Here is a 115343-nt window from a genome sequence, read left to right as displayed (position 1 = left end):
ACCAATCGGTATTGCTGCAAGTCTATAGCAGGCTGGAACGTACGATGCTGTGAAGGTAAACCTGTTAGCTAACAATGGTTTCTCTCGGTTTGTTTAACTGAAGATAATGGAGATAATCTTGCTCTTTTAGACCCGCTTCACGGCTAGAGCGAAGTAGTAAATCATTTAAAGCTTGGTTATTTATGCCGCTTCTGAGCGCTTTGCTGCACATTTTTATGGTGTCTCTATATTCGCCTGATTCGAATAGTCGCGAAGCAAATTGCATATATGCATCCTGCTGCTCGGATTCAACAGTATAAATTCGTGCGAAAATTTCTCTATGCATTAAACCTGCCAGAACGTAGTGGCTATTTCTATGCTGTTTGCCTAGCGCCCTATGTGCGTTGAACAACATCTCTTTGGCACGTTCCATATCGCCGACAAAATAAAACAAATATGCAATGACGGTGATCGCACAGGGGTCATCCATCAAGGTTTGGCTAAGTTGTAACAGCTTTGCACTTGCTCCGGCGGTTTTGTTTTCCATAAGCATCATCATGATCAGCAATAGATTGAACTCATCAGGACAATATTTTTGAATGTTGCTAGCGTGCCTAGTAAGTGCGGACTTTAAGTCCCCCTGTATTACTTTGAACACTTTTGCGTCTAAAGTACTTTTTTTATTGAGGGTTTCTAACAGACTTATCTTGATAGTTAAAGCGGATAGCAGTGCTGTAAGTGCCGCATCTTCTTGGTATGTTCGTTCTTTACGTTTTATTAAGTTGTCTACAGCATCGCGTTCATTACAAACATGCAATACCATTAAACTCAATCGGAACATACTTGGAGACATATCCTCTATGGGAAATGCAAGTACCTGAGCGGTTGCAAGCTCCCGATTATTCATTTGAAATGCGATGTAAATTTGCCAATAAAATACGCGTACCGGGTAGTCCAACCTAGTCTGAGGTTCCGACAAGAAAGATTTACATGCTTCGAAATCTTTAAGTTCATAATTAACATGAAATAGAGACCATTTTGCCCACTGTATATTGCGCTCCGTCAGCGGCAGCAGCAGTTTTTTAGCTAGCGAGTAATGGCCCAATTTAAGCAATAAGTTAACGAGTAATTGATTGCGCGCCTTTTTTAAATAATTAGGATACTCTTGTTTACGTAGCTCTTTAAGCTTAAGCAGGGCGCTTTTATACTGTTTATTGCGTATAAATTGATAGGCACTTTTGAACTCTTGAACCTGAAGCGTATGTTCTTCCAATATAGTTGCTAAATCTTGTGGCGTATATGGTACCTCGAGGTGTTGATTACTGTGAAATGGGTATTCACAAGCATAGTCAAATGCACTTTGCCTCTTGGCCATATAAACTAGTCGCGTAGTTGGGGGTAAAGTTTCGTTATAAACCAACTCACTAACAAGGTCATATAGATTTTTTATTGTGTCGACTCGGTTGTCTAAAAAGACAATGTCATAGGTATTTTGTTTCGCTGAGATCTCAAAAGCGCTGCCTGAGCGATACGAACGAACATGAGAAACACCTTGTTTATTCAACAAAGCCTCTAAAAATCTGATGTTGTCGCTATTATCATCGACTATTGCAATTTTTAGATCTGTATACTGCACTCTTTTTCCTTTGTTCAGTCTTTAGCAATGTTGACAAAGCTGAAAAAACATCCAGTTTGTAGTTAAATTTGGAACTCACTATTCTAATCGCTTTAAACACATAATCATAGCGCTAAATGTAATTTCATTTACATTTATTTAAAGTTTAGCAGGAAGGGACTGTTATTTGGTAATGTTGAGTAATTGTTGCACCACATGGCGCTTTACTGAATAGGCGCTTGTGGTGCAAAACACAATTGGTCTGGTATGGTCTAATTGAATATTTCTTCTACATCATCTTTGATATCTTGATATGCGTCTTCGTCAAGCTCCAAAACATGTAATACGTCTGCTTTTATATGGGCCCAATCAGGAACAGATACAAAGCGTTTATTAATCTGCACTAAATGCTCTGCCATCTTTAAGGTGGCCATGGTGCATGCGAGCTCTTGTTCGTGGTTTTCTTTGAAATACTCCATATCGTGATGTCTTAAAATGAGCTTGCAAATCGGCTTTGGTAAGTTCCAGCTGTTTGCTAAAAAGTATCCTATGGTTGCATGGTTGGTATTGTAGATGGCCTCTTCTTGGTCTACTAATAACATGTCATAGTTACTATTTGCACAGGACAAAACATTGGCGTAATCATCGAATTTGAGCGCCATTGCAGGTATGCCAGCATCATGAAATAGTCCTAACATATGCAAGCTTTCTAACGGTATTTTAACTGGGATCTTTCGGCCAATTATCATTGCGACTTCAGATATTTCGTTTGCGGTATCCCAAAACCTTTCCAAACTAATACAGCACTGGGATTGATCAAAAGCTTGTTTGAGCAAAAAACCGGTAACAAGGTGAGTGACGCTATTTAAACCGAGGAACATAACCGCTTGCCGAATATCTGTTATCGTCCGCGAGAAGCCGTAAGATGAAGAGTTAATGACTTTTAATACCGCTGCTGAAGTTGCAACATCGGTGGCAATGAGATCTGCTATTTGACCTAACTCTGGTTCATCTGATTGTAGTAAATCGTGTAGATCTGTAAGTAATTCAGGCTTTGGAGGAAGAGAAAAACCTTTTTCTACATCATTTAGAACAACATTGTCTATTTCTATCATAGTTCTTCCATTGTGATGAATGACATCTAACTGAGATATTAACACTGACTGCATTTGAGTATAGCCCCACCTTGTTAATTTTTGAGCGGGCTTAGCAGATTTTGTGTCTTTTGCCTGTTAAATAATCAACCAGTTGGTAATTCAGGGACGTTTTATTGCTTTCATTTGCTTTGTTAAGTTAAGGTTAGATAATTTTATTGTTTGGGAATAATTATGAGTCAATCACCTGAAACGGCAGCGCCGAGTGGGGCTGTTGCGCGTTTTCTTAACGGGATCGAACGTGTAGGGAATAAACTGCCCGATCCAGCTATTATTTTCTTGTCGGCAATGTTGCTGATATGGTTCCTTTCTTGGATATTTTCAAGTACTACTTTTGATGCAATAGACCCTCGTACCGGTGAGGCTATTGTTATACACAATCTACTAAGCGGTGATTCACTTGCTAACTTTTTAGCCAACATGGTTAAAACATTCACAGGTTTCGCGCCTTTGGGTGTCGTATTGGTCGCCATGTTGGGTGTGGGTGTAGCTGAGCATTCTGGCTACATCAATACGGGCTTAAAGCTTATGTTAAAACGTACACCGCAAGCGCTCCTAACGCCTTCAATTATCTTGATTGCGATTGTTAGCCATACGGCAACTGATGCTGGGTATGTATTGGTGATCCCACTTGCCGGTGTTATTTTTTACGCGATGGGCCGTCATCCGCTCGCTGGTATTGCGGCAGCATTTGCTGGTGTGAGTGGTGGATTTAGCGCAAACTTCATTCCATCAGGAATCGACCCATTGCTGCAGAGCTTCACGCAAAGTGCAGCGCAAATCATTGACCCAGATATTGCGGTGAATCCGTTAAATAACTGGTTTTTCACCTCAGCTTCTAGCTTATTCATCATTTTATTAGGCTGGTACATCACAGATAAAATCATCGAACCTCGTTTAAAAAATACGGAAATTGATGGTGACACAAATAGCTTGCCTTCTTTTGACGAAGTAAATGCAAAAGAAAAACGTGCATTTTTAGCTGCGTCTGGCGTTATGCTCTCTGGTATTGCTCTGCTAATTTATGCTGCAAGTGGTGAAGACTCAGCACTTAGAAGCCCAAGTGGTGCGTTAACCGAATTTAGTGCACCGCTAATGCAATCCATTGTACCGCTTATATTCTTGCTGTTTTGGATCCCTGGTGCTGTATATGGCTTCCTTGTCGGTACATTTAAGTCGTCTAAAGATATGATTGATGCAATGAGTAAATCCATGGGCAGCATGGCATATTACATTGTTATGGCGTTTTTCTGTGCGCTCTTTATCAGTGCGTTTAGTCAGTCTAATTTGGGGGCGTTACTTGCAATTGAAGGTGCTGAAGTACTTAAAGCGCTTGCGCTACCAAGTTCTGTAACGGTTGTTGGTATTATTTTCTTAACAGCGTTTGTGAACCTATTTGTTGGTTCAAGCTCGGCAAAATGGGCATTGTTAGGCCCTATCTTTGTTCCTATGTTGATGCAGCTTGGTTTGTCTCCTGATTTAACGCAGGCTGCATACCGTGTGGGTGACTCTAGCTCAAATATCATTACACCTTTGATGCCGTATTTCCCATTGGTTGTTGTTTACTGTCAGAAGTATGTTAAAAACACAGGAATTGGTACGCTAATTGCTCTTATGATCCCGTACTCTATCGCTTTCCTAGTTGGTTGGAGTATCTTCTTGTTAGCTTATTGGGGTCTTAGCATTCCATTGGGCTTGCAATCTAGCTACATATATCCTGCTGGGTAAGTCATAAAAAGCCGCTCAATTGAGCGGCTTTTTTTATTTGAAATGTTTAAGCTTCTGCGATAAAAATTGCCCGCAGTGGGGCAGGGTATCCTTCAATGGTTTTGCTCGGAACTAGTGGATCTAAGAAGTCTGCTAGAGATTCGGTTTCCATCCACTCTGTTCTTCGCTGTTCATCTAATGACGTTGTATCTTCGTTAACAACCCTAACGTTTTTGAACCCAACACGTTCGAGCCAAAGTTTCAGAGCGTCGCAACTCGGTATATACCATACATTTCGCATTTTTGCATAGCGGTCTGTCGGGACTAAAACGGTATTGACATCACCTTCAATGACTAAGGTCTCTAGCACCAGTTCACCGCCTTTACGTAATTGCGCACGTAATTGGCTTAAAAAGTCGATTGGAGAGCGTCTGTGGTAGAGTACACCCATAGAGAATACGGTATCGAATGCTTTTAGCTCGGGCAACTGCTCCACTCCAAGTGGCAGCAAATGCACGTCTGGATCCGGGTTAAAGTGTTTGATAGCTTGAAATTGGCTCAAGAATAAGTCTGAAGGGTCGATACCAACGACAAATTCAGCCCCAGCGCCTTTCATGCGCCATAAGTGATAGCCAGAGCCACACCCGATGTCTAATACTGTTCTACCGTGCAAATCGCTAATATGTGGTAATAGGCGATCCCATTTCCAGTCGCTACGCCACTCAGTATCAATATGAATTCCGTGTATATGAAAAGGACCTTTTCTCCAAGGCATCATGCGTTTGAGCAGGTGTGTCAGCTGTTTAGTATGGCCCTCTGAAAGTTCCTCACTCAGGCCAAACTCAACACGGTCAGCGATATTAATATGGTTTGTTTGTGACTGCGGTAAATTCTTAAGAACTTTTTCCCACTTTGGCCAATCACCGTGCTGTGCTTCTTTTTGCCAGTGCGTTAATTGTGCAGGCAAAGTATCTAGCCAATGGCACAGTTGATTTTTGGCGATAGCTGCATAAAAGTCGTTAAACCAGGTATTCATAATGTTCTCGTTATTTGATTGCTACCATTGAGCAAAAGTTAAAGCACTGATACCAAACTTGGGTATTTCCAAATCCAACAGTATGGAGTCGTTCAATGTGGGTGCTTAATGCATCCGTACGCATAATGTTCTCAATGGCAGTTCTTTTTTGGCTGATTTCTAGCTCCGAATAGCCATTTTGGCGTTTGAAGTCATGGTGTAAGTCAATCAATAGATTGTCTTTTACATCATTTTCGCCTTTGATTTTTTCGGATAGAAGTAAAACACCACCGGGTTTTAGTCCTGCGTAGATTTTTTCAAGTACAGTTTGTCTCTGCTCTTGAGGGATAAATTGCAATGTAAAGTTCATTGCTACGACGCTTGCATTCTTTATTTCGATTTCGTTGATATCGCCCAGTTGTACATCGACAGGCACCTCTGATTTAAAGCCTTTGAGGTGAAGTTGGCAGCGCTCTACCATAGGGGCTGAGTTATCAACCGCGATAATTTGACAGTTTTCTTTGTCAATATTGCGTCGCATGCTGAGTGTAACTGCGCCTAACGCGCACCCAAGATCATATAAATTAGAATTACTCTGTGCAAATTGACCCGCTAACTTACCCATTGTGCTCACCATTGTGGCGTAGCCAGGTACCGACCGTTGGATCATATCGGGGAACACTTCAACGACATTAGCGTCAAATGTAAAGTCTTTTACTTCTTGCTCTGCGGCATAAATACTGTCTTTGCCAGTCACAATACTACTCTCATACAAAAATAATCTTGCCATTTTAGCATTTTATACTGGATAGTCAGTGATAAATTGAGTAGCTTGGCTACTATTAGTCATAAGAAGTAAAAAATGAGATAAAAAATGGCGAAAAATAAAGTTGTCAGCACAGAAGATATCCTATCCACCCTATGTCACTCAGTTACTGAGGTGCTCTCTTCTGCAAGCGGTAATCAAATATCGTATTCAGCAATGGTACAAAAAATCACTCGTACATGTATGAGACCTGATATCGGTTGTTTTGTTTTGTTTGACGGTGGTTTTACAGGGCTTGTCGTGACGAATTTTACAGCACAAGCGGCAATGGAAGTATATCAGGATTACATGCGAAATATGGGGATGCCTGAAAGCGAAATAGCTCAAAGCCACTTATCTGACGATGTGTCCAATGTGATGGGCGAATTGATGAACCAGATAGTGGGTGACTTTACTGGTAAAGTGCGGGAGCAGCTACATACCTCCATTACCCAAAACCAGCCGAAGATGATGGCGATTAACAAACAGGTGCAGATCTCGGTGGATACAACGATGGATAGGCCTCAAGCGAGACGAGTTACGTTTACTACACAGGGGCAGAATATTTTTTATCTTGAGTTAGCGATGGATAAGACTGAGTTTATTAAGCTGCATGATTTTGATATTTCAGAAGCGGTAGACCCAGATGATATCATCGCAAATCAAACAGCAACTTCGGGCAAGGCAACAAAGCAACCAGCGCAGACGCAAGAAGACGCGGCAGATGACGACTTCATGGCAGAGTTAGGATTGTAAATTTGATAATCTGGGTTTGCCGTGCAAGGCTGTTTGTTGCAAGCAAACCCATTTAACTTTCTAGTTCGCCTGTTACGCTTTGCAGTAATTTATACGCGTCGGCGAATTCAAATCTTGCCACCATAATTTTGAGTTCGTTAATGGTGTGCTCGTCTAAACCTTCGGTCTCTTCAAGGTGTTCAACAATATCGGTTGCTTTTGAGTCGTATTCTTTTAGCGCCACAGCAAACTCATTGACAGAGTATTGATGCTGCTCGTTTACTTTCTCCTTTTTCTGTTCAAGTAATAAAGAAGCCTTGTTTTTTGTCTCGGCTAGGTAGTTTGATAGCTGATCCAGTTTAGTGAGATCTATAGTGTCAGTTTTTACTTGCCCTTCAATGTCATGTGCAATTTCTGCAAAGTACTCCATTGATAGATTGGCCCCAGCGCCTTTCATCGCGTGAAGAATATCGAGCGATAACTCTGAATTCCCCATGCTTATGGCCTGCTTTAAATTGATCACCTCTTCAATCTGCTGAGTTATGAATTTATTTAACAACTTGAAATAAACAGACTCGTTGTTTGCTGCACGCTGTATACCTTCTTTAACGTTAATTCCATTCAATTCAACGTGGCTAATGGTTTCAGGTTGTGGTTGATGAGGGTCGTCTATAATACGTTCGGCTTTTTCTTCTAGAGGTTGTATAGATGCTAAAGTATCTACAATGGTGTTGAGCAACCCCTCGACATCTATCGGCTTTGAGACATGCCCGTTCATCCCTGCATCCAAACAAAGTTGAATATCAGGTCCCATTGCATTGGCTGTCATTGCAAGAATTGGTAGCTTATCCATAGGGATAAGTTTACGAATGGCCTTTGTCGCTTCGATCCCATCTAACACAGGCATTTGCATATCCATAAGGACTATATCGTAATCATGGTCTTGCACGGCTTTGAGTGCCACCTCACCATTGCAGGCGACGCTTGCTTGTGCGCCGTGGAAGCTCAAGATCTCAACGGCAATCTCTTGGTTTACTGGCTGATCTTCTGCGACCAAAATATGCAAACCCGCAAGCACTTGTTGATTATCTTCAATTTTTTGTTGTGTTGAGGGGGAGGGGGTTGCACCAAAGCAAACTTGAATACAGTCTAACAAGCTCGACGGGTTAAATGGTTTCAGCAGCATACTATCAATCATGCTCTTGTGTGATTCTTTGAACGAAACTTCATGACCGTGAGCGGTGACGAGTACAAAAAAGCCTGACAAACCTTTTTCCTTCAATTGCTCAATGGTATCCACACCATTGATATCAGGCATATGCCAATCTACAAAGTAGATATCGTGTTCATAGTGTGATTGCGCTAGTTGCTCGATAAAGCTTTTTCCACTTTCAAATAGTGACACCGTAAAACCTAGAGATTCAAGCATGGTTTCCATGATGTCTCTAGCATCTTCGTTGTCATCGATAACACAGGCTGATTTACCTTCAAAGCTTTGGCCACTTTTCGCAGGTGTTGATGCGTAGTTATTGATAGCCATCGGCAGAGTAAAATAAAACTCCGAACCACAATTTAGATCGCTCTCAACGAAAATCTCGCCACCGAGTAATTTTACCAACTGCTGAGAAATAGTCAGTCCAAGTCCCGTGCCGCCATATTTTCGGGTGGTGGAGGTATCTGCTTGAGAAAAGGATTGAAACAACTTTGTTTGTTGCTCTTTACTCATACCAATTCCTGTGTCTTTGACGGAGAAGGTGAGCTTGGCTTGATCTGATTGCTTGTTAAGTATTGATACCGAGAGAGTTACGCCGCCAGTTTCAGTGAACTTAACTGCATTGCCAGCTAAGTTGATGAGTATTTGTGACAGTCTCAACGGGTCGCCCACAAAATTATTGGGGAGATCCGTTGGTACATTAAATATCAGGTCTAGCTGTTTCTCTTGTGCTTTGAGTCCGACTATCGTGGTTACATTATCGAGTACTTTATCCAATTCAAAGGGAATATGCTCAATGTCGACTTTGCCTGCTTCTATTTTGGAAAAGTCCAGTATGTCGTTGATCAATTTCAGTAACTGTTTTGCCGCATAATCAATTTTGGTCACGTATCCATGCTGTTTTGGTGACAAGTCTGAATTAAGGGCGAGGTGAGCCATACCGATAATCGCGTTCATAGGTGAGCGGATTTCATGACTCATATTGGCAAGAAACTCCCCTTTTACTTGCGCATTTTTATCAGCTTCTTCTTTTGCATTTAGCATCTGGCGTTCAAGTTCATTGCGCTCAGTCACATCTAAGAAGGTGCCTACAACGCCGCCCACTTCTCCTAAGCTATCAAAAAATGGTGCCTCGTACACAATGAGCTCTCGGGGATCTTTGAGGCTATTCTCCATGGAAAGTGCAAATGAGTGGGCGTCCTTTTCTGTAATGGTACGCTGGGACTTTGTATCCAAGTAAGTCGCAGTTTTATCATCAAACACGTCGTTTAAATGGGAGTCAGTGACTTCGACTTCGAATTTATCGATAAACGCTAAAAAGGCTCGGTTGACCCCCATAAAAATGCCTTTTGTGTCTCGGTAATAGGTTGGATTAGGGATCGCATTGATGATGTGTAAGGTGAGTTCTAAATGGGCAGCTAAGGCATTTTCTGCTTCAATTTGTTTTTGCGTATTTTCACTTAACCTTAGCTGTATACTCAGGTCTTCACACAATAGCTTTAAGCATTGTTCATGGGCATTTTTTAAAGGGCTAGTAAAGGCAACGACAACACACCCCGTAAGTTCCTCACCAATAATGAGTGGTAAGTACAGTATGGTATGTACTTCAAGAGTTAAACCATCTTTGTGTAACACAGCGTTTTTGTTCTCACTAATGAAGGCTTGCGTACACTTTTCAGACACGAGTTTATTAACTTGAATTGATTGTTCATCAAAATAGGCTGGGAAACCTATAACGGACTGTTGTATAAACCTTTCGCCCTCATATTTGAAGAGGGCTACGCTTGGACTTTGAAAATGTTCGGCGATAAATTTTGCGGCTATCTGGTTCATTTGTGAGGGAGCGGTACAGTGGCGTATTTCGCCGCTAAAAGCATGTCTTATTTTGGCTGTATCAGCGCGCTCGTCGAGGCTTTGGTAGGTCAGTGAAACAGATTGCACGATGTCAGCGACTTCCCCCTGTAAATTTGCAGGCAATGAAATGCTCTGGCCATTGTAATTTTTGTCGATGCAAAAAGCGCGGTGTAACAAACTAAAAGGGGAAATAAAGCGTTTATTCAAGTAATACAATATAAACAACGTAATAAACAACAAAGTAATTAGGCTTACCCAGAGGTAAAACAGTAAATTGTTACTGCTTTGATACATGCGCTGCTTTGCCAACAGTAATTGTGCGTTGGTCGCATCTAAGGCAAGTGCAATTGCGCTGGTTGATCGCTGGTGGGCAGGCATCAAACTTTTATCCCAGGTTTGTTGCTGAATGTTTGTCTGCTGGTTAGAGAGTGTTTCGTATAGCGTTTGCATCACCATATAGGTGTTAAATGCTTGATTGAGCTTGCTATTGGTATCGAGGGACTCTGAATTTGATTTGAGCGATTCTAGTGTGACGCGAGAGCGGAGCAATTGTTGTTTTAGTTGTGTTCTGCTCTCAGAGTTGTCTAACACATGGTTTTTTACATCAAACAGCAGCGTTAAGTTCGTCATTTGAAGTTGATTTAGCGCGTCATAACGTGCACTGAGTTGATTGATGTGAAGCTTCTGTGACGTCATTTCGCCTTCCCAGCTTGACATAAAAACTAAGTTGGCGACGAGTAAGGTAGGGAGTATTACAAAAAACGAATGAAACATTGTTTTTATTGACATAACTTACTTTCCAAAACTTGACTAATATTAACAATAGTCGCACGCACGTAATTAACAAGCGGTGTGAGATGACGTAGGGAGCTGACGAAATGTGAAGGGTGTCAAAAGATGGCTGAAATACTCATAGTTGATGATGTTGCAGAAAACTTGCAAATCCTTCAACTTATTTTAAGGAACGAAGGACATAAGGTGTTTGCTGCGATTAGTGGCGAAGTTGCTTTGAAAATTGCAAACGAACATCTTCCTACTTTGATTATTTCCGACATAAAAATGCCAGGTATGGATGGACTTACATTGTGCAAAACATTGAAGCAAACACAAAGAACTGCACAGATCCCAATAATATTTGTTAGTGCAGAGCGAGAGACGGACAATATTGTCGCCGCGTTAGAAGTTGGTGGTGTTGATTATATTACAAAGCCTTTTAAGCCCCCAGAAGTATTAGCAAGAGTAAATACCCAATTAAAGCTGTTAGATGCGCATAAATTGGCTGTGCGCCAGCAACTGTCCCATGTAATGAATCAAATGGTGGTTGGTGTCGCACATGAAATCAATACACCACTAGGTGCAGCTATCACAGCTGTGACGCATTTTGAAGGTATCTTATCTCAATTGATTGACGCATTTGGCAGTGAAACGCTCTGCGCCGAGCAGCTTGCTACGGGACTAGAAGAATCCAAACAAGGCGTGGAACTATGTGAGCGAAATCTGTCGCGAGTAGCACAGTTCGTTAAAGTGTTAAAAGAGATCGCACGCGTTGAGCGTCCAACGACCCCCTCTGCTGTTAATGTTATTGCTTTATTAAATGATTTGAAAAGTAGTTGGTCTAAAAAGAACATCTCTATTGAGGTGCGCGCGATAGATGCAAACTTTATGGCCGACAGGGACATATTATTGACCATTTTTGACAATCTGATAGACAACTCATTGTCCCATGGCGGCCTGAGCAGTGGTAAAGCCATTTCCATAGAGGTGACATTAAAAGAGCAGTACATTGAGTTTTTGTACTACGATCATGGGCAGGGTCTAGTTGATATCACCCCGGAAGAGGTTATAAAGCCTTTTATTACAACTAAACGAGGCAATAGCGGACACGTTGGGTTGAGCGCTTCTGTTACCGCGAATTTAATTGGAAGTGCTTTAGGCGGTTCTTACCAGTTATCTAACCGGGGTAGAGGATTAGAGTGGTCAATTGAAATTCCATTAAATTCAGCTTGATCTGAATCAACGATTAATAATTATCGAGAGTGAAGCGGACATAAGTCCTTATGTAGGTGCCTTTATTTCACTAAGCTCGCGAACAAAGATATTATATCTTTGTTCGAGGGGTTAATTATAAATAATTCTTATAGTTAATGTTTTGAATTGAAGTCACGCAAAAAAATTGGTGGAACCATTATGCAACAGCTACCTACAGTTGATTATAAGTCAGCTACAGCAGCAAAAGAATTTGTTGAGTCTCTTCGCAACACGGGTTTTGGTGTTCTTAAAAATCACCCAATTCCTAAAGAGCTTGTAGAGTCTATATATAAAAACTGGCAAGAGTTCTTCTACTCAGAAGAAAAGCACGACTTCCTATTTGACAAGGACACTCAAGATGGCTATTTCCCACCGGAAGTTTCAGAAGTCGCTAAAGGCTTTACTGTAAAAGACATTAAGGAATATTTTCACGTTTATCCAAAAGGCCGAGTACCTGCTCAGTTAGATGCTGAGATCAGAGAATACTACCGTTTAGCAAACGAGTTTGCTGCCGAGCTTCTAAGCTGGGTTCAATCCGAAGCGCCTGAAGATGTACGTGCTAAGTTTTCGATCGATCTAAAAGATATGATCAAAGACTCAGATCAAACACTGTTACGTGTTTTACACTACCCACCAATGACTGGTGACGAAGAGCCTGGTGCAATTCGTGCAGCAGCGCATGGTGATATTAACTTATTAACTGTATTACCAGCTTCTAATGAGCCTGGGTTACAGGTTCAAAAAGGTGATGGTAGTTGGTTAGATGTACCATGTGATTTTGGCTCACTAATCATCAACATCGGTGATATGCTGCAAGAGGCATCAGGTGGATACTTCCCATCAACAATTCACCGTGTGATCAATCCGACGGGCAAGGCGAGTGACAAATCGCGAATTTCACTACCGCTGTTTTTACACCCTAAGCCGGAAGTAGTGTTGTCAGAACGATATACTGCGGACTCATATTTGCAAGAGCGACTAAGAGAACTAGGTGTTAAGTAACACTCTGATTTAAAATAAAAAAGCGGCTTTGTTATAGCCGCTTTTTTATATTTTTAAAGTCCTGATTTTTGAATTTTTCCTGACAATTACGTCAAAGTGTGCAATATTAAAATTTCTCAAACTGAGAAAAAATAATAAAAAACTTAATGACAACGCTGTCATTTATTGTGTAACATCAAATCAACATGACTGAATACTGTGTCGCGAAGAAATTTGCGTTCATATCTTTTTTTTAGGGGTCGCTTAATGATGGCTAAACAGGTTGAACAAGACCAGTTGTATATAGGTATTGATGGAGGGGGGACAAAGTGCCGCGCTACCATCTACTCAATCAAAAACGGCGTTTTGGGAACTGGTCTAGGTGGACCTGCTAATCCTCTTCATGGTTTTGAAAGAACCATTGAGTCAATAATGGTGTCGACTCAATTAGCACTGCAGGATGCAGGACTTAGAATTGAAGCTGTTCACAACTTATATGCGGGCTTAGGTCTTGCAGGTGTGAACCTTCCAACATTGCACGAAAAAATAATGAGATGGGACCACCCATTTAAACAAATGTTTTTAACTACAGATCTACATACGGCGTGTATTGGCGCGCACGAAGGTGGAGATGGAGCTGTAATTATAACTGGCACGGGCTCTTGTGGCTTTGCAATGGTTGATGGTGTTTCGGTCAATTATGGCGGACACGGCTTTGCACAAGGTGACATGGGCAGTGGTGCATGGATGGGTTTGGAAGCGGTAAAAGCTGCTTTATTAGCAATTGATAAACTCGGTCCAACTACTTCTTTGAGTGATACCTTAAAACAGCATTTTAACACCACAACAGCGATGGGTATTGCTGAACAAATGGCAGGTAAACCATCCAGTAGTTATGCTCAGTTAGCGAGATTCGTTTTGGCTGCTGCTGAAGACAAAGATGATGTCGCTTTAAACATTGTCAAAGAAGGGGCCGACTATATTAGCAAGTTAGCGCATCGCTTAATGGAAAATAACCCGCCTCGTTTATCTATGATAGGTGGTCTTTCTGAACCATTGCGTAAATGGCTTGACCCTGAAATTGCAAAGATTGTTGAATCTCCAAAACAGCCGCCAGAAATGGGCGCAATTTTCTTTGCAATCCAAAGTGTTGAGCAGCAGTCCGAAAAGGCGGTATAAAAATGAAGAAATATTTAGCACGCCAGTTATTTGATGGGCACAAACTCAAAAATAATGTCGAGTTTTTGGTAGTAGATGGAAAAATTTCATTCGCAACTCAAAACAGTGATGAAAACCCTGAAGTCCTAGAAGGGCTGGTTGCACCAGGATTGATCGATGTGCAAGTAAATGGTGGCGGCGGCGGCTTCTTTAATGCCGAACAAACCATCGAATGCTTAAGAACCATTGTTACAGCACATGCAAAATATGGCTCAACAGCGTTAATGCCTACACTTATTACCGATAAAGTTGAAGTAATGGCACGTGCTGCGGATGCAACTGCACAAGCAATTGCGCAAGGAGAGCCTGGTGTTGTCGGGATCCACTTTGAAGGCCCACATTTGTCTTACCCTAAAAAAGGTACGCATAGTGAGCAGTTCATCAGACCTATCTCTGAAGAAGAGTTCGCGATTTATGCAAGGCAGGACCTTGGTATAAAGATGGTAACCTTGGCACCAGAAACCGTACCGCTGGAAGACATCAAACGCTTAATTGATTTGGGTGTGAAGGTAAGTGTTGGCCACTCAAATGCAGACTTTGAAACAACCATGGCTGCACTTGAGGTCGGTGTAGATGGCTTTACGCATTTATTTAATGCGATGTCGGCATATACATCGAGAGAGCCTGGCGTTGTTGGCGCCGCGTTGTGGGAAGATAACGCTTGGTGTGGTTTGATTGTAGATGGTCACCATGTGCACCCTGCGTCTGCAAAGCTTGCGATACGCTCCAAACAACGTGGTAAAATTATGCTTGTCACCGATGCAATGCCTCCAGTCGGTACCAATGATATGGAGTTTGACTTTTTTGACGGCCGGAAAGTGATTAGGACGGGTGACAGACTCAATTCCACAACTGGTGAATTAGCGGGTAGTGTGCTTGATATGGCAAGTGCGGTGAGAAATACGGTTAATACACTTGATATAACGTTAACTGAAGCATTGAGAATGGCTTCGTTATATCCTGCGCAATACTTAGGGTTATCTGACAAAGGCCATCTATTGGAAGGGGCTGATGCAGACTTTGTAGTATTAAACAACAGTCAAGAAGTTCTAAGTAACTTCATTGGCGGAAAAAAAATTTAAAGTTCCCTGGGTAAAAAACCCCGCTGCAGTTTAGCGGGGATTTTTTGTTTTTACAGGAAAGGTATTGATGACGAATAAAAAACAAAGATTGGCTTCATTAGATGCCCTGCGTGGTATGGACATGTTTTGGATCTTAGGTGGTCAGTCTATTTTCGCGGCGCTTTTTGTACTGACTGGTTGGCAAGGTTGGAAACTCTTTGAAGCGCACACTGTGCACAGCCCGTGGCATGGGTTTACATTTTATGACTTAATATTTCCTCTGTTTATCTTCTTATCTGGTGTTGCTATGGGGTTATCCCCAAAGCGTATAGATCATTTACCATTTAGTGAAAGAAAGCCTTACTACCAAAAAGCGCTCAAGCGGTTGTTTTTATTATGTGGCTTAGGGATTATGTACAACCATGGTTGGGGAACAGGTATTCCACTAGCGCTTGATGAAATTCGCTACTCAAGTGTCCTTGGTCGTATTGCAATTGCTTGGTTCTTCTGTGCGATGTTGGTGTGGCATACAAGCTTGCGGACGACAGGTATCGTGGCTGGGGCCATTTTATTAGGCTACTGGGTATTATTGAACTTTATCCCGGTCCCCGGAGGAGGTGCTGGTCAACTTGCAGCGCCAGGCACATACAGCTGGAATGCTTGGTTTGATCAAAACTTACTGCCAGGTATTACTTACCAAAACCGTCCGGTTGACCCTGAAGGCATTCTTTCTAGTGTACCGGCCATTGTTAATGCAATAGCAGGTGTATTTGCTGGTCAACTTATTGCGCGTGTAGACAAAATAGGGCAATGGAAAACTGCTGGTTACCTATTCGGAGCAGGTGCAATCAGTGTAGCGCTAGGTTGGCTATGGCATTTGCAATTTCCGGTAAACAAAGAACTTTGGACCAGCTCTTTTGTATTTGTAACCGTAGGTTGGAGTGCGATTTTACTTGCGCTATTTTATGCGTTGGTTGATATTTTGAATGGGCAGAGATTTGCCTATCCATTTGTGATCATCGGCGCTAACTCAATTATTATTTACTTAGCTTCCAGTTTGGTGAATTGGGAATTTATTAGTAAGAGTGTATTTGGTGGATTTATCAATGCAGTTGGACCAGATTGGCAGCCTTTATTTGCGGTGATTGCTTTGTTACTGGTGCAGTTATTGGTTCTTCACTGGATGTACAAACGCAAAATATTTGTCAGCGTATAACCCCCTAATTCTGAGTAAAAACGGCCGTCATTTTGATGGCCGTTTTTTATTGGCTCAAAAAAAACACAAATTTTTCTTCACTTTTACTTTACAAAGGCTTTTTTTCTGATAATAATGACAGCGTTGTCATAATGGTAATAACCTAATACAGTGTATCCCAATTAGGTTTAGATCTGGCCTTGTTTTGATTGCACGCGAAGCAGGGCTCAGATCCCATTTTTCTTAATTCAAACTCAACATTGAGCTTTAATATCATGCAAATAGTAATTTTAAAAAATGCTGCTGAAGTCGCTGCTTATGGTGCAGATATATTTGAAAAACAATTAAATCGCAAAGCAGAATCTGTGTTGGGTTTAGCAACTGGATCTACCCCGGTTGCTTTGTACCAAAACCTTATCGAAAAAAACAAGCAGGGCGGAATCAGTTTTAAAGATGCCGTGACGTTTAACCTTGATGAGTATTTAGGCCTAGAAGGCACGCATCCACAAAGCTACCGTTACTTCATGAACGAGCAATTGTTCAACCATATCGACATCAATAAAGATCATACACATGTGCCTCCAGGCAACGCGAAAAACCCGGTTGAAGCCTGTCAAGAATATGAGGCTCAGATTGCAGCTGCTGGTGGAGTGGACGTTCAGCTATTAGGTATCGGTCGCAATGGGCATATCGGTTTTAACGAGCCATCGTCAGGTTTAACTTCGAGAACACGTGTTAAAACGCTGACTAAAGAGACTATTGATGATAATGCTCGTTTCTTCGGTCCTGATGAGTATCAGCCGCATTTATCAATTACCATGGGTATCGGAACAATTTTAGATGCTAAAAAAGTAGTTTTACTGGCTACTGGTGAGAATAAAGCTGAAGCAGTTAAAGCTACGGTTGAAGGCCCATTAACGGCTTCATGCCCAGCGTCAGCATTGCAACTGCACCGTGATGCGGTGATCGTGATCGATGAAGCCGCTGCAAGCAAATTAGAGAATATTGAGTTTTACAAACATATCGAAGCTGAGAATCAAAAGCTTCAAGCGCACCTTGCCTCTCTGTAGTGTGAATTCACACTGTAGTTTAAAGCCCTTACGGGCTTTTTTTTTGCCTAAATACTTGGCAAACAACGCGACTATTGTTAGCGTGACAGCGTAGAAACTAAAATTAGATTTCTGTTAAATATTGGTCGTGTTTTCTCTGATTTTGCATTGAATTTAGGTGGCACTATGAGTGCTTGGCTGTGAACCCCAAATTTAATTCATACAATCTAGGATTATCTGCTTATCATATTAGGTAACTCACATTAAAGGATAAAGTGCTTGTTGTACTATACACAAATGACGCTAGACAGGGCGTCTGCTCAGCGAAAAGATAAAAACTGGCTGTTGACTCAATACGGAGACAAAAGCCGCTGGTTGCTTATTCATAATGATAAAAACCTATACACTGAAGATTTGAGCCAGTTAGCCTATTTAAAGCAATCGCAAATAGAACAGCTTGATAAAAGCCTGGCAGTATTTTTGGGCAAAGATGAACAACACGCTTATTTTGCTCTAGATGTTTCCAAAATTGAATTAGGCGATTTACGAGCGCATATAGATGTCTGTTCAGACGGTTGTGATGATGGCGAATATCGTTTTGATGATATGAGAAAGGTAGGCCCTAAACTTGAGCATGTGAGTGCGTCTATTGGAGTTTTAGCCAGAGGTCTGTGTTATTGGCACAAAACACATTGTTTTTGTGGCCGTTGCGGACACCAGAATATCCCTGTTGAAGCGGGACATGCGAGAGTGTGTACTAACAAAAGCTGCAATCATATGACTTTTCCTCGAACGGATCCTGCTGTGATCATGCTAGTCACTCATACTTTTAAAGATGGTGTGGAGCGTTGCCTATTAGGCCGCCAAGAGAATTGGCCTGACGGTGTATTTTCGACATTGGCAGGCTTTGTGGACCCAGGTGAGTCATTAGAACAAGCGGTAGCCAGAGAAGTAGAAGAAGAAGCTGGCGTATTAGTCGATGATGTCCAGTATATGGCATCTCAACCTTGGCCGTTCCCTTCATCACTTATGCTCGGTTTTATTGCGACTGCGAAAAGCACAGACATTTTTGTTGAGCAAGATGAACTAGAGCAAGCGCAATGGTTTTCTCGCGCCGATCTCGATACATTTGGAGAGTGGGGTGACGATAAACCCGGCTTTAAACTTACCAGACCAGATTCAATATCACGTTACTTAGTTGAACATTGGCGTCAACTTCCAGAAAAAGAGTAAAGAATGAAAAAGAATACCAAACTAGCCAGTGCTGGCCGTAAACCTCAATATACGCAAGGTACAGTGAACCCTGTAGTTCAACGTGCTTCGACTGTTGTTTTCGACTCAGTAGCAGATATGCATGAAGCAATTAAAGAGCGTGGTAATCGTACATTATTTTACGGTCGTCGAGGCACCAATACGCACTATGCATTGCAAGACGCAATCACAGAGCTAGAAAATGGCGCTGGTTGTGCACTTTATCCCAGTGGTGCAGCTGCGATCAGCCAGAGCTTGTTGTCTTTCTTAAAGTCTGGTGATCATTTACTTATGGTTGATACCGCCTATGAGCCGACTCGTGATCTGTGTGATAAGATTTTATCTGGTCTTGGTATTACAACCACTTATTATGATCCCATGATTGGTGCAGGGATAAAGGATTTGATACAGGAAAATACCAAAGTCCTCTTTTTGGAGTCTCCTGGTTCTATCACAATGGAAGTACAAGATGTTCCCGCCTTAGTGAAAGAAGCCAAGGCCCATGGTTTGATCACCATGCTTGACAACACTTACGGAAATGGCTGGCATTATCGACCATTGGAACACGGTGTAGACATCAGTATTCAAGCTGCAACTAAATATATTGTTGGTCACTCGGACGTAATGATGGGCGTCGCTGTAGCCAACGAGGAATATTGGCCTGTACTTCGAGAAAACTCATATTTGTTGGGGCAGTGTACATCGGCGGACGATGCTTATCTTGCGTTGCGAGGTTTAAGAACAATGCCAGTTCGCTTGCAGCAACATGAAAAAAGTGCGTTAGCGGTAGCTAAATGGGTTGAGCAGCATCCACTGGTTGATCATGTACGTCACCCAGCATTGCCGACAAACCCAGGTCACGAGCACTTTAAGCGTGACTTTGACGGCAGTAATGGTCTGTTCTCATTTGTTATGAAAACAGGAAACCAAAAAGCAATTAACCGTTTTTTAGACAGTTTACATCATTTTAAAATGGGCTTTTCTTGGGGGGGATTTGAGAGTTTGGTGACTGCCAACCGCTCTATGGCTGCGCTGAGAACAACCACTGGTTGGGAGCACGGCCCCATTATTCGTTTGCATATCGGCTTGGAAGATGTGGAAGATTTAATTGCTGACTTAGAGCAAGCGTTAGCTGTTTACGAATCTCACCTTTAAGCAAGGTTAGTAGAGGCTGCAAAAACACAGCCTCTTTAAATTAAAGGCTCTGAGCGTAATGATACAGGGCTTTTAAAATCGAGACCTTCTTTTCGTTTCCTTCATGTTCATAAACTAGGTTCTCAAGGGTGAGCATGAAGTCTTGTGCATTGATGGATGGATTATCTTCACCGTGCATAAGCTTACCTTGGCAGTATTTTCTCCAAGTTTCTAGTTCTGACTGAGACAGACTTTCAGGCCAGTTACGTGCGCGGTACCTAAACAGTAGAGTGTGGAATTTGGGATCTTCAAACTCTAAGGCTAGAGTACCTAACTCAACAGGCGATGCGCTGCGAACAATTGCTAACTTTGCCTTATCAGATTTACTAATAAAGCCGTTATATAGCTGATAGTCAGGGTTAGTGTTTTCACTAAAGTCGCCTTGTTCAGCAAATACCTGCGACACCTTATCGCGTAACTCTGGATGCGCTTTTAAGAATTTTAAATGTTCTAAACATTGCTCTCTGTCTATCCCTAATCTTGCTGCATTTTCAGGTAGCAAGGTTTTTGCTGGTGCAATAATTGGGCACTTGTTCAAATGAACGAGTTTTAAACCCACAGGCAACATGCCTTCTTCAAGCTCAGAGTGCTTGGTATAAAGTCTATCGCGCAATTCTTCTACAGATAGATCAACCAGTACACTCGGGTCGTGCGTTAGGTTAAAGCATACAACGGCATTTTTATTGACGGGATGAAAACTCATTGGTGCAATCCAAGTCGTGCACCCTTGTGTTGCAGGGATCCTTGAAGAAGTATGCACTAAAGGCTGCATGTTAAAGACATCAACAATGTCAGACAGTGCTTTTTTTGTTCTCAGATTAAAGAAAAATTGATACAGCTTTGGCTGCTTTTCTTTAATCAGCTTTGCAAGTGCAATTGTGGCAGTGACATCACTTAGCGCGTCGTGGGCAGCACTGTGTTCAATACCATTGGCAACTGTCAGTTCTTCAAGACGAAAGCTGGGCGAACCATCTTCTTTTTTTGGCCATTCAATGCCTTCTGGGCGCAGAGCGTAACACGCTCTCACCAAATCGATGATATCCCAACGACTATTACCATTTTGCCACTCTCGTTCATACGGATCATAAAAATTGCGGTAAAGGCTATAGCGTGTGACTTCGTCATCAAAACGAATGCTGTTGTATCCGGCTACACAGGTATTTGGGCGGCTAAACTCAGCATGTATTTTAGCCATAAATTCGCTTTCAGGCAGCCCATGCTTTAGCGCGTGTTGTGGCGTGATCCCAGTGATCAAACAAGCTTCAGGGTGTGGAAGGTAATCAGGCGCAGGCTGACAATACTCAATTAGTGGCTCGCCTATAATATTCAAGTCGTAGTCAGTTCTAATACCAGCAAACTGACTTGGTCTGTCTTTTTGAGGGCTTGCGCCCCATGTTTCATAATCGTGCCAATAAATTGTTGGGGTATTATCGTTGTTTTCTTGATTCTTTTTTTGGTCGTTATTTGTCATAAAATCATTGGCTTATATAATAATCATGCTTTACTTTGTTTGTTCGTGTCTCTTGCAATATCGCCCAAGTGTGTGTATAGGTGTGTGTATCAAAACATGCAAGTGTGTGTATGGTCGTAAAATGCTATCTGATGCTAAATTAAGAAACCTAGTAAATAAGAAGAACGACCCCGTCACATTATCTCATAGAGACGGGCTAAGAGTAAGACGTAATAACAACGGAACAATATCTTGGCAGTATCGCTGTCGATATGCGGGTAAGCAGCAAGTAATTACATTAGGCTATTATCCACAGCTCTCTATTCGAGATGCGCAAGATTTGGCATATAAACTCAAAGGCTGGATAGCCGATGGTGAAGACCCGAGGCTTAAGCTTAAATTGCACAAAGCAAGTGAAGAAGAGCAATTAACGCCGGCTCAAATTGTAGATAGGTGGTACAACAAAAATAAACGTTTATTCAAGCCCAAAACGCAAACACTCTATGAAAACAATATCGGTAAGTGGATTGCACCAAGTAAATACCTCACCGAAAAACCAGCGAGCCAAATGAAGCCACTAGATTGGAACAATTATTTTGATTTTGTTTTTGAATCTGGTTCACCGAAACTTGCTCCCATTATGCTGGTTAGGTTAAAGACTGCTTTTAGGTGGGCTGCCGCAAGAGGAGAGGTCACCAACGATAATTCCTTATTTAATATTAAAACTAAGCATGTTGGTGAGCCTGCATCACAAGGCCAACGCTTTTTGCAGTTTAATGAAATCGCATTGTTATGGCGTCAGATAGAGCAGGCCAAAGCAACACCAGCTAACAAAGCTTGCTTGCAACTAATCTTTTTAACCGGTGCGCGCCAATCAGAAGTCAGGCTCATGAAGTGGGACGACCTAGACCTACAGAATAACATTTGGACAGTACCGCCAGAAAACTCAAAAACCAATCAAGCAATACGCCGCCCAATTAGCAAAAAGATGCATCAAATACTAGACAATCTCGCGCTTGTATATGGCAACCAAGGAATCGTGTTACCAGGCAGCAAGCCGAACACTCCAATCACAACCCACTCAGTAAACCGATTTTGTGGGCGCATGTGGCAACACTTAAACGAAAATCACAAAGTTGCTAAATTCGTTCCGCACGATGCTCGCCGATCTTTAAGTACATTGCTAAGTGAACAAGAGGTATTGCCCCATGTAACAGAAAAAATGTTAGGCCATGCTATGCGTGGAGTCATGGCTGTATACAATAAACATGATTACTTAAAAGATCAGGCTGGGGCATATGAGCTGTATTGGGATAAAATTGAGTTGGCTTTAAAGGAGTTAGACTAAGAATATGGAACAAACTGATCATAGATTTAGGGATTTTTTTTACAAACCTGAAAACTCGACCAAAAGAGAAGCGTTGCTGTTAAATAAGCTACTTTACGATGTTCAATTGTCGAGTGCGCTAGCTGGTCAATACATAAAAGCATATCGAACAGATGTTGACGATAACGGTTATGATCTTATTTTTGATACAGAAATGGTCAGCAGAAAAATCCAAGTCAAATCTAGAATGCTTGATGCAACTACAACTAGCTGGGACATTAAGAGGGGCTTGTTAAGGCCCGAGCTAAGTGAATCTTTAAGATTCGGAATGTCCGCTAATATGGAAGTTGGTGTTTCGGGAGGTGTAATCCTTCAGGAAGTTAAAATGTTGCTTGGCGATATAGAAGTTTCTTATCACTACACAGACCTCTCAATAATCAGGCTGTTTCAACTTCAAATTATTGGGAATCGTATCAGTAAACGATGTGCTGATAAATTAATTCAGCAACTAAATAGCGGGCATTTTCATGATAAGGTTAAATTGCAAAAATCTCTATTTTTAAAGGCAAAATCGGCAACTGCACTTATTGAAATGATGGGCCTTACATCATCATTTTTTCATGTGCAACTGAAAGAACTACTCTACCGTAGACGCCACAAAACTGAAACGCTATTGAATGACACTCCAAAAGAGCACGTGGAAAAAGATATATTAACTAAGCTACAAAACCTCTGTTTAATATGAGAGTTTTCTAAACTCCTCCAAACTCACAACCTGCCCAAGGGGCTTCTCTTTGGGCTTTTCATACTTCTCATCCACAACTGGCAAACCTCTATCACCTAGTACCAAATAAACATATCCATCGATATAAACCCCCATAAAGTCGCCTTTGACATCAACCCAGTTGCCACCGCCAAACAGCGCATTACCATTCTTGATACCTACAATATTATGTACGGTTACACACTCAAACTGACGTGTTCTAAAAATTGAAGTAAATCCGCGAAACTTTAGCGACTGATTTGTGCCATCTGCCATAGTGCACGCCACGCTATCGGCAGTTATACAATTGGTCTTGGCGGCTAAGCCACCGCTAGTAAGGTAAGTGTGTCCATAATTGTATTTGAACTTTATAACGGGCATATCGAATACTGGTTAAATATACAGTTATTGTATTTTGTGCAATTGTTATAGTTAGATCAACTGGAAGGTCAAAATTGACCTATCCACAGAAAAAGTGAAAAGCCTGTTATTAACTCTATAGCGGTGACAAGGGTAAACAGTGCTGAAACAAACGAGCAGTAAAATTTTTTGAGCTGCAAATAACAAGGAGAAATCTATGTTTAAACGTCTATCAATTGTTTGTCTCATTAGTACTCAACTACCATTTATCGCCATGGCTCAAGATACTTGGCGGGGCTTGGTGGTAACAGAAGAAAACCGCTGTTCACCATACGATAAGAAAAAACAATATCCATATTCCCAAAGTGTTGAAGATGACATTGTGGAAGATATGGACGGGTTGGTTTATGGGCCATATACAGGTCGTTATTTTGAGGCTGATACTTCAACAGACATAGAACACATAGTCGCTGCATCAGAAGGGCACGACAGTGGTTTGTGCGATGCATCAGCAGAAACCAGAAAAGAGTTCGCGAGTGACTTACTCAACCTTACGCTTGCTGCACCCGAGATCAATCGGTGTGGCCCTGGTGGTAAATGTGGTTATGACGCAGCAGAGTGGTTACCCAACAAAAACAAATGTTGGTTTGCAAACCGTATTGTAGAGATAAAAACCAAATACTCTCTAAGCGTTGACCAAGCGGAAGCAAATGCACTAGAAGCTGTTTTGAGCAATTGCCAAAGCGTTGCGATGATTTTCTATCATGAAAATAATGATTTACCAAGACAAGACGCCTTGGCACTATATGATGATAACGAAAACGGGCACATAAGCTGTACGGAGGCCCGAAATCACAACATTGCTCCAGTGACCCGTACTCATGCTGCCTATCAGTATATGAGAGATGCCGACGGAGATGGTGTGGTGTGTGAGTAGGTAATTTAAATATTAGGAATAACGTTAATGTATACAGGGATGTTTGGACTAGTAAAGGGGTATTTGTTTAAACTTAGTGGTTTCATGAAATCTGAGCTGAAAAACAATAATCACCCTAAAAATAAACAAATATTTGGGCCTTAATGTTTCCTGACCTACTGCTGTAGGTCTATGACATAAAAAGATTGCTACATATAGTCTTTATTAATTGGACCAAGCATTATTCTTGTACATTGATATTGTTTAGTAATACAGTCCAAAAATTGATAAATAGCTTTTTCTTGATCATCAAAATCAGACCTGTTTCTGAGCTCGACAGTAATGCCTAACTTATCGAGCTCTTTAATTATTCTTGCTTGATGGGGTTTGTGCTTATACCTTTTAGCATCTTTTCCTGCATCATTGTAGAGTTTGTTAGATTGTTCTATTAAATTACTTAGGCTTTGCAAAATTAATGAGTAATTTTCATGCTCGTCAAAACGTCCACTCCTAGAGTTGGGAAAAATAATATAGTATAATTTGTATAGGTCAACTCTCTCATTATTTATTAGTTTCTCCTTTTCCAAATATATATTCCCCATCTCTATAAAGTTGTTCAAGTTGTTGAAGTGGTTGGTTAAGTGGCTGTTTTTTAAGGAGAGGTTGTATGCTTTCCAGCTATTTATTACACCAATGGAAGCAAAAATCACACCGAGTAATACAGTTAATTCTTTAATAAGTAAAAGAGAACTTGAAAAATTTTTCCGAACGACCTCAAAGCATGAGTTAGTGAAGCAAAGCCCGAAACTTAAATTTGGCCTCTCTATTAACTCATATATGATACCTATGCTGATTGTTAGAACTAAGGTTATATATATTGATGTTATGATAATGAATGGTTTTTTAATTTTATTAATCAATGCACTGGTCTTTTTAATCAACGGTTCAAACTTTTTAATCAACGGATTAAGCTTTTTAAAAAATGGTTCAATCTTCTTAATTGATGATTTAATCATGCAAAACACTAATACACTCTGCTTTTTGGTTCGAGCTCTTTTGATTTTTCTTTAATGATAGAGTAGCTCTTTGGATATAGCCTTTTGATGATTCCGTTAAGGTAAACTAATTGGTTAAATCTTTTTTTATACCAATAGCTTTCTCTTTTATCATCAGGGAAAGATGCTAGTTTTTTTAGAATAACATGGCAAAGCTTAATATCAACAGCTGAAGGCAAAGGTTGTATCTCCTTCAATTGAGGCTTGAATTTCGCATGTGCGCTATGCTTAACTCTAGCTAGCTTATTTACACGCCCAAGACATTTGTCATATGACTTTCTGTAGCTCCTACTTTTTCTATACTTCTTTTCCTTGGCTTTCCTTTTAAGATTATTCAATTCCGCGCGAATATTTGCGACTTCTTTTGATGGAAGTCTAGGTTCACTAAAATCTACTCGAAGACCATGAACCATAAGTGGCTTTGTAGAGCTGTACAATACTTCCACTTTTTGTTCATTGAGAGGGAGGTTTTTTTTCAGCAACATATCTTCTATCAGTCTTTTTGTTGAACTGAAGTTATAATGCGATACTTTACTTGAAACAGTTATGTCATCTATAAACCTCGTATATGTAAGGTTTTTCCTTGATAAGGATTTAACTAGTTCAGGCTCTAAATCATAAAAAATCAAGTTAGCAACGTAACTTGACGTTAAAGCCCCTTGCACTAGATGCCCTTTAAAACAACAGATTTTGCTAATAAAATCAGCGACCTCTTGATGGTAAGAAAACGCTTCTGTAAAAATTTTGACTACATGGTATTGGTCAATATTGTCAAAAAAGTCAGAAATATCCAGTTTCAACAGACTTTTTGATTTACAGTGCATGGCTGCGCATTTGATATAATCTTTGCTCTCATGAGTTTTAACATCGATTGGAATAGAGCCAAACACATAAGGCGGCCATACAATAGACTTTTTGAATATTCTATTGTTAAGCCTTCTTTGAAATTTTCTTGTTAACTTGCAAGGGCAGTAAACTTTCCGGACTGAGCCGTCTTTTTTAAAAGCTTCGGCATGTGGACGATGGTATCTATCTTCTTCCTTAGTAATTAAAAATTTTTCATACTCACTTTCGGAAATATCGAGAGCGGCGAGTAGATTCCTTATGCTATTGATAGGGTTATCACGATATAGATTCGAGTCCATTTGCTATCTCATGGTTGGATGCCGCATCAAGCTATTGCTTTCTGCCGATACTCAAGGCTGAAATTTAACCATCACATTCCCCAGTATAACAACAGTAACAACTAGTTAAATTTCGATGCGGCTGATCCATTGCGCTCGTCGCAATTGCATTTGCGTAGCGAAGGCGGCGGTGGGCCCCGAGCGTAGGTGACTTCGTCACCGCTAGCAATCATATTGCTAGCAAACCTGTTGTCTTTTTCATCCTGAGTGCAGTGAGTAAGTGTATCACTTACGCATTTAAATAATGTATTGCAAGTATTGTTATGTCAATAAATATTTTTTTGGTTTACATGCCGATATAGTCAAACGCAAATACTAAGTAACTGCTTATTACCTAAACGTACATTCGTAGTTTAAGTGGAGCTTAGAAATACTTTGCGGCTTCGCAGCTAATGAGTTATTTCTGGGTGCAGGCAGAATACTGAAGTATTTCTACTCTTAGAATTTTCTCTCTTAAATACCATTTCATAATTTAAGTCTAGCCTCAATTTGTGCTGTGTTTTTATCCAGTACCTTCTTGCCCGTTGCACAGCGTTTGAGCTAAACTATTGCAATGGTTGTTACATTTGAGCAATTAAGTTAACATCTTGGTAATGTAAATAGGGACGTAATCATAACTACAAATAGGAAATACCAATGAAGCTCAAAAAGAAAGATATAAAAGCGCTTTCACCTAACCAGCTAATCAAAGTTAAAGGCGGTACCGGTGGTGGGGGAGGAGGTTTAATTCCAACACAACAGGCACAGGGTAGTGAGAATGGTCCGTTCTGGGTTTATCCAGATTAACATGGAAAGATAGATATGAAACTAAAGAAACGAAGTTTAAAACATTTGTCAGAGAAAGCACTAAATGATGTGAAAGGCGGAGGTGGTGGCGCAGGCACAACAGCCGAACCGCCACAAAAAGCTGCAAATGAGGTAGTTAATCTACCAAAAGAAAAGGTAAGTGGTTAATACACAATTAACTTGATCTAAGGAAAAGCATGAGTGAGATGGTATTAATTGTTGATTGGACGACAAAAGTGTTACAGGCGCTTGTTGTTGTCTTTCTGCTAGTCAAATTCAAACAGAGAAAGTGGAGTTTGTTTTTTGGCAGTGGAAGTCATTTGAAGTCGATTGAAGATCACGAATTACACTCATGCTTTATAGCTGCCCTTTGTACAGTTGTGTTTTTTCATGTTGGTACGGTTTTGAGTTCACATGTTCTCGCACTTGAGCTAGATAAGCTTGAGCTTAGAAAAGTGTATTACTTCATAATGTCTTTAAACAGTTGTGCCTATTCTGTAGCGATTTTTTCTTTACACCGCTTGCGGGGTTGTTCGTATTCCAACGCGGCAAAGAGGTGTTTGTACCTTGCGGTTGTAACTGTCTTACTGTGTATCATGCAGTTAATCTCCAGAGGGATCTTTGACTACAACGGTTTGTCTCCATTCTATAAAGTATCTTTAATGGTAGTGAATGTGACTACTTTATTAGTTGTAGCAGCTTACCCAATAAAATTAATCAAAAGACTCAAAACTAATGCTAAGGAAGCGTAATGAGTATTTTAGTTATCACACTTTGTATGTTTTTAATCATGATAGGTATTGTCTTGCATGGATTGATGCATAGTCACTCGAACACTAAGCTAGAATCAATTTTTGTAAACTCTATAAGAAAGTCAGAACTTTATGAATACTCTAAAAAAGCACGATACGATGATAGAGAATATCAACTTGGTAAAGCTCATGTCATTGTAATGAGTCTAGGTGAAGCATTAGGTGAGGAAGACCATATTAAACAAATAGAGAATGTTAAATACATTCATAAAAACGCAATTGAATATAGGGAATCAGCTCTTCAAGCGCCAATAGAACTATATAAAAAAGAAATAGAAAAGCCTTCCTTAAGAGTTGTAAACTAGTCAAAAATGGCTAAATCTCTGATGTTATACTCCTTAACTATATCTCGCTTTAACTTAGACATTCTTGTACGTAATATATCCTCCTTATTAAGGCATGTTTGAGATTCAATATACTCTTTTAGTTCTTGTATTTCTTCTGGTTTACCTTTCGTAAATAATTTCCTTCTTTTCCACAGGTATTCTGAGAATTCACTGATTAAGTCACCCTTGATTTCATTTTTATACCTGAACTCAAGATTCAAGTCATCTTTAATTTCATCATATTTATTTGTTTCTATATCTAAAGAAATTGAACTTACTCTTCCATTTTGCAAAGAGCCAGGGAGGGTAGTGAACCTATAATGACTATCAAAACAATCTAAAAAAGGATGAATATGGGTATTTGTAGTGAAATTGTTTTTTCCTTTATATGTCTGGTTACATTCTTTACAAGAAGGTATGTGATTAAAGAAAGATAAAGCAAAGTGGGGATACTGACTTTTACAGTAAAAATGGTCAATATCAAAATTACTCTTTTCTTTCTTGTCAGTTGTTTTAACTATACCAATGGAGTGAATATTACAGTATACACAGCTTGCTTTATGGAAGTGTAACTCTTTATAAATATCAATAAAAGTTTGATGAGATCTATATAGATCATATCTGAAAACAGAAGCCAACAGTAAATCACTGAGCGATTTTCCACTACTATCTTTATCAGTGATATCTGAAAGTTTAATTATCGCTTCGACTTCATTATTAATTTTTTCGAAATCAGCAGGTTTTGCCCTTATTAACCTCTCAACTTGCCCTGACTTTTTTAGCCATCGTAAGTAACTCTCTTGTCTCTTTTTTCTGTCCTTATCCGTGGAAGTGCTCCCATTCCTGAGTCTTTTTAGTTTAAATTCAGAAAGCTTGCTAGTGATGGAATTTTTACACGGACTACCATCTTTTTTTGTTTTGTTGACATATTTCCATAGCATATCAACGCACTCATCTATAACCCCACTTGGACTTTTTACTTTATTATTTAGGTGGCGCATTATATTGATCATAGGATTTTTAACCTTTTCTCAAGGTGAAACGTAATTAATTCATCATCAATTATGTCTATGGCACATTCAATCTCATCACGTTCCGACTCTGTAATTTCTGTTTGTTTGGAAAGGTTCAAAATCCGCTCAATGTACCTTTGGGAAATAGTGCCAGTCCTTTTTTCTTCGAGTCCAAACGTGGTTTCATATATATCATAAATATTTGCACCAAAGCTGGATACTTTCCTATTATCATCAAGCAGCGTAATACACTGTTTTGGTAAATCTGTTACGAGTAATGGTGAGTGTGTCGTGAATATCAATTGAACTGGCTGTTGTGTTGTGGTGCGAAGAAAAGATATTACTTTATCTACAAATTCAATCTGCCATTGAGGATGTAAATACAGATCTCCTTCATCAATACATATGAGTAGCGTGCTTTTATCGCGAGACTTTGTATTCTTAATTCCATACCAGATTGAAGACAGCAAATTCAAGTAAGCACGTTCTCCAGAGCTTATTCCTAACCAGTTACTTTTACTTGCTCCAAAAGAGGAATCAATAATATGTGATAGTTTGTATATTCTACTAAGAAGATTTTCATTTTTTACTTTGATAGTAAATGATGTTTGCAAAAAACTCTTCGACACAACTTTAAGATCTCCGTCAATTAGAGTATTTAGTAAATCATCTTTTAAGAATTCAAGGTCGTTTAGTATTATAATTCTCTTGTCTGGACGCAGTTTAGAACAATATTCTTTTATTATGTAAATTAAATAAATTATTAGCTTTTCTAATGTGTTGATGTTGGTTCTTGCTTTGTAGCCACTATCTTCAATAACGTGCTTGTTGTAATAGGGACAGTTTACAGCTATTAGCTCCGGCATGTTTTTTAAAATAAAGCTTATTGCTATTTCATTAAATAACTCTAAAACCTCATCTTTTCCTTTGTCATGCGCACTGGCTTTTTTAAAAATATTTAGAAAAGGTATGCCTTTAAAAATGTCTCCACAAATTGAAAACATTTTTTCTATACTTTCATTTGTCGAATTTTTTTTTAGTATTGCAGGAGAGTCTAGTATGAATATAGCTTTACTGGGAAGGGGGGTATTTAATTTAGAGTGAAACTCGGTTAGAAATCGAGAATGCCTTTGAAGCTGTGACTGGTTAGAGCTCTCCTGTAATGAATGATTGTCAGTATAGCCGCCCCAAACTTGATGCGCCAATGAAGTATTTATAATATTGCCATTTACAGGCCTATCGCCACCATCTAATACATTTGAAAAAAATATAACGCCTAAAGATTCTCTATTATAAATCGAATTAGATCTTTCTATTTGATTGAACTTTGTAATATTTGATTTGTTTAATATCGAAATCTCTATGTTAGAGAACGCAAATACTTTTCCTTCATTTTCATATATGAGTAGAAACTGATAGTAGTTGTGTATTTCCCCTTCTAATATTTCACAAATCAATTGTAAAGCCCTTGTTTTCCCTGAGCCATTAACTCCCAATAATGCTGTTATGCTATTGATGTTTTCACAAATTTCTTGGGGTATAGGTCGCTTTTTACTAATTGTAAGTATGTTATCGTCCTTGTTAAATTCGAAGTGCAATTTATTGCTGAGGTTTAGTGACTTATTTGAAAAACCTCTATAGCCATCAACCCAAATAAAGCATAACTCCATGTTAATACCCTTTTATTTTACAGATGATACAGCGATGGTTGCCTTTGCACTTGTTACCTTGGAATCAATCAGCGGTTTTACTTCTTTCAGCAACAACTTACCGCAGTCATCGATATCAATGTTTTTCTCTTTGTTCACATGGAACCAGCCCATGTGGCAGAACATTAGAATCATACCAACAGATTTGTCGATAAACTCTTTTTCAAACTCTTCCTCAGATAACTCAGAGTGAGTATCAATTTCATCGCCAGGAGCGATGTTTCCAACACTAGGTTGTGTTTCGCCTGTAGTTAACCAGTAACCATAAGGTTTGAACTCTGGACGATTTATTACTTTTTCGACGACAGAAAAGGGTGTGTCTCTGTCGTCTTCATATCGGCGATACGTACCCATTGGAACTTCAATCAATTGAGCAAAGTTTGCTTGAGAAAACCCGAAATGTTGGCGCAGAGTTTTAAGGCGCGACGAAAAGTTATTTGACATATGCTCAATCCTGATCAAATAATTATCTCAAATTGTTCCATATGGCTCAATTAGTCACAAAGCTAATCCATTTTGAACAATTCATAAGTGTATATGTATAAATACTTATCAGAGACTAGCACATCTATGTCCTGATCGGGAATATTGAAAGATGGAGTTTAATATGAGTTTTACATGCCAATCAGTGCCTTACAGGAAAAGTTTGAGAGGCGATGAAATTACGGTAAAAGATAGATTCTTAAAGCCTAGCGAAGCCGCTGAAGTTTGCTGCTTGGGACGTTCCACTCTTTACAAACTTGAAGCTAAATTCAAGTTTCCTGCAAGAGTACAGTTATCGTCTGGCAGGGTCGGGTGGTTGGAGTCTGATGTTGAGGAATATTTACGGCTTGGAGTTGAGCAGTTTCACGAGGTTTATGGTGAACAATTGAAAGCGTTTAAGGAGCAAGCAGCATGATCACTGAACAATCAATCAAATCACTTGGCCTGTCTCCTGAAGCTGAAAGTATTTTTATGACGATGCATCATGAGATTGAAGCCCTTAACGAAAAGTTAGACGAAGGTGACGAGCACTTGGTTTCAACTGCTGAGGCAATGAGCTACCTACGCGTTGCCCGCAACAAGTTTTGTGACTTATCAAAAGAGCATGATGATTTTCCGAAAGCGGTTATGTATGGGTATACCCATTACTATCGGTTTGGTGATGTTAAAGCCTTTCGTAAAAAGCTGGTTGATGAAGCAAGAGCAGGAGGTAACTCATGATTTCATTAAACGTAGTCGATCAACTTAATGTACCTGATGACGTAAAAGGCATTATCTCTTTAGTAGTTAAAGAAAACATAGAGCTAAAAGAACAGCTCAAAGAGGGGGACGACCGCCTTATTACCACTGGCGAAGCCAAAGAAATTTTGCTCTGCAAAAATAAAAAGTTTTGGGATATGGCGGCTAATTACGACGACTTTCCCAAAGTTATTAAGTTCGGCAGAAACTACTACCGACTTGGTGATGTGAAAGCATTTCGTGACAAGCACATTAAAGGCATAAACGGGGAGGCTAAGTGATGGGACAGCCAAACCAAGTTCAAACAATGCCAGAGTTGGCAGTTATCAATGGATCTAAGCGTGAGCTACCTGATTGCTTTTTAAACGCACGCAAGCAGCTAAAAGGCGATTTTAACAGCCCAAGCCGTATTTACGCGCAGCTCCCAGAAAGGCAAAAACACCTGCTTTGTTTTGCAGCCGGCTTTAGCAGAACACAAGTCGGCATGCTTTGGCATGAAATGAGTAATGACCAGAGACTTTCTATCCGAGACGCGATAATTGAATTTAGAGGCCTTTCTCAGCAGTTTTTTGATGCTAGGGCAATCGACAAACAAAAGTTCATCCAAGGCAGCAGTTTCGCCAAAGTTAACTAAGCAAAGGAGCTACCATGCTTAACTTTTTTACAAAGCTGTTCAGTAAACCCCAATACACAAAGCGCCGCCTTAACAGCGGTTACCGCGAAGTCTTTGACAGTTACATGGACAAGTGGGTGTTGCAAAAGCTAACCAAGCTTTCGTCCGACGACTACGCCAAGTTGCCTGAATGCGACGACGTAAACGAATACAAAGTAAGGAGTGCATTATGAGTTCTACGAATAGACTAACCGTGCGTAATGACGACGATTACTACGTAACACCGCATTGGGTAATTAAGGAGTTTTTGGAGGCGGTTGATTATAAAAATCCAGACCGTAAAACGATTTTGTGCTTAGGTAATCGCATTCTTGACCCAAGTGCAGGTGGTTGTGCTAACTATGAAATGAGCTATCCGCTAGTGCTCAACTCAATGGGCCACCACAATGTTGAAACATGGGATATACGCGAAGACAGCCGAGCAGCTAAAACATGCGTCGACTTTTTGCAAACAGAAGGAAGGGGTGAATACGACACAGTGGTTACAAACCCTCCATTTAGCCTTTCAATGGAGTTTGTACAAAAAGGCTTAGAGCACGTGAGTGACTTTGGTTTAGTGATAATGCTACAGCGCCTAAATTGGCTTGGTTCTAAAAAGCGATTTGAGCATTGGAAAGAGTTACCTCTACATTCTGTTTTTGTTCACCACAAGCGCCCCGGCTTTAATCCCGAAAAGCCAAGCCGCAAAGACTCAATCGAATACGCTCATTTTGTGTTTTGTAAAAGCAAGACCGAAACGCTAGTCCCCAACCTTTTCATCATTTAATCCAAAGGACCAAAGAAATGGAACATATCAAAGACCAAGTTGCGTCTGAGGAGGAGCTGAAGTGACAACCATTATCGAAAAGTGCCCGACATGTGGATGCGATGCCATTGATAGGTCCGAATTCTGGGAGTGTGTAGTAGAGAATTCTAGTGAAATAAGCACGCAATTAAATTTAATACGTGAAGCAATCACAAAATATCATTTCGCATTAGACCGCCGAGAGCACGGAGCCATAGCTCAAGACAGAGCATTTGGCGAAATATGTGAAGTACTGAATATGCATTGGGAGCCAAATCCTCCCTCTAGAAAAACCCACCAAATAACACAATAGGAAATCCAATATGAACACTATCAAAGACCAAATTGCGTCTGAAAATCAGAGTATCACTCAATCAATGGTTAATTTAATCGTAGAGCAGGCAAACGAGGCGATTAACCTGGTTTGGAAAAGAGATACATCTAGTACTCGAATTGCATGCGAAGATGTACTGACTGATTTGCAGCCAATGGCAAAGCTTATTTGTGAACATGCAGACTTTGACATTTACGCGCAAATCAAAAAGGTATTAGACGAGTTGCATTTAGGCGCCGAGCTACTTCATAAACTAGAAGTTTAGTTATGACTGTTCGGCCCATTGACGTTGATACACTTAACTTAAGCGGGCTAGCAAAAGGTGTATTAGCGTCAATTACCGATATAGATGATTACAACTACTTAGCTCGCGGACTCTCCACATTACCTATCCCATTGCAGGGCCGTATGGCCCGCAAATACATTGACCGATACAACGGTAAAAAAGCAAACAGCAAATATAAAGCTAATGAATGGATGCGCCGCACTATTGCTCGTTTAAAACCTCGATTTGGTGTGTTGTTCAGGGTTGCTCAAAGTATGCCGCTTCCTTGGCATATTTTGAGCAGTGTTGAAAAGACCAAGGACCACGCAAGGCTTGTTGCAACTGAAGCTATGCAACTGATGATTGATTTTGCTGACAGCAATTCAGAACACTCATATAGACAGTTGCTAATAGAGACTCATATTGCTTTAAAGTCCTTCACTAAGCCACTCGGCGTTAGAGTGCCATTTTCAAACACCAAGTATTCTAAGTTGCCAGATGTATTACTACAGTCGACTTTGCTTAAGTTAAAGTGTGACAAGTGGTGGGCTAGGAAGCTAAAGCTAGTGCGCCGGCAGTACTTAGAGCTTTTGGAAATCTCAACGGGTCAGGTCGGAAAGGACCTATTCTATAATCCGAGAACCAAAAAGGACTCCCGCAAAGGTATCTCTCCTTACTCGAGCAAATTAGCGCAACAAGAGTACATTCAATCAGAAAAGTCTGGTTTAGAGTTTTTGAAACTGATGGAATTAGAGGGCTCCGATGGCACTGTAATTGATTTAGTTGAAGCTGTTAAGTCGGGTATGGCAAACCCTAAAAATCGCCGCAATGAATTGATGCTTAGGATTCGTGAAACGGAGGAGCTGGCCGACGAAATGGGTTATGTTGGCGTTTTCTTAACATTGACTGCCCCTTCACGATATCACGCAAATAGCCAAAAGTGGGCAGGAACCACACCTAAAGATACACAAGCTTATTTAAACAGAACTTGGTCACGAGCACGTTCAAAGCTAAATAGGCGAGGGCTTGATTATTTTGGTGTACGAGTAGCGGAACCTCACGCAGATGGCACTCCGCACTGGCATATGATGCTATTTATGCCCAAAAAGAAGAAACAAGAAATCATCGCTATTTTGCGTTGGTACTTTATCCAAGAAAACAAATACGAATTATATGAAAGACGTGCAGACCGGACCCGTCAATTCAAGCTATACAAACAAAAGCGCAAAGAGTGGGGGCTAAAGAAGAAGCTAGGTAAAAAGGCGAAGGAACCAAGCAAATTCTACAAGACGTTTAATCCACGATTTGAAGCTGTCTTGATTGATAAAAGCAAAGGTAGTGCTGCCAGTTATATAGCAAAGTACATCTCAAAAAACATTGATGGATATATGTTACTCGATCATCAAGATGCTGAAACAGAGGAAGGTTTTGCTGAATTTGACGAAAAGGGCAAAGTTAAAAAGAACAATATTAATCCAGTCAGAGCATGGGCGAGTGTTTGGGGTATTCGACAATTCCAATTTTTAGGTTCACCAAGCGTCACTGTATATCGTGAATTGCGCCGGCTTCGCAATGAATGTGATGACCAGAATATTGAACCAATACGACATGCTGCAAACGAGGGGCATTGGAAGGAGTACGTGAAACTGCAAGGCGGTATGTCTGTGGGTAAAGATGCCAATTTCAAACCGTTGTACGAGTACACTGAATTTGGCAATGACTATGGTGAAGTTGTCCAGCGTATAAAGGGTGTTTTGCATGCCGCTAGTGACAGCTCTATCGTCACTAGGCTGGTTGAATGGACCAGACAGCTCAAAGGTACGGCAGAGAAAAACGCATGTGCAGAAAGCACCCCCGTCGGCGTAGCCGACTATTCTTGGACTAGTGGGAATAACTGTACGCCTTGCACGACAGGGCATAGCGACGAGTTAGTGCTAGATATGCAAGGTTGCAGCGAAAATGAGATCAGAGACATTAAAAAAGATCTCGTAGCAGGAAAAAGGATCATGAGAAACGGCTTTATTTACCTAATAAGGGGAGGGCAATTGCTCATATCGGATAAAAAAGCCCAGATTAACTCACTTAAACAAGACTACATCAAGCATGTAGCGCATTCAATCGCCCAAAAAGAGGCGGAGCAGCAGCGATATGAAGCCCAAGAGTCGGCAATTGCAGATTGGGATGTGCTTAACACCGAGCAACTAGAGGAAATGCACGCAAAAGGTCATGTCTTGGTTGGACGCCGTGTATACCATATGCATAGTGGCAAACTTAACTCGTTTAAGAAAGTAGAGTTCAATGATTTGGAGCAATTTATTTCTGCCAAACCGAATAATGAGCATTGGTTACATGCAAGGGAAGTGGTAGAGTTAGCATTTTCCTTTGCAGAACAAGAACAAAGGGAATTACCAAGTAACAGTGAATTTAATAAAAACCTACTTCACATTGGTGATCTTGAACTGGCTGAGTTGGTGCTAAAAGGTAGAGCCTCAGCAATAGGTCAAGACGACTGGTGGGATATGGGGTTGATGGCATAAGTTTAAAATGAAGTTTTGGTTGCATAAATCGTGATTCTTAAAAGACTAAATCTAAAGATTTCAATATTTATAACAGTCTATTTGGCTTTTCTTACCCTTGGTTCATACTCAATATCGGTTCAAACAGCTCCAATTATTGATAAATTGAGTGCATGGGGTGGCTACATTGGGGGAGTCAGCGCTGTCTTTGCGTTTTGTTTTGCTGCATTTGAATACTCGAGAAAACTTTTATCTGAAGGGCTTGATGAGCGTGAGCAGCTAACTTTGGATGCTATACCTAACTTACAAAGAGCTTGGGTCGAGTTATATTTATATTCAATAGAAAAATCTCTTGGGCTAAGAGCTTATGCAAAAACTCACGCTCCAGAGTATTCAATATTCAATCATCATGATGATGAATGGATAAAAAAGCATTTAGATGAGTACCAAAGGGTGCTAAATCAAGAGCTTGAAACTGTTAAAGTTAAAAGGGATGTTTTCCTAGAGAAGCACAGTAAGTTTCTAAAACTTTATAATAAACTTAATTATACAAGCCCATATTTTTCAAAATCTACATCGGAAGAGTTTGAAAAATACCACAAGCTCGCTTGTGATACAGACTGCTACATTGAAGATATTCAAAAAGACTTTATGTATAAGATGAACAGACACTCCGCAGAGTTAAATTCATCTGAGCTATTCGATATGATCAATGAGTTGGAAGGGGGTAACCACTACAACTCAATCTTTAATTTTCAATATCAGGATAACGTTCAATGTTATATTGAAGAGAAGAACGATCAAATTTTTCGAAGCATTTTAAATAAATTAAAGCCCCAATAAATCTAATTGTATGTTGTTAGGAAGGTTTTTTATTAAAGATGCGGCTAATTGCGCTGTATCACCCCTAGGCGGATTCAAATAGTGCTTGAATGCAAGACTCGTTACAAAAGTAGCACCGCATTCTTTAGTGTTTGAGCACGAGCAATATAATTCAGATACGTTATCCGCCACATTCTCCCTCGATGTTATTATCGCTTTGCTTCCGCAGTGTGGGCACGTCACTCGCATTGTTACACCTTCAAATCTCAACCTGGATACTGTGATTATATACAGTTAACTCCGTGGCGCAAATTTCGCTGCCAAAACGCATCCGAGAAACCAAAAGGGCGAAAAATTCACTCCTCCTCGCCATGCCTGCCGGATTTGAAACGAAAAGTTGTGACATGGTGACAACTGATGCCACGGACCAATCAACAGGGTTCTAATTAAATAACAGCTAGTTAGAGGATCAAAAAAGATCTGAAATAAAGATCAGCGTGTCACAGTTTTGACAAGCTGTGACAACTCAGTGACATTAGATCTAGAAAAACAGCGAAAAAAGCAGAAAAATGATTTATAGTAAATTTATTATTACTTAACTCATAACTATTTTATGAAATATCTATTTAAGGGAATGCAAAGCCACGAGCGGTTTGAACTGCTTTTACAGCTTACTCGAATTAATAGTGAGAATATGATAGATGCGTTGAGGGACTACTTAGTGCGTGGTATGGATAAGAAAGCAGCGGCACTAACAAACCAGATCGCCGTGCCGAACTTTTCAGCGGCACTTAAAAAGCTAGAAGAAAAGGCCGCTGTTGTTGAACGACTAAAAGAAATAGATTATAGAAATCAATCAGGATAATCTAACTAATAGGTATTGTCGGTATTGAGTAACTTAACCACATGAAACTAGACTTAATAAATGTTTTTGAACAGCCCTATGAATTTTGTAAATATACAGAATTAAGCTCTGAAGAGATGGACAGGTATTTCGAGGAACATAATGAAATTAAAACAGTAAGAAAGGAATTTCTATATGAAATTAAAACCCACTTTGATGCGGCTAAACACATTGCTGATAAACTGTGCGATAGTCACTTAGAGAGTCATATTGATCGACATTTACAGAGTGATAGTAAATTTAAAAAGCTACTCAATAAAATGCCTAAGCTGACTGAACAAATTAAACTACACAAAACTGGGTACAATAGTTGCAATGAAAGTCAACTGATAAAAGAGATGAGCTCTCTTTGTTACTCATTGTCGGATGGTCAAGTGCTTTTTCATGGGGGCCATTTACTCAAAAATGGGCAAGAAGAGGTAATTCTAGATAGGCCACTCTCAACATCATTTTGTCCCCAAATAGCTTTGAGGAATGCTCAGTGGAGAAATAAAGCTGGCGAGGCAGGTGTGCTAGAGCTATATATTCTTACACTACGAGATTCAAACACAAATGTCTTTGTTTTTGATCCTAATAACCAAGATGATGAAAAAAGGCACGAGAAAGAAGTTTTGTTCCAACGTGGCTTAAGCTTAAAACTTAAATCTCGTATTAAAGTAAAGGACCATGAATTTAGTATGCCAGGTAAAAAGATACGTTATCCAATTAATTTAGTTGAGCTAGAAGCTAGTTGAGTTAGGTAAATAAGCTCAGATAAATGGTGTAGTATAGTTTATTGGCCCTTAATTTTTTTTATTAATGACAGAGGGTCTTTACTAAACTTCTTGCCCAGGTTATTTAGCCCTTCAAACAAGTGTGGTGCCATGTATGCACCTACACCGATAAAGCCAGGTCGCGCACTTTCTGCAACGCCCAAGTACTCACAAAAACTTGAAACGAGGTAGGCTGCAAGTAATGCCATTATGACGTTTATGAGATATCGCCCAAACGTGAATTTGTGCGGACTCAAGTGAAGTTGTATTGCTGCTGCGGCCAATGCGATAACACCAAACTTCGCAGCGTGCTTTAGGCTTTCTAAGTCAATCATGCGGCAGCTCCTGGTAGTGAAAGCATGTCTGAATACTCAGGAACGTGAAATTGAATTTGCTGGTGTGATGGCAAATATCTATTGAAACCCTGCATCGCTCGCTGAAGTGGGACCACTTCATTGTTATAGTATGCACGGGTTATAGACTCTAGATTACCAAACCCCGGACTGTCACCAGATGTTTGACCGCTAAGCGCTTCCTGTGCACGGTGCATACTGAGCATATCATTTAATGTGATACGCTTAATTTTCTCGAACTCATCCTTAGTTGAAAAATCGCCCACTGGCGTGATCTTAATGGCCTTATCAGCATCTACCCCTTTTGATTTAAAGTTGAAGAATAAGCTTCTAAAATTACCAACACCTTTGCTGTTTTTAATTGCATCCTTCAACTGCTTTTCGTCATCTTCACTTAAATTTGGGTCAGACATTGAGAATATAAATCCCATGTGAGCCCCATTTTTAAAATAGCGACGTCTGAAAAGTGTCGCATCTTCATTCAATAACGCAGACTGAACACCCCCGTAATATTCAGGTATCCCATATATCCCTTGTGCAGGGTCGTATTCTTTAATATGCCAGATTTCATTGGGCTGAAAAAAGAGCGGGTCTAAACCATTGTTTCGTAACTGAGCATAGACTCCCCGTTTATTTGTATAACGCATCGTAAGTGCTGGTAAATGGGCAAGCCTTATGATCTGGCCAAACTGGTTTCTAATTGGTTGTAAATAAGCGTTACCAGACCAAAGAAAGTCGAAAGCAAGTTTACTCATTGCCTGGTCACTTAATATTGTGTTTTGCTTAAACCACTTCAAAATCATGTTGCGTTTAAAGTACAGAATGGGTCCATGTTGTGCGTTTACCCTTAGCAACTTTACCAGTCCATTTAAATTAATTGGAGGTTCGTAAATACCTTGCTGATCAGCAAAAACACCAATGTAATCTGTCAGGTGGTTATCTAAACAGGCTTCAGGATCACCAAAACTGTATACGTCACTCATACCAGTAATTGCCGAATAGTCAGGGGCCTTGCCATTTGCCACTTTAATCGTTTGTTTTGTCATTATGCTGCCATCCCTACAGATGTTTGTTTATTGATTGAATTGCCATCCAAAGGCTCGTCATAAAGCGCAAACATAATGGCCCAAGCAACATCGCCATGACCGATACTTGCACTACGGTTTGTTGCGTATACAACGTTGTCGCCTCTAACTTCTCTGCGTACATTAATAAATGATTGGGCTACCCCAATTGTGTTGCTATCGAATTCAAAGCGCTTATTTTCAATTACGTTAATTGTTTTGGTAACTAGGTGGTTTTTTAAGTCGGGGTTTAAGTGAAGTTGCTGAACGTTGTGGTTATGATTACTCACAAGCTCCGCAACACCCATTCCCATACCTGTTTTATCAACCCCAATATGGTCGACTTGGTAAATCTTTGTGAGTTTGTGGATCTCATTTGCCATTTGCTCAAAATCGTTCCCAGTTAAATCTATTACTTCTAACAGCCTGAATTTTTCGGCTGCGTTCATCGGTTTACTGAGAATGACTACAATGGATTTATCTCCATATCTTGCAGGATCAAAGCCCATAACAACTGGCTTAAACCCATATGGCCGTTCTGCATTCGGGTCAAAGTCTTTCCAATTGTCTGAATTGACAGAGCAAGCAAGGAGCTTTCGCAGATTAAAGGCGCTGTGCGAGTTGTCGATAAATATGCACATGAACAAGTTTTCAAACTCATCCTTTGAATATTCACCTTTGAGTATTTCTATATTTATCTTATCGAAACCTGACTCAACAACGTCATACACAGTGAGCATTTGGCGCCAAAAGCCATCTGCACAGACTTTACCGTGTTTTAAATTGCAGTGTTTTACGTTGACTTCAAACTCGGGGTCGTTGCAGGCCATGGTTTTACGGAACCATTTACCATTCCAAAAATCGTAGGCTTCATGTGTAGTGACTGAGGGTGTACTAAAGTATGTTATTCGCCAATGTGAATGGGTAGCCATTGCAGAAGCCAACGAGCGTAACTTGGCAAACTTTGGAATCCAAAATACTTCATCAATATACAAGTCGCCCGATTCCGACTGAGCAGTATGAGCATTGGTTGATTTGAAAATAAGTTTAACTTTTTTACCACCTACAGTCAGAACCATTGGAGAACCTGACAACTCGACATCAAAGTGTTCAAACGCAAAGGCAATAATGTTTGATTTGAATATTTCAGCCTGATCTCTAGATGCGGATATAAAGATTTTGTTTCTACAATTGACGACGGCATCGTAAAACGCCTCGAATGCAAAATAGAATGTTGCCCCTATCTGGCGTGGCTTAAGTATGAATCGTTTGCGGTGCTCTTGGTTTTCAAACCAGTGCTTTTGATGTGGATATAGAAGTTTCTCTTTCAGCTCGTCCAGCATCTCTTTTGTTATGTGTGAGCAGTCATTCTTTTTCTTCTTTTTACTCTTTGTTTTGCGCTCACTGCTTTCATTGTTTGCACGTTGTTTTGGTGCGGGAGAAAGTTTGCTTTTATTGAGTACCGCGAGTTGACGAGTGCAAAAGTCCAGTTCCTTGTAATCAGATTCTGTCTTATGTGGCTTTTCAACTAGTAAGTTTATTTTGCGGCTATATGCCATTTCGGCAGAGTAGCTAGGGCACATATCGGCCCACTTACCATCGTCAGCCCAGCGGCGGATACTTCGCGCGCTTGGCATATCAGGTTGTTCAGCAATTTCATCGAATGTATAGCCCTGCACCACATATAAGTCTTGTGCAAGCTTTCGGACTTCCGGTCCATATTTTGGCTGCATCCCGCACCCTTAGTTTCTAATCATGTAAGCAGTTTAAGGGCTTAAAAACACCATTTCTGTAACTTCAATTCCTAGCAATTCCTATAACGAAAATATAGGAATTTTCAGGAATTAAACCATTAGAAAACTTTTAAAAGAGGGGGCAAACTGAAATCAAGTTGAAGGAAACGAAAATTAGATAGGAACCTCAATGCCAAGTCAATTGAGAACAGAGCCTCTGGCCATTGCTGCTGTTGGCATGACAGTAGATGGTCGTGAGATTACGGAAAAAGATATTGACGACATTGTCGCAACGTACAACCCGAGAATGTACGGAGCCCGAATCAATCTTGATCATGAGTTCAATTGGTCTGGCTGGGCAGCTAAACACCTTCACAATATCGATATACCTGGCATGTTGGGTGATGTAATCAGTGTTGAGAAAAAAGCCAACTCTGAAGGGGTTCAATGTTTGTATGGTGTTTTGGCCCCTAATCAAGGGTTCATTGAACTAAATAAAGCTGACCAAGCTGTGTACTTTAGTATCGAAATTACCCCAGATTTTATGGGCACAGAAAAGACTTATTTAGTTGGGCTTGCGGTAACTGATTACCCTGCAAGCCTGTATACAGACCGTATAAATTTCAGTGATGAAAACCGCGAGGAAAACAAGGATGTTTCACTTCTTCAAGTCAATCTAGGTATTCAGGAACAGCCCAAGAAGAAAGGCTTTTTGGGTCATTTATTCAACAGGGACGATAAAATGCCATTATCAGAAGACGATGCAAAACAGATGGGCTCAGCCGTTGCTGAAGCTCTAAAGCCGACTTTAGATGAACTTAGTGCTCAGTTCAGTAAATTTAAAAAAGATGGTGAACAAAGCCCACCAAATCAGCAGGACGACAGCTCGGAGCTTATGGAAAAGCTCAACTCTTTAGCTGATGAACTCAAAGAGGTTAAGCAAGAGTTTAGTGAGCTTAAGGACAAGCCGCATGGTCGTACTCCCGCAGATGAAGAACCAGAAGGTAATTCTAACGTTTACAACGTGCTTTAGAGGGCGACAACTATGAGAGAGAACACTACAAAATTATTTAAAGAAGTTTTAAAGGGGATGGCTGTCCGCTATGGCGTTTCGTCGATGCTAGAGCAATTCAATGTAAGCCCTTCAGTAGAACAAGCATTGTATGACGAAATTTATGAATCAGCGGAGTTCTTAACTAGGATCAATCGAGCATTCGTACGTGACAAAGTTGGTCAACCTGTTTTTATGGGGGCAAATGGCGGCGTAACACAACGTGCAGGTGTTGAGACCGATGATACCGCAGAAAGACAAACACGTGATGTTTTAAGCTTGCGTAAGCGTGAGTATCGCCTTTATGAAGTTGAATGCGACGTCCATATCCGCTGGGATACGCTAGATACATGGGCAAGGTTTAAAGACTTTGTGCAGCGCTATCGTAACCATGTAAAACAAATGATTGCGCTTGATATTATTAAATGTGGTTGGCATGGTATTGAAGCCAAGGACAAATCAGATATTAATGCGAACCCATTGCTTCAAGATGTAAATGTTGGCTGGCTTCAATTAGTCAGAAATGAAACGGCGCACAGAGCAATTAAAGATGGTAAACAACCTGGTGAGATTAGAATAGGCCCTGGTGGTGACTATGAAAACCTTGACCAAGCTGTAAATGATTTAAAAAGCGGCATCCCTGTTCACAAACGTACTAACTTGATTGCAATCATTGGTGATGACCTGACGTCACATGACAAGAACAAGCTGTACGCAAAAAATGCGCATACACCCAGTGAGAAAAGCAAAATTGAAATGGCGCAAATCGTAGAGTCATACGGTGGTCTGCACTCTTACCAAGTTCCATTTTTCCCATCGAGAGGGGTGCTTGTTACAAGTTTTGACAACTTAAGTCATTACGTACAGCGTGATTCAACACGTACTCATGTGATGAACAATCCGAAGAAAAAACAGATTGAAGACTACCTCAGCCGCAATGATGGTTATTTTATTGAAGACCCAGAAAAAATAATCTTTTTCGAATCTGAAGCCGTGAAAATCGAAAAAGATGATCAGGGCAATTGGAGTTAGTCGATTATTTAGGCCGCTGAATATGTTCAGCGGCACAAAAGGAGCTTTTTTAGATGAGCTTAGTTAAGAATTTATTGGCAAACGCGAGTAGCGTACCTAAAAGCAACATGGAAGAAGCGCCAGCCAAGAGGCAAGTGGTGCAAACGGATAATACATCGCATCGTGAGTACGACATATTTGCTGCTGCAATAAACGCAGACTTAGCTCAACTAAAGAAGCTTGGTGACTTGTCACGCAAACACGATTACAAAGCACAGGCCTTAGAGCGTAATGATTATCTGGGGTACATAAACGGTTATCGACTTAGGCAAGAGCACTTCCCAAACAAGGTTTTAGCTCGTGTTTTTATTTGGTTAGTTGACTTGAAAAGGTGGAATCAAGCTTTGGAGTTATTTCCTTTGTTGATATCACAGAATCAGCCATTGCCATTTAATTCAGGTAGCTGGGCATCATTTTTAGCTGGTGAAGTGTACGAACACGCTAATTGGTTTCTAAACAACAAGTGTAATAGCGACGACCAAGCATATACAGCTTTCATCCTCGCCAGAATCATTGATGTTGTTAAAGACCATGACTGGACTGGGCGCGAAATTGCAGGCGGTAAGCTGTATGCAATTGCGATGAAGTTGGAAGCAGCACAAAACAACTTTGGTAATGCCATTCGGTATGGTCGACTAGCGCAGAAAATCAATGACAAAGCTGGTGTAAAAATAGCGCTCGAAAAGCTCGAAAAGAAATACGCTACAGATGAGCGAAAAGAAACGACTCAATCGCAGCCGCAGGAAGCTTAGCTTACTTTGTTTCACTAGATAACATTTGTAAGTCTAAGCCTATCCTGCACCCAATAGGAGGGGTTATGAATATTAGCAATATGCCAATGGCCGACCAGCAATTACATAACATTGTGGTGCCAGGTGATGGATATTATCCAGATTTGGAAACGGCATTTTTTATAAAACGCTATGCGATCCCCTCTGAAATTGCGAACGACGAAAAAACGTTGGTTAGTATTCTCACAGAGTCACGAACCGAAGTTAACAACGAACTCAAAGAAGCTGTATTAACTAATGGTACACCTCTCGATGAGCAACAAATACTGTTCTACAGAACAGCGGTTTATGCATTAGCTAAATCCAAAAGTTTGAAATCAAAGCTAAGTACTTCGCATCGTGATAGAGCAAATGCACAAAATGAATTAGCGTCAGACAATTTTGAGTTTTGGAATAGTGAGTACCGCAATCAAATCAGCTTACTTCGAGCGCTAAGTCCAAGCTTATCGGTGGAATTGATATGAAAAGCAAATTGGAGCAGCTAAAGGATTTTTTGCAGTCGGTCCAGTATCAGGGGAGGTTGCTGGCAAATCCTGAAGCGTTTGATTGCTGGACTGAGGGTGGGATAGTCGAACCATGTTCAACACGTAAAGATGGTAATGGGATCATTGCCGCGCGGTTTGCGTATCAAGGAACGATTTCTATTAATCCGTGTTACGCGCCATCTGCGCTTGTTAGTACATTTGTTGCGTGCTGGATTCAGGAGAATTTAGAACGATATGACAGTAATAGCTTCGAGTTTTCAAATGACATGAACGATGACAAATCGTCGGATTTTGAACTCACTATTGCAGAGTTACACGAAGATATTGAACTTGTGCTTACTGAAAATGGGCCGTTTGTAATAGGAAAGCAAAATTATGATTTTGGTGAATCTAGCTTGTGGATTGCTGAGCAGTTCAAGTTAGATGCACAGGTGGCAAGTGCTTAAAGTCCATTTCGATGAAGGCCAAAGCATTGAGCAATTAGAGTTCTTGATGCTAAAGCCGCAAAAGCGGCGCAACATTTTAAGATCGGTTATTCGTGATGTTCGTAAATCATCGCGAAAACGCATTCAAAAAGAGCAAGGTTTGTCAGGCCAAAGCTGGCAAGCACGAGCAAATGGCAAAAAAAAGAAGATGCTCGTTAAGCTTAAAAAGCATATGCAAATTAGGTTTGGGCCTAACAATGCGAAAGTATATTTCAAGGGAAGTAAGACAGGAAAAATAGCTTCAGCACACCAAATAGGAGCGAGTTTAAATGCAACACCAACAACTAACACAGGCGCACAAAACAAAAGCGGCATGGCAACCAAGAGACAAGCAATTGCATTGAGAAATGCAGGCTACAAAATCCCACGAAACAGGGGTAAGGGCTCTAAAAACCCATCGCTGAAGTGGATACAAGCGAATCTGACGCAGAACCAAGCGGGATTCATTTTGCGAGAATTAAAGGGCAGCTCAAGTAAGAGCAAATGGCAAATTGATTTGCCCGCCCGCTCATTTTTAGGTGAGTCAAAAAAAGAGTTTAGAGATCACCAAAGCTTTATATTAAACAAAGCCATGCAAGTGGCGTAAGGACAAATTATGGCACAGGGAAAAGTTTCTGTTGCTGCACAGCAAAAAGGCAGCGGAGCGGTAAAAGAGGTTGAAAGGTCGGTGCTATTCATCGGTGAAGCCCCAACGAATAATGGGCAAATTCAACCGATTAATGCACAAAGTGATTTTGACGTGCTATTGGGTGAATCTGATTCGCCGCTAAAAACGCAAATTCAAGCATGGCTACGCAATGGCGACGATTTAGTGAGTGGTTATGCAGTCTCACACGGAGCAGGTGACAACATTCATGCGTTGATTGATAAAGCGATGGACCAAGACATTAGCCCCGAACTCATTGTTATCTGTACACCAGTGACAGGCAAAGCCGAGGTTGAAGCTTATCAAGCCAAAGGGCTCGAAATCTTATCGGGTCACGCTCGGTTTATTCGATTGTTGGTCGCAGCGCCGGGTCTTTCTGGCAATCAATCATGGAGTGAATTAGTCACGGCTCTAAAGCCACTGATTGATGGCGTGGCCGCAGACCGTGTTGGCGTTGTCCCGCTGTTATTTGGTGACGAACTTGGCGGGCTAGTTGGCCGTTTATGCAAACGCTCAGTAACCATTGCAGACAGCCCAATGCGTACACAAACAGGTGCTATGTCTTTGATGCCATTGCCAACAGACAAAAACGGCACTCCACTTACAAATTCAATTACGGCTGCATTAGACAGTGCTCGATTCAGTTGCACTCAGTTTTATGCGGATTTTGATGGTGTGTATTTTGGTGATGCCAATTTACTGGACGCGGAAGGCGGAGATTTTCAGAAGCTGGAAAATGCTCGTATTGTTGATATGGCTGCGCGCCAGGTGCGGGTCAAAGCAATTTATGAAATCAAAAATCGCCAACTGAACAACAGTCCATCAGGCATTGCTTATGGCGCACGAAAATTAGGTAAACCGCTGCTTGATATGAGTAAGTCGGTAGATCTGGGCGCTGACAAATTCCCCGGCTTAATTGATGCCCCTACGGACGATAGCATCAATCTGAATTTTCTCAACGAAACGACGTTGCAAGTCACATTGAAAGTGAAGCCGATAGAGTCGCCCAACACCATCATCGTCGGCATTATGCTTGACAAATAAGGAGATCAATAGATGACTAGGAAAGTACTCGGCGGCAAGGACTTTGATATATTTGCTGGCAATTCAATGATTATTGTTTCAGAGGCCACTGTAAAGATAACTGATAACCGTAAAGTAAAATATGTCAGAGGTGTTCCCGCAGGTTACATAGATGGCCCAGTGGAAGGTGAAGTGACACTAAAGTTAGATCACCAAAACTTCTTATTACTCCAAGCCCAAGCGCGGCTAGCTGGAAGCTGGAAAGGGATAGAACCGTTTGATGTGTCATTTACAGCAAGCGTTGCCGCAGGGGATTTAAATGTTGATGCCTTTGGTTGTATGCCTCAACTCGAAGAGCTTCTCAACATCAAAGCGGAAGGTGGTGAAGAGAACTTGTTCGCTGTTAAGTGCCCAATTACTTCACCAGATTTTGTGCATATCAACGGCGTTCCTTATTTAACGGCTGATGAAGTAAGGAACCTATGATGTTAGCGCTTGGCAAAATCACAGTCGATTCGCTGCTTGAAGCGATGACCGCGAGCAAATTCAAGGTATTCGAAGGCGAACTCAACTTAAACATTATTGGTGTTCGTGCAGCAAATACGAGAGCAAACACATTCAATGATGTGATCTGTGTATTGTATCAGAAAGATAAAAAGTGGCAGTTAAAGCAGTATAAAGCCACAACTGATGCAGGAACATATTGGCGCAAAAACCCGATGAATATCGACGGCACAGCGGTACTGGTGCCAGGTCAACATCGTAGCTTATGGAAGCTCGGCTATCACCAAGGTAAATACCGCGCACTTGTACAAAATAAGCCAGTGATCGTACTCAGGGACAATGACAAAAATGACGAGCTTGAAACTGATATTAGAAGTGCTGAGTTACAAGAAGGTTATTTTGGCATTAATTGTCATCGAGCTAGTGCACATACTGAATCAAAGCGCGTTGATAAGTGGTCCGCAGGGTGTCAAGTTTTGGCTAATCCCGCTGAGTATGACGAATTTATTGAACTTTGCGTTCAGTCTGGTGCTATCTACGGCAACATTTTCAGCTATACGCTATTGGATCAAAATCAACTACAAGGACAGAAAAGAAATGAAAAACATGAAAATTGAAGTATCACACGGTGACATCGACTACAAGTTCTATGTTACTGCGCAGGCATACAACAAATACATTAATAGTGTGACACCTACAAACAAAATTCAGCCTGCGACGAATTTCTTAATGAGTGTTGTTCAAAAGGAGCAGGCCAATCAGTTAAAACAGTTACTAGAATTGCCAGGTGCGGCGCTTCATCTGGTTGGGACCATTATTGAAGATTACCAGCCGGAGTTTAATTTCACAGTAAAGAAATCGAGCGTCGAGCAAGAAGAATAAAGCAAAATAAGGTAGAGCAATTATTCGCATACCATGTAAAACACTTTGGAAGTATGCGAATAACAAAAGATAGCTTGGCGCAAGCACTATTTTTAGAAACACAGCAACAGGAGTTGCTAACCGTTGCAGTTAACAACGGTATTTGCATGGCGTTAAACGGCGACGAGTAGGGATACTATGAGTTCACTTAGTAAAATGGACAAGTTGCAATATTCGATTGGGTTGATTGATAAAGTCACAGGCCCAGTGAATAAGATCATGTCCAAAATAAATCAACTGAGTGAACAAGCCGCTAGTGCTAAAGAGCAGTTATCAGGTGGCTTAATGAGTGCCGCGGGCGGGGCAATGATGCTAGTTGGCTCGCTCAATCCTGCAATTGAAGCACAAGCAGCACTTGGTGAAGTGCAATCACTTGATGTGTCTAACCAAGCACTGACCCAATTGAATAACACAGCAATGAATTTTGTGAGTAACTATGGCGGTAATACTGCCGAAGTTATTCGCAGTTCTTACGACATTCAATCCGCTATCAGTGGTCTCACTGGTAAAGAATTAGCCCAGTTTACTGAGTCATCTTCCATTCTTGCAAAAGGTACCAAATCAGACGCCGCCACAACTACCGATTATTTCGGCACAATGTATGGTATTTACCAAGACACGGCGAAAGAAGTCGGCAAATCCGAATGGATCCAAATGCTCACAGGGCAAACCGCCGCGTCAGTTCGCATGTTCAAAACTACGGGTTCAGAAATGGCAGGGGCTTTCAGCACGTTGGGAGCAGAGGCCAATTCCCACGGTATAACAATGAACGAGTCAATGGCCGTACTTGGTCAATTGCAAGCTACCATGTCGGGCAGCGAAGCGGGAACCAAATATCGCGCATTTTTAGGCGGCGTTGGTAAGGCCCAACAAAAGCTTGGTATACAACTCACTGACGCACAGGGGCGTATGTTGCCCATGGTTGATGTGATGAACCGACTTCATGAAAAATTTGGTTTGATTGATACCGTTGCTGAAAGTGATGCATTACGCAAAGCCTTTGGAACCAAAGAAGCGGTAGCACTGATTAAACAGCTCATGCCACAAGTTGAACAACTTGAGAACAACATTAACCAGCTCTCAAATATTTCAGACATGGGCGTCGCTGTTGAAATGGCTGACGCCATGGGCAGCGCATGGGATAGATTCGGAGGCTCACTCAATGCTGCGCTGGTGAGCTTAGGGCAAGCGGTTTTACCCATTGTTGAACCCATCATTGACTTGCTCGCAAAGCTTTTACAAGGGGTGGTGTGGTTAACTCAAGAATTCCCGACGCTCACTGGTGTTGTTGGGGCGCTTGTTGTAGGGCTCATCGGATTGACTGTGATCACGGGCACGGTTAACGCAGCAGTTGGATTATATCGTCTAACTATGCTGCAAGCGGGATATGCGACAAACCTATCTACCATATTTTCAAAAGCATGGACGGCAGCTCTTGCTATTCAAAGTGCGGTGGTACGTACTGCAACATTTGCAGCGGCAAACTATGGCAATGCGCTGTTATTTGCGGGTGGCATGCTTAGTAGACTAAAAAACATGGGGATTGTTGGAACACTTGGCCTAGTTGCATCTAAGTTGGGAATGGCAACAACGGCAGCTTGGGGGTTCTCAGCAGCATTGTTTGCAAACCCCATAACGTGGGTGGTTGTAGGTGTTGTTGCTGCAATCGCAGCCGTATCAGTACTTGTTTATTATTTTGATGAGATATCGGCCGCATTTAATGAGTGGGCTGATAATTCAATGCTTTGGCAGGGGATGCGTGTTGCGTTCGATTTGATCACTTTACCGCTGCAAATAATTTGGTATCAGATCAAATCTATCGGCTCAGCAATCTATGACTTTGTTGTCCCTGCATTTAGTTTTATTGGTGAAGTAGTCGGCACAGTAACGAGCTTTATTACATCTGCATTTATGGCGGTGTATGAACCCATTGCCGCCGTGTTCTCAGGTATTGGCGAATTTATCTCAAGTGTATTTGATGGTGTATTTTCAAAAGTCAGCGCATTCTTTAGGTTCTTTAGTGATATCTCAGCCAGCGTCACCGGGTTTTTGAAATCCGTTGCAGACAATGGAATTTTAAACATGGTAATCGACTTTTTCAGTGATGATGAAGAAGTACAGAAGATAAGCCAGCAGCCAAGCTCAGCTATGCAAGTGACGGGACATATGATCCCACATGTTCAAAATCATTCACTGCAAAATTTAGAGCAAAGCTCATTAGCAAATGGACAAGTTTCGACACTTGCCAATAACTCTAACGTTTATCAAGTATTGCTAACTAATCAAGTACTTGAACAAGCTCAAAGTGGTGCATTGTCTTCGCAATCGACCAATGTTTTACCAAATAACGTTGTAGCGCTTTTAAACGCTCAAGTGTCTAACGATACCAGCAGCACGCAACAAAGCTTTGCAGCAATTGAACAAGCACAGACAGCCAATTTTACTAACACACCAATTTCAAAAGTAAGTGAAGTAAATCAATCACTCCCAAGTAATGAGATCCCACTCAATGCACAAGTTTTATCTAATCATAATGTGGCTAATAGCAATCACTATGCATTGGGTGCACAACAAGCATTAACGCAAAATACTCAATTGGCTTATTTAGATCACGGAATTACTAACAATGCCCAAAGTCACATTATTGAACAAAACGCACAATCAATAGAGCAAGAGCAAACTGAGCTCAATACAAATTATATTGCAAAGCCTAGAAAATCAGAGTTTTTACAGCAGCTAGCTCAAACGAATAATTTTAGTTCTAGTAATGCTAGCAGCGACAATTCAAGGAATGTGCACATCGACAACTTAACTGTAAAAACTGATGACATAAACAGCACATTTGAGGATGTATTGGAGCTGGCCTCATGATGATATTTGACGATATCCAATTGCATATAGATTTAAACGTTGTCGATGGGGACTTTGTGCTTAATGACTCTCTTAGTCCTGCAATATTACAAAAAGCAGACGTAATCGCTCAAGACATTAAGCACCGCATTTTAGAAAGTGGTTTGCTTGTAAAGCTTGTTGGGCTGCGCAATGAAAACGGTATTAAGCCAATTCTGACCGAGCTTGAATTACTTATTGAAAAAGACGACAGATTAAAGCCAGGCACCATCAAAATAACAAGAACAGATAACGGATTATCGATTGACGCAAAAACAAGACAGTACGGGGGCTATTGTGAAATTTAAGTCCTTGATGAAAGATGCGGGTTTACCTCTGACAGAAGAAAAAGCCGCCGAGCAATGGCGTGAAGAGCTTAAAAATCAAAATATCACGGTAGTCAATGACTCCCCATTTGGCCCATTCTGGCGCACGATTGAAGCGCTGATCACCAAACCTGTCGTTAAACTGTTTGTGTGGGTGGCTGAACGTGTTATGCCGGATTTATTTATTATGACCGCAAGTCGAGATGCACTCATTGAAAAGCATGGGCCCAGCCGAAATGTGTTTATTCAAGCTGGTGTAAAAGCACGTGGTTTGCTTGCGTTTTCACGCCAAAATAGCGAGGGGGAAAGCTCTGTCGTTGCAGGCACGGTGATCACTACGGATGTGATTGGTTCAAAAACCTACGAACTAACACTATTACAAGACGTTAATTTTCATGATGGGGTTAGCACCGTCAATGCATTAGCAGAGGCTATAGAAGTAGGAGCTGCGTTCAATTTACCAGCACATTCTTATCGCTACTTTTTAGAACAACAAGACGGTATTTCGGTTACCAATTTAGATGACTGGTTGTTACAACCAGGTGCAGACGAAGAAGGTACCGAGAGTTACCGGGAGCGTATTCGAAACGTGTTTGGTACCGCTGCACGTTGGCACACCAATGATGTGTACAAACAGATCATTTCGGGCTTTCATGTGCCGATTGACAACATTGAAATTGAAACAAGTGGGCCGCGCGGTGCGGGTACCGCAAACGCGTATATTTATTTAGATGTTGGTACTGTACCAAGTGCATTACTAGAAACTATAAATCGCCATATTCGTCAAAGCGGCCACCACGGCCTTGGTGATGATGTGATTGTATATGCGATGCCAACGCAAACATTCAATATATCCGTTGTATATACACTACATACTAACAGTGACATTCAATCACAGCTGATCAATTTTATTGAGTCTGCATTTCGTAAAAATGCGGCGTATTCACCAACACGTGTAAATCATAATTCGGTGTTCTCAATCAGCCAGTTGATCAGCGAGTTGCACGAAGAGTTTGAACAGCTCAAATCAATTCGGATCAACATCGGCGATATTCAAGCTCAAAATTGGTTACCTACTTTGGGCAATTTGGAGGTGACTCGTGGCTAATCAAATTGCAACTTGGTTAAACAAAGGCTATGCCGAAAAATTAGTAAAAGCTGCTACCGGCTACTGGAATAAAACCAGTGAATTTGTCATGTGGGCTGTGAATCAAAAAGACGAACAGCAGAACGAAGAGCCGATCTTAAGCTTTTTGGCTTGGGAGCGCTTAACCGACCGCCTGCCTGACGAGCCGCTTGAACTATACCGAAAACGTGTTCAGCACGCACTGGTAAACACGATTGACGCGGGCGAGTTCGCGAGCGTCAAAGATATTTTTGCGCGACTTGATATTGAAGTCTTGAACGTACGTGAACGTATAGACGGGCGAGACTGGGACATTATAGCTATTGATGTAACTGACAACGCCCTTGCAAACAATAACAATTTACTGCCAGAGCTAATACAGCTCTATGGGCGAACATGTCGGCGTTATGAATTGACTGTACACAATAAAGCGGAGGTCTCGCTAGCGTTGGGTAGCACACATGTGCAATGGGATAACTGTCATGTACCGCATGCATTACATTTACAAGCCAAAAATCAAGCAACTCAGCAATACAGCCATGGCTTTGTAGTGCTACAGAATGAATCTAGTACAGCGCCTTTATTACCACTTAAACATGATGTAGAGAACTCGTTAGATATTGAGTGTTTGAATTGTTTTTTAGGATTAGATAGCAGGGTTGCAACTACACCACTTTTAGCAACTAATTTTAGGCTTCAGCATGCTATAGAAGCGCAACATAAATATGGATTTATCGGCAAGGAGGGTGGTATAAGCCACGCGATATTATGAGCCAAATAATTACAGGGATTATTACAAACGCAGGTAAAGCGCATATAGCAACAAGCGCTTTAAATAATCACGGTTTAAACATCGTTGAAATGGTGTTCGCTAACATCCCCAATTTAAATGAACACGCGACACGAAACCCTAATGAAACCTTGCCGCCAAGCTTACAAATTGTGCATCGTCGCAATATCGACGTAGAAGGCAAAGTGGATGATAACACCGTAGCTTGGGCGGTTATTCTAGAGCAAGACATTGGAGACTTTGATTACAACTGGATAGGGCTTGTGACAGACACCGGCTTGCTTTTGGCAGTAGATTATTTACCAATGCAGCGCAAGCGTAAAGGAGTGAATAATGTCCATAACCGCTCGTTTGTGCTCAAGTTTGCAGCCGCCGCAGCGCTGGCCCGAATCACCATACCAGCACAGTCTTGGATGTTTGATTACTCCCCACAGATTGATGAAATCAATAAAACTCAAGTGAGTTTAGCTGTCAGTCAGATAAACAGCATGACTCGATTTGTAAAACAATTTTATAAGGACATTAAATTATGAGCACAGAATTGTTAGGTAGAGCCGTTGATGCATGCGAAGCATTGACAAGTGTTGTTGAAAATAAAACGTCTGAAATCGACAGCAAAGTTAAGATTGCGTTGGGTGATTTGCCTGCAGCTATTAGTCAGATTATGGAAGCCACTATTTATGTATCAAATGAAATCGGTGAAGATATTGATTATCCAAAACCATTTCATACATATAAAACAATCAAATGTGCAATTGAGTCGTTCCCTCCTGGCGCTTTGTTGAACATTATTCTTCATGAGGGGCGGCATTTTATCGACGAGCATATTGAAGTTGAAAACAAAAGGGTAATGTTGAGAGGCCAAGGAAAGATAAAAACAGATGTAGTTTTTAAAAAAATCCAAATTGATGCATCAAGTAAATTTGAATTAGTAGGTTTCAACTTAAATCACTCGTATCTTCATACAAGCTCACTTACATATCGGTCAGACGTTGAAAGCATTGATGAGCTGGCGTTTCAGCATCCGTACAACTGCCCAGTTAGATTAAATTTTGACAGCTCTATTAGCTTTAGCTGCTGCAACAACCAAGCTATCGACGGTATTTTCACACATTTTGTTTTGCTTTATCCAAACACAGGCACAGTAGGAAGTTTTGTCACAAATAGTTTAGAGGTTGAAGGCGTCATGTCTGAAGGTTTAATGCTATTAAAACGCGGCGCTGTTGCAACAGTTGAAGCAAATGGGTTAGTGATGTCAGCAAAAAATAAGGAGGCGAAAACAGCGGATTTGGTCGTAGGAGATATAGTTCGTGATACAAATCAACGAGCAATTAATGTGATCGGGATGGAAGTGTAAATGTATATTTTGAATAGAATAAATTATCAAGGGAAAGATTATTACGGCGTTAGAGAAGACGGCTTTTTTGCTGATGGTCAACTTATGGCTGGTATACCAATTAGTGTTATTAAAAACGCTATCGAGCAAGAAAAGTGGCAAAAGATCCGCCAAAAAAGAGACCAACTATTAAGTTCGAGTGATTGGACACAAGTAGCTGATTACCCACTGTCAGAAGCACAAAAAAACGCATGGAGTGTATATAGACAAGCTCTGCGTGATATACCTGAGAAATTTGAGGTGTCAGATAGCATCGTCTGGCCTGAAGTGCCCAATGCATAACTTAACATTGTGCTTTAGCCAAACCGCCGCCCCTTGCAACATGCAAGCGGGCGCGGTTTTGCTTGCTCAAGCGCTTAGAGATAGCACACGACTTAGTTGTCCCACATCATTCAATGGGCTTTTACTCAGTGCGAGTAGCGCAAACTCAGGTGCGCTAGCGTTACAGCTTCAAACAGTTAATGCAGTATGTCCAATTCCAGAGTTTGTTACATGTGCATCATATGCACAAAGTCTTAGTTCATTAGAACGAGACAAGTTTGTGATTTATCAGGGTCAAAGCCTTGAATGGCAAGAGCTGAGCTTACAAAGCTTAAAGCCATTACAGAGAAAGCAAATCAGCGAAGAACTGGCACTCGTCAATGAACAAGCGCAAATTTTAATCTCAAACATTGATGACGCATTGGCCGAAATTGTCGAGCTAAAAGCGGCAAGAGATGAACGATTAAATCAATCATTTTCACCCCAAAACACTGGGGTTAGTTCTCAACTATTTACAGGCCTTAGCGCTGAATCACTGGCACGCCAGGTCGAACAACAGGGAGATGAATCAGAGTTTTGGGCGTTGTGTTTGTTTGTCGGTGAACTGGACGAACTGAATCAAATCAAGGAAGTATTGTGATATCAATTGACGGTTGGCAAGTGCCAGGTTATGACACTAAAGTAAGCGCAGGTATCAAGCTCGCTGGCTCCGATTTATCTGGTTTCGGTTCATTTGCTTTGAGTTCAGACAATGGAGTAAAGCCTGGTATTTTAAACGTCAAAACAAAAATCGCATTTGTTGATAGTGATGAACTGGCATCGCTCATCACAAAAGCCAAAGCATTAGATGAAAACGGCGCACGAACAGTCTATACGATTAACAATGATTTAGCTGAAGCATATAAGATCCGTAAAGCTAAATTCGATGGTGAAGTAAAAGCAACTGAATTAGAGGATTTAAAAGGCTGGCAGGTGCAGTTTAAGCTACTTGAGGTTCGCTCAGTCTCAGAGCGTGAACAGCAACAATTAGACGAAACATCTAATCAAGCGAGTGAGCAGCAATCAACTGATTCACAAACGCAAATACAGCAGCAATTCGAACAAGTGGAAGGGCCGTAAAGTGGGGGTTAGGTTATCTGATTCGCTGTACATCGGCGCTGTTGCAGTAACAACGGTTATCAATAAACAAGTACAGCTCGATTTAAACAGCGCGGGGCGAGCTCGTTTTGAAGTTGTCACAGAAGCTCCGCCAAACGGCTTGGTAGAACTACACTTAGGTTATGAAGTGGCTGATATGAAGCCCTACTTTTTAGGTGTGATAGAGTCTAAACACTTTGCAAACGGACGTTGGTATTTAACATGCAGAGAATTGTTAGGGGCATTAGCATACCAAAAATCTTTTTCATTGCGACACCCGACAATCTCCCAAGTCTTAGACGTGTTGGATGAACACATCGAGTTTGTTACTCCAAGCGCTGATTATATGCAAATCAAAGTCCCTATGTTTTGTCATGCAGGCACAGGCATTGAAGCACTAAGGCAAATAGGCCGCGTTTGGCAAATCCCGCAGTACATTTTTCAACAAAGACCGGACGGCAAAGTTTATGTAGGGAGTTGGCACGATAGTCGGTGGGCGCAGTCAACAATTAATGATTTTCCTGAGCATTCATTGAAAACAACCAGCTCAACCACTGGCGAAGTGATTGCCATTCCAAAACTCAGACCTGGACTAAAACTAAACGGGCGCCACATACAGGAAGTGACGCTACAAAATGATAGGATGCAAATAAGATGGTCAAACAAGCTTTTAAGCGTTTAATACTCCGTTGCTTTCCAGAGTTAGGTGAAAGAAAACACCTACCTCAGCTAGCCCTTATAGAAAAAATTTATGATCTGCCAACAGAGAGTGGAAAAATAAGCACACCATTTAGGCCATACAAAGCGGTTGATATACAATTGCTGGACCCCGTCACGCATGAACCAACTAATACTCCAGTATTCGAGCAAGTCACACTAGCGACAGGCCAAGCAAACGATGCGGGCTTAGTGAATGAACCTAAACCGGGCATGTATTGCATGGTTCAATACATCGACGGATTAAACAGCCACCCAGTTATTACAAACCTATTGCCATGGGGGGCTTTGGTACCAGAGCAAAAGCATACTGACGTTGGTCTTAAACAAAGCTCTCGAGCACAAATCCAAGGGCGCGATGGAAATTGGATAATAGAAACTGACGATTCAATCACGCAAGTTAGTGATTCAAGCGCAGTCCAAGCCCGCAAACGGGTAGAGCAATTTCATGTTAAACAATCAACGATAGCTACTCATGAAACTAACCACATTGATGGTAACCAGATAAACGAGGTCATGGGCGCCTTAAAAACAGTGGTTGGTGAAAAAGCGCTGTTCACAGCGTTGGAAGGTCTGCTCCTTGGCAGTCAAAAACAAATTAATATCAAGGCTCGTGAGAATGTGAACATTGAATCACTAATGACGCTGCATATTAAAGCAAATGAGCTGTCAAAGCTTGAGGGAGCGAAAGTTTGGGTGGGTGATAAATCAGTGAATGCTATTGAAGTTTTACACCATCTTATTATTATCGTTAAAGACCTTTGCGCAAAATTGGAAAACCATGGGCATAGTGAGCAGGGAGCTGGGCCTCCTTTAAATAAAGCTGAATTGAGTGAGTTAAGCAAGAGCGCAGGCGAGCTTGAAACCAATCTATCAGTAGTTGTTTAATTGATAGGTGTATTTGATGCTAGTTCAGGTCAAAAAATGTAAAGGAAGGCATGCATGAAATATATATTGTTAGTTTTGGTGATTCTAGTATTTACATTAAACATTTTTGATATAAACCCGTTTGTAGCAAAGTCGGGAGAGCTCGCGTATAGCGTAAAGGCTCCCAGTGCTGCAACAAAAGTTGTTTCGGGTATCGGGTATATTGATTTTATGGGGAAAGCAGTCCCTACATTATATTGTCTACAGCTAGAAAACGAATTAATTGATCTTCTTGACAGGAAGCCCGTTCACTACTCAGAAAAGTGGCAGAGAAACTACAATTTTACTTCAGCAAAATTCGAAAAGTGCGCAGAAAGTTTAGCTGGAAAGTAGGGCTGAATGTGTACAAGTGTGTATGAGTGTGTGTATAGAAAGTTGCGATAAGATTTAATCATAATTAAATCAAGATTTTATCTATGCATTATAATAATCGTGCCAATAGATTGTTGGTATGTTTTCGTCTGTTTGCTGCGTCTGATCTTGGTCTGTTTTGTTCATAAATCAACTATTTACATTGAAACTGTATTGTTTTCTTTTTGTTTGAGCCTTTTGCAATGTCGATCAAGTGAGTATATGTGTGTATATAAAAACCACTACGTGTGTATAAAACGGTAGCATATTATGGCAGCACTTACTGACGCGAAACTACGTAATCTCGTTAATACAAAAGATTCTCCATGTACATTGTCTCACAGAGACAGCTTACGCGTAAAACGAAACATTTACGGTATCGTATCGTGGTAGCATTAATGTAGGTATGAGGGGGAAACAAGTCATTACGTCTTTTGGGTAATTATCTTAAGGTTGGTATAAAAGGTGCGCAAGACTATGTGTGAAACTACCCCATAAATAGCTTAAACGCTGGATTGCCATTATTTAAAGAAGGGTGTTTCATGATGAGAAACTGCCAGTGCACTAAAAAACTGTGTGTTGGTATATTCAATAGACTGAGATTGACATATTGGTTCCAGATATCAGCATAAAGCACGGTGTTGGTTAAAGCGCTTTATATTGATAGTGCTCTATTTTTAGTGGAATGTAGGCTTCTGAAGTGACGTGTTTAAAAGCGTGTTAAGCGTATAGCTCTAAGCTTAATTCTACTAGCGCACTGTACTTGTAGGTACAGCTAGTTTATCAAATGAGCTTAGGGCTATGCCCTTAAGCTCAAATCTGTCATTATGGCTGACAAGTTATGCCAGCACTACACACTCGTATAGTTGGGGCAACTGTACCACAGCAGCCACCATGACTGAATGATACGCAAAGCGATTCTGATATATTACCACCGCCAACGGCTGGTGTTTGAGCATGAGGGATTGAATTTTTATCTTCAGATAAAGTTTTTATTTTCTTCTTATTAAGCTTCAATTGCATTTGTTATTTCCTTTTGTAATTTATTTGTCAATCAAGATTTAACATATCGTTATTTCAATGCTTTATCAAGTTTTTTGAAATAAGGCCAAAACTTTGAGGTCGCACTTGCAACTTTCCCAGAGACAGAAAGTGTATCAAAAGCCGCGTTTCTCTTTCCTAGTCAGGGCAAATTCTTGATTAAGGCAATCAAGTCTCTGCCCCCAAAATAAATGCTGGTCGTTGGTTAAAGGAGCTATATCAATTTTACATGTCTAAAATCTATCTTAACCCTAATTTCAACTAGAGCCAAAAGCGGCATTTACACGATAGTACTGAAGTTTATTTGGACAAAAAGTAAAATTTATCGCCAAATTATTAAAAGGCTCATAAATTGATTGTAAATGTATTTTTTATTTGCATGAAACGGCTATGACTTATTATTATCTGATACACGATTTAAAGTCGGTTGTTAGTATTCTGGATATATACTAGTCGCTGATACTGAGGTCGTTAAGAGGTGGCTATCCAGCTAGCTTTTTGTGCATTGAATAAATGTGCGAGATAAAAATAAATAAGGACACAATAAATGAAGCTTAAAAAGAAAAACTTAATAGTTCTCACTCGGAATCAATTACCATTAATATTTGGGGGGCAAACTGCGTCCAATACTGCAGACGAGCCGCCTCCGCAAACTGATGGACGATAAGGTAGTCGTTAATTTTTTGGAGCAAGGAAGAGCTGGAAGGCTAGGTCTATTTGAAGTACTTAAAGCTGCTGAGGTCTAAGAATTGAACTTAAAAGCTTTAATCAGTTAATGCCAAAAAATGACATTGCTTATTGAACTCTAGTTAGTTTTGGGAAGTTGACCATGTTTATACACTATGACTGCTGTCAACTTCTGGCTTGTATATCATGACTAAAACCCAGAAAAAGGTGTATTTATTCTTTTTGTATGCCAATAAAAAAGAGTCTGGTAATGGACAAACTAATAACAAGGTAAACATAACTTTTTCAGTCCAATAAGCATTATGACATATGAAAATATGTGAGGTGAGTAAACTAAGCTGTTTTCGGCAAAGCGTCGATTCTTTTCTTTAATATAAATTCGTATCTAACCAATCTACCTTAGACGTTGATTTAAGCACATTATACTTTACACGCTTTTAGGTATAGTTTACTTACTTGTGAGCGGCTTGGTGAAGTATAGGTTTTGGCTTGCTGTAGGTGTGAGACTTTAGTTAGTTTTCAAACTTTCGGATGGCTTTTAATAGCTTGTGTTGAACTCGATTATTCCTTGTGAAAGGATTATTGATATTGTGCCATGTTCAACTTGGCATGGCACTGCGGCGATCACTAAGTCAAATACTAATAGTAGTGTGCACAAGATTGCTCAACGGAGTTTAGCTACAAAGTCCATTGTCACCAAGAAGCAGAGTATAGAAAGCCATATTTTGTATGCAAGCAAGTTAGACGCATATCTCTCAATTCTTTCGTTTTTTATTTGTTCAGTTACCTCAGTTGGTAGGCTTGCTTACAGTGATTTTAAATATTCCTTTGGTTTATTAGGCTAGCGTTATAAAAAGTAAAGTACATACTTTGAATTGAGTTGAGTTGAGTTGAGTTGAGTTGAGTTGAGTTGAGTTGAGTTGAAACACGCGTTAGCTAGATGTTGAGGTATGATCGGCTTTTTATTGCATCTTGACGGTGTGGGTTATTGCGAAAAGTAATGTATTGAGCGAGTGCTCAATACATTACCTCAACGATTAGAATCTAAAGTTTACCTTGGCGTAGTATGTCATCCCATCAAAGCCATACGGTAGTGCTCGAAGCGGGTAACGCATTGCGCCGTTGGTGATAAAGTTCAATACTTCATCTTCTCCAAGTTCATTTGGTGTTTTATCAAATAAGTTGTCAATGCCCAAAGACACATCAAAGTGTTCGTTGATTTGATATCCGAGGTTAATATCAACCAATACCGCTGATTCGACAACGCTGTGATCTTGCCAGCTGTTTGTTGGGGATAAAAAGCCTGGCAGTTCAATATGCTTACCTGAGAAGTAAGCGACTTCGGTTTTGCCGAAGTAATTTAAACGTAGCAGTGATGACCACTTGTCTTTTGTATAGTCAAAAGTCAGGGTTGCGCGTTCTTGTGGTTGGCCGTGAGTTAAAAATGAACGTGTTTGCTCATCTAACGCAATACTTTCTGGTATTCCCTTAGGAGAGTTAACCTTGTCGATAGTGGTTTTATTTTTATTGGCTGCAAAGGTTATTTCAAGTTCTCCAGACGCTACTTCGGTAGAATAAGAAGCTATTAAATCAATGCCCTTAGTTGTCGAGTCCAATGAATTGGAGAAGAAATTAGCTTGTACGGCACCCGATGCTTTGAGTGCTGCATTGGCATCTGGGAAGTTGCTCAATTCATCACTGTCTGCACCAATAAAGCTACCTAAATTGATACGGTCGTAAATTTTTATTTGGTAAAAGTCTAGTGTGATAGAGAGGTCATTACTCGCGTCCCAAGCCAAACCTAAGTTGTAGTTGTTGGAAGACTCAAGCTGAAGGCCTTCTATGCCAAGCGCTTCTGGGAAAGGTGAACCTGCTGTAGCTGTATAGGATGTAGCAAGTGACCCATCACCGCCTAAGCTGGTTGTAAATGCCGTATACCCAGATTGCTGTAGCGAAGGCGCTCTAAAACCTGTAGAGGCGGCCGCACGAAGTGCCAAGTCCTCTGTGACTTCGTATCTCGTTGCAAGCTTCCAAATAATATCATCGCCAGAGTCTGAAACATCTTCATAGCGAAGCGCACCACTGACTAACCAGTATTCGTTAAGCAAGGTTTCTGCTTCAATGTAAATTGCGTGGCTTGAGCGGTCAGCTTTGTTTGCCGCGTCGGGCCTCAAACCTTGATAAGCCTGAAAGCCACAGTCCGCAAATACGCTAGAGTCGATTACAGAAGGGAATGAGCTAGAAGCGTTTGAGAAGCCGCATGCATAAGATGCTACTTCTCCTGGGACAATTTCATAGTTTTCTTTACGGTATTCTGCACCAATTGACAAATAAATTGGCTCAGCATCTGCGCGGTCGATAACCCCGTTTAGGTCTAAGTTTGTGGTCCATTGATCAAATCTGAAGCCACCAGAGTATCCGCCTCGAGGACCTGCGTTGTCCCTAACTTGTTGGTCAGTCGCATTTGGGTTGTTGGCAAGGTATTCGGCTGCATAAGAAGCATTGATTGTATTCGAAGAGGAATAGTCATATTTGTTTTGACCGTATACATTTGAAAAATCAAAACTCCAATCAGGCGTTATATCCCCTTTAAAACCAACGGCTAACGAAATATCATCAGCTTCGTTATCAATTCTTGGCAAGAAGCCATCAGGGTATACTTGAGGAACATTACGCTCTGCACGGTTAAAGTCTCGGTAAAAGCCATTTCCGAACGCTGTTCTATTTGAATAGCCACCAAAGGAGTATAATTCTTTGTCTCCCAAGGGGAGAGCAGCATTAAAGAATAGAGAGGTAAACTCGCTGTCAGAGTTACCTTGGCGCCACCTGACGGTTTCTGATAATTTCCCAGCGGGAATCGTTGAAGAGCCACCCGTATCGCGTTCAGCTCGATTGGTGCCATCAGCGTCTCTGTACTCAAAAGATAAGTTGATAAAGCCGCCTTCGCTACCAATATCAAAACCTCTGTTCAAGCCAAAAGCATAGGTATCGCCATCACCTTCGCCAGTTGAGCTGCCCTGAAAGAATCCTGTAGTTTCACCAGTAGAGTCATTTAAAGACAAGTTGATCACGCCTGCAATGGCATCCGAGCCATATCGAGCAGCGGCGCCATCTCGTAGGATCTCAACATTTTTAAGTGCCATCATGGGTATGGAGTTCATATCTGTACCTGCAGCACCAGCGCCAACAGTACCAGTTAAGCCAAAAATGGCTTGGTTGTGTCTTCTTTTACCATTAATAAGTACAAGTGTTTGGTCGGGTTGGAGTCCCCTTAAAGTCGCTGGGCGAAATAGATCTGAGCCGTCGGAAACCTGTGTTCTACTAAAGTTAAAAGAGGGGGCTATTGACTGCAAGCTTTGCCCCAATTCTGTGTAACCACCTTTGTTGAGTTGTTCAGTATCTAAAATATCGATTGGTGAGGTTGATTCGGTGGCCGTACGGTTTGAAACTTTTGAGCCGAGGACCGAAATGGTTTCAATTTTTTCTTCAGTTGGTTCATTAGCTTGTGCCATTGTGGTACTGGCCAATAGTGCTAATGCTATTGGTGATAGTTTGAGAGATCCTGTCATAACTTACTACTCTATAATTATTTTTTATTTTAACGGCTTTGCCTGCCTTAGAAGTTGTCACAAATAAAACTCAAGCGCAATATTTTTGTTCTAAATATGTAAACAGGGTGTCGGACGCATGACTATGAAAAACCTTCAAGTATTTGTGCTGCAATAGTTTCAAGCTCAGATCTCAGCCATATTAGACCTTGGTCTAAGTTATAGGATGGATGCCAGACCATGAACAATTTATAGTCAGGTAATGCGATAGGCGGTTCTAATATCTGTACATTTTTTATTTCATGTTGCCTGATAGAGAGAGCGGGGACCGTAGCGATTAAATCTCCATTGCTTACAAGTTCTGCCACATTCATAAGTTGTGGGACTGTGGCCGCTATATGCCGATACTTTCCGAGTTTTTTCAGTTCATTGTCTAAACTGCCAGTTTCAGCCCCCCAAGGAGAGACAAGTACATGCTTTGCACTTAAGTAATGCTCTAAAGAGAGTTCTTTCGAAACGAGCGGGTGTTGTTTTCTAGCAATGACACGATAGTGTCCAGAAATTAATTTTTGTTGGCTAAGATTATTGTCGAAAGCGTGTGCATGACTAAACGTCAGTACCAAGTCGATATGATTGGACGACAACGCTTTGATTGGGATTTCTGACCTGAGATCTATGACCTTGATTCGAATATTGTAGTTAAGTGAGGATAACTTATTGAGCAAAGGGTAAATAAATAGCTTAGTTGTAAAGTCGGTGGCAGCGATAACAAACTGTCTGTTTGACGTATTTTTACAAAAGCTATCAAGACCAATCGCAACTTGGTTGAGTAGTGCAAGGCCTTGCTGTGCGAGTGGTTGTATATTTAGCGCCTTTTGTGTTGGAAGCATTTTACCGTTCTCTCTAACAAAAAGAGGATCGTTAAATGCAATTCGAAGCCTTTTTAAAGCATGGCTCATCGCGGATTGGCTCAAACTTAAACTTTTTGCAGCATCGGATACACTTTGAGTCTGGTATAGCGCATCAAGTACTAACCATAGGTTTTGGTCAAATTGTCTTAGATTCATAATATGTACCATATTCATATTTATCTGAAAAATGTACATTTGATTCATGCTTGAATGCAACTTAATCTACAAGTAAGTCAATGTAAGGAGCTTTATACATGAATGATTACGTCGCAGTTAATTTGGCTCAAAAACTGGCTCTTTTTGAAGAACATTGGTCACCTAAAGTTATTGGGCAGATCAATGATTACCAAATAAAAGTGGTCAAAGTACTGGGAGAGTTTACGTGGCATCAGCACGATGATACCGATGAATTGTTTTTAGTTTTAAAAGGGCGGTTGGACATTCATTTCGAAAATAGAGTTGTAACGCTTAATAGTGGAGAAATGCTTGTGGTGAAAAAGGGAGAGCAGCATAAACCAGTAGCGGAAAAAGAGTGTGAAATTTTACTCATTGAGCCAAAAGGTGTTGTTAACACAGGAGATGCAGGTGGCAAGTTGACCGCACAAAATGATATATGGATATAGATGACCCCAGCATTGAGGTAGGCACTCAATACTGGGTAAAATTCAATACAATCACAAATTGCGAATATGAAAGATTTCTCTTTTGTGCGCATTGCCGTTTAGGATGATACTATGGATATCGTCATATGCATCGACGGATACTAGAGGATTGGAATTGAGCAGCAAAATGTTTGCGATTTTACCCGGTTGAATTGTTCCATATTTTGACTCCAACCCGTATGCCTTTGCATTATTTATTGTGGCGCTGGCTAGCAGTCCGACTAGGTCAACGCCCGAATCATGCATATCTTGTAACTCCCAAAAAGTAGATAACCCAGGCTGGGATGCGTAGGTCGGGGCTGGTGGCGTGTCTGAGCCTAGTAATATTTTCCCGCCATTTTTGTAAAGGTAATTTAAAACACGTTTACCGTTAATTTGTTTGCTGCGTAAATAATCAATTTTTTGTTGGTGCGTCAGACCTTGCCAGCCGGATAACATTTCGCGAGCAAACCACTGACCATCCGCTGAGGTATACCAGCTAATTTGCCAGCTAGGTAAAACTGTTTTGTATTTTGGGTTGTCCAAATGGTTGGGCACCATTACATCAGTTAGACTGCGCATAACATTTAATGAAGGCTGGTAGTAAGTTTGGGCTGTTAAGATCCCATCAGCAACTCGTTGAACATTTTTTGGCAAAGCGAGGGAAATATCGTCCCCTTGCTGATGTTCATCCAGCCAATTCCAAATGCCATGGGCCAAAATATCAACATGACTATTTAGTGCTACAGAATGCATGTCAGTCGCATTGGCGTGAACCATCACTGGCAAATTTTGGCGATTTGCTTCATCAACTATTTGTTCTACATTTTCATTATTAATGAGACGAATATTTGTCGCTTTATCAAACCCATCTTCTAAAAATATTTTGGCACAGATTGCCCCGTCTTTTTTTAATCTTTTGACAACTGCTTGGGCTTCGTGCAGGGAGTTAACGGAAGGCGTGTTTAGGTGAGTTGGGTCGCCATGTTGATGAACATAATAAGGCCTACGCTCATTAAGGTGCTGATATTTAATGCCTTGAGCTGAGTAGCCCTGATATATAGGCATTGCACCACAAAAATAGGCATTTGGTGACATGTTAAGTTCTTTAAAGCTGGCAATGCCCTGCGCTGTATTTGCAGGGTCTACTACTTGCGTCACGCCATAGTACAAGTAGTTGCTACCTTGACGTTTTAAATAGGCTGTTTGCATTTTTGGGGCGTCTTTGTCTGTTTTTAAAAGTCCAGGCATAGTTCGCAAATGTGTATGGCTATCGGTTAACCCGGGAATTAAAAATTGTCCATTTGCATTTATGATTTTTTTGGCTGGTGGCTTTTTCGCTTTATCAGAAACCTCAATTATTCGCCCCTCGTTAATTGATAGCCAATGATTGGTTTTTATTGATACTTCGCTTTGGGTTATCGGTGATATAATCGTTGCATCAGTGATCAGTAAGTCAACTTCAGCGTAAGCTAGGTTGGTAGTAATCAATAGAGCAGTAAGTTGGATATTTTTTTTCATAAGACCTCCGTTGTTACGCTGAGTTTATAAAAACGGTTATTGATGTAATGAAAAACGAATAATATAAATCTTAAATTTGTCTTAAAAAAATAAAAAGCAATAAAAACAAAATCTAATATGAATTCAGAGCCAGAAAGTATTCGAGTTGGGAAGTGGGTTGTAATACCTAAATTAAACAAAATACAGCTTACGGCTTCGCCTAACGTATATGTTGTGACGCCAAAAGTGATGGCGCTTCTTACGACCTTGATTGAACATCGCAATAGCCCTTTAAGCGTTGATGAGCTTGCCCAACGAGTTTGGCCGGACAGAGTGGTGTCAGACAATTCTGTCTATCAAGCGGTAGCAATGCTTAGAAAAGTGCTCAATGAAGAAAGCGACATTGACTATATTGAACGCATTTCTGGTCAAGGGTATCGGCTGTCTACTGAAATTGACGTGTTCAATTTAGACTCCAACGTGGTTGATAAAAAGACACACGCGTATCTGTATGTAGGGGCCATATTTACGTTATTTTTAATTTTGCTGGCTATCTATGTGTTTGGCCAAAAAAATCAAGCTGATTCAAAAAGTGACCCTCACTTTGAAGCTGTATCTTTAGCTGAGCACCTTACTAAATCTAAACTTCCTGAGAGAATTACCAAGGCGAAACAAATTTATACGGAAGTTTTGGAAGTAAGTCCTGAGCATGCTGTGGCGATGAGTGGTTTATGTAATACGCATATGGCTTTAGCAATATATGGCTCACTGCCTGAATCACGGGTAGATGCTTTATGCCGACCACTTTTATTTAAGGCATTAGAGCTTGATAGCAACAATGCAGATGTACTTACTTCGCTAGCAAGATTAGAGACCCTGAGTAGAAAGTTTGATCAAGCGAAAGTGTATTTTGACCAAGCACTTTCTTTGTCAAATGAATCACCCATGCTTTGGCATTGGTACGGACGCTTTCACCGAGAGAAAAACAATCTAGATAAAGCGCTAGATGCCCATTTAAAAGCATTTAGGCTAGCCCCTAACAACCCTACGGTGCTAAGAGGATTAGCATACACCTACTTGAATCGTCGAGATTTAAAAAATGCACGAAAGTATTTTGAGCGTAGTGTTGAAATCGCGCCCCATGTTAAACACATTGCGCTTTATCAATTAGATTTTTACCTGCTAAACAAGCAAAGAGCGAAAGCGTATAAAGCTTGGTACGAAAAACACATGACAGAGTACAGTCGAGTGTATCCTTTGCATAAGCTCTCGCATATTTTGTTTTTACTGAGTACTGGAAACTTAGAAGAAGCAATACAAAAATCGGAAGAAATCCAAATAACGCGGCAAAACGTGACGTCATTTAACCTATACGTACGTGCAGGGTTAAAGTGGTACCAACAAGATAAACAGGGCGCAATTGATTTATTAAAGCAGCGATATTTACTGGCCCCAGAAGACAATCACTATGCAATGCCATATATCATGGGGCTTTATCAAACTAGGCAGTATAGTGTCGCAAAGCAGCTATTTGAAAAGCACTTTAATTCAGTTAGCAGATTGAATCGAAACGTTAGCGAACATGTTGGTGTTTATTTGCTTTATGCAATGATTTTGAAGAAGGTGGAAAACAGGCGTAAGGTGCAGGAAATAAGGGCACTTATTGCTGAACATTTAAATGGGCCGACGAAATTGGATATTCGATATCAACCTTTTTGGTATTCCCTAAACGAAGATCCTGAACAATTAACTACGTCAATATTCAAGTTATTGGATAGTGGATGGTTGCCAGATACCAATGACAACATCTTTGCTGTAGAAATGTATAGTGAACTGATTCATGAAGTAGCATTACGAGATATGTGGCTAAATAAGTTGAAAAGTGCGCAAGCGGCTCTGCGTTAATCACTTATAAGCAAGAGCAACAAGCAAGTATTTAAGAAAACGCGCCCGTCAGGTATTCAATTAATTTTCGTTTAGCAGGGCTGAGTAATTGGCGGTGTGGATATACCAACGAAATGGGTAGAGGCTCGACTGTATAATCCGATAGAACTTGGACAAGTTCACCAGTTGATAGATGCGCGTCAACAATCTGAAGGGGCAGATAGGCTATGCCAAGTCCTGCACGCGCCATTTCGCAAAGTGCTGAATCATCATTTACATCATATTGCCCATCTACTTTTACAGTGAAAGAACGTTTGTGCTCTTTGAATGCCCAGCGCTTAGGGTGTGTGAGCATTGTATTTATCAAGCAATTGTGTTGCGGTAACTCTTTCGGATGATTGAGCTGGCCATGTGTATTCAAATACTCTGGACTTGCGACCAAAGCGAGTTTCAGCTCAGAGATACTTCTGGCGACTAGATTGGAGTCTTCCAATTGTCCGACTCTAATCGCAAAGTCATAACCTTCTTCTACGAGATTAATGGTTCGATTAATTTGGGTGATTGAAATTGAAATTTCAGGGTGTTTCTTTAGTAGTGAGGTATATAAGGGGGTAAGTACCACTTTACTGAGGATTGGCGGGACTGTGAGTTGAATATGGTCACTGTAAACTACATCGCCTTTATGAATTGCTTCCAACGCCTGCACACTGTCTGTTATTTCAGATATTTTTGTAAGATATTGACGTCCATCTGCTGTGAGTGTAACTGAACGGGTAGTTCTTTGCAGTAACCTCACGCCAAAGTGTTTTTCAAGTTCGTTCACTTGGCGACTTACCGCAGAAGTGACTAAGTTCAGTTGGTCTGCGGCTTGGCTAAAACTACCTAACTCACACACCTTTTGGAATACCAACATAGATTTAAATAGATTCATTGTGCATTAAAAGTGAAAAGAGAGTTTATTTCTTCATTATTTATCATATTTACTGAATTATCTACACTGCATTCATCAAAGCAAAGCAACATATTAAATTTGGAGAATGACTATGAAAGTTTTATTGATTGGCGCAACAGGTACTATTGGCAAAGCGGTCCATGCGCGTTTAGCACAATCGCATGAAGTGCTCACAGTAGGTCATAAAGATGGTGAATTTCAGGTGGATTTACAAAGTAAATTGTCAATTCAGGCGCTGTTTGAAAAAGTGGGAAAAGTAGATGCCATAATTTCAACCACAGGTATGGCCGCCTTTGCTCCATTAAATGAGTTAACTGATGAGCAGTATCAGCTAGGTTGGCAAAATAAACTGATGGGTCAAATCAATTTGTATAGAGTCGGAGCCGGTTTTGTCAACGCAGGTGGCAGTATAACTTTGACCTCAGGCATGCTTTCAGAGGAACCTATGGTTGGCTCTGCTTCCATCAGTGCGGTCAATGGTGCACTCAACGCTTTTGTAAAAGCCGCAGCTTTAGAGTTGGGTGATTCTTTAAGAATAAACACAGTAAGCCCTATATTTGTAAAAGAAACTATGGAAATGATGGGTATGGATAGCAGCACGGGTATGTCGGCTGCAAATACGGCAGTTACTTATCAAGCGGCGGTAGAAGGGGTTATGACAGGGCAGGTGCTTGATGTGAGGGATTTCGTTTAAATACTAGATTACAAAAATTCTTGTATATAAATAAACGGGATAAAAGGCCTAGGTACTTGTATTTATAAGTGCCTAGAAGGGTCAAAATATAGAACCCTTGTTAGTTACTGTTGTCTATTTTAAAGGTTTAGCTCGAATTCCTAGCCTAACTGGCACATTGTACAATCTTTGCCTGATTGCCTGATTGCCTGATTGCCTGATTGCCGCGAGATATGACAGAGCTAGGGAACGAAAACTCTTGCCGTTTTTGATTGGGATTGATTTTCGTGAATAGTCAAATACGATAGTTCCAAGATCTTGGCTTTTAAGCTGCGCCATTTTGGTTTCGTATAGGAATTAATAGGTATAACTCCGTTAGAATTTTTTGAGACGGCCATACTTTGTTTGAAGTACTGTTTTTTATTTATGCATTTGTGTGGAAATGAGAAGAGAGCTTTAAAAATGAACAAAACGCGTGTTGATATCGACAGAGCAGAAGAGTTGTGATTGAACTGTATGCTTATAAATTGAAAACATTACTTTTAAAATCATGTGTATATTGAATTACGGACCCATTTTAATTAAATTATGAACTTCAATAAAATAATGAGAGAAAAATATGTTAAAGCTTTTTGCATTGCAAGTTAGTGTTCATGACGTAGAAGCCGCGAGAGATTTTTATGTTAATGGACTTGGTTTTGAGGTCATAGGAGATGATCTGTTACCGCAAGCTATGTATGTGAAAAAAGATGATTTAACAATTATCTTAAATAAAGTTGAGCAGCCAAAGGAGATCACATACCCAGACCAATCTCAAATGATCATTAATCTCGTCACGACTGATCTTGAAGGCGCGCTAGCTGATTTGAAAGCAAAAAATTTAAATTTGCTGCATGAAAGTGCGCAAGAATGTCCTGTTGCACACTATATTGCTGTTGCAGATCCAAGTGGAAATGTAATTGAAATCATTCAAATGAAAGATTAGTTCAACTTATCCAGTTCACCTGAACTTAAAATTTCATCGATAGCGAAACTGGACTGATCACTGAGTTTCGCTTTCAAAAGATCTAAAGCTGTTTCCCGTTCAATAAACTGAATAAACTCGTCAGGCGTAAGAGATAAACTATCTAAACGTTTTCCAAGTTTATTGAAATCCGTTTGTCCATTACTGCTACATGCCCATTTTTGCGCAATTTTGTGCATCGTTGGTAGCGTTTCTTCCTTTGAAACTTCACTTATGAGTTTTTTGGCTAAATAGCGGCTTAAGATTTGAGTTTCGTAGCCATCATGGTTTATTGCCGTATTGGACAGTAAATGACTAGAATAATACGGTGCTTTTTCTTCTACGTTGAATTCGTCTAGCATCATTTGCCAAGCGTCAGTAAAGCTAAAGTCAAAGTCAGGCGCAGCAGGAAATACCGACCTGCTTTCGGTTGTTGTCTTGATAAGCTCCAGCGCTTTAAATGCATCAAGCTTTTTCAACGAAGGGGCATTGCTTGCAAATTGAACGAACAGCTTTAAGCTTTCTTCCTCAAGGAATTGGGCTGCTGTTTCGAATACAAGTGTATAGGTACGATAGGGGTACCATGTTTCTTTCAATTTACCTTCTATAGATGTAGCTACTTCGTCACTGATAATTCCTGCTTTAACGCTGGACTTAAGCGTGAATTTTATATCTACAAGAGCTTCTGAAATATGCCCGTATCCATATGATTTATCAGTATGAAGTAAAGTAACTTCGTCATCATCTTCAATTTTCCCAGAATCAAAGGATTCAAAAACTTCACCAACCCCAATCATGCCATACAAAGCAAGCTCAGTTGCGCGTAAAGCGCCCATACTCGAGCATCCAATTACTACGACCTTATTGTCAATTGCGTCCAGTATTTCCTTGTGCCAAACAGCTGGATGCTGCTCAAATGTTCCGTCAATAAGCAAAATAATATCTGGTTTTAGCGCTTTCGCCTTAAGTATATCTCCTTGTTTTGCGGGAGGAAGGACAGACGCGTCGGGGAGTACTGAAATAACCTCACTTTCAGAGATTGTTGGCCCAGCAAATACAATTACCTTCATGGAATGAGACTCTCTGTGTTTAATTGTGCTACATGTTTTGCCCGTGTGCCAAAAATGTATCCTGGGGTGTCATGAATTCCCTCTAAGTTTGGCGCAATCACTCTGACAACAGGGATCTGGTATTTTGATTTGGTTAAATCAATATAAACGGGATTGATATCACAATGTTTGAGCTTGAGAAGAACATGATTAAGATCATCTTCGATGGTTTCACTTTGAAAGCTAGCTAGCGTATTAAAGTCTAGTTGATGCTCAGGCTCATCTTGTAGGAGTTTACGTAGCTCAGACATAGCCTCTAATTGACGTTTAGACTCATATTTGGCGAGGTTAATATCGTCTCGAGAGCCAGAGATAAGAGTGAGCCTCGTTTGGATCGCTTCAGTTATTGCTCTGGAAAGTGCGACGTTAGCATTTGGGTGTGTTCCAGCTCCTGAGGCCGAATATAGGGGTCTATATGGGTTTTCTTGTTCATCAATGATGGTTGCTAAAAAAGTTGGAACACCAATATCGCTGGTAATATCCCATAAAGCACACAATACACCTGCACTTGAGAGTTTTGACAGTAGCTCAGAGATAGAGCTGTCTGTAATCGTTTTTAAATCTACGCGTTTGATTTGGTATTTATGACTCTCTTTCAATGACCATAAGCACAGTGCATCTCGTTCAATCACCTCACACAACCCATGAAGCTGTGCCTCTTCTATGGTGTTACCAGAGGCAAGTCCATTGGTACTCATTTGAAAAACGCCGCTGCCAGCAGGCAATGGCAGTGTATAATCGCAATGTACCAAGTCATAGGGTACATATAAAGCACGCTTGTCATCGAAGGCTTCAGCTGCAATCCAAAGGCGTTTTTCTTTTGGGCAAAACGGCTTCACACTCAATTTAGGCAGTGAGGTTATCTCTACGAAGGAGTGATCCTGCTTTAACTCGTTATAACTCATAAACTTAAGTGGCAAGTCTATATTCTCGGCATGATAAGTCTCGATAGCTTCCATGGCCGCTGAGACCTTAGCCGCAGCTAGTGTTGCCCCTTTGCCCTGTGAAACTGCCACGGCTTTAGAATTTGGACGACAGGCGGTTGCAACAGGGACACCGATATTATCTAAGCCAGTTACATTTGCGATGCGAGTGATCCCCATTGTTTTGAGCGTGGGAGAGATTTTATCTAGTGTTTGCTGAGGGCTTAGGACACGATGCGTGCCTTCAAAATACTGTTTTTTCATTTTTCCAACTTGAGAAGGCCCCATCGAAAACAGGGCCTCATTGACTTAGTTAGTCTTTTTTCATAGTGCGTAAGTTAGCGATATAACATGCAGCGCCTAAAAGGTGAGGTGCCATATCACGCGGGTTTATTGCCCCGATCTGGGCGTTTGTATCACCATAATAGCGTTCTAGATACTGACCTGTATGCTCTTTTTTCAGTTCATCTAACTTCAATGCTTCATTTTTGTCGTCCTCATTAGGCACATATTTATCAACATTGTCGAGTTCTTCTTTACTGATATAGCTGATCTGGTATCCATATAAGTCATCAATACCTCTAATTCTTTCAGGGTTCTTGAACGATACGATGTATAAGTTTTCTTCTTCGATTGGAGCACTTAACTGATGTTCAAACTCGTGAGGTACAGGGTAGATAGGATCAAATGAATTGGATACAAGTTGAATTGGAATATCAAGACCCGAATTTAAAAGTCTTGCAAAGTTAGGGTCGTTTGCATTTAGGCGATTCAGTTGGATCACACGTAAATCAATCATGTAACCTGGTTTTAACGGCGCTTGTCCCGCAAATGTAGTAGGTAGCTTGTCTTTTGCTTCGGCAAGGTTCCAAGGGATCACTTTTGTCACCGCAGGACCCATTAAATTGAGTGGGAATAGGTTGTCTTCGTTTAGGAAGAACTTATGAATATCTTGCTCTGAGTGCACCCACTCGATAAGACGTGAACCCTGTGTATAGAAATCTACGTCTAGGTATACAATTTCGCCATTTTGTCTTAGCACAAACATATTGTGTGCTACTTGACGCCATTGCTCTGCAATTTGTTCTTCAGTTAAACCCTGAGCTACTTTTGGCGCATTTGAAGTTCTAAAAATATCATTTCTAGAACTTGGTTTATTGTTTTGTGCTTGAGACATCTTGTATTTCCTTTTTATAGGTATTTAGATTGAATTAATGCATCCGTAATATCTATCAAATGTTGGTTGTCGCTGTTTTTACTATATGTTTCTAGTAAAGACTGCAATTGAGAACCTAAGAACATTTGGTTGACATCACATAGGGAGTGGCAAATCTGTTTCAATTTAGGTTGGTACATTTCCCGCGCCTGTGAATCCTGTGCGGACAATGAAATGAGCTGCGCATACGCAATCCAACTGAAAGGAAAAGAATATGTTTTGCTGAGCTCTTTCCAAATAGCAAAGCAACATTCTAATTGCTCGATGGCTTCAGTCGGGTTGCCGCGTTTAAATGCAACCCATGCCAAATTGGCGTGTGCAGCTGCTTTGTAATCGTCCATATCCGTTTCTTGGCTATATTTAAGTGCCAAGGTTGCACAAGCGAGTGTTTTATCCACATCTTGCGCCAGTCGATATGAAATCGTTTGATAAGTAATACAGCGAGTTAAAGTAACCTTGTCGTTAAGCTTTTTCGCGATTTCAATTGCTTGGTTCAACTTATCGATGGCGGCATCATGCCTTTTATTTAATGAGAGTGAAAAGCCGTTGACGAACAGCGCATAAGCGTAAAGCGACGTATCGGCGGTTGCTTTAGCTGAGTTTTCCGCTAACTGGGCAATGTGCAGATCATCGTCGCCAAGAATGTATCTATTTTCACGAAACTTCAGGTGTAATAAATCATCGTAAAATTTTGCTTTCACGGCGTCAGTTCCAATTAGCTCTACAACCGGAGACGTTTGATCAACTAATCTACTCATTGATGATTTATTACCGAGCCAATAATTGACATATAGCTGAGCACTTTTTAACGACAGCCACAACTGCCACCAGCTGTTGTTTTGTGGTGATTGAGAGTGTGGAAGTGTTTCCAGTATGTTGTCGGCAATTTCATATTGTTCCAATGCATCACCGTGTTGATGAACGATTTCAAACGTTTTTCCAAGGGTCAAGTAGGTTTGTACTGTTAGCTCGTTGAAGTCACTGTGGGCCAGCTTATCAGTAAGCTGGTTCAAATAAATTCGGGCTTTTTCCTGTTGGCCAATTTGCGAGTGGTTGTGCCCTAATCGGTACAAACTCTGTAAGTATATATCGTCACTATTTAATTTTTGTGACCCACTCAACGTAAGCGTTTTATCGAAAAACGTGATTGCCTCGTCAAGTGAATACTTAGCCTCGGCATATTTAGCTGATTTGTAATACCATAAACGAGCTTGGGAAATGTCGTTGGCCGCTTCGTAGTGTCTGGCAACTTCAGAACTAAGCGTTGGATCTTGAGTAACTTCTTGTTCTATTACTTTTGCGGCTTTCAAATGCCATTTTATTAGATGGTTTTTGTCGATTGAGTCGTACGATACGTCTTTGATCAGCGCGTGCCTGAAAATATAATTGTCTGAGTGTGCTTGGCGTTGTTTAACTAAAATTCCTTGCTCGACTAACAATTGAAGATCGGCAGACAGTTGAGATTCTGTAATATCAACAAGGTTAAATAAACGTTGATGTTCGAATTCGCGTCCAAGCAGAGCGGCTCTTTGAACTGTGTCTTTTGCAAAGCCTAATGATTCCAAATTACTTTGCAGTGACTCCCTTAAAGTCAACGGCACTTGAGCAATGTGCTCAGGGCTTGAGAAGCAGTATTCACCGTGTTTGAGCTCAACATATTCCTTTTGTTTGAGCATACCAACTAACTCTTCAATAAATAAAGGTACACCATCGGCGCGACTGATCAAGGTATTATGTAGCTCATTGGAAACGGGTTTATTTGAAAAAAGTTTGCTAATAAACTCGCGCGCATCAGGCTCACTTAGTTTGGCCAATGTCAAAGAGGTATAAGAAATTTTGTTTGCCAATGATTTAGGCAACTTTTCCCTTGATGTGGCTATCACGACGCTATCGGATGTAAGCTGCGGCGTTGCATATTTAAGAAACTCTAATGTGGTATTATCGGCCCAGTGAAGGTCTTCTATAACAAGGCAATTGCGCTTCGGGCCAAAACTTTTTGGAGAAAAAAGCAAAGAATACAAAGATAAAAAAAGCAGCTCTTTTTGCATTTGTGCTGAGCTTGGACTTCGAAGTTGTTTACCGTCTAATTTAATATTGAGCCAAATGAGTAAAGACGACAGTGCTTGGTCTAAGTTAACTTGCTCAATTTTGTCTGACAGCGTACTTTTAAAAAGGTGGTAAGCCTCATGGCTACTGAGCTTTTCAAGCCCGAACTTGTGTTTTACTAAATTTAAAATAGGGTAGAGTGCATTGTTTTGGTGTTCGGGTAAACATTGTGCCAGCTGGTAAGCAAAATCGGCATTTCTATTTGTTATTTCTAACAGCAGACGAGATTTCCCCATGCCTGCTTCGCCCTCAATATGAATAAGGCGGCTGTCAGAACCAATGCCATTAAACACAGTCTGGATCTGTGCGAGCTCTTGTTGGCGGCCTATAAATTCATGGCTGCTTCGTGTGCCTCTCAAGAATCCAAATGCTTCCGCTTTACGCTCCCCAATAAGTGAGAATACTTGCTCAGGATGATAGGTCTGTCCTAACTTTAACTGAACATACTGTTCAAGCTCACAATACGGTTCAAGCAATGCAGTGGTGTCATTGCTACATAGGATCTGCTTTTCTTTGGCTGTTCTAGCCAAAGTCATTGCAGCGCTGGCAACGTACCCTTCAGGCGTTGCGTTCGCATAGGTTAAAAACATGCCTGTGTGCATGCCAATATGAATGTTTAGCTGGGCGCCATGGGCTTCTCTCATTAAGGCATTTCGTGTTGCAAGCTCACTGAGAATTTCCAAAGCACTTCTGGCGCAAAGACGTGCGTCATTATCGCTGCTTGTCGGGTAACCGAAGTAAAATAGTGAAGTATCTGAAATACTGCCGACGTGATATGCGCCAAACCTTGATGCAACATCAATAAAGTGGTTTCGCTGAGATTTAAATAAAGTATCTAAAACTTCTAAATCGTGTTTTCTGTTGTCGACAAAGCTGGTGCTAAAACGAATGGCGAGCACCGTAATTTGCTTTTTTTCGCTACTAACTGTTTGAATGCTAGCCGGTGACAAAGCGGTGGCGTCTTCGGGCCGAAAAACAACGGTTTCATCGTCAAAGTTTGGATGATTTGCTGTTGGTGCTGCGAGCCCCACTAAATTTGACATATTAATGGACTTTAATTCATCAAATATTTCGGCACCGGTTACAACTCGCTCTGAGACATCTTTTTTTAGGACGCGTCTAAGTAACTCAGAAATAGGGTGGCTAAGAATAGCACTCGGCAAGGGAATATGAACTTCGCTAAGCTGTTTATGATAAATGGCGGCGACGCTTGTACCATTCATAGCTGGTGAGCCAGTTAAACATTCAAGGAACACCAAACCCCAGACATATAAGTCAGTTTTGGTCGTAGCAGGCTCTCCGCGCAATTGCTCTGGTGAACTATAAGAGGGGGTGCCTAGCGTTTCTTGTGTGAGTGTTAGTGTTCTAAAGTCTGATTGTCTATTGTCCTGAGTAAAAGTGCCGATACCAAAGTCTAAAATTTTAACATGCAACTTAGCCCCGGCTCTGGTAAGCATAATGTTGGCAGGCTTGATGTCTCTATGAACAATGCATTTGTCATGGGCATGTATCAGCGCATCCAATACTTGAAGCATAATATCAGTCGCTTCCAATGCCTCGAATGCACCATCTATTAGCAAATGCTCACGTAGTGATCGTCCTTCGACAAACTCGAAAACACCGTAAAGCAGGTCTTCGTCAATCTGTCCTTTATTGAGTAATCGAACTATATTCGGATGCTCTAGTCGGCTACTTAAGTCAGTTTCTCGTTTAAACCTATCAATATACCTTTGCTTTTTTTGTTCGTCGAAGTGCTGGTCAATAGCCAAAAACTTGATGGCGACATATTGACCAGTATTTACTTGCCTCGCTTTAAAGACTTTCCCGAAGCCACCTTCACCTATTTTATTTAACAACTCATATCTTGAAGATTCAAAGCGTTCAAGAATGTGGGAATCAGAGAATTGAGTTAATGACATGATTGTAAACAGCTTCTTTTCATTTAAGTTTGTGTCTTTATTGCGATATACAACTGACGTATGAAAACGAATTAATAGCAGAGGTATAGCAAACGTAACTAATATAAGAGAACAAATTATAACTATTGCTTTTTCTAACGCTAGTCTTTTCGGTATCGCTGTGTGGGCACTCATCTTTTAGTATTAAAAAAGAATCATCATATATCTTTGTCTAATGAAAAAGATAGTTATTTTATTTATAAAAAATCAATAAACTCATCAGGGGTACACCTTATTTTCCACAAAATGCCATCACAGTAAATACCTGTGTAATATAGTGTAATAAAATGCTGTACATCCTAAAGGTGGGTCGAGTTTATATGAGAAAGGTGGATTTGAATTGTTTGTTTAAAGTGCAATACTGACAAAGTAAAGCACGGTGAACTTTGATATTTATTGCGACCTATAAACAAAAAATATGATCACAAAATTGCATTAGTGAGATGAGGGTGTATTAATTTTGCTCAATAGTACGAAAATAGCAATAATATAGAGAGGGTGTTGCTAGGCAATCACCTTTATTAATACACTCATATCAGTCACGCCAGCTTCTTTCATCGCATCTTTAACATTTTTTATCATGTCAAAATACTGAGTTTGTAGCTGCAAAAAGTACTGGTTTCTTTGATCGTAAAACGCTTTTTGAGCCTCGTCATTGTGATCAATTTTTGCGTTTAGCTCTGCAACTTCTTGCTTAACAAGATCTAGCTCTTCCTTCATTTCTTCTAAGCGCTCTAACATTCTGCGAATGTGGTCGGGTAAATCGCCATACTTATCTTCGTTTTTTTCTTGGGCTTCTCGGCCTGAAAGTTTTTCTTTTTCCTCGTGAGACAGCTTATGAGCCCCTTCTAATTCTGAAGGTTTTTCAGTTTTCTCAGTATTTTTGGCTTCTTCAGATGATTGAGAGGCGTCTTCATTTTGCTCGGCAGCAGCCGCTTGTTCTCTCTCTTTCGCTTTGTTCATGAGATCCGTTGCTAGCATATGGCCATAAGCCACACTCATTTCATGTAATAAGTTCATCAAAAAGTCCTTGATATAACAGCCAGTAAAAAGTAGACGGGTATACGATACCGAAGTAGTTATCGGCGAAGTGACGAAATACTTTAGACAAAAATAATAATTATGTATTGGTTCAATAAGACCTGACGATGACCCCAGTATGTTATTACAAATATATACTTTGCTAATTAAAGATGAGTTAGTTTGGGTATTAGTCTAGTGTTGCTATGTACACTATATCCGGTAGGTTTTGATAAGAGCGCAAACCGTGGCGCACATTGGGGTGTACGCCTAGAATAAATTCACAACAGAGCTGTTAGAACGTCCAAGCCACATGCACTTGAGGTACAGATTCGTTTGTATCAGTGCCAAGCTTGTTGCGCCAGTATTGCCACTCTACACCTAAATACAACTGATTTGATGGCATCTCTAAAGCGTGACCTAGATCCCAACGAATAATCGGCTGAGCTAACAGCCAACCTTTTACATCTGAGCCTGTTTCACTTTCACGTTCAGCTATGTACTCTACATGGCCTGTTACTTCAAACTTTTGATTACCTATAGTAAATGGGTACCCCCATGCGATGTCTATCATCCAGCTATTGGTTTGCGCTGGCGCTCCGCCTTTTGTAAGGCCTTCGCTGTCATCAATATAGGCAGTAAATAAAGTAGAAAGAAATGAAAACCCTTTAACATCCCAAGAAACTTTTAATCCCGGCAGGTATTTCATAACTTTGGAGTCACCAGCCATATTGAACCCGGCAACAATGCCAATATCTTTGATATAACGACTTTTAATGTCTAAGCCGCCTATTTTGCTTAAGCTGAAGTTGGAATACCACTCACCATAAAAGTCTCTGTCTTGATAATTGTCGTCGAGATCATCAACGAGATAGTCAACGAAAAAGAAATTATCGCCGTATTTATAACCCGAGCTATGTTGCAATGAATATACTGTTGTACTTGCTTCATTCGTACTAAATGGATTTTTAAAGTCACCATGGTTTAGGTGGAGCTGTGTGTTACTCCAATCCGCAGAAAATGCTGTTGAGGACGCACAAGTCAAAGCAGAGATGAATGTCAGAGAGCGTATTTTATTCATTAATATATCTTCAAAGTTGATAAACCTTGTAATTATATATTAAGTAATTGAATTATGTGAATTGAATGAAGAGCGAATGTGCACCCAAGTTGATTGAGTGCACAAGCAAATATTAAGCTTTATTCCTTCTCAAGATAATCACTGCTACAGCCGTGAAGGCAAGGATAAAGCAGTAGAATGAAGAAGTGGAAACATCCCAAGGGCTTATACTGAATGTTGCGCCTAACAATAATGCCTGAGCACCATATGGCAATGACCCTTGCATGACACATGCAAATATATCGAGTAAGCTGGCAGACCGTTTGGGGGAAATATCGCTGTCATCTGCAAGCTTTTTGGCAACAGGACCTGCAACGATAATACTCACAGTATTGTTTGCAATACACATATTACTGGTCATAACTAAAGCGGCAATACCGAGCTGATCGGCAACTTTGCTATTTAGCTTTCCGAGTGAAGAGGTCACTTTGTGGATCTTTTTAGCGATATATTCTAAGCCGCCGTTGATTCTAATAAACTCAGACAAGCCACCAATAAACATTGACAGTAAAAAGATCTCTTGCATGTCAGTAAAGCCTTTATAGACGTCTTTAACAAAAGCACCGCCTTCGTAATCACCAGCGAAGCCCACAGCAGCGGCAAAAATAATGCCACTGAATAACACCGCAAACACATTGAGGCCCATCACTGCTAATACCAAAATAAAGACATAGGGTAAGACGAGCAGCCAATCAAAAGGTTTGGTTTCAACCGCCTGTGGTTCTGGCGTTAAAAATACCAAAAGCAATACCGTAAAAAATGCAGCAGGCAAGGCGATTTTTAAATTCTCTTTAAACTTGTCTTTCATTTCACAGCCCTGTGTTCTTGTAGCCGCAATAGTGGTATCCGAAATAATAGACAAGTTATCTCCAAACATGGCGCCGGATACTATGGTGCCAGCCATTAATGCTGGGTCAATGCCTGTTTTGATTGACACTGCGTAAGCAATTGGCCCAATTGCGCCAATAGTACCCATAGACGTCCCCATGGCTGTTGAAACAACAGCAGCAATAAGGAACAAACCTGGAAGTAGGAAAGATGGAGGGATCAAAGACAACCCTGCATTGACTACCGCGTCAACACCGCCGGTTGCTCCCGCTACAGCAGAGAAAGAGCCTGCCAGTAAATAGATCAGACACATTGTAATGATATTGCTGTGACCAGCACCTTTAATAAAGGTTTCGACACTTTGATTAATAGAAGTCTTGTTTAACCAAAATGCGAGCACAATAGCTGGCAATATGGCTACTGGTGCGGGTAACTGGTAAAAGGCGTAATCGACACCTTGAGATTGTAAATATAGACCTGCACCTAAAAATAGGGCAACGAAGGTTAGTAAAGGTAGCAAAGATAACTTTGCTTTAGTGTTGTCAAAAGATGGCTGCATAGCACTCCCCAAAAAACAGTATCTACTTAATTGCAATGTGTAAGTAGAAATAACCACAGCCAACAGGGCTATTATTAGCTGTATTTAAACTTCAACGCCCGCAATAATTAAATCGGCGAATGCGGAAGTTTAAATGTTTAGACGTCTAAAGTCTACGGTCTTTATTATAATTATTGAATAACTGACTATGACATAGAGATGGGCTAAACTCTAGGCCTGACAAAGCTTGAGGTGATCACAGTTAGTGATGTAACTTAGTGATTTTACTGAATAGCAACCTGATCCGTTCTCGCAAAGCCGCCAACAGCGATAGCTGTCGGGTACTGTTTAGACGGGAGTGATTAGTGTGATTTATAGCAACGTATAATTTTAGGAATGAGAGAATAATGACAAAAATAGGTGTGTTTGGGGCCAACGGCAGAATGGGTCAAGCTTTAATTGAAGCTGTGGAAATAGAACAAGGAGCACAGTTGGCTGCCGCATTTGTTAGATCAAGCTCGCCTTTTTTAGAAACCCCAATTAAAGCGTTACAACCAGTGCATTCATCAGAGCTGACTTTTTCTGATGAAGAGGCGAAGGAGTGTCATGCTGAGGTGTTAATTGATTTCACTTTACCTCAAGGTATGTTGGTCCATTTGAAGACTGCGATTGACAATAAAGTACCAATGGTAATTGGTACTACAGGTCTAGCAGATGATGAAATGGCACAGCTACGAGAAGCAGCGAAAGTAATACCGATCGTTTTTGCACGTAATTTTAGTGTGGGTGTAAACCTGCTCCTTAACTTAGTCCAAACAGCGGCGACTAAGCTTGCCGACGAAATGGATATAGAGATTTTTGAAGCACATCACAGAAACAAAATTGATGCACCGTCAGGAACAGCATTAGCAATTGGTGAAGCTATTGCAGAAGCAAAAGGGTGGGACCACGATGAGGTGGCTCGTTATGATCGCAGCAGTGATCATACGGCTAAAAGTCAAGATGAAATTGGCTATTCAGTCCTCCGAGCAGGTGACATAGTTGGTGAACATACCGCTTACTTTGCAACCATGGGTGAAAGGCTTGAATTAACCCATAAAGCAGCATCTCGATTAACGTTTGCATCAGGTGCAGTAAGGGCTGCGCAATGGTTAAAAAACAAACCAGCAGGACTTTATGATATGCAAGATGTGCTAGGTTTGAAGTAGTTTGTTTATTTTTTTGGCGGTTTCAATTAAAAAAGAGTTTTAACAGCTTATTTTTGAGTTTTTTGATTGAATTGTTAGACGAATCGAAGAAAGTGCTGTAGACTATAACGAATTTGCCAAAAATTTATTTACTGCGTGTTACCAAGCGCTTTGTAGACGGGAAAAAAGCGTGTTTGCTTATCCCGTTTTTTCATATCTATGGAGGTTAACTTGACTAAATCCGCTCTGTTAGTCCTTGAAGACGGTACGGTGTTTCGCGGTACTGCCATCGGCGCCGACGGTATATCTGTTGGTGAGGTAGTATTCAATACGTCTATGACAGGATATCAAGAAATCTTGACAGATCCGTCTTATGCGGAACAAATTGTCACCTTAACTTACCCGCACATCGGAAACACTGGTACAAACAGTGAAGACGAAGAAGCGGACAAAATCTGGGCTAAAGGCCTTGTGATTCGTGACTTACCATTACTTGCAAGTAATTTCCGTAACGAACAATCGTTAAGTGATTATTTAAAAGAACGTAATATTCTAGGGATAGCGGATATCGATACGCGTAAATTGACGCGTATCCTACGTGATAAGGGTGCTCAAAATGGATGTATCATCGCTGGTGATGATGTCGATGAGCAAAAGGCGCTTGAAGCGGCTAAGGCATTCCCTGGCCTGAAAGGAATGGATTTAGCAAAAGTAGTAACAACAGAGTCTTCTTTCCAATGGAATGAAGGTAGCTGGACACTAGGCGAAGGCTTTAAAACGCTTGAGCAAGGTGAAGAGCAGTTCCATGTTGTAGCCTACGATTTTGGTGTAAAGAAAAATATCTTACGTATGCTAGTTGACCGCGGCTGTAAACTAACCGTTGTCCCTGCAGAAACCTCCGCTGCAGAAGTACTGGCGTTAAACCCTGATGGCATCTTCCTATCAAACGGACCTGGTGATCCAGAGCCATGTACTTACGCGATTGATGCTATCAAGTCTTTCCTTGAAACAGACACTCCAATTTTTGGTATTTGTCTAGGTCACCAATTACTGGCATTAGCATCTGGTGCAAAAACAGTAAAAATGAAGTTTGGTCACCACGGTGGTAACCACCCAGTTAAAGACCTAGATCGTGATGTTGTGATGATCACTGCTCAAAACCATGGTTTTGCTGCTGATGAAGAGAGTCTCCCTGACAACCTTCGCGCAACGCACAAGTCTCTATTCGACGGTACGTTACAGGGTATTCACCGCACTGATAAGCCTGCTTTCAGTTTCCAAGGTCACCCTGAAGCGAGTCCTGGTCCACACGACGCTGCACCGTTGTTTGACCACTTCATTGAATTAATGCAAGCGCGTAAAGCCTAATTTATTACTGGAGTAACAATGCCAAAACGTACCGACATAAAAAGCATTCTAATCTTGGGCGCAGGCCCAATTGTTATCGGCCAAGCATGTGAATTTGACTACTCTGGTGCTCAGGCCTGTAAAGCGCTTAGAGAAGAAGGCTATCGAGTAATTCTTGTAAACTCGAACCCTGCAACTATTATGACTGACCCGGAAATGGCAGATGCGACGTACATCGAGCCAATTCACTGGGAAGTTGTAGAAAAAATCATTGAAAAAGAGAAGCCAGATGCAGTCCTTCCTACAATGGGTGGTCAAACTGCGCTTAACTGTGCACTGGACTTAGACAAGCACGGTGTACTTGCCAAACATGATGTTGAGTTGATTGGCGCAACAGCTGATGCAATCGACAAAGCTGAAAACCGTGAGCGTTTCGACATCGCGATGAAAAACATTGGCCTTGAGTGTCCTCGCGCAGAGATTGCACACTCTATGGACGAAGCGAAAGACGTACTTACTCGCATTGGCTTCCCATGTATTATTCGTCCTTCTTTCACAATGGGTGGTACCGGTGGTGGTGTTGCTTATAACATGGAAGAGTTCGAAGAAATCTGTACACGTGGTTTAGATTTATCGCCAACAAATGAACTTCTTATCGATGAAAGCTTACTGGGCTGGAAAGAGTATGAGATGGAAGTTGTACGTGACAAAAACGACAACTGTATCATTGTATGTTCGATTGAAAACTTTGACCCAATGGGTGTTCACACTGGTGACTCAATCACGGTGGCACCTGCGCAGACGCTTACTGATAAAGAATATCAATTAATGCGTAACGCTTCTATGGCGGTACTGCGTGAGATTGGTGTTGAAACAGGTGGTTCAAACGTACAATTTGGTGTGAATCCAAAAGATGGCCGTATGGTTATCATCGAGATGAACCCACGTGTATCTCGTTCATCAGCTCTTGCATCAAAAGCAACGGGTTTCCCAATCGCGAAAATTGCAGCAAAACTTGCTGTAGGTTACACGCTTGACGAGCTTCAAAACGACATTACTGGTGGCGCAACACCAGCATCTTTCGAGCCTTCAATTGACTACGTTGTGACTAAGATCCCTCGTTTCAACTTTGAAAAGTTTGCAGGTGCAAATGACCGCCTAACGACTCAGATGAAGTCTGTTGGTGAGGTTATGGCGATTGGTCGTAACCAGCAAGAGTCACTTCACAAAGCACTTCGTGGCCTAGAAGTTGGCGCAACGGGTTTCAACCCAATCGTTGCACTTGATGACCCTAAAGCAAAAGAAACTATCATTCGTGAACTACGTGAGCCAGGTGCAGAGCGTATATGGTACATTGCGGATGCAATGCGTCACGGTATGAGTGTTGACGATGTATTTGACCTAACTAAGATTGACCGTTGGTACTTAGTTCAGATTGAAGACATCATCAAAGATGAAACTGCTATTGCAGAAGCAGGCCTTGCGGGCCTTAACAAAGACTTCTTGCGTCGCTTAAAGCGTAAAGGTTTCTCTGATGCGCGTATCGCTGAAATTGCAGGTGTTTCTGAAAAAGAAATCCGTAAAAAGCGTCATCAGTTAGAGATCTTACCTGTTTACAAGCGTGTTGATACATGTGCAGCTGAGTTCAGCTCAGACACAGCTTACATGTACTCTTCATATGACGAAGAGTGTGAAGCAGCACCGTCTGAAAAAGACAAAATCATGGTTATCGGTGGTGGTCCTAACCGTATCGGCCAAGGTATCGAGTTCGACTATTGTTGTGTGCACGCGGCGCTTGCAATGCGTGAGGATGGCTATGAAACTATCATGGTTAACTGTAACCCTGAGACAGTTTCTACAGATTATGACACTTCTGATCGCCTATTCTTTGAGCCAATTACACTTGAAGATGTACTAGAAATCGTACGTGTTGAAAAGCCTAAAGGTGTTATCGTTCAGTACGGTGGTCAAACGCCACTTAAACTAGCACGTGACTTAGAGGCGAATGGTGTGCCAGTAATTGGTACTTCTCCAGATGCGATCGACCGTGCAGAAGACCGTGAGCGCTTCCAGCAACTTGTTGAGCGCCTAGACCTTCTTCAGCCTGAGAACGCGACGGTGACTTCACTAGAAGAAGCGGTAGCTAAATCTCAAGAAATTGGTTTCCCTCTAGTTGTACGTCCTTCTTACGTATTAGGTGGTCGTGCGATGGAAATCGTTTACGATGAAGATGACCTACGTCGTTACATGACAGAAGCTGTATCCGTTTCTAATGAAGCGCCTGTACTTTTAGACCGTTTCCTAGACGATGCAATCGAAGTGGACGTGGATGCTATCTGTGATGGTGAAAACGTGATCATCGGCGGTATCATGGAGCATATTGAACAAGCAGGTGTACACTCAGGTGACTCAGCGTGTTCACTTCCGGCACACTCGCTTTCTCAAGATATCCAAGACGTAATGCGTAAGCAGGTTCGTGACATGGCACTTGAGCTAGGTGTTGTGGGTCTAATGAATACCCAATTTGCAGTGAAAGATGGCAAAGTATACCTAATCGAGGTTAACCCTCGTGCCGCGCGTACTGTACCATTTGTTTCAAAAGCAACAGGTGTTGCACTAGCAAAAGTAGCGGCACGTTGTATGGTTGGTCAGTCTCTTGAGAGCCAAGGCGTGACTAAAGAAGTTATCCCACCTTATTACAGCGTAAAAGAAGTCGTACTTCCTTTTGCTAAGTTCTTAGGTGTTGACCCAATTCGTGGCCCTGAGATGCGTTCAACGGGTGAAGTTATGGGTGTTGGTGAAAACTTCGCCGAAGCGTTCGCGAAAGCACAATTAGGTGCATCAAACGCTTTACCACGTGGCGGTCGCGCGTTACTATCTGTTCGTAACAGCGACAAGTCACGCGTAGTTGAGCTTGCTAAAACAATGAAAGCTATCGGTTTTGAGCTTGATGCAACAAACGGCACAGCTAAAGCTTTAGAAGAAGCAGGTATTGAAGTACGTCGCGTGAACAAAGTATTCGAAGGTCGTCCTCATATTCTTGACCGCATCAAGAATGGTGAGTACAGCTACATCGTAAATACGACAGAAGGTCGCCAAGCGATTGAAGATTCGAAGGTGTTACGTCGTGGTGCACTTCAGCATAAGACTAACTACACCACCACGCTAAATGCAGCGTTTGCAAACTGTACTGCGCATGCCGCAGACGACAGAAGCTCTGTAAACTCTGTACAAGAACTACACCAGCGATTGAACTAATGGATATAAGCCAAGGCCTTTGGCCTTGGTTGCAAGTGAGAGACTTATGCAATCAATTCCGATGACTGTACGAGGCGAAGAAATGCTTCGTGAAGAACTGAACCATCTAAAAAAAGTGGTCCGTCCTAAAATTGTTGCCGATATCGCAGAAGCGCGTGAACACGGTGACTTAAAAGAAAACGCTGAGTATCACGCTGCGCGTGAACAACAGGGTTTTTGTGAGGGTCGTATCCAAGAAATTGAAGCTAAATTATCAACTTCTCAAGTTATTGATGTCACAAAAATGGCAAACAATGGCAAAGTCATTTTCGGTACTACTGTAACTATTGTAAATGTCGATACTGACGAAGAAGTAACGTACAAAATTGTTGGTGATGACGAAGCAGATATTAAAAACAATTTAATCTCTGTTAATTCTCCGATTGCACGTGGCTTAATTGGTAAAGAATTAGATGATTCAGTTAATATTCAAACACCAAACGGTACTGTTGAATACGAAATCATCGAAGTTGAATATGTCTAATTAGTCTAACCTATAGACCAAAAGCCCGGTACATTGTTACTGGGCTTTTTTATGTCCCTTTCCTTTTATTGTTATCGATTGACCTAGATCATTCTTTACCGCCCGGTTCCTAGTTTGAACAAGTAGATTGGCGTAGTATTAATCGTGAAATATCACGAGGAAAGATAATGTCATCAGTTATTAAGCACTTCTTAAATGATCCTAAGTTGTTATTAAACGCGGTAGGCGAGGGGATCTACGGTTTTGACTTATCGGGTAATGCTGTATTTATTAATCCAGCCGCAGAGAAAATGACAGGTTGGAGCGCCGACGAGTTACTTGGCAAAAAAATCCACCAATATCATCACCACAGCCATGCAGATGGCAGTGAATACCCTGCAGATGAATGTCAGATCTATAAAACCATGTTTGATGGGGAAACACGGTATGTCAAAGGAGAGGTGTTTTGGCGTAAAGATGGTTCTTGCTTTCCAGTGGAGTATACGTCGACGCCTGTGTACCGGGATGCCCAAGTAATCGGTGCCGTGGCTATTTTTCGCGATATTTCACAGCAGGTTGAAACAGAGCAGGCACTGCGGGATGCATTGACGCAAGTTCAATCTCTTTCCGAGCAGCTTAAAGACGAAAACAGCTATTTATTGTCCGAAATCAACCAAAACTGGCAAGGATCCGGTCTAGTTGGTGAAAGCCATGTCTTCAATCGTATGTTAGAGCAAATTAAGCTAGTGAGTAAAACTGATAGTACTGTGCTTATTCTAGGTGAAAACGGCACGGGTAAGGAGTTAGTTGCGCGTAATCTACATGCGCTAAGCGCACGATCTGAATTACCATTCGTAAGGGTCAACTGCGCGGCGTTTTCCCCTAGTTTGTTAGAGTCGGAGCTGTTTGGCCATGAAAAGGGTGCTTTTACTGGTGCTCATGATAGAAGGAAAGGGCGATTCGAGCTGGCCCACAACGGAACGCTTTTTTTAGATGAAATCGGGGAGTTGCCCCAAGAAGCACAAAGTAAATTGTTGCGAGTATTGCAGGAGCAGGAGTTTGAGCGTGTTGGAGGCAGTAAAACAATCTCCGTTAATATTCGTGTTATAGCGGCTACGAACAGAGATCTTTGGCAAATGGTTGAGCAAGGGACGTTTAGGATGGACCTATATTATCGATTGAACGTATTTCCTATTAAAGTCCCACCACTTAGGGAGCGAAGAGAAGATATCCCGATGCTATGCGCAAACATGATCAACAAATTGAATGTCCGTCTGGGAAAACACATTCAGGGAATTGCCAAAACATCACTTAAAAAACTACAGTTGTATGGCTGGCCGGGCAACATTCGAGAACTACAAAATATACTCGAACGAGAAGCTATACTGGCCAACGGTCATACTCTGCACCTATCTCAGCCGCTGTGCATTGAGGATGGGGTGAATGACGAAAGTGAGATCAGCTTGCGCCTTGATGAAATTCAGAAAGCGCACATTGCAGAAGTACTCGAACTGAGCAATTGGAAAATATCTGGAAGCAAGGGGGCCGCAGATAAGCTTGGCTTGAATGAAAGCACATTGCGCTCGAAAATGAAAAAGCTTGGAATTGTTAAAAAGCGCGATATTTAGAGGTTAATCGTGATATATCACGATTAATAAATTGAATAAAAAATAAAAATATATAAAAATCAATATTATATATAAGTTTCAGTTTGGTCTGAAAGTTGCAAATGACAAGGTGTGTTTCACTTAATGTAAGCAAGTAATATGAAGTTTGATATAAAAGAAGAGGATATGATTATCAAGCCCTACAAGCAAGAGGGCCCAATTTATATCCGTGAACAAAAAGGGTTCTTCCAAAAAATCCGTCGCTATCTTGGTTGGATCCTAATGTTTATATTTGTCGCTATTCCATGGATCCCGTATAAAGGTCAACAAGCTATTCTTCTAGATGTTGCGAGTCAGCAATTTAGGATTTTTGGCCAAACATTTTTACCTCATGACTTTATGATCCTAGCATGGATATTTATGGCTGGAGCCTTCGGCCTTTTCTTCGTAACAAATTGGCTTGGGCGTGTATGGTGTGGTTATACCTGCCCACAAACCATTTGGATGTTAATGTTTACTTGGGTTGAACACCGTGTGGAAGGAACACGTAACCAACGGATTAAATTAGACAAAGCAAGCTGGAATGCACAAAAAGCAGCTAGAAAAATGACTAAGCACGCTATTTGGCTTGTAATTTCACTTTTTACTGCGACCTCTTTTATGGCGTATTTTGTACCAGCCAAAACTTTATACATGGATATGTTTACGTTGGAATGGTCTGGGCTAGTAAGCTTTTGGGTGTTTTTATTTGCCTTTTGTACATATGGGAACGCAGGCTTTTTAAGAGAAAAAATGTGCAATGTCGCATGTCCATACTCGCGCTTTCAATCGGTAATGTTTGACAAAGACACCTTGGTTGTTACCTACGATGCGCAAAGAGGGGAGCATAGGGGACCACGCAAACGTAAGTCTGATTATAAAGCGAAAGGTTTGGGAGATTGTGTTGATTGCAATCTGTGTGTAGAAGTTTGCCCCGCAGGTATTGACATAAGAAATGGGTTGCAATACGAGTGCATCAATTGTGGGCTTTGTATCGATGCCTGTGACGATACGATGCATAAGTTTGGTTACTCTACTGGATTGATCAAGTATGCCAGTGAAAATCAAGCTGGCGGAAAAACTTCCAGTCCATTTAGGTTAAAGCTCGTAGGTTACGCAGGGTTATTTGTTGTGATTGTAGCGACAATGGCTATTTGGGCATTTAATCGCACTCCGATAGAAGCATCCGTGATCCGTGACCGAAATGCGTTGTATCGAGTAAATTTTGAAGGCTTAGTTGAAAACCCTTATACCTTAAGCATCATCAATAAAACCCAGCAAACTTTGCATTACCAAGTTAGCTTCAATGGGTTACAGGGCGCAGAATTGAGCGCGCCACAAGAGATTGAGATCCAAGGGGGCAAAATGTTACTCGTCCCTGTCACCATTGCTGCCGATGGTTATGACATTCAGAGAAAGCGTACGCCAATCCAATTCACCATTTCCGCGAATGAAGATAGTAGTATTTCGATTACGAAAGACAGCTATTTTTATAAAAACTAGTGTTTTAGTAGAGCACTGGGTTATTCCTCAAGGGCCAATTGGCCCTTTTTTATTTTTTCGAAATTATCTGTACAATTAGCCTGTTGATAGCTGTCATACTCCTTGGCAAAACAGTGCTTTGGTAATCAGCTTGTAGTTCTACTATAGGTGCTTAAAGAAAAGATGTGGTTTCAGTTTTTTAATTACAAAAGTGAGCATAGTAGCCCATGTGAAAGGTGCGGTGTTTTAGTGAGTGATGATCAATCTGAATGCCCGCACTGCAAAGGTTTGTCTAGTAAAGACGCACGCTATCTTAAAGGCATTAGGAAAAATGAAATGTCAAACAAAAATAAGGGGCTAAGTCTTTTGATGAAGGTGCTATTTTGTTTATGTGGGCTAGGGGTTGCGTACCTGTTTACCCTATAAAAAAGCCTCTTATTGCTAAGAGGCTTTGGCCAGTGAGAAGATTATCTGTTTATTCAAACTTTGCGTTAAGCTGTGTTCCGGTACCTTGGCCAGACACCATTAAGTAGTGCCATCCAGAGCCTGGGTTATTAATCACAATTTGTTCTTCGCTGCTACCTTGAGTAGTCGCTGAGTTTTGGAAGTTACTTGTGCTTGGCCAACCGGCTGCGTTTTGGTAAATGCTAGCGTCTCCGTCTCCACCTGAAGTGGTGATTGTTAGCTTAGACTGACCTGCAGGAACGCTAATGGCAACATAGACTGTGTTGGCGCCCATACAGATGGTATCATTATTAGACAAGTTGCCACGTGTTTGTGGTGTTTTAGTCGCACATGCATTGACAGGAGGCTTGATAACATCACCTTCTGTGTATGAACCAGTCAATGTAACGTTGTCAGAGGCTGTCCAGCCTACAACCGAAACATAGTACAGACCGCCGGATTTAGTTAATTTGCTGCTATCGCACGTTTCGTCTCTATTGCCGCTAGTATATGGTCTACAATCCCAGTTGTTTGCAGTATCTGAATCACCAAATTTTACGTATAAATCAGGGTCACCAGTTCCCGCACCCATCTCAACATTGATATTTTCAGCGCCCTCAGGGACGAAGAATGTAAAGGTTTTAGTTTCTTTTGCTGCAATTGAAATGCCTGATTTAGTCACTCCATTGAGTAAGTCTGATTCAGGACCTTGCTCGTCAGTAATTGTCACTGAGTAATCTTCAACTTCACCCCAACCGTACGTGCCACATGCAGGTAATTTCCCATCTGTTAATTCATAAGATTGGATCACTCGCATTGTTGTTGAGCCATTTTGAGCAGAAGCAGGAATCGTTACTGAGTTAACCACTTCATCAAAGGTAGTAGCGCTAGTTTGAACTAACAGCTCCCCTGAGTCGTCAAAGCTATTGTTTTGGTTAAGATCTACATAAACAGCCCAATTTGCAAGGTATGGCCCATTGGAACCGTGTGTTAAACCAATCTCTGTTGCGTCGCCTTTTTTAAATCTGAAACCAGCATTGTCAAAGTGGCTGAATTTGCTTTTTTCTGAGCTATTACTCAAGTTGCCAACGCGCACTTTACTCGTCCATTGAGTTGTTGACTTTGCGTATGCAATGCAGTGAGCTGCGCCACTAACCACGACGTTTTGCTCTTTCACATAGCTTACGCCATTTTGCAATGTAACTTTTGCTCTTACAGCATAAGTACCGGAATATAGATAAGTGTGTGAAGGGCTACTTTGTGTGCTGGTATGATTTGGGTTTACCGCGCTGTCACCAAAATCATACTCAATCGAAGCAATTTCAGCATTACTTCCAAACGAGTCCGTAAAGTTAACAGTAAGGTTATTTGTCGTTACATTGGCAGAGAAGTCGGCTGGGTTATCAGACTGGATGTCTACAGTGAAATCTTCAACTTCACCCCACCTGATGCGTCCGCATGGAGATTTCAACTCTTCGTAACTTTGTAGCACGCGCATTCTGGTTTTACCCGTCAACGCGGTTGTAGGAATAGAGATTGTTTTTTCTATGTCATTTGCTGTATTTGCGCCGACCCAGTACCAAACGCTTTCTGAATCCTCAAAAGAGCCGTTGTGGTTCATATCAATATAAACACGCCACTCCGCGTTATAAGAAGATTTAGATCCAGTAGCACCTTGACGTACAGATAGAATATTATCACCTCTAACTGCGCCGAGTACTTTGTCTGTGTGGTCAGTATAATTTGCTGCGCCAGACGTAACACTATTACCGTTTAGTGTAACATTTGCGTTATATTGATACTTTGGTTGGTTACCGTATGCACGGCAATAATCTTGGCCAGCAGGTGCTGATACTGTAATTACCTTCGAATGAGTATATGTTTCACCACTTTTCAAAGTAACGGTGAGCGTTACCGTGTACTCTCCACCAAAAACATATTGGTGATTTGGGTTTAACGAAGTGCTGGTGCTTGAATCGCTAAATAGTCCATCGCCAAAGTCCCACTTGACCGAAGCCACATCAGTAGAGTCGATAGCAAAACCTACGTTGAAATCGTTGTTGTTAATGGACGTTGTAAATTCAGCTGGGTTTTGCTCTTTTATTATGGTGATACTGTAATCTTCGGCTTCACCAAATTTGAAATCACCGCACGCAGCAAGTTGTGTCTCTCCCTCACGCAGCGTATTGGATTGAATAACACGCATTCGTGTTGTGCCAGCTAGTGCGCTGTCGGGAATGGTGATATTAGCGAGTATGGGCTCAGGAGAAGATTTGGATAGCGGCTCAGAAAAATGAATGAGCTCGCCTGGGTCATCAAAGCTATTGTTTTGGTTTAAATCAATGTAGACGGCCCAGTATGCGGAGTAGGGACCAAATTTACTGCCACGCGTACCTTGTTGCAACTCAATTCCTGTTGCTGAGCCGGCGTAAACAGTAAACGGCTCTAGTGCAGTGTGATCGGTATACTGCCTTCTATCCGACTGATGTGCTTTACCATTCACTGATACACTTTGTGTATATTGATAGACTGCATTTGTTCCTTTAACTCCACAGTAGCTTTGGCCTGGCGTAGCGGTAATGGTTACTTGCTGAGAGGCTGAATGGATCAATCCTTGATTATCGGTAGCTGTATATCTAACAATGTAAGTGCCAGGAAATAGATAGTTATGGGTAACCGAGTCACCTTGTGCATATGGCTTATTATTGTATACACCATCACCAAAGTCCCATAGCGTAGAAACAATATTGCCATCGCTATCGTTAGCCTGACCAGAGAAACTGGCTGTTAAGCTGCCTGGTGTAATGGTAGTTTGCGTAATTGTAGCTGACGGCGCGTTGTGTGCTGATGTGCGTAAAGCAGCCATAAATGTAGCGCGTTCATTGTGTACTCGTGCATTATCATTGACGTCAACAGTTCCCCCAGCTTCACCTTTATAGTTATTATTGGGGTTTGACCATACATTTAGCCTTTCTCCACAATCACTGATGGCCATCAGTGTGCGCCACGTTTTAGACTCATTACAATATCCGTGGCCAAAAGCAAAAGGAGTGGTCGTCGAATCATTGTCATGTCTTGCTCCGTACAAGTGTCCAAGTTCATGAGCAAATGTGTTTTTAAAAGTACCCCAGCTACTCAAAGTAAATAAGGCACTCTCAGCATCCGTACCGATTTGTCCAGCCCACCCAGCCCAAGGTGAGCTGGCATCTTGGTCTGCTAAAAATACCATGATATCTGCTTGGTGTTCATCTCGAATACTTTTTAGTTCTACGCCAAATCCGTTTGGAGCCAGTGGATTAGGCTCTGCTAGCCAACTACTTGTGTTTTCATTTAGTAGTAACGAGTTATCCTCTGCCATGTCTCCGGTGGATACATAGCCGGTTTGATAGGAATGTATGATTCTGACGCTTGCGTTAATGCCACTAGCCGCGTAGCTGTCGTTGGTGTCTTTTTCCATTAGTGCTAGGTATGCATCGACATCGCCAACCTCTGCCGCGAGTTTATCTGTATAGGCAACCACTACAGTTACTTCAGGCGTTGCACTTGCGTCGCTGCTTGCTGCTGCGCGTAAGAAAGGCGAGATCTCCGTATGACCCACTAAACCATGTGAAGAGTCACCATGCTCCAAACCTGGTCTATCAGCCGTGGAGTCAATAGGCGAGTTGTCTTGGATGAACTTACTTAATTTATAAAGACCATTTCCCGCAGGGGTTAATAAATAACCAGTATTGCCAATGTAAATCTTTGCGCTGTAACTGCTATTTGTTTTGATCATTGACAACTTGGCATGCCCGTCGGACGAGCGACCATTTATGTAGGTTATTTTACTATTTTGTTTCGTTACTTCATACAGGTGAATTTGTACAAACTGCCCATCAATTGTAAGGCTCAGTGAATTTCCTACTTGCAGGTTTTCACCCAAAGCACTATTTAGTTTGATTGAATCTAAAATCAGCTTTTGCTTTGTTTGGGTAGGCTCATTTGTTGATGACATCACTAGATTTGAAATTTCATTTTCAAAACTCAATTGCCTATCAAACAGATAGGTTTCTTGAGCAGATGCTGAAAATGAAACAGTGATAGCCGTTGCTAGGGCTAGCTTTCTTAATTGTTTTTTTTGTCGCACTGTAACTTTCCTTTAACGAGTATGGGTAAAGCAAAATATGCTTCACATGTTGTTAAAGAGGTTTTTAACCATTGAAATTCAATGATATACCTCTTGCATACCACACTTTAATGACAGTTTTTAAAGTGTGATTGTATACAATATACAGTATGCGATTAAGATTTGTACATGGTTTTGTTGAATTATTATCAACGTAGAGGAGTACTCAAATAAGAAACAACGTTTTTAAGTTCCTTTTTCATTAACAAAATCAATGAGGTATCAAATTAGGTGCGAATAGAAAAAAATTTACTTTTTTTGATGTGAACGAGTATTTGATGTTATGGGTTATGGGTTATGGGTTATGGGTTATGGGTTATGGGAGTGTTTAAATCTAAATCGGGCGGCTGTGCACACTAATGATAAGAACGAGTATCATATGGGCTGGATATCGGGTTATCAAGCTGAGATAAAAAAGTCCGATACTAATATCGGACTTTATTTGTTAGTGGTCTAGTGGGCTCTTATAGCCATCTGGTTTCAGTGCTAATACATCACAGTCTAGGCTGTCGATCACATGCTCTGCTGTATTGCCAATTAATGCTGCACTTAAGCCTGTGCGCCCAACCGTGCCAATGACAACGAGCTCGGCTGACTTTTTCTCTGCTACAGATGGGATCACATCTTCAGGGAGACCTTCTTCAATGATGCATTTTTCTTTGGCAATTTCGAACTGATTGGCCAAAGACCATGTTTCGTCTTCGTGATGCTTTTTCACCGCTTCGCTATATTGAGATGGATTGAACTCGGGGATCTCAATTGCAATATTAACCGGAGTTGCAGGGTAGGTATTAACCAAACTTAAAGACGCATTTGCTAAATTACAAATGAACTTTGCGTCTTTTATTATTCGTTGGTTGAGCTCTTGATGTTGATCGTTATCACTGACGGAGTTGACAGCTGCAATAATTTCACCATGCTCAGGCCATGCTTGATCTTTAACCAGCAAAACTGGAGCGGGGCACTTCCGTATTAAATGCCAATCCGTTGGTGTAAAAATCACGGATTTTAGTGTGTCGTGTTGATGTGTGGACTTAATGACGATGTCGAACTGCTCATTGAGTACTTCTTCAATAATGGCTTCATACGGCCGGTTGTGCCATACCACTTTGGCCTGAATATCAAGGTCTGTATATTGCTCAATCAACACGTTGATCCACGCTTCTCTATCCTTGATGACCGCGAGTCTCATGGCCTCACGCTCCTCTTTAGAGAGCATTGTCGTCATTTCATAGGAAAAGTCATAGATAGAAAGGAACGCCGTTATTTCAGCACCAGTTGTTTGTGCAAGACTAATTGAGCGCTCAAGACTGTTTTGCTGCTCTTTAGTCGGGTCAATAACAGTAAGGATTCTCTTTATCTTATCCATACAAGCCTCCTGTGGCACTTGGCTAATCAATATACTTTGAGTGTAACTGATAAAGCCAAGGTATAAAGCTATTTCGATGGAAAAATTGGCTTAGATCAAGTAGTAATACCTGCCGCAGCAGCTAATCCTTGTGACTCTAAAATAGTTATGAATTTGCCTTCGACCTTGATAAGACCAGCTTTTTGGAATCGACTGAGTAGTCTACTAATTGTTTCAACAGTCAGGCCGAGGTAATTACCAATTTCGCCTCGGGTCATTGTGAAGCGGAACTCTTTACGTGAAAAACCACGTTCACCAAAGCGATTAGATAGATTAAAGATAAATGTAGCGAGTCTTTCTTCTGCGGTCTTTTTGTTGAGTAACAGCAGCATCTCTTGATCATAATTGATTTCATTACTCATTAAGCGCATGATCTGCTGTCTAAGTTTTGGCAATTTACCAGCGAGCTCGTCCAGTGTATCAAATGGTATTTCACATACCATGGACGTTTCAAGTGCTTGAGCGAAGCTTTGATGTTGCATTTTGTTGATAGCATCAAAACCCACTAAATCACCAGCAAGGTGGAAGCCCGTAATTTGCTCGTCACCTTGTTCAGACAGGGTGTAAGATTTAAATGAGCCAGATCTCACAGCAAAGATAGCTTGAAGTGGTGAGCCAGACTCAAACAAAAAATCACCTTTGTGAAGAGGCTTTTTGCGCTCAATGATTTCATCAAGCTTATCCATTTCGTTGCCGTTAAGTGAATAAGGCAGGCAAAGCTGACTTATACTGCAATTTGTACAACTTATTGTACACTGACTTTTGGAGCGATTATTTAAATCCATAATTAATCCATTACTCTTAGACGCACATAAAAAATAAATTCAAAAATTGCATGAAATAAAAACTTAAATATTTCAATTAAGTTCAGTACTTCGAAATTTTCACGATATAAGCCTTTAAAAACTCCTGCTTTTAAAAACTTAATTGATGCTTGCTATTATCTAATATTCGCAAGCATAAAACTAGATTAAACTACTAATTTATTACTAGTAATGATAATCAAGTAAAACCCATACCACACAAATAGGTTTCCTAGCGCAATGCGCGTAATTGTGTGGTTCAAAAACTTGTTCAGCAATTGTGCTGACTGCCCTGCAACCAAGAGTGCAGGGAAGGTGCCCAAGGCAAAAGCTACCATAGTAAGCGCCCCGTAAAGTGCGCTTTTGGCTTGAAGGCTCCACAATAGCGCGGTGTAAACTAACCCGCATGGTAGCCACCCCCAAAGTGCGCCATAAGCTAATGCTTTTGTCTTGGTATCAATTGGCAAAATATGTTTGTTTAACTTCACAATGCGCCGCCAGATAATGAAGTTACCTAGCTTTTCTAGCCAGTTTAAAGTACCAGCTAGTCGCATTATGTATAGACCGACTAACAACATAAACAAGCCACTTAAGTAAGACAAAGCCAACGCAAAAGAGGTGTGTTGCTTAGCCAGCGAAACACCCAGCGACGCGACAAGTAACCCCGCAACGGCATAGCTTAATAGTCGGCCCAAATTGTATAAGAAGGCGACAACAATTGGCTTTTGTTTTGTTTGTGCTAACTGCAGACTTGATGCAATACCACCACACATCGCCAAACAATGTCCGCTGCCCATCAAGCCCATAAAAAATGCACTAGCAAAACTAATTTCCATCGTTACTCTTTTTGTGCTGCTCTTTGTCATCTTCAAACAAAATACTGTGAGCTTGTTTGTTTAGGTCTGAGAACTGTTCACTTCTGACGGCCCAAAAAAACACGCCAATTGCAATGACGACAAATAAGATGGCGATGGGGATCAACACGTAAATTATACTCATAGCTTTAGTAACCTTAATGAGTTAGTTATTACCACAATTGAGCTTGCAGACATGCCAATCACTGCAAGCCAAGGCGGCACCAGCCCGAGTGCTGCCAAAGGTAGGATGGAACCGTTATAAAGCAAAGAAATAGTCAAATTTTGTTTGATTATTTGCTTTGTTTTGATAGCAACACTTTGTAGTGTTTTTAGCGAATTTAGATCACTATTTAACAGTACTACATCAGCCGTATTTTTTGAAATATCAGCACCTGTTTCCATTGCAATAGATAAATGAGCGGTATTGAAAACCGGGCTATCATTTACACCATCTCCAACCATTGCAACAATATGTGCTTTATCAGCCCATTGTGCGACCACGTTTTGTTTATCTTTTGGTGAGCACGCTTGTTTGTAGGAATCCAACCCTAACTCATTGGCAAGATTACTTGCCGCATTGGAGCTATCGCCCGTTAGCATATGGCAGGTTAGCTGTTGTGATTGTAAAAACTCAATGACCTCAGGTGCACTGCTTCTAACTTTATCTTGAAGATAAAAATCCGCAACTGGGTGCTTATCTATGAATAATGTCGCTTGAGAAAATGAAGCATGGCTGCCAAACCAATTTGCCTTGCCAATAGCAACGTCTTTACCGTCGTAATTACCGCTTACACCGAGTCCTGTAGAGACTATAGTATCTGTTATTTCAATGAAATGGTCGCTTTTGTCTATAAAGGCTTTTGCAATAGGGTGTTCGGAGTAGCGCTCCAATGCACAAGCAAGGGCCATGATCATAGGTTCAGTGTACTGTTCGTCTAAAACAGCTACTTTCAAAATCGTAAACCGTCCTTCGGTAAGAGTACCGGTTTTATCAAACGCGTAACGAGTTACTTTTGGTGCTGTTTCGAGCACATGCGCTTCTTTGATTAAGATCCCTTTTTTGGTTAGGGTGGCAACTGCACAGGTTAATGCTGTGGGGATAGCAAGACTGAGTGCACAAGGGCAGGTAGCGACTAAAACAGCAATAGTGATCCAAAACGCATGTTCAGGCTCAACGTGATACCAGCCAATCGCGGTGATTGAGGCAAAAATGAGCAAACACGCCACAAACCATTGAGCTACCTTGTCTGTTACCTCAACAATTTTTGGTCGTTTCATGAGAGCATTATGTTGCAGTTTAATGATCTGGTTGAGTAGTGTGTTTTGACCTACTTTATTAATTTTTAAAGTGATAGCGCCGTCATGATTAAGAGTTCCAGCATAGACTTGATGATTTACAAATTTTTTAATTGGTAAATGCTCACCTGTCATCATCGACTCATCGACGGTACTGGTGCCTTCAACAACAATACCATCGGCAGGAATGGTTTCGCCTGGTTTAACCAAAATTAGATCATTAAGAGCTAAGCTTTTTGCAGCAATGACCTCTTCAACTGCGCCTGTTATCTTTCTCGCTGTGAGCGGCATTAGTTTTTGTAAGTTTGCGGTAAACTCACTGGCTTTCATTCGGGCTCTAAACTCGAGGTATTTCCCAAGTAATAGTAAGAAGGTGAACATACAAATAGATTCGAAGTAGACTTCACCGACAGACATGACAGTAGCGTAGCAACTCGCGCCATAGGCTCCAAAAATAGCCAAAGAGACGGGCAAGTCCATATTCAGTTGACGGCTTTTAAGGCCTTTGATCGCATTGGCAAGAAATGGCAGGGCAGAGTAGAGAATGACGGGTGACGCTAAAATTAGGCTTATCCACCTGAAGTACTGCTCAAACCCCTCATCCATCCCGGAAAACATGCCAAAATACATAGCGAATGCGAACATCATGACTTGCATCGTCATTAATCCGGCTACACCTAGTCGGCGCAAATATGCCTTTGCTGCGGCTTGCTTTTGTGCTGCTTCTTCATCAGCTTGAAATGGGTAGGCTTTGTATCCTATCTGCAATAAGGCACCAATAATTTCACTAAGTTTTGTGCTCGAATCTTGCCATAAAACCATAGCTCGGTGGGTGGAAGTATTTACATCTACGCGCTGCACGCCAGCAAGCGCAAGTAGTTGTTTTTCTATCAGCCAAGCACATGCCGCACAACTGATCCCTTCGACGCTAAGCAATACCTCTTTATTGCTGCCTTGGTCGGCAACGAAATCTTTCTGAATATCTTGATTGTCGTAACTGAGCAATTCTTTTAATTGCTCCGGAACAAGCTCCTGCACCTTTCCACTAGACTCAGTACGAAACTTATAATAGTCGCTCATACCTTGTGCGAGAATTGTCTCAGCAACAGCCTGACAACCTGTACAGCACACAGGGCTTGCTACACCTTCAAACATTACTTCGCCTTGAAACCCATGAGGTACGGCTTCGAGGCAATGGAAACAACTTTTTGCCATAAGACTTACTTGTATTGAGGTGTAATTGAAATCGGTTTGTCAGTCGGTAACTGTAGGTTTTCCTTCATTTTCCAACTGCTGTCCATTGGTTCGATAAAGACGGTGAATGCACCGTGATGCGCCTCATCTAGCAGTGCCGTAAAGGCTCCACTGGCATTTGCCAGCAGCGTGAGTGAAAAATCATATTCTTTTATTGTTCGGTGATAGAAGGAGACTTTAAGTGCGTTAACTTTGCTGTGATCTCCCTTGGTAAAATTAAAACTCACGCGCTCATTTTCAACAACGAGGTCACCGTGTAAATATAGTGCTTTAGCTTTATCGAATTTACTCAATTCAAGGTTAATCGCTTTACCTTTTTTATAATAATCATCCACCACCATATCAGGTCCATTGCCCACTGCAACAGTGACTAAAATAACGCACGCGATGATGGTAACGAGCGGGAAAAACATTAAAAACCAAGGCCAAAAATTCTTATACCAGGGTGTTGGATTCATAATTGTTCACTACTTTACAATGTTGTTGTATCTACTTTATCGCAAGATTTATATATCTAAGCTCTATTCTTATATTAAAGAGCAAGCCTCCAAATTCGGAAGCTTGCTTATTTCATCTAACTGTTTATTTGTCTTGCGACAAACTGTAAACATAGGCTGTTAGAAGGTGAACCTTATCCTCACCTAAAATGTCTTTCCAAGCTGGCATTACACCTGCGCGGCCATGACGAACGGACTCTTCAACGGCTCTTTGAGAGCCTCCATATAGCCAAATATTATCTGTTAAGTCTGGAGCACCAAATGGTAAGTTGTGAGCAACAGAGCCTTTGCCATCCATACCATGACAAGCAGCACACATTGCAAACTTACTTTGACCTGCATCGGCGTCTTTTTGATTAACCTTTCGACCTGATAAGCTCAAAACATAGGCGGTCATTTCTTTTACGCCTTGCTCTCCTAACGCCGCTTCCCAACCGGGCATCGCTGCAACGCGACCTTGTAAAAGCGTCTCTTTTATTTGCTCAGGGTTGCCACCATAAAGCCAGTCTTTATCCGTTAGGTTGGGAAAACCCAATCCACCACGTGCATCTGATCCATGACACTGAGCGCAGTTTTGTGCGTAGAGTCTTTGGCCAATTTCAAGCGCTTCAGAGTTTTTAGCTAGTGTTAATACATCTTGCTCTGCAAATGCTTTAAAGATGGGACCAAAGCGCTCATCTGCGGCTTCAAACTCTTTGTCGAGCTGAACCCAGAGACCTTTGTCTTTTGCTTCCAAAATAGCTTGCTTAGACTCTTCAAGGGAAGTGACCCCTTGGTTAGAACTTGTCCAGCCTAACAAACCTACGAAGTTGCCCAATCCAGGGTACATCGCAAGGTAATATACAGACCAAACGAACGTTGCGAAGAACATGTAAGTCCACCACTTTGGCAATGGATTGTTAAGCTCTTCAATGCCGTCAAACTCGTGACCACAACTGGCACCTTCTTCGACACCTGTGTAGTTTTTCAGGTTCCAAATTAGTAGGCCAAAGATCAGAGCCAGACATGCTAAGGTCAATACAATGACCCAAATACTCCAAAAGCTAGTCATTTTTCAGACTCCTTTTCCTCTTTTGAGACTGTGTTGTCGTGTTCTATTTCATCGTCGAAAATGGCTTTCGCAGCGTCGTCAAATCGACTCTTTGTTCGCTTACTGTATGCCCACACAACAATCACAATGAACAGTACTAAAATTACCAGAGTTAAAATGCCTCTGTATGTGCCGTAATCCATAATAAATTACTTCAAGTGCGTGCCAAGTTGTTGCAAATAAGCTATGAGTGCTTCCATTTCGGTCTTGCCTTCCACAGCTGCTTTTGCACCTTGAATATCTTCATCGGTATATGGCACACCGAAGTTTTTGAAGACTTCAAGCTTCTTAGCGGTTAATTTACCATCCAGTATGTTCTCTTCTAGCCAAGGGTAACCTGGCATATTTGATTCAGGAACTACGGAGCGAGGGTCGATTAAGTGCGCATAGTGCCAGTCGTCTGAATAGCGACCACCTACACGAGCTAAATCAGGGCCAGTTCGTTTGGAGCCCCATTGGAAAGGGTGATCCCAAACTGATTCACCAGCAACAGAGTAGTGTCCATATCGCTCAACTTCATCACGAAATGGGCGGATCATTTGTGAGTGACAGTTGTAACAACCTTCACGCACATAAATATCTCTACCTTCCATTTCAAGAGCCGTGAGTGGACGCAAACCATCTACAGGCTGTGTTGTGTCCTTTTGGAACATTAGAGGCGTTATTTCTACCAATGCACCAAAGCTAATTGCAAACACAGTTAAAATCGCCATCAAGCCGACATTTTTTTCTACAATCTCGTGTTTGTTTGTCGAATTATTGTTGCTCATATTCGATACCTCTTAAGCCATTTGTGTGTTTGCATCAGTAGCCAATGAGCCACTTTTTGCTGTAACAGTACGGTATACGTTATAAGCCATTACTAGCATGCCGACTACGATGAACACACCACCTAAGAAGCGCATGATATAGAATGGGTATGATGCTTCTAAAGATTGCACAAAACTATACATAAGTGTGCCGTCTGAGTTCACTGCTCGCCACATCAAGCCTTGCATTACACCTGAAATCCACATGGCTACAATGTATAGAACAACGCCTACTGTGTGTAACCAGAAGTGTGTGTTGACAAGCTTAACGCTATACATATTTGCGTGGCCAAAAAGAGCAGGGATCAAGTGGTAGATAGCGCCGATTGATATCATTGCGACCCAGCCTAATGCACCTGAATGTACGTGACCAACAGTCCAATCTGTGTAGTGTGACAGCGCATTTACTGATTTGATCGCCATCATTGGACCTTCAAATGTTGACATGCCGTAGAAAGACAAAGATACAACAAGGAAGCGTAAAACTGGGTCTGTACGAAGCTTGTGCCATGCCCCTGATAGCGTCATGATGCCGTTAATCATACCACCCCAGGAAGGAACAAATAGAATGACAGACATCACCATACCTAAAGACTGAGTCCAATCAGGTAGCGCAGTATAATGAAGGTGATGAGGACCTGCCCAAATATACAGAGAAACAAGTGCCCAAAAGTGTACAACTGACAATCTATACGAGTAAACCGGGCGACCAGCTTGTTTTGGAACGAAGTAGTACATCATACCTAAGAAGCCCGCAGTGAGTAAGAATCCTACCGCGTTGTGCCCGTACCACCATTGCACCATGGCATCTACAGCACCAGCATAGATTGAATACGATTTAGTAAGTGACACTGGTACGGCCATACTGTTAACAATGTGAAGAACAGCAACGGTAATGATAAATCCTGCATAGAACCAGTTGGCAACATATATATGAGATACCTTACGGTTAATCAACGTGCCAAAAAAGACAACAGCATAGGTTACCCAAACAACCGCGATTGCGATATCAATAGGCCACTCTAGCTCTGCATATTCTTTTGAACTTGTAATGCCTAGAGGGAGGGTAATTGCGGCTGCAACGATAATTGCTTGCCAGCCCCAAAATGTAAAAGAGGCTAATTTGTCGGAGAATAGACGCGTTTGGCAAGTACGTTGCACAACATAGTAAGACGTTGCGAATAATGCACTTGTACCAAATGCGAAAATAACAGCGTTCGTATGTAACGGACGAAGTCGAGAGTAAGTCAACCATGGAATGTCGAAGTTTAAAGCAGGCCAAGCAAGTTGCGCTGCGATAAAGACACCTACACCCATGCCAACGATGCCCCAAATCACTGTCATAATAGCGAATTGGCGTACAACCTTATAATTGTACTCAGTTTGTGATGCTACTGTTTGGCTCATTTTCTGGATTCCGCTGCAGTTAATGCGTTTAGAAATGATTAACCTGTAAAACAGGCCCTATATTTTATATTTCAACAGTCCCGCTTTGCGTACGCTAAATAAGACAAAGCAAGCCTGAGAAACCCTTATTTTTGCAAGGAAATAATAATTTTTTTGCAAAACAAAAGATACCTAAAACACCCCAAAGCATGACATCAATCAAGTTTTCAGCAGGTAGTTAAAAACCGCTTAGTTTTCATGACCACGGTCAAGCCAACCGAGATTAATTTCAACCTCAGGTGGCTCCTAAATCTTGATAAGCGTAGTATCATAGGCATATGTATAAGACGAATTATCAGCTTAAATTATGCGCTATTTTTCAACATTCGCTTTGGTATTTTTAATTTATTTACTTGCGTCTTGTTCAGACCTATATATAAGTATACATGAAAGTTCAGAAAAAAGTGAACGTTCAGTCAAAACTAAAAATTGCATTCAATCTGAACCGTGTCAAATGGGAAATGGTGTGAGGTATTGGGTGTCAAATGCACAACTTAAGGCTGAGGAGCCTTTCGAGATCTTTATTGAAGCTCGGCCGGGTTTGCAAGTTAAAGGTGCACATATTGAGGGTGTGTCTATGTATATGGGAAAAATCCCCATTTTTTTCCGTGAAGTGGAAGCTGGGAGATGGAAAGCTGATGCAATGCTCGGAGCGTGTAATCTAACAGAAATGAAATGGCAAATCGTGTTTACTGAAAATAGTAAACTGTCTTCAAACGGGCCGGCATACCTATTCTCTTATCGTCAATAATTGACACTATTCTTACCCCAACCTTTCTTAATATTGCAATTCTTCAAACTGCCTTCTTTCATTAACAATGTAATTTTACTGTAACTTGCACTGCAGTGTTATTGAAACAATTGGTAGATATTATTTTGGGTTTGTTACTCTAAACACACGAAATATAGGGCTTTTGTCTTAATCAATAGGTTTTTTTTTGGTTTTGTGCTTGTGATCTCTGTATTGTTTTGTTGATTTTTATTGGTTAGTTTGTTTTCATATGCGTAACAATGTGGAGTTTGTGTATATTCGTGGTTTCTGAATTGTTGTTTTTTTTGGAGGTCATTAGCCAAAGAATTGCAAAAATAAACGTGCGCTTTTTTGCTAAGTACAAATGAATTAACAAGAAATTTTGAAAAAAATAGCCCGAGCACTAGAGAATTACTCTATAACAACTACGCTTAAAACAAATAAAAGAAAAATCTATAGGCATTTAAGGAGGCCTCCTGTGGTGAATAAAAAAATTTACCTTACCCCAATCTCCGCTTCAATTGCGTTTTCACTTGGCCTGTCTGGTTGTAGCCTGTTTGAGAGTGAAGACTCGACCACGGTTGTTCCAGTTGATCCCGTACAACCAGCTGATGTTGAAGGTACTGCGTCGGTAGACTTCAATGTTTTTGTTTCTGGTAAAGCTGTAAAAGGTACATTGAGAGGTGCTGAGCTTGTAGTTAAAGAATTAAAAGACGGCGAGTTGGTTGACGTTGCTTATAGAAGCAACCTCGAAACAGTAGAAAAGAAAGCAACTGCAGCGTCTGAAGCTGAAGCTGTTGCGCAAGCAAAAAGCCAGATAGTCAGTGATAGCCCCGCATCACTTGTTACTGCAGACGACGGCACATATGGATTCTATATTGATCAACAATTTAGTGGTGCTCTTTATATTACGATCAAAACGACTAAGACCAGTGGATTTATCAAATGTGATGCGCTGTTAGGGTGTGGTGACTTTGCCGAAGCAAACGAAAACGATACAAACTCAAACTCAAAGGTTGATTTTAATGAGTGGTATCAAGATGATTTGACATTAAACGTCGTAAAAGAGATCACTGCTCAAGCTAATCGTCAGGCAAGAGGTGCAGAAGGCACAACTAAGGCATACACGGCTAACGCAACCATATTTACAACGCTCGCATCTGAACTATTACAAAAAGTATCTGAAGATGGTGGCGCGATCGATTCCGATAGTGTCGCGAATGCAAGTTTAAACACTTTGCTATTGCTAATGGGTCCTGAAGCGACAAAAGATGCGGTTTTATTAACGGGTGATATTTCTCTTGGCGGTGCTGTAGATTTTACAAATGTAACCGCTGAAGACACTATTGATGCTGGTACATTGGCTCTTATTAACGTTGCATCGACAATTCAAAATATTGCTTCTAGCGCAAATGACGGTTCTTCTTTGGAGTCTGTACTTACAACTTTGAAGCAAGGTGTTGGTGATGGAAGCCTTAAAGACAGTAATAATGAAGCGGTAGCTGCGCTTGCAACAACACTTCAAGAAGAAGTAAATAAAACAGCGACGGTGTTTGTTGCTATTGCCAGCGGTGATGTTGAAGCGATCAAAGAAGCACTTAAGGAAGTCGCTCCAGAACTAGGTGAAGACGCGTTAAATGAATTAGCTGAGAAAGCAAAAGATGCGCGTGACCAAGCGATTGAATCTGGTGCTACCGATGAAAATGCCCTTGAAGATGCGGCGGAAGATTCGAAGAAAGCCGTTGAAGACCTTGGCTGCCAAGGGGATGAGTGTGACACTGATGATACCAGCTTGATCAATGACAGTTTAGCAGAATTGCAGACTGCGCTGACTCAGGCACAAGAGCAATTTACAACACTTAATCAGTCATATACAGAGCAAAATACAGTTCTGGGCACGGTTGTTTCACTGGGTGAAGCGGCAGAATCTCAAGAACAAAAAGAGGCTTACCTAAAAGCGGCTGACGATTTTGTAGCAGCACTTGCAAATCTGAACCTACAGCAAAATGTAACAGCGTTGGTTTCTCAAGCAGGTCAGCTTTTAACCAGTGCACAAGGCTTACTATCATTGACTCAAGACGCACAGGGAGCGGTTACAAATTCACAAACACTTGTAACTAACTCTGGCACGCTTAACACAAACGTTGCTGCGCTAATCACGGCCGCCAACGCTGAGCGCGAAAAAGCGATTGCAGCCATTGACGATGCTGCAAATGCCGCAAAAGTACTTGCTGAAGCGGCACTAGAAAGGGCTCAAGCAAGCGAGCAGACTTTCAATACAAGCAATGCCGAGGTGTCAGCGCTATTTACTGAAGCAACTAGCCAATTTGCAGCTGCAGGTAGTGATTTGGCCGCGCTTGAAACAGCATTGGCGACAGCTGAAAACGCAGTTGAAAAGTTCAACACATTAAATGCGTTAACCGATGGATTTTTAACTGATGTCAATACTGCAAAAACCCGTGCCGATGAATATGTGGCAGTAGCTACTGATGCGTTAAAAGAAGGCGCTGAGCAGTTACTTGCTGACGCGACGCTAGTTCAAACGAATGTGACAAGTGGCATTAATAACTTTAAAGCGAGTGAGCAAGGTATCCGCGCTTTGAGAACAAATATTAATTCAGCTGTTGATACTGCTAGAGGCAAGTCAGGTACAGATAAACTAACTTCAATCGCATTTGTGACAAAAGAAGGTGCTGATGCGGTATTTAATGCAGGTGAAGTTGTATACGATGTAGTAAGAGACATTTGGGACCAAAACCTTGATTCTGGTTCACACAATGGTACGGCACCTAACTACCCTGAATGGACATATCGTTACAACACTGAGACCTATGAAGTTGAGTTGACGAATACGCAAGGAGAAGAACACATTCTTGCAAATGCTCAGGTTAACTCGGGCGCAACGAGTAAAATTATTTTAACGTGGACTGGTACTTTGAAATCGACTGAAGGCCAAACAGTTCAAGTTAAATCATCTGATTTAGCAGAGTGTGAACGTTGGGCGCTAGATGTCGTGGCACAACCAAATGCTTCATGTTCTGTGATTTTTGTTGATGGCAGCATTACTACGATTGAAGATGCTAGAAACTTTGATGCATCTAAAGCACAGACATTTAACATTGTTGAATTTGTTGATGGTCAATACGGTTTCGACGGTACTTTATATTCAGAGCTCACTTCGACCGATAGCGCAGGTAACTCGATTCCACTCTTTGTTGATGACGCAATTGAGCATGCAAGCATTGTTGTTTCAGGAACGACAGAGGGTCTTCTGTTCACCGCTGACTTCGAGCTTAAGAACGAAGACAATAATGATGACCTCGGTTTAGCTAAAATTATGCTAAATGAGTTTAATGGTTATGTGTTCAATGTAGACCTTGTAGATACTGATGGCCCATTACTCGGTGATGTAACACTATACAATGATACAACGCCTGTGAAAGTTGGTGACGTGATTGAAATTACCAATGGATTTAGAGTGACTTATAACGATGGCTCAGTCATTGATTATACTGATATCGACTTCCTAGGACAAAATACCAACTAGTTTATTCTTCACAATAATAAAAGGAAGGCGGTTTATACCGCCTTTAACTTAATATTTATGACAAAACCCAATGCTCTTCTCTTGGCGATGCTTTTTTCTACTTCTTCATATGCCAACGACTTCGAAATAATTAATAACTTTGACTCCGAAATATATACAGAAGCTCAACCAGTTAAATCATTTCTTGATGAGTTTAACAAACCCCTTGAATCTGGCGACAGTGCTTTTACATTCAATGTTTTTGAGCTCGGAGTTAAGTATAAAGGGGTTTCTTTGGGCGCTCAAAGCCGATATAACTATGCGCTTGAGTTTGATCCAGACACAGCGCTATTTACCTATCTTGAAAAGAATGATCTGCCATTTGAAAGAAGAAACTATCGCTATTTACTAAAAGGTAAACAGTCAACCACACATGGGGTTTTTCTTGCTTATGATGTGTCTTTATTTGATAACTCCCTGACTATCACACCCAAGATAACCTACTATCAGAGTGCTCACTTTCAAGACGCAAGCGTTGATGGCACGGTATTTAGTGATGAAATAAAAGGTGATCTACAAACACAGTACTTCTTTTCTAAAGACATTTTATTTAAATCTTTTACGCCTGAACAAAGCCCTGAAGGCAAAGGGTATTCTTTCGACTTATCAATTGACTGGCAAATTAGTGATGATTTGAATGTGTCACTTAAAGCACTCGATTTAGTCAATGAAACAAAGTATGAAGGCGTTGGCTATGTCAATGGCGTGACAACTGATGTGCCATTTATAGAGGAAGGAGATAGCATTGTTACTTCACCGTCAATTCGCCTGCGGACATCTGCGTTTAATCGAGAAGTCGATTATACATTTGAACACGATGCCAGATATTATCTAGATGTATCCTATCGTTTAAATGGTCGCGTATCGTTTGATGTATTTACAAGACGATTTTATAAAGACACATTTGTACAAGGCAACGTGAATTATCACTTTAATGATAGTTGGCGTGTATTTTCAGGGTATGAATCGAATTCCAAAGCTGTAGAGTTGGGCGTTGCGAATGAGTATTTCGGCTTTTCTGTCAAAACTGACAAGTTGGATTTAGATGATGCGCACTATGCAAACATTAACTGGTTTGTCCGTTTGGTGTTGTAGGAGGTAATTATGATAAAAAGAAGTGTACTGTGCCTACTCATTACTGGTCTAACAGGGTGTGGTGGAAGTAGCGATGAAGTTCCACAAGTTTCTGATATTCAACCAGGGTTTGGCAATGATATAACTGAGAGCTTTGAAGCTGATATGCGGTTTTATGCGCCAAGTTTTATTAGCCAAAAAGGTGAATTGATAATACAAAACCTCAAAGGTAATGTTGAAACACGTCATCAAGTTGAATCGCTAAATCGCTTTTCTTTGACCTTACCAGTTGATGGCCAATATCATTTTAAGTTTGAGCCAGATAATAGCCAAGTATCCTGTCCTCGAGAACAAGGTTGCGGGCGTTCATTGTTAAATGACCCAAATGATCTGAACGGTAATAACGAAATTGATTTTGGCGAACCAATTAATGCTGAAATTAGCTATGAGGCAATTGCGCTGCCTGTGCCCGGTCTCAATCAATTGTTATTTTCTACGTTTTCAAGTGCATTGGTGTCAGCTAAGTTAGATAGTGCTATTTGGTCTTTAACCGCAGCGCCAAACTATCATATTACGCAAAGTACCATACTCAATGAGCAAAAAGCTGAGTATGTCGCAAACGCACTAACCTACGCAGATATAATGCAGCAGCATACAACGGGTCAAAAAGATACCTCGCTGTTCTCAAACGCAATTGCAGAGGGAGTAAGTGGTAATAGCGAGGCGATATCAGTATACAAACAATTGGCTAATCAGTATTTATCGGAGACATTACTGTCAGAAGAGTCAAACACTGTGTATCGAGTATCCTCAGCTAAGGTACTTTTAGAAGTGAATGAGCTACTTAGACTAAACTCTTCTAGAGAATTACATACTGAGATAAAGCCGTATACTAATGAATTACTTACTGAAGTAAGAAATGCGTTGGGTGTTTTGCGTCTTCAAGACGAGCAATATAGCGAGGAAATAAAATCGAAGCTTGAGGAAGTTGAAGACTTAGCAAACTCGGATGCGCAAAATGCATTTTTAGCTTCGCTAGAAGTCATCGGCGATGTAGTGAAGCATGTGTCTCCTTTTGAAGGCTCAGTGGCTGGTGAGTACTCGTTACCTGGACTCAACATCGAATATCAGACAGAGAACGGTTTTCGGTGGATCATAACGGGTGTCAGGCGTGGATTTGAGGTTGATATGGATATTACCGTGCCTCAATGGCGGATCAGCCCATTATTGGGTGATAAAATTGTTGGGTCTGGTAAGGGATCGGTAACTAAACCTGATATTGCGCTAGACTTCGTTTTTGATCAATTTGAAATTGTAACTGAAGGACGTTTTGACCCGAACAACATAGAAGAAGTTGTAGGGGTGTCAGATGCTACTGGCAATGTAAAATTGACTCAAGGGAGCTCGATTTTGTCCGGTGATATCGAAATCGACTATTTGAGAAAGCGATTAAGTGTCCGCACTATCAAAGCTGTGATCCCATATTTATCAATTGATGGTGTTTTAACAACCCCAAATCAAGTGACGCCAATCAGACTCTATGCTAACGAGCGCTCGCCGTTGGCGATGCGCTCTGATATGGATCTCGTTTTTGGTGCGCAATTGGAGCTGCCATTGAACGGTGGAAAGGATTTAAGGATCCAACTCTCAGGCGAGCCTGATATGTTATCCGATTTCACATCCGCGGATGTTTCACTTATTTTAGGTGGGCACGTGAGTGAAGTAACAGTTACAAACCTGGTAGGGAATATCAACCTAATTGTACGTGGTCGAGATGGTTACTGGGTCGATATCAAGAAAAAGAAGAAATTGTATACCGGAGGGTTCTATTTTGGTGATAAACTCGTGGGAGATGTACGAACAATCAGAGGCATCCCTGGGATTTTATTTCCTGATGGGAGCTTTGAATCCTTGTTCTGATTGTTTTGAATGAACAAAATAAAGGGCCACAATGGCCCTTTTTTATTTGGTGGTTGTAGAGTGAAAAAAGTCGTTGTTGTAGAAACGTTGAGGCTTGCTTTAGAAAAAAAACTGTATGAAGCCCAAGCCGCAGCGGATAGTGCGCGAATGGATGCGATTCATGAGCAAAGTGCTGCTGAAACACAGTATGACTCATTGAGCATTGAGTCGGGTTATTTGGCAGAAGGGCAAAGCGAACGTGTTGAGCAGGCACATTTTGCAATCAATGCATTTGAGTCAGTGTTTAAGACCGACAAAATCAGCTCTGTGGTAGAGGGAGCACTGGTTAAGCTTAGTGACGAGGAAGGCGATTTATATTGGTATTTTATCGGGCCGACCGAAGGTGGTCTTAAAGTCACAATCTCGAATACGCAGATATTAGTACTTACCTTGCAATCTCCATTAGGGCAAGTATTGAAGGGTAAGCAGCTAGACGATGAAGTTGAATTCGATTTTAATGGCTCAAAACAGTTTTTTTATATCGACGAGATTATATAGTCGATTTTATACGTCAAAGCAGATTTCATTTATTGTTAAGCAGCTTCTAATGTGCCGAACTTAAGTTCACGATTGATATGGTACAATCATCACCATGATGAGCATTTTAATGGAAGTTTTTTCAATGGGTTTTAAAGTCAATCACTATGCGGCAAAAACAATAAAAAGAACCCACACAGTGGATTGGGAGCTGATTTCAATCGAGTTGATAGTTGGTGTTATCTGCTGCGTACTTGCTGTTGTTGGCTATAAG

The 115343-nt window shown here is 41.1% G+C and carries 107 protein-coding genes (1 of these 107 running past the window's edge); 68 read left to right on the top strand and 39 right to left on the bottom strand.

Annotated elements, in window-relative coordinates:
- Nucleotides 1-64: 64 nt before the first annotated feature.
- Both J8M00_RS10835 and J8M00_RS10830 read right to left on the bottom strand, forming a co-directional pair.
- On the bottom strand, nucleotides 65-1615 hold the full coding sequence (locus J8M00_RS10835; RefSeq protein WP_211010256.1) for a response regulator: 1551 nt from the start codon (nucleotides 1613-1615) through the stop codon (nucleotides 65-67).
- A gap of 251 nt (nucleotides 1616-1866) precedes the next feature.
- The gene (locus J8M00_RS10830; RefSeq protein WP_211010378.1) at nucleotides 1867-2709 is read right to left on the bottom strand and encodes an HDOD domain-containing protein; all 843 of its coding nucleotides are present in this window, start codon (nucleotides 2707-2709) and stop codon (nucleotides 1867-1869) included.
- Between the two features lie 213 nt (nucleotides 2710-2922).
- Between J8M00_RS10830 and J8M00_RS10825 the strand changes: the two genes are divergently transcribed.
- Nucleotides 2923-4476 (top strand): AbgT family transporter, encoded by a 1554-nt coding sequence (locus J8M00_RS10825; protein WP_023401594.1) that lies wholly within the window; start codon nucleotides 2923-2925, stop codon nucleotides 4474-4476.
- A 46-nt stretch (nucleotides 4477-4522) separates the two neighbouring features.
- Here J8M00_RS10825 and cmoB read toward each other — a convergent pair whose 3' ends face one another.
- Nucleotides 4523-5491 carry a tRNA 5-methoxyuridine(34)/uridine 5-oxyacetic acid(34) synthase CmoB gene (gene cmoB, locus J8M00_RS10820; protein WP_211010255.1) on the bottom strand — a complete coding sequence of 323 codons (969 nt, stop codon included), beginning with the start codon at nucleotides 5489-5491 and terminating at the stop codon, nucleotides 4523-4525.
- 10 nt (nucleotides 5492-5501) lie between these two features.
- Nucleotides 5502-6227, bottom strand: coding sequence for a carboxy-S-adenosyl-L-methionine synthase CmoA (cmoA, locus tag J8M00_RS10815; RefSeq protein WP_211010377.1), 726 nt, complete (start codon nucleotides 6225-6227; stop codon nucleotides 5502-5504).
- Between the two features lie 117 nt (nucleotides 6228-6344).
- Here cmoA and J8M00_RS10810 point away from each other — a divergent pair, with 117 nt between their 5' ends.
- Nucleotides 6345-7031 (top strand): DUF3334 family protein, encoded by a 687-nt coding sequence (locus J8M00_RS10810; protein ID WP_211010254.1) that lies wholly within the window; start codon nucleotides 6345-6347, stop codon nucleotides 7029-7031.
- Nucleotides 7032-7083: 52 nt separating this feature from the next.
- Here J8M00_RS10810 and J8M00_RS10805 read toward each other — a convergent pair whose 3' ends face one another.
- Nucleotides 7084-10866, bottom strand: a complete 3783-nt coding sequence (locus J8M00_RS10805) for a response regulator (RefSeq protein WP_211010253.1) — start codon at nucleotides 10864-10866, stop codon at nucleotides 7084-7086.
- Between the two features lie 108 nt (nucleotides 10867-10974).
- On the opposite strand from J8M00_RS10805, the gene J8M00_RS10800 reads away from it, so the two are divergent.
- The 8 genes from J8M00_RS10800 to J8M00_RS10765 all read left to right on the top strand — a co-directional run bounded on the left by J8M00_RS10800 (nucleotide 10975) and on the right by J8M00_RS10765 (nucleotide 20015).
- Nucleotides 10975-12084 carry an ATP-binding response regulator gene (locus J8M00_RS10800; RefSeq protein ID WP_211010252.1) on the top strand — a complete coding sequence of 370 codons (1110 nt, stop codon included), beginning with the start codon at nucleotides 10975-10977 and terminating at the stop codon, nucleotides 12082-12084.
- Between the two features lie 180 nt (nucleotides 12085-12264).
- Nucleotides 12265-13107 carry an isopenicillin N synthase family dioxygenase gene (locus J8M00_RS10795; RefSeq protein WP_211010251.1) on the top strand — a complete coding sequence of 281 codons (843 nt, stop codon included), beginning with the start codon at nucleotides 12265-12267 and terminating at the stop codon, nucleotides 13105-13107.
- Between the two features lie 246 nt (nucleotides 13108-13353).
- Nucleotides 13354-14265 carry an N-acetylglucosamine kinase gene (gene nagK / locus J8M00_RS10790; protein WP_211010250.1) on the top strand — a complete coding sequence of 304 codons (912 nt, stop codon included), beginning with the start codon at nucleotides 13354-13356 and terminating at the stop codon, nucleotides 14263-14265.
- A gap of 2 nt (nucleotides 14266-14267) precedes the next feature.
- Nucleotides 14268-15386, top strand: a complete 1119-nt coding sequence (nagA, locus tag J8M00_RS10785) for an N-acetylglucosamine-6-phosphate deacetylase (RefSeq protein ID WP_211010249.1) — start codon at nucleotides 14268-14270, stop codon at nucleotides 15384-15386.
- A 67-nt stretch (nucleotides 15387-15453) separates the two neighbouring features.
- Complete coding sequence (gene nagX, locus J8M00_RS10780; protein ID WP_211010248.1) at nucleotides 15454-16581, top strand: transmembrane glucosamine N-acetyltransferase NagX; 1128 nt, start codon at nucleotides 15454-15456, stop codon at nucleotides 16579-16581.
- Between the two features lie 254 nt (nucleotides 16582-16835).
- The gene (gene nagB / locus J8M00_RS10775; protein WP_211010247.1) at nucleotides 16836-17630 is read left to right on the top strand and encodes a glucosamine-6-phosphate deaminase; all 795 of its coding nucleotides are present in this window, start codon (nucleotides 16836-16838) and stop codon (nucleotides 17628-17630) included.
- A gap of 258 nt (nucleotides 17631-17888) precedes the next feature.
- Nucleotides 17889-18842, top strand: coding sequence for an NAD(+) diphosphatase (gene nudC, locus J8M00_RS10770; protein WP_247687322.1), 954 nt, complete (start codon nucleotides 17889-17891; stop codon nucleotides 18840-18842).
- A gap of 3 nt (nucleotides 18843-18845) precedes the next feature.
- The gene (locus J8M00_RS10765; RefSeq protein WP_211010246.1) at nucleotides 18846-20015 is read left to right on the top strand and encodes a cystathionine beta-lyase; all 1170 of its coding nucleotides are present in this window, start codon (nucleotides 18846-18848) and stop codon (nucleotides 20013-20015) included.
- Nucleotides 20016-20055: 40 nt separating this feature from the next.
- On the opposite strand, the gene sbcB is transcribed toward J8M00_RS10765, so the two are convergent.
- On the bottom strand, nucleotides 20056-21525 hold the full coding sequence (gene sbcB / locus J8M00_RS10760) for an exodeoxyribonuclease I (RefSeq protein WP_211010245.1): 1470 nt from the start codon (nucleotides 21523-21525) through the stop codon (nucleotides 20056-20058).
- Nucleotides 21526-21646: 121 nt separating this feature from the next.
- Between sbcB and J8M00_RS10755 the strand changes: the two genes are divergently transcribed.
- Nucleotides 21647-22852, top strand: a complete 1206-nt coding sequence (locus J8M00_RS10755) for a tyrosine-type recombinase/integrase (protein WP_211010244.1) — start codon at nucleotides 21647-21649, stop codon at nucleotides 22850-22852.
- A gap of 4 nt (nucleotides 22853-22856) precedes the next feature.
- On the top strand, nucleotides 22857-23576 hold the full coding sequence (locus J8M00_RS10750; protein ID WP_211010243.1) for a hypothetical protein: 720 nt from the start codon (nucleotides 22857-22859) through the stop codon (nucleotides 23574-23576).
- On the opposite strand, the gene J8M00_RS10745 is transcribed toward J8M00_RS10750, so the two are convergent.
- Nucleotides 23568-23870, bottom strand: coding sequence for a hypothetical protein (locus J8M00_RS10745; RefSeq protein WP_211010242.1), 303 nt, complete (start codon nucleotides 23868-23870; stop codon nucleotides 23568-23570). The two genes, J8M00_RS10750 and J8M00_RS10745, sit on opposite strands and share 9 nt — an antisense overlap.
- A gap of 301 nt (nucleotides 23871-24171) precedes the next feature.
- Here J8M00_RS10745 and J8M00_RS10740 point away from each other — a divergent pair, with 301 nt between their 5' ends.
- Nucleotides 24172-24891 carry a GmrSD restriction endonuclease domain-containing protein gene (locus J8M00_RS10740; protein WP_211010241.1) on the top strand — a complete coding sequence of 240 codons (720 nt, stop codon included), beginning with the start codon at nucleotides 24172-24174 and terminating at the stop codon, nucleotides 24889-24891.
- Nucleotides 24892-25079: 188 nt separating this feature from the next.
- On the opposite strand, the gene J8M00_RS10735 is transcribed toward J8M00_RS10740, so the two are convergent.
- Nucleotides 25080-25886, bottom strand: coding sequence for a retron Ec48 family effector membrane protein (locus J8M00_RS10735; protein ID WP_211010240.1), 807 nt, complete (start codon nucleotides 25884-25886; stop codon nucleotides 25080-25082).
- A gap of 8 nt (nucleotides 25887-25894) precedes the next feature.
- Complete coding sequence (locus J8M00_RS10730) at nucleotides 25895-27070, bottom strand: reverse transcriptase family protein (RefSeq protein WP_211010239.1); 1176 nt, start codon at nucleotides 27068-27070, stop codon at nucleotides 25895-25897.
- A gap of 675 nt (nucleotides 27071-27745) precedes the next feature.
- On the opposite strand from J8M00_RS10730, the gene J8M00_RS10725 reads away from it, so the two are divergent.
- The 4 genes from J8M00_RS10725 to J8M00_RS10710 are packed head-to-tail and all read left to right on the top strand — an operon-like array spanning nucleotide 27746 to nucleotide 29012.
- Entirely contained in the window at nucleotides 27746-27895 is a 150-nt protein-coding gene (locus J8M00_RS10725; protein WP_211010238.1) for a hypothetical protein, read from the top strand.
- 15 nt (nucleotides 27896-27910) lie between these two features.
- Nucleotides 27911-28063 carry a hypothetical protein gene (locus J8M00_RS10720; RefSeq protein WP_211010237.1) on the top strand — a complete coding sequence of 51 codons (153 nt, stop codon included), beginning with the start codon at nucleotides 27911-27913 and terminating at the stop codon, nucleotides 28061-28063.
- Between the two features lie 29 nt (nucleotides 28064-28092).
- A complete protein-coding gene (locus J8M00_RS10715; RefSeq protein WP_211010236.1) occupies nucleotides 28093-28647 on the top strand; it encodes a hypothetical protein in 555 nt (184 codons plus the stop codon).
- Nucleotides 28647-29012 carry a hypothetical protein gene (locus J8M00_RS10710; protein WP_211010235.1) on the top strand — a complete coding sequence of 122 codons (366 nt, stop codon included), beginning with the start codon at nucleotides 28647-28649 and terminating at the stop codon, nucleotides 29010-29012. Before J8M00_RS10715 ends, J8M00_RS10710 begins: the two co-directional genes overlap by 1 nt.
- Here the strand turns inward: J8M00_RS10710 and J8M00_RS10705 are convergent.
- The 3 genes from J8M00_RS10705 to J8M00_RS10695 are packed head-to-tail and all read right to left on the bottom strand — an operon-like array spanning nucleotide 29009 to nucleotide 32199.
- Nucleotides 29009-30046, bottom strand: coding sequence for a hypothetical protein (locus J8M00_RS10705; protein ID WP_211010234.1), 1038 nt, complete (start codon nucleotides 30044-30046; stop codon nucleotides 29009-29011). The two genes, J8M00_RS10710 and J8M00_RS10705, sit on opposite strands and share 4 nt — an antisense overlap.
- Nucleotides 30043-31716: an AAA family ATPase gene (locus J8M00_RS10700; RefSeq protein WP_211010233.1), complete on the bottom strand. Its 1674-nt coding sequence runs from the start codon at nucleotides 31714-31716 to the stop codon at nucleotides 30043-30045. Before J8M00_RS10700 ends, J8M00_RS10705 begins: the two co-directional genes overlap by 4 nt.
- A 12-nt stretch (nucleotides 31717-31728) precedes the next feature.
- Nucleotides 31729-32199, bottom strand: coding sequence for a helix-turn-helix transcriptional regulator (locus J8M00_RS10695; RefSeq protein WP_211010232.1), 471 nt, complete (start codon nucleotides 32197-32199; stop codon nucleotides 31729-31731).
- 163 nt (nucleotides 32200-32362) lie between these two features.
- Here J8M00_RS10695 and J8M00_RS10690 point away from each other — a divergent pair, with 163 nt between their 5' ends.
- The 10 genes from J8M00_RS10690 to J8M00_RS10645 all read left to right on the top strand — a co-directional run bounded on the left by J8M00_RS10690 (nucleotide 32363) and on the right by J8M00_RS10645 (nucleotide 38391).
- Nucleotides 32363-32653 carry a helix-turn-helix transcriptional regulator gene (locus J8M00_RS10690; protein WP_211010231.1) on the top strand — a complete coding sequence of 97 codons (291 nt, stop codon included), beginning with the start codon at nucleotides 32363-32365 and terminating at the stop codon, nucleotides 32651-32653.
- Nucleotides 32650-32958, top strand: coding sequence for a hypothetical protein (locus J8M00_RS10685; RefSeq protein ID WP_211010230.1), 309 nt, complete (start codon nucleotides 32650-32652; stop codon nucleotides 32956-32958). The genes J8M00_RS10690 and J8M00_RS10685 overlap by 4 nt, the downstream gene beginning before the upstream one ends.
- A complete protein-coding gene (locus J8M00_RS10680) occupies nucleotides 32955-33257 on the top strand; it encodes a hypothetical protein (protein ID WP_211010229.1) in 303 nt (100 codons plus the stop codon). Before J8M00_RS10685 ends, J8M00_RS10680 begins: the two co-directional genes overlap by 4 nt.
- Entirely contained in the window at nucleotides 33257-33610 is a 354-nt protein-coding gene (locus tag J8M00_RS10675; RefSeq protein WP_211010228.1) for a hypothetical protein, read from the top strand. Before J8M00_RS10680 ends, J8M00_RS10675 begins: the two co-directional genes overlap by 1 nt.
- A 14-nt stretch (nucleotides 33611-33624) precedes the next feature.
- Nucleotides 33625-33822, top strand: coding sequence for a hypothetical protein (locus tag J8M00_RS10670; RefSeq protein WP_211010227.1), 198 nt, complete (start codon nucleotides 33625-33627; stop codon nucleotides 33820-33822).
- Nucleotides 33819-34415, top strand: coding sequence for an SAM-dependent methyltransferase (locus tag J8M00_RS10665; RefSeq protein ID WP_211010226.1), 597 nt, complete (start codon nucleotides 33819-33821; stop codon nucleotides 34413-34415). The genes J8M00_RS10670 and J8M00_RS10665 overlap by 4 nt, the downstream gene beginning before the upstream one ends.
- Nucleotides 34416-34476: 61 nt before the next feature.
- Nucleotides 34477-34746 carry a hypothetical protein gene (locus J8M00_RS10660; RefSeq protein WP_211010225.1) on the top strand — a complete coding sequence of 90 codons (270 nt, stop codon included), beginning with the start codon at nucleotides 34477-34479 and terminating at the stop codon, nucleotides 34744-34746.
- 10 nt (nucleotides 34747-34756) lie between these two features.
- Nucleotides 34757-35032, top strand: a complete 276-nt coding sequence (locus tag J8M00_RS10655) for a hypothetical protein (RefSeq protein WP_211010224.1) — start codon at nucleotides 34757-34759, stop codon at nucleotides 35030-35032.
- A 2-nt stretch (nucleotides 35033-35034) separates the two neighbouring features.
- Complete coding sequence (locus J8M00_RS10650; RefSeq protein ID WP_211010223.1) at nucleotides 35035-37569, top strand: replication endonuclease; 2535 nt, start codon at nucleotides 35035-35037, stop codon at nucleotides 37567-37569.
- A 30-nt stretch (nucleotides 37570-37599) separates the two neighbouring features.
- The gene (locus J8M00_RS10645; protein WP_211010222.1) at nucleotides 37600-38391 is read left to right on the top strand and encodes a hypothetical protein; all 792 of its coding nucleotides are present in this window, start codon (nucleotides 37600-37602) and stop codon (nucleotides 38389-38391) included.
- Here the strand turns inward: J8M00_RS10645 and J8M00_RS10640 are convergent.
- Nucleotides 38377-38619, bottom strand: coding sequence for an ogr/Delta-like zinc finger family protein (locus tag J8M00_RS10640; RefSeq protein ID WP_211010221.1), 243 nt, complete (start codon nucleotides 38617-38619; stop codon nucleotides 38377-38379). The two genes, J8M00_RS10645 and J8M00_RS10640, sit on opposite strands and share 15 nt — an antisense overlap.
- Before the next feature lie 364 nt (nucleotides 38620-38983).
- Between J8M00_RS10640 and J8M00_RS10635 the strand changes: the two genes are divergently transcribed.
- Complete coding sequence (locus J8M00_RS10635; protein WP_211010220.1) at nucleotides 38984-39235, top strand: PapB/FocB family fimbrial expression transcriptional regulator; 252 nt, start codon at nucleotides 38984-38986, stop codon at nucleotides 39233-39235.
- Between the two features lie 41 nt (nucleotides 39236-39276).
- Nucleotides 39277-40008 carry a hypothetical protein gene (locus tag J8M00_RS10630; RefSeq protein WP_211010219.1) on the top strand — a complete coding sequence of 244 codons (732 nt, stop codon included), beginning with the start codon at nucleotides 39277-39279 and terminating at the stop codon, nucleotides 40006-40008.
- 38 nt (nucleotides 40009-40046) lie between these two features.
- Here J8M00_RS10630 and J8M00_RS10625 read toward each other — a convergent pair whose 3' ends face one another.
- Genes J8M00_RS10625 through J8M00_RS10615 form a run of 3 tightly spaced genes read right to left on the bottom strand, consistent with a single transcriptional unit; the run spans nucleotide 40047 to nucleotide 43176 of the window.
- The gene (locus tag J8M00_RS10625; protein ID WP_211010218.1) at nucleotides 40047-40361 is read right to left on the bottom strand and encodes a phage holin family protein; all 315 of its coding nucleotides are present in this window, start codon (nucleotides 40359-40361) and stop codon (nucleotides 40047-40049) included.
- The gene (locus tag J8M00_RS10620; RefSeq protein ID WP_211010217.1) at nucleotides 40358-41425 is read right to left on the bottom strand and encodes a phage portal protein; all 1068 of its coding nucleotides are present in this window, start codon (nucleotides 41423-41425) and stop codon (nucleotides 40358-40360) included. Before J8M00_RS10620 ends, J8M00_RS10625 begins: the two co-directional genes overlap by 4 nt.
- A complete protein-coding gene (locus J8M00_RS10615) occupies nucleotides 41425-43176 on the bottom strand; it encodes a terminase large subunit domain-containing protein (RefSeq protein WP_211010216.1) in 1752 nt (583 codons plus the stop codon). The genes J8M00_RS10620 and J8M00_RS10615 overlap by 1 nt, the downstream gene beginning before the upstream one ends.
- A gap of 190 nt (nucleotides 43177-43366) precedes the next feature.
- Between J8M00_RS10615 and J8M00_RS10610 the strand changes: the two genes are divergently transcribed.
- The 23 genes from J8M00_RS10610 to J8M00_RS10505 all read left to right on the top strand — a co-directional run bounded on the left by J8M00_RS10610 (nucleotide 43367) and on the right by J8M00_RS10505 (nucleotide 60055).
- Nucleotides 43367-44209 carry a GPO family capsid scaffolding protein gene (locus tag J8M00_RS10610; RefSeq protein WP_211010215.1) on the top strand — a complete coding sequence of 281 codons (843 nt, stop codon included), beginning with the start codon at nucleotides 43367-43369 and terminating at the stop codon, nucleotides 44207-44209.
- Between the two features lie 12 nt (nucleotides 44210-44221).
- The gene (locus tag J8M00_RS10605; protein ID WP_211010214.1) at nucleotides 44222-45259 is read left to right on the top strand and encodes a phage major capsid protein, P2 family; all 1038 of its coding nucleotides are present in this window, start codon (nucleotides 44222-44224) and stop codon (nucleotides 45257-45259) included.
- Between the two features lie 53 nt (nucleotides 45260-45312).
- On the top strand, nucleotides 45313-46050 hold the full coding sequence (gene gpM / locus J8M00_RS10600) for a phage terminase small subunit (protein ID WP_211010213.1): 738 nt from the start codon (nucleotides 45313-45315) through the stop codon (nucleotides 46048-46050).
- Nucleotides 46051-46115: 65 nt separating this feature from the next.
- Nucleotides 46116-46553 carry a head completion/stabilization protein gene (locus J8M00_RS10595; RefSeq protein ID WP_211010212.1) on the top strand — a complete coding sequence of 146 codons (438 nt, stop codon included), beginning with the start codon at nucleotides 46116-46118 and terminating at the stop codon, nucleotides 46551-46553.
- Nucleotides 46550-47020, top strand: a complete 471-nt coding sequence (locus J8M00_RS10590; protein ID WP_211010211.1) for a phage tail protein — start codon at nucleotides 46550-46552, stop codon at nucleotides 47018-47020. Before J8M00_RS10595 ends, J8M00_RS10590 begins: the two co-directional genes overlap by 4 nt.
- The gene (locus tag J8M00_RS10585; protein ID WP_211010210.1) at nucleotides 47013-47645 is read left to right on the top strand and encodes a phage virion morphogenesis protein; all 633 of its coding nucleotides are present in this window, start codon (nucleotides 47013-47015) and stop codon (nucleotides 47643-47645) included. The genes J8M00_RS10590 and J8M00_RS10585 overlap by 8 nt, the downstream gene beginning before the upstream one ends.
- Before the next feature lie 9 nt (nucleotides 47646-47654).
- Entirely contained in the window at nucleotides 47655-48749 is a 1095-nt protein-coding gene (locus J8M00_RS10580) for a DUF2586 domain-containing protein (protein ID WP_211010209.1), read from the top strand.
- A 12-nt stretch (nucleotides 48750-48761) separates the two neighbouring features.
- On the top strand, nucleotides 48762-49214 hold the full coding sequence (locus J8M00_RS10575) for a phage protein (protein WP_211010208.1): 453 nt from the start codon (nucleotides 48762-48764) through the stop codon (nucleotides 49212-49214).
- Nucleotides 49211-49849: a hypothetical protein gene (locus J8M00_RS10570; RefSeq protein WP_211010207.1), complete on the top strand. Its 639-nt coding sequence runs from the start codon at nucleotides 49211-49213 to the stop codon at nucleotides 49847-49849. The genes J8M00_RS10575 and J8M00_RS10570 overlap by 4 nt, the downstream gene beginning before the upstream one ends.
- Complete coding sequence (locus J8M00_RS10565; RefSeq protein ID WP_211010206.1) at nucleotides 49830-50114, top strand: putative phage tail assembly chaperone; 285 nt, start codon at nucleotides 49830-49832, stop codon at nucleotides 50112-50114. The genes J8M00_RS10570 and J8M00_RS10565 overlap by 20 nt, the downstream gene beginning before the upstream one ends.
- Nucleotides 50115-50167: 53 nt before the next feature.
- Complete coding sequence (locus J8M00_RS28685; protein ID WP_432652264.1) at nucleotides 50168-50284, top strand: DUF6890 family protein; 117 nt, start codon at nucleotides 50168-50170, stop codon at nucleotides 50282-50284.
- Between the two features lie 7 nt (nucleotides 50285-50291).
- Entirely contained in the window at nucleotides 50292-53024 is a 2733-nt protein-coding gene (locus tag J8M00_RS10560; RefSeq protein WP_211010205.1) for a phage tail tape measure protein, read from the top strand.
- On the top strand, nucleotides 53021-53350 hold the full coding sequence (locus J8M00_RS10555) for a DUF2590 family protein (RefSeq protein ID WP_432652263.1): 330 nt from the start codon (nucleotides 53021-53023) through the stop codon (nucleotides 53348-53350). Before J8M00_RS10560 ends, J8M00_RS10555 begins: the two co-directional genes overlap by 4 nt.
- Nucleotides 53340-54476, top strand: coding sequence for a baseplate J/gp47 family protein (locus J8M00_RS10550; protein WP_211010204.1), 1137 nt, complete (start codon nucleotides 53340-53342; stop codon nucleotides 54474-54476). Before J8M00_RS10555 ends, J8M00_RS10550 begins: the two co-directional genes overlap by 11 nt.
- Nucleotides 54469-55266, top strand: coding sequence for a hypothetical protein (locus tag J8M00_RS10545; RefSeq protein ID WP_211010203.1), 798 nt, complete (start codon nucleotides 54469-54471; stop codon nucleotides 55264-55266). The genes J8M00_RS10550 and J8M00_RS10545 overlap by 8 nt, the downstream gene beginning before the upstream one ends.
- Nucleotides 55263-55817: a phage tail protein gene (locus J8M00_RS10540; protein ID WP_211010202.1), complete on the top strand. Its 555-nt coding sequence runs from the start codon at nucleotides 55263-55265 to the stop codon at nucleotides 55815-55817. The genes J8M00_RS10545 and J8M00_RS10540 overlap by 4 nt, the downstream gene beginning before the upstream one ends.
- On the top strand, nucleotides 55814-56641 hold the full coding sequence (locus J8M00_RS10535) for a hypothetical protein (RefSeq protein ID WP_211010201.1): 828 nt from the start codon (nucleotides 55814-55816) through the stop codon (nucleotides 56639-56641). Before J8M00_RS10540 ends, J8M00_RS10535 begins: the two co-directional genes overlap by 4 nt.
- A complete protein-coding gene (locus J8M00_RS10530; RefSeq protein WP_247687321.1) occupies nucleotides 56642-56962 on the top strand; it encodes a tail fiber assembly protein in 321 nt (106 codons plus the stop codon).
- On the top strand, nucleotides 56955-57581 hold the full coding sequence (locus J8M00_RS10525; RefSeq protein WP_211010200.1) for a hypothetical protein: 627 nt from the start codon (nucleotides 56955-56957) through the stop codon (nucleotides 57579-57581). The genes J8M00_RS10530 and J8M00_RS10525 overlap by 8 nt, the downstream gene beginning before the upstream one ends.
- Entirely contained in the window at nucleotides 57575-58060 is a 486-nt protein-coding gene (locus tag J8M00_RS10520) for a hypothetical protein (protein ID WP_211010373.1), read from the top strand. Before J8M00_RS10525 ends, J8M00_RS10520 begins: the two co-directional genes overlap by 7 nt.
- A 1-nt stretch (nucleotide 58061) precedes the next feature.
- The gene (locus J8M00_RS10515) at nucleotides 58062-58760 is read left to right on the top strand and encodes a hypothetical protein (protein ID WP_211010199.1); all 699 of its coding nucleotides are present in this window, start codon (nucleotides 58062-58064) and stop codon (nucleotides 58758-58760) included.
- A complete protein-coding gene (locus tag J8M00_RS10510; RefSeq protein ID WP_211010198.1) occupies nucleotides 58733-59683 on the top strand; it encodes a hypothetical protein in 951 nt (316 codons plus the stop codon). The genes J8M00_RS10515 and J8M00_RS10510 overlap by 28 nt, the downstream gene beginning before the upstream one ends.
- 54 nt (nucleotides 59684-59737) lie before the next feature.
- Nucleotides 59738-60055, top strand: coding sequence for a hypothetical protein (locus J8M00_RS10505; protein ID WP_211010197.1), 318 nt, complete (start codon nucleotides 59738-59740; stop codon nucleotides 60053-60055).
- Nucleotides 60056-60898: 843 nt separating this feature from the next.
- On the opposite strand, the gene J8M00_RS10500 is transcribed toward J8M00_RS10505, so the two are convergent.
- From J8M00_RS10500 to J8M00_RS10490, 3 genes are all read right to left on the bottom strand, one after another.
- On the bottom strand, nucleotides 60899-61096 hold the full coding sequence (locus J8M00_RS10500; protein ID WP_211010196.1) for a hypothetical protein: 198 nt from the start codon (nucleotides 61094-61096) through the stop codon (nucleotides 60899-60901).
- Nucleotides 61097-62838: 1742 nt separating this feature from the next.
- A complete protein-coding gene (locus J8M00_RS10495) occupies nucleotides 62839-65370 on the bottom strand; it encodes a TonB-dependent receptor plug domain-containing protein (RefSeq protein WP_211010195.1) in 2532 nt (843 codons plus the stop codon).
- Nucleotides 65371-65492: 122 nt separating this feature from the next.
- Nucleotides 65493-66416 carry a LysR family transcriptional regulator gene (locus J8M00_RS10490; protein ID WP_211010194.1) on the bottom strand — a complete coding sequence of 308 codons (924 nt, stop codon included), beginning with the start codon at nucleotides 66414-66416 and terminating at the stop codon, nucleotides 65493-65495.
- 98 nt (nucleotides 66417-66514) lie between these two features.
- Here J8M00_RS10490 and J8M00_RS10485 point away from each other — a divergent pair, with 98 nt between their 5' ends.
- A complete protein-coding gene (locus J8M00_RS10485) occupies nucleotides 66515-66883 on the top strand; it encodes a cupin domain-containing protein (protein WP_211010193.1) in 369 nt (122 codons plus the stop codon).
- Nucleotides 66884-66934: 51 nt separating this feature from the next.
- On the opposite strand, the gene J8M00_RS10480 is transcribed toward J8M00_RS10485, so the two are convergent.
- Nucleotides 66935-68422: an amidohydrolase family protein gene (locus J8M00_RS10480; protein WP_211010192.1), complete on the bottom strand. Its 1488-nt coding sequence runs from the start codon at nucleotides 68420-68422 to the stop codon at nucleotides 66935-66937.
- A 117-nt stretch (nucleotides 68423-68539) separates the two neighbouring features.
- On the opposite strand from J8M00_RS10480, the gene J8M00_RS10475 reads away from it, so the two are divergent.
- Nucleotides 68540-70306, top strand: a complete 1767-nt coding sequence (locus J8M00_RS10475; protein WP_211010191.1) for a winged helix-turn-helix domain-containing protein — start codon at nucleotides 68540-68542, stop codon at nucleotides 70304-70306.
- A 31-nt stretch (nucleotides 70307-70337) separates the two neighbouring features.
- Here J8M00_RS10475 and J8M00_RS10470 read toward each other — a convergent pair whose 3' ends face one another.
- Nucleotides 70338-71216, bottom strand: a complete 879-nt coding sequence (locus tag J8M00_RS10470; protein ID WP_211010190.1) for a LysR family transcriptional regulator — start codon at nucleotides 71214-71216, stop codon at nucleotides 70338-70340.
- A gap of 112 nt (nucleotides 71217-71328) precedes the next feature.
- Between J8M00_RS10470 and J8M00_RS10465 the strand changes: the two genes are divergently transcribed.
- Both J8M00_RS10465 and J8M00_RS10460 read left to right on the top strand, forming a co-directional pair.
- A complete protein-coding gene (locus tag J8M00_RS10465) occupies nucleotides 71329-71931 on the top strand; it encodes a short chain dehydrogenase (RefSeq protein ID WP_211010189.1) in 603 nt (200 codons plus the stop codon).
- 598 nt (nucleotides 71932-72529) lie between these two features.
- Nucleotides 72530-72895 carry a VOC family protein gene (locus J8M00_RS10460; protein ID WP_023401619.1) on the top strand — a complete coding sequence of 122 codons (366 nt, stop codon included), beginning with the start codon at nucleotides 72530-72532 and terminating at the stop codon, nucleotides 72893-72895.
- Here the strand turns inward: J8M00_RS10460 and J8M00_RS10455 are convergent.
- The 7 genes from J8M00_RS10455 to J8M00_RS10425 all read right to left on the bottom strand — a co-directional run bounded on the left by J8M00_RS10455 (nucleotide 72892) and on the right by J8M00_RS10425 (nucleotide 83752).
- Nucleotides 72892-73983: a TfuA-like protein gene (locus tag J8M00_RS10455; protein ID WP_211010188.1), complete on the bottom strand. Its 1092-nt coding sequence runs from the start codon at nucleotides 73981-73983 to the stop codon at nucleotides 72892-72894. The genes J8M00_RS10460 and J8M00_RS10455 overlap by 4 nt on opposite strands.
- Complete coding sequence (locus J8M00_RS10450; RefSeq protein ID WP_211010187.1) at nucleotides 73980-75209, bottom strand: YcaO-like family protein; 1230 nt, start codon at nucleotides 75207-75209, stop codon at nucleotides 73980-73982. The genes J8M00_RS10455 and J8M00_RS10450 overlap by 4 nt, the downstream gene beginning before the upstream one ends.
- 49 nt (nucleotides 75210-75258) lie before the next feature.
- The gene (locus J8M00_RS10445) at nucleotides 75259-76122 is read right to left on the bottom strand and encodes a hypothetical protein (RefSeq protein ID WP_211010186.1); all 864 of its coding nucleotides are present in this window, start codon (nucleotides 76120-76122) and stop codon (nucleotides 75259-75261) included.
- Between the two features lie 14 nt (nucleotides 76123-76136).
- Nucleotides 76137-80186, bottom strand: coding sequence for a protein kinase domain-containing protein (locus J8M00_RS10440; protein WP_211010185.1), 4050 nt, complete (start codon nucleotides 80184-80186; stop codon nucleotides 76137-76139).
- Nucleotides 80187-80729: 543 nt separating this feature from the next.
- Nucleotides 80730-81245, bottom strand: a complete 516-nt coding sequence (locus tag J8M00_RS10435) for a hypothetical protein (protein ID WP_023401624.1) — start codon at nucleotides 81243-81245, stop codon at nucleotides 80730-80732.
- A gap of 295 nt (nucleotides 81246-81540) precedes the next feature.
- Nucleotides 81541-82326, bottom strand: a complete 786-nt coding sequence (locus tag J8M00_RS10430) for a nucleoside-binding protein (protein WP_211010184.1) — start codon at nucleotides 82324-82326, stop codon at nucleotides 81541-81543.
- 112 nt (nucleotides 82327-82438) lie between these two features.
- Complete coding sequence (locus tag J8M00_RS10425; protein WP_211010183.1) at nucleotides 82439-83752, bottom strand: Na+/H+ antiporter NhaC family protein; 1314 nt, start codon at nucleotides 83750-83752, stop codon at nucleotides 82439-82441.
- A gap of 386 nt (nucleotides 83753-84138) precedes the next feature.
- Between J8M00_RS10425 and dapB the strand changes: the two genes are divergently transcribed.
- The 6 genes from dapB to ccoG all read left to right on the top strand — a co-directional run bounded on the left by dapB (nucleotide 84139) and on the right by ccoG (nucleotide 93174).
- The gene (gene dapB, locus J8M00_RS10420) at nucleotides 84139-84939 is read left to right on the top strand and encodes a 4-hydroxy-tetrahydrodipicolinate reductase (protein ID WP_211010182.1); all 801 of its coding nucleotides are present in this window, start codon (nucleotides 84139-84141) and stop codon (nucleotides 84937-84939) included.
- 210 nt (nucleotides 84940-85149) lie between these two features.
- On the top strand, nucleotides 85150-86286 hold the full coding sequence (gene carA / locus J8M00_RS10415) for a glutamine-hydrolyzing carbamoyl-phosphate synthase small subunit (RefSeq protein WP_211010181.1): 1137 nt from the start codon (nucleotides 85150-85152) through the stop codon (nucleotides 86284-86286).
- Nucleotides 86287-86304: 18 nt separating this feature from the next.
- On the top strand, nucleotides 86305-89523 hold the full coding sequence (carB, locus tag J8M00_RS10410; protein ID WP_211010180.1) for a carbamoyl-phosphate synthase large subunit: 3219 nt from the start codon (nucleotides 86305-86307) through the stop codon (nucleotides 89521-89523).
- Between the two features lie 46 nt (nucleotides 89524-89569).
- Complete coding sequence (gene greA / locus J8M00_RS10405; protein WP_211010179.1) at nucleotides 89570-90046, top strand: transcription elongation factor GreA; 477 nt, start codon at nucleotides 89570-89572, stop codon at nucleotides 90044-90046.
- A gap of 167 nt (nucleotides 90047-90213) precedes the next feature.
- Complete coding sequence (locus J8M00_RS10400) at nucleotides 90214-91653, top strand: sigma-54 interaction domain-containing protein (RefSeq protein WP_211010178.1); 1440 nt, start codon at nucleotides 90214-90216, stop codon at nucleotides 91651-91653.
- A gap of 138 nt (nucleotides 91654-91791) precedes the next feature.
- A complete protein-coding gene (gene ccoG, locus J8M00_RS10395) occupies nucleotides 91792-93174 on the top strand; it encodes a cytochrome c oxidase accessory protein CcoG (RefSeq protein ID WP_211010177.1) in 1383 nt (460 codons plus the stop codon).
- Nucleotides 93175-93628: 454 nt separating this feature from the next.
- Here the strand turns inward: ccoG and J8M00_RS10390 are convergent, their stop codons facing one another.
- The 11 genes from J8M00_RS10390 to ccoN all read right to left on the bottom strand — a co-directional run bounded on the left by J8M00_RS10390 (nucleotide 93629) and on the right by ccoN (nucleotide 107183).
- On the bottom strand, nucleotides 93629-97723 hold the full coding sequence (locus tag J8M00_RS10390; RefSeq protein ID WP_211010176.1) for a GEVED domain-containing protein: 4095 nt from the start codon (nucleotides 97721-97723) through the stop codon (nucleotides 93629-93631).
- 484 nt (nucleotides 97724-98207) lie between these two features.
- Nucleotides 98208-99131, bottom strand: coding sequence for a universal stress protein UspE (gene uspE / locus J8M00_RS10385; protein WP_211010175.1), 924 nt, complete (start codon nucleotides 99129-99131; stop codon nucleotides 98208-98210).
- A gap of 95 nt (nucleotides 99132-99226) precedes the next feature.
- Nucleotides 99227-99955 carry an FNR family transcription factor gene (locus J8M00_RS10380; protein ID WP_023401635.1) on the bottom strand — a complete coding sequence of 243 codons (729 nt, stop codon included), beginning with the start codon at nucleotides 99953-99955 and terminating at the stop codon, nucleotides 99227-99229.
- A 185-nt stretch (nucleotides 99956-100140) separates the two neighbouring features.
- Nucleotides 100141-100809 (bottom strand): sulfite exporter TauE/SafE family protein, encoded by a 669-nt coding sequence (locus J8M00_RS10375; protein ID WP_247687319.1) that lies wholly within the window; start codon nucleotides 100807-100809, stop codon nucleotides 100141-100143.
- A complete protein-coding gene (gene ccoS / locus J8M00_RS10370; RefSeq protein WP_063373912.1) occupies nucleotides 100799-100972 on the bottom strand; it encodes a cbb3-type cytochrome oxidase assembly protein CcoS in 174 nt (57 codons plus the stop codon). The genes J8M00_RS10375 and ccoS overlap by 11 nt, the downstream gene beginning before the upstream one ends.
- Nucleotides 100969-103341: a heavy metal translocating P-type ATPase gene (locus J8M00_RS10365; protein WP_211010173.1), complete on the bottom strand. Its 2373-nt coding sequence runs from the start codon at nucleotides 103339-103341 to the stop codon at nucleotides 100969-100971. The genes ccoS and J8M00_RS10365 overlap by 4 nt, the downstream gene beginning before the upstream one ends.
- Nucleotides 103342-103346: 5 nt before the next feature.
- Complete coding sequence (locus tag J8M00_RS10360) at nucleotides 103347-103838, bottom strand: FixH family protein (RefSeq protein ID WP_023401639.1); 492 nt, start codon at nucleotides 103836-103838, stop codon at nucleotides 103347-103349.
- A gap of 124 nt (nucleotides 103839-103962) precedes the next feature.
- Entirely contained in the window at nucleotides 103963-104928 is a 966-nt protein-coding gene (ccoP, locus tag J8M00_RS10355) for a cytochrome-c oxidase, cbb3-type subunit III (RefSeq protein WP_211010172.1), read from the bottom strand.
- On the bottom strand, nucleotides 104925-105110 hold the full coding sequence (locus J8M00_RS10350; protein ID WP_023401641.1) for a cbb3-type cytochrome oxidase subunit 3: 186 nt from the start codon (nucleotides 105108-105110) through the stop codon (nucleotides 104925-104927). The genes ccoP and J8M00_RS10350 overlap by 4 nt, the downstream gene beginning before the upstream one ends.
- A 6-nt stretch (nucleotides 105111-105116) precedes the next feature.
- On the bottom strand, nucleotides 105117-105737 hold the full coding sequence (ccoO, locus tag J8M00_RS10345) for a cytochrome-c oxidase, cbb3-type subunit II (protein ID WP_023401642.1): 621 nt from the start codon (nucleotides 105735-105737) through the stop codon (nucleotides 105117-105119).
- 12 nt (nucleotides 105738-105749) lie between these two features.
- Nucleotides 105750-107183, bottom strand: coding sequence for a cytochrome-c oxidase, cbb3-type subunit I (ccoN, locus tag J8M00_RS10340; RefSeq protein WP_023401643.1), 1434 nt, complete (start codon nucleotides 107181-107183; stop codon nucleotides 105750-105752).
- A gap of 505 nt (nucleotides 107184-107688) precedes the next feature.
- On the opposite strand from ccoN, the gene J8M00_RS10335 reads away from it, so the two are divergent.
- The 6 genes from J8M00_RS10335 to J8M00_RS10310 all read left to right on the top strand — a co-directional run.
- Nucleotides 107689-107973, top strand: coding sequence for a hypothetical protein (locus J8M00_RS10335; RefSeq protein ID WP_211010171.1), 285 nt, complete (start codon nucleotides 107689-107691; stop codon nucleotides 107971-107973).
- A gap of 478 nt (nucleotides 107974-108451) precedes the next feature.
- Entirely contained in the window at nucleotides 108452-111520 is a 3069-nt protein-coding gene (locus J8M00_RS10330) for a hypothetical protein (RefSeq protein WP_211010170.1), read from the top strand.
- A 57-nt stretch (nucleotides 111521-111577) separates the two neighbouring features.
- Nucleotides 111578-112654 carry a hypothetical protein gene (locus tag J8M00_RS10325; protein WP_247687318.1) on the top strand — a complete coding sequence of 359 codons (1077 nt, stop codon included), beginning with the start codon at nucleotides 111578-111580 and terminating at the stop codon, nucleotides 112652-112654.
- A gap of 9 nt (nucleotides 112655-112663) precedes the next feature.
- Nucleotides 112664-114553 (top strand): hypothetical protein, encoded by a 1890-nt coding sequence (locus tag J8M00_RS10320; protein WP_211010169.1) that lies wholly within the window; start codon nucleotides 112664-112666, stop codon nucleotides 114551-114553.
- Between the two features lie 60 nt (nucleotides 114554-114613).
- Complete coding sequence (locus J8M00_RS10315; protein WP_023401648.1) at nucleotides 114614-115090, top strand: transcription elongation factor, GreA/GreB; 477 nt, start codon at nucleotides 114614-114616, stop codon at nucleotides 115088-115090.
- A 109-nt stretch (nucleotides 115091-115199) separates the two neighbouring features.
- Nucleotides 115200-115343 carry the 5' portion of a hypothetical protein gene (locus J8M00_RS10310; protein WP_023401649.1) on the top strand. 120 nt of this gene lie beyond the right edge of the window, so 144 of the gene's 264 nt are visible here — the first part of the coding sequence; it begins with the start codon at nucleotides 115200-115202; its stop codon lies off the right edge, out of view.

Source organism: Pseudoalteromonas luteoviolacea, from assembly GCF_018100925.1.
Classification (GTDB): Bacteria; Pseudomonadota; Gammaproteobacteria; order Enterobacterales; family Alteromonadaceae; genus Pseudoalteromonas; species Pseudoalteromonas obscura.
The sequence above is the reverse complement of the archived record's forward strand: the minus strand, read 5'-3'. Positions and strand labels throughout refer to the sequence as shown.

Bases quoted from the DNA above. Each gene is read 5' to 3' on its own strand.
- J8M00_RS10460 (WP_023401619.1), top strand. From the start codon at position 72,530: ATGTTAAAGCTTTTTGCATTGCAAGTTAGTGTTCATGACGTAGAAGCC.
- J8M00_RS10565 (WP_211010206.1), top strand. From the start codon at position 49,830: ATGAAAAACATGAAAATTGAAGTATCACACGGTGACATCGACTACAAG.
- J8M00_RS10625 (WP_211010218.1), bottom strand. From the start codon at position 40,361: ATGATTGACTTAGAAAGCCTAAAGCACGCTGCGAAGTTTGGTGTTATC.
- J8M00_RS10510 (WP_211010198.1), top strand. From the start codon at position 58,733: ATGGTCAAACAAGCTTTTAAGCGTTTAATACTCCGTTGCTTTCCAGAG.
- J8M00_RS10765 (WP_211010246.1), top strand. From the start codon at position 18,846: ATGAAAAAGAATACCAAACTAGCCAGTGCTGGCCGTAAACCTCAATAT.
- J8M00_RS10365 (WP_211010173.1), bottom strand. From the start codon at position 103,341: ATGGCAAAAAGTTGTTTCCATTGCCTCGAAGCCGTACCTCATGGGTTT.
- J8M00_RS10495 (WP_211010195.1), bottom strand. From the start codon at position 65,370: ATGACAGGATCTCTCAAACTATCACCAATAGCATTAGCACTATTGGCC.
- cmoB (WP_211010255.1), bottom strand. From the start codon at position 5,491: ATGAATACCTGGTTTAACGACTTTTATGCAGCTATCGCCAAAAATCAA.
- J8M00_RS10555 (WP_432652263.1), top strand. From the start codon at position 53,021: ATGATGATATTTGACGATATCCAATTGCATATAGATTTAAACGTTGTC.
- J8M00_RS10575 (WP_211010208.1), top strand. From the start codon at position 48,762: ATGACTAGGAAAGTACTCGGCGGCAAGGACTTTGATATATTTGCTGGC.
- J8M00_RS10445 (WP_211010186.1), bottom strand. From the start codon at position 76,122: ATGTCTCAAGCACAAAACAATAAACCAAGTTCTAGAAATGATATTTTT.
- J8M00_RS10710 (WP_211010235.1), top strand. From the start codon at position 28,647: ATGAGTATTTTAGTTATCACACTTTGTATGTTTTTAATCATGATAGGT.
- J8M00_RS10500 (WP_211010196.1), bottom strand. From the start codon at position 61,096: ATGCAATTGAAGCTTAATAAGAAGAAAATAAAAACTTTATCTGAAGAT.
- J8M00_RS10320 (WP_211010169.1), top strand. From the start codon at position 112,664: ATGATAAAAAGAAGTGTACTGTGCCTACTCATTACTGGTCTAACAGGG.
- J8M00_RS10450 (WP_211010187.1), bottom strand. From the start codon at position 75,209: ATGAAAAAACAGTATTTTGAAGGCACGCATCGTGTCCTAAGCCCTCAG.
- J8M00_RS10715 (WP_211010236.1), top strand. From the start codon at position 28,093: ATGAGTGAGATGGTATTAATTGTTGATTGGACGACAAAAGTGTTACAG.
- J8M00_RS10825 (WP_023401594.1), top strand. From the start codon at position 2,923: ATGAGTCAATCACCTGAAACGGCAGCGCCGAGTGGGGCTGTTGCGCGT.
- J8M00_RS10535 (WP_211010201.1), top strand. From the start codon at position 55,814: ATGAGCACAGAATTGTTAGGTAGAGCCGTTGATGCATGCGAAGCATTG.
- J8M00_RS10800 (WP_211010252.1), top strand. From the start codon at position 10,975: ATGGCTGAAATACTCATAGTTGATGATGTTGCAGAAAACTTGCAAATC.
- J8M00_RS10530 (WP_247687321.1), top strand. From the start codon at position 56,642: ATGTATATTTTGAATAGAATAAATTATCAAGGGAAAGATTATTACGGC.
- J8M00_RS10830 (WP_211010378.1), bottom strand. From the start codon at position 2,709: ATGATAGAAATAGACAATGTTGTTCTAAATGATGTAGAAAAAGGTTTT.
- J8M00_RS10455 (WP_211010188.1), bottom strand. From the start codon at position 73,983: ATGAAGGTAATTGTATTTGCTGGGCCAACAATCTCTGAAAGTGAGGTT.
- nagA (WP_211010249.1), top strand. From the start codon at position 14,268: ATGAAGAAATATTTAGCACGCCAGTTATTTGATGGGCACAAACTCAAA.
- J8M00_RS10740 (WP_211010241.1), top strand. From the start codon at position 24,172: ATGTTTAAACGTCTATCAATTGTTTGTCTCATTAGTACTCAACTACCA.
- nagX (WP_211010248.1), top strand. From the start codon at position 15,454: ATGACGAATAAAAAACAAAGATTGGCTTCATTAGATGCCCTGCGTGGT.
- J8M00_RS10685 (WP_211010230.1), top strand. From the start codon at position 32,650: ATGATCACTGAACAATCAATCAAATCACTTGGCCTGTCTCCTGAAGCT.
- J8M00_RS10725 (WP_211010238.1), top strand. From the start codon at position 27,746: ATGAAGCTCAAAAAGAAAGATATAAAAGCGCTTTCACCTAACCAGCTA.
- J8M00_RS10435 (WP_023401624.1), bottom strand. From the start codon at position 81,245: ATGAACTTATTACATGAAATGAGTGTGGCTTATGGCCATATGCTAGCA.
- J8M00_RS10670 (WP_211010227.1), top strand. From the start codon at position 33,625: ATGCTTAACTTTTTTACAAAGCTGTTCAGTAAACCCCAATACACAAAG.
- sbcB (WP_211010245.1), bottom strand. From the start codon at position 21,525: ATGACAAATAACGACCAAAAAAAGAATCAAGAAAACAACGATAATACC.
- J8M00_RS10325 (WP_247687318.1), top strand. From the start codon at position 111,578: ATGACAAAACCCAATGCTCTTCTCTTGGCGATGCTTTTTTCTACTTCT.
- J8M00_RS10505 (WP_211010197.1), top strand. From the start codon at position 59,738: ATGAAATATATATTGTTAGTTTTGGTGATTCTAGTATTTACATTAAAC.
- gpM (WP_211010213.1), top strand. From the start codon at position 45,313: ATGAGCTTAGTTAAGAATTTATTGGCAAACGCGAGTAGCGTACCTAAA.
- J8M00_RS10540 (WP_211010202.1), top strand. From the start codon at position 55,263: ATGAGCCAAATAATTACAGGGATTATTACAAACGCAGGTAAAGCGCAT.
- J8M00_RS10400 (WP_211010178.1), top strand. From the start codon at position 90,214: ATGTCATCAGTTATTAAGCACTTCTTAAATGATCCTAAGTTGTTATTA.
- dapB (WP_211010182.1), top strand. From the start codon at position 84,139: ATGACAAAAATAGGTGTGTTTGGGGCCAACGGCAGAATGGGTCAAGCT.
- J8M00_RS10470 (WP_211010190.1), bottom strand. From the start codon at position 71,216: ATGAATCTATTTAAATCTATGTTGGTATTCCAAAAGGTGTGTGAGTTA.
- J8M00_RS10665 (WP_211010226.1), top strand. From the start codon at position 33,819: ATGAGTTCTACGAATAGACTAACCGTGCGTAATGACGACGATTACTAC.
- ccoP (WP_211010172.1), bottom strand. From the start codon at position 104,928: ATGACTAGCTTTTGGAGTATTTGGGTCATTGTATTGACCTTAGCATGT.
- J8M00_RS10795 (WP_211010251.1), top strand. From the start codon at position 12,265: ATGCAACAGCTACCTACAGTTGATTATAAGTCAGCTACAGCAGCAAAA.
- nagB (WP_211010247.1), top strand. From the start codon at position 16,836: ATGCAAATAGTAATTTTAAAAAATGCTGCTGAAGTCGCTGCTTATGGT.
- J8M00_RS10425 (WP_211010183.1), bottom strand. From the start codon at position 83,752: ATGCAGCCATCTTTTGACAACACTAAAGCAAAGTTATCTTTGCTACCT.
- J8M00_RS10570 (WP_211010207.1), top strand. From the start codon at position 49,211: ATGATGTTAGCGCTTGGCAAAATCACAGTCGATTCGCTGCTTGAAGCG.
- ccoS (WP_063373912.1), bottom strand. From the start codon at position 100,972: ATGAGTATAATTTACGTGTTGATCCCCATCGCCATCTTATTTGTCGTC.
- J8M00_RS10595 (WP_211010212.1), top strand. From the start codon at position 46,116: ATGAATATTAGCAATATGCCAATGGCCGACCAGCAATTACATAACATT.
- J8M00_RS10745 (WP_211010242.1), bottom strand. From the start codon at position 23,870: ATGGCAGATGGCACAAATCAGTCGCTAAAGTTTCGCGGATTTACTTCA.
- J8M00_RS10810 (WP_211010254.1), top strand. From the start codon at position 6,345: ATGGCGAAAAATAAAGTTGTCAGCACAGAAGATATCCTATCCACCCTA.
- J8M00_RS10700 (WP_211010233.1), bottom strand. From the start codon at position 31,716: ATGGAGTTATGCTTTATTTGGGTTGATGGCTATAGAGGTTTTTCAAAT.
- J8M00_RS10610 (WP_211010215.1), top strand. From the start codon at position 43,367: ATGCCAAGTCAATTGAGAACAGAGCCTCTGGCCATTGCTGCTGTTGGC.
- J8M00_RS10620 (WP_211010217.1), bottom strand. From the start codon at position 41,425: ATGACAAAACAAACGATTAAAGTGGCAAATGGCAAGGCCCCTGACTAT.
- J8M00_RS10720 (WP_211010237.1), top strand. From the start codon at position 27,911: ATGAAACTAAAGAAACGAAGTTTAAAACATTTGTCAGAGAAAGCACTA.
- carB (WP_211010180.1), top strand. From the start codon at position 86,305: ATGCCAAAACGTACCGACATAAAAAGCATTCTAATCTTGGGCGCAGGC.
- J8M00_RS10525 (WP_211010200.1), top strand. From the start codon at position 56,955: ATGCATAACTTAACATTGTGCTTTAGCCAAACCGCCGCCCCTTGCAAC.
- J8M00_RS10695 (WP_211010232.1), bottom strand. From the start codon at position 32,199: ATGTCAAATAACTTTTCGTCGCGCCTTAAAACTCTGCGCCAACATTTC.
- J8M00_RS10755 (WP_211010244.1), top strand. From the start codon at position 21,647: ATGCTATCTGATGCTAAATTAAGAAACCTAGTAAATAAGAAGAACGAC.
- ccoG (WP_211010177.1), top strand. From the start codon at position 91,792: ATGAAGTTTGATATAAAAGAAGAGGATATGATTATCAAGCCCTACAAG.
- J8M00_RS10650 (WP_211010223.1), top strand. From the start codon at position 35,035: ATGACTGTTCGGCCCATTGACGTTGATACACTTAACTTAAGCGGGCTA.
- ccoO (WP_023401642.1), bottom strand. From the start codon at position 105,737: ATGAGCAACAATAATTCGACAAACAAACACGAGATTGTAGAAAAAAAT.
- J8M00_RS10735 (WP_211010240.1), bottom strand. From the start codon at position 25,886: ATGATTAAATCATCAATTAAGAAGATTGAACCATTTTTTAAAAAGCTT.
- J8M00_RS10465 (WP_211010189.1), top strand. From the start codon at position 71,329: ATGAAAGTTTTATTGATTGGCGCAACAGGTACTATTGGCAAAGCGGTC.
- greA (WP_211010179.1), top strand. From the start codon at position 89,570: ATGCAATCAATTCCGATGACTGTACGAGGCGAAGAAATGCTTCGTGAA.
- J8M00_RS10640 (WP_211010221.1), bottom strand. From the start codon at position 38,619: ATGCGAGTGACGTGCCCACACTGCGGAAGCAAAGCGATAATAACATCG.
- J8M00_RS28685 (WP_432652264.1), top strand. From the start codon at position 50,168: ATGCGAATAACAAAAGATAGCTTGGCGCAAGCACTATTTTTAGAAACA.
- ccoN (WP_023401643.1), bottom strand. From the start codon at position 107,183: ATGAGCCAAACAGTAGCATCACAAACTGAGTACAATTATAAGGTTGTA.
- J8M00_RS10635 (WP_211010220.1), top strand. From the start codon at position 38,984: ATGAAATATCTATTTAAGGGAATGCAAAGCCACGAGCGGTTTGAACTG.
- J8M00_RS10375 (WP_247687319.1), bottom strand. From the start codon at position 100,809: ATGGAAATTAGTTTTGCTAGTGCATTTTTTATGGGCTTGATGGGCAGC.
- J8M00_RS10805 (WP_211010253.1), bottom strand. From the start codon at position 10,866: ATGTCAATAAAAACAATGTTTCATTCGTTTTTTGTAATACTCCCTACC.
- J8M00_RS10475 (WP_211010191.1), top strand. From the start codon at position 68,540: ATGAATTCAGAGCCAGAAAGTATTCGAGTTGGGAAGTGGGTTGTAATA.
- nagK (WP_211010250.1), top strand. From the start codon at position 13,354: ATGATGGCTAAACAGGTTGAACAAGACCAGTTGTATATAGGTATTGAT.
- J8M00_RS10750 (WP_211010243.1), top strand. From the start codon at position 22,857: ATGGAACAAACTGATCATAGATTTAGGGATTTTTTTTACAAACCTGAA.
- J8M00_RS10655 (WP_211010224.1), top strand. From the start codon at position 34,757: ATGAACACTATCAAAGACCAAATTGCGTCTGAAAATCAGAGTATCACT.
- J8M00_RS10605 (WP_211010214.1), top strand. From the start codon at position 44,222: ATGAGAGAGAACACTACAAAATTATTTAAAGAAGTTTTAAAGGGGATG.
- J8M00_RS10615 (WP_211010216.1), bottom strand. From the start codon at position 43,176: ATGCAGCCAAAATATGGACCGGAAGTCCGAAAGCTTGCACAAGACTTA.
- J8M00_RS10705 (WP_211010234.1), bottom strand. From the start codon at position 30,046: ATGATCAATATAATGCGCCACCTAAATAATAAAGTAAAAAGTCCAAGT.
- J8M00_RS10430 (WP_211010184.1), bottom strand. From the start codon at position 82,326: ATGAATAAAATACGCTCTCTGACATTCATCTCTGCTTTGACTTGTGCG.
- J8M00_RS10730 (WP_211010239.1), bottom strand. From the start codon at position 27,070: ATGGACTCGAATCTATATCGTGATAACCCTATCAATAGCATAAGGAAT.
- J8M00_RS10350 (WP_023401641.1), bottom strand. From the start codon at position 105,110: ATGGATTACGGCACATACAGAGGCATTTTAACTCTGGTAATTTTAGTA.
- J8M00_RS10480 (WP_211010192.1), bottom strand. From the start codon at position 68,422: ATGAAAAAAAATATCCAACTTACTGCTCTATTGATTACTACCAACCTA.
- uspE (WP_211010175.1), bottom strand. From the start codon at position 99,131: ATGGATAAGATAAAGAGAATCCTTACTGTTATTGACCCGACTAAAGAG.
- J8M00_RS10675 (WP_211010228.1), top strand. From the start codon at position 33,257: ATGGGACAGCCAAACCAAGTTCAAACAATGCCAGAGTTGGCAGTTATC.
- J8M00_RS10360 (WP_023401639.1), bottom strand. From the start codon at position 103,838: ATGAATCCAACACCCTGGTATAAGAATTTTTGGCCTTGGTTTTTAATG.
- J8M00_RS10590 (WP_211010211.1), top strand. From the start codon at position 46,550: ATGAAAAGCAAATTGGAGCAGCTAAAGGATTTTTTGCAGTCGGTCCAG.
- J8M00_RS10380 (WP_023401635.1), bottom strand. From the start codon at position 99,955: ATGGATTTAAATAATCGCTCCAAAAGTCAGTGTACAATAAGTTGTACA.
- J8M00_RS10490 (WP_211010194.1), bottom strand. From the start codon at position 66,416: ATGAATCTAAGACAATTTGACCAAAACCTATGGTTAGTACTTGATGCG.
- J8M00_RS10580 (WP_211010209.1), top strand. From the start codon at position 47,655: ATGGCACAGGGAAAAGTTTCTGTTGCTGCACAGCAAAAAGGCAGCGGA.
- J8M00_RS10690 (WP_211010231.1), top strand. From the start codon at position 32,363: ATGAGTTTTACATGCCAATCAGTGCCTTACAGGAAAAGTTTGAGAGGC.
- J8M00_RS10440 (WP_211010185.1), bottom strand. From the start codon at position 80,186: ATGTCATTAACTCAATTCTCTGATTCCCACATTCTTGAACGCTTTGAA.
- J8M00_RS10680 (WP_211010229.1), top strand. From the start codon at position 32,955: ATGATTTCATTAAACGTAGTCGATCAACTTAATGTACCTGATGACGTA.
- J8M00_RS10560 (WP_211010205.1), top strand. From the start codon at position 50,292: ATGAGTTCACTTAGTAAAATGGACAAGTTGCAATATTCGATTGGGTTG.
- J8M00_RS10485 (WP_211010193.1), top strand. From the start codon at position 66,515: ATGAATGATTACGTCGCAGTTAATTTGGCTCAAAAACTGGCTCTTTTT.
- J8M00_RS10630 (WP_211010219.1), top strand. From the start codon at position 39,277: ATGAAACTAGACTTAATAAATGTTTTTGAACAGCCCTATGAATTTTGT.